Source organism: Algoriphagus oliviformis (assembly GCF_017254915.1).
Classification (GTDB): Bacteria; Bacteroidota; Bacteroidia; order Cytophagales; family Cyclobacteriaceae; genus Algoriphagus; species Algoriphagus oliviformis.
Map to the genome: position 1 here is coordinate 57,672 of NZ_JAFKCT010000011.1, position 89,170 is coordinate 146,841.

At 51.7% G+C, this 89,170-nt stretch carries 87 protein-coding genes (1 of these 87 running past the window's edge); 55 read left to right on the forward strand and 32 right to left on the reverse strand.

Features of this window, described 5'->3' with window-relative positions; genetic code table 11:
* Positions 1 to 435, forward strand: partial view of an aminomethyl-transferring glycine dehydrogenase gene (gene gcvP, locus J0A68_RS20015; RefSeq protein ID WP_206580026.1) — the 3' end only. Its footprint begins 2,454 nt before the window's first position; only the last 435 of its 2,889 coding nucleotides appear in the window; its start codon lies off the left edge, out of view; it ends in the stop codon at positions 433 to 435.
* A gap of 52 nt (positions 436 to 487) precedes the next feature.
* On the opposite strand, the gene J0A68_RS20020 is transcribed toward gcvP, so the two are convergent.
* From J0A68_RS20020 to J0A68_RS20030, 3 genes are all read right to left on the reverse strand, one after another.
* Positions 488 to 787, reverse strand: coding sequence for a hypothetical protein (locus J0A68_RS20020; protein WP_206580027.1), 300 nt, complete (start codon positions 785 to 787; stop codon positions 488 to 490).
* An 82-nt stretch (positions 788 to 869) separates the two neighbouring features.
* Positions 870 to 1,748 carry a lipoyl synthase gene (lipA, locus tag J0A68_RS20025; RefSeq protein ID WP_206580028.1) on the reverse strand — a complete coding sequence of 293 codons (879 nt, stop codon included), beginning with the start codon at positions 1,746 to 1,748 and terminating at the stop codon, positions 870 to 872.
* 53 nt (positions 1,749 to 1,801) lie between these two features.
* On the reverse strand, positions 1,802 to 2,530 hold the full coding sequence (locus J0A68_RS20030) for a hypothetical protein (protein WP_206580029.1): 729 nt from the start codon (positions 2,528 to 2,530) through the stop codon (positions 1,802 to 1,804).
* A gap of 70 nt (positions 2,531 to 2,600) precedes the next feature.
* On the opposite strand from J0A68_RS20030, the gene J0A68_RS20035 reads away from it, so the two are divergent.
* Together J0A68_RS20035 and sdaAA are read left to right on the forward strand one after the other, a co-directional pair.
* The gene (locus J0A68_RS20035; RefSeq protein WP_206580030.1) at positions 2,601 to 3,005 is read left to right on the forward strand and encodes an OsmC family protein; all 405 of its coding nucleotides are present in this window, start codon (positions 2,601 to 2,603) and stop codon (positions 3,003 to 3,005) included.
* Between the two features lie 52 nt (positions 3,006 to 3,057).
* Complete coding sequence (sdaAA, locus tag J0A68_RS20040) at positions 3,058 to 3,966, forward strand: L-serine ammonia-lyase, iron-sulfur-dependent, subunit alpha (protein ID WP_206580031.1); 909 nt, start codon at positions 3,058 to 3,060, stop codon at positions 3,964 to 3,966.
* On the opposite strand, the gene J0A68_RS20045 is transcribed toward sdaAA, so the two are convergent.
* The 5 genes from J0A68_RS20045 to J0A68_RS20065 all read right to left on the reverse strand — a co-directional run bounded on the left by J0A68_RS20045 (position 3,955) and on the right by J0A68_RS20065 (position 8,752).
* Positions 3,955 to 4,368 (reverse strand): hypothetical protein, encoded by a 414-nt coding sequence (locus J0A68_RS20045; protein WP_317195136.1) that lies wholly within the window; start codon positions 4,366 to 4,368, stop codon positions 3,955 to 3,957. The genes sdaAA and J0A68_RS20045 overlap by 12 nt on opposite strands.
* Before the next feature lie 41 nt (positions 4,369 to 4,409).
* Positions 4,410 to 5,351, reverse strand: coding sequence for a calcium/sodium antiporter (locus tag J0A68_RS20050; protein ID WP_206580033.1), 942 nt, complete (start codon positions 5,349 to 5,351; stop codon positions 4,410 to 4,412).
* Positions 5,352 to 5,355: 4 nt separating this feature from the next.
* Positions 5,356 to 5,997 (reverse strand): uracil phosphoribosyltransferase, encoded by a 642-nt coding sequence (gene upp / locus J0A68_RS20055; RefSeq protein ID WP_206580034.1) that lies wholly within the window; start codon positions 5,995 to 5,997, stop codon positions 5,356 to 5,358.
* A 55-nt stretch (positions 5,998 to 6,052) separates the two neighbouring features.
* Positions 6,053 to 7,345, reverse strand: coding sequence for an OmpA family protein (locus J0A68_RS20060; RefSeq protein ID WP_206580035.1), 1,293 nt, complete (start codon positions 7,343 to 7,345; stop codon positions 6,053 to 6,055).
* A 129-nt stretch (positions 7,346 to 7,474) separates the two neighbouring features.
* Positions 7,475 to 8,752, reverse strand: coding sequence for an OmpA family protein (locus J0A68_RS20065; protein ID WP_206580036.1), 1,278 nt, complete (start codon positions 8,750 to 8,752; stop codon positions 7,475 to 7,477).
* Between the two features lie 172 nt (positions 8,753 to 8,924).
* Here J0A68_RS20065 and J0A68_RS20070 point away from each other — a divergent pair, with 172 nt between their 5' ends.
* The 9 genes from J0A68_RS20070 (at position 8,925) to J0A68_RS20110 (ending at position 16,959) form a co-directional block, all read left to right on the forward strand.
* Positions 8,925 to 9,833: an aminopeptidase gene (locus J0A68_RS20070; protein ID WP_206580110.1), complete on the forward strand. Its 909-nt coding sequence runs from the start codon at positions 8,925 to 8,927 to the stop codon at positions 9,831 to 9,833.
* 9 nt (positions 9,834 to 9,842) lie between these two features.
* A complete protein-coding gene (hpt, locus tag J0A68_RS20075) occupies positions 9,843 to 10,382 on the forward strand; it encodes a hypoxanthine phosphoribosyltransferase (protein WP_206580037.1) in 540 nt (179 codons plus the stop codon).
* Positions 10,383 to 10,399: 17 nt separating this feature from the next.
* Positions 10,400 to 10,972: an adenylate kinase gene (locus J0A68_RS20080; RefSeq protein ID WP_206580038.1), complete on the forward strand. Its 573-nt coding sequence runs from the start codon at positions 10,400 to 10,402 to the stop codon at positions 10,970 to 10,972.
* Between the two features lie 76 nt (positions 10,973 to 11,048).
* Positions 11,049 to 12,041, forward strand: a complete 993-nt coding sequence (gene obgE, locus J0A68_RS20085) for a GTPase ObgE (protein ID WP_206580039.1) — start codon at positions 11,049 to 11,051, stop codon at positions 12,039 to 12,041.
* A 78-nt stretch (positions 12,042 to 12,119) separates the two neighbouring features.
* Entirely contained in the window at positions 12,120 to 12,677 is a 558-nt protein-coding gene (locus J0A68_RS20090) for a nucleotide exchange factor GrpE (protein WP_206580040.1), read from the forward strand.
* Between the two features lie 6 nt (positions 12,678 to 12,683).
* On the forward strand, positions 12,684 to 13,790 hold the full coding sequence (gene dnaJ / locus J0A68_RS20095) for a molecular chaperone DnaJ (RefSeq protein ID WP_206580041.1): 1,107 nt from the start codon (positions 12,684 to 12,686) through the stop codon (positions 13,788 to 13,790).
* A gap of 80 nt (positions 13,791 to 13,870) precedes the next feature.
* Positions 13,871 to 14,755: a toast rack family protein gene (locus J0A68_RS20100; protein ID WP_206580042.1), complete on the forward strand. Its 885-nt coding sequence runs from the start codon at positions 13,871 to 13,873 to the stop codon at positions 14,753 to 14,755.
* A 7-nt stretch (positions 14,756 to 14,762) separates the two neighbouring features.
* Positions 14,763 to 15,656 carry an ABC transporter ATP-binding protein gene (locus tag J0A68_RS20105; protein WP_206580043.1) on the forward strand — a complete coding sequence of 298 codons (894 nt, stop codon included), beginning with the start codon at positions 14,763 to 14,765 and terminating at the stop codon, positions 15,654 to 15,656.
* A complete protein-coding gene (locus J0A68_RS20110; protein WP_206580044.1) occupies positions 15,649 to 16,959 on the forward strand; it encodes an ABC transporter permease in 1,311 nt (436 codons plus the stop codon). The genes J0A68_RS20105 and J0A68_RS20110 overlap by 8 nt, the downstream gene beginning before the upstream one ends.
* Positions 16,960 to 17,190: 231 nt before the next feature.
* Here the strand turns inward: J0A68_RS20110 and J0A68_RS20115 are convergent, their stop codons facing one another.
* Positions 17,191 to 17,661, reverse strand: a complete 471-nt coding sequence (locus J0A68_RS20115; RefSeq protein ID WP_206580045.1) for a Dps family protein — start codon at positions 17,659 to 17,661, stop codon at positions 17,191 to 17,193.
* Between the two features lie 141 nt (positions 17,662 to 17,802).
* On the opposite strand from J0A68_RS20115, the gene J0A68_RS20120 reads away from it, so the two are divergent.
* Together J0A68_RS20120 and J0A68_RS20125 are read left to right on the forward strand one after the other, a co-directional pair.
* On the forward strand, positions 17,803 to 19,038 hold the full coding sequence (locus tag J0A68_RS20120; RefSeq protein WP_206580046.1) for a sensor histidine kinase: 1,236 nt from the start codon (positions 17,803 to 17,805) through the stop codon (positions 19,036 to 19,038).
* Between the two features lie 175 nt (positions 19,039 to 19,213).
* Positions 19,214 to 20,794, forward strand: coding sequence for a peptide chain release factor 3 (locus J0A68_RS20125; RefSeq protein ID WP_206580047.1), 1,581 nt, complete (start codon positions 19,214 to 19,216; stop codon positions 20,792 to 20,794).
* A gap of 48 nt (positions 20,795 to 20,842) precedes the next feature.
* On the opposite strand, the gene J0A68_RS20130 is transcribed toward J0A68_RS20125, so the two are convergent.
* From J0A68_RS20130 to ade, 3 genes are all read right to left on the reverse strand, one after another.
* Complete coding sequence (locus J0A68_RS20130; RefSeq protein WP_206580048.1) at positions 20,843 to 21,796, reverse strand: metallophosphoesterase family protein; 954 nt, start codon at positions 21,794 to 21,796, stop codon at positions 20,843 to 20,845.
* Positions 21,797 to 21,936: 140 nt separating this feature from the next.
* A complete protein-coding gene (locus J0A68_RS20135; protein WP_206580049.1) occupies positions 21,937 to 24,381 on the reverse strand; it encodes a TonB-dependent receptor plug domain-containing protein in 2,445 nt (814 codons plus the stop codon).
* A gap of 73 nt (positions 24,382 to 24,454) precedes the next feature.
* Positions 24,455 to 26,086 carry an adenine deaminase gene (gene ade / locus J0A68_RS20140; protein ID WP_206580050.1) on the reverse strand — a complete coding sequence of 544 codons (1,632 nt, stop codon included), beginning with the start codon at positions 26,084 to 26,086 and terminating at the stop codon, positions 24,455 to 24,457.
* A 133-nt stretch (positions 26,087 to 26,219) separates the two neighbouring features.
* Here ade and cmk point away from each other — a divergent pair, with 133 nt between their 5' ends.
* The 11 genes from cmk (at position 26,220) to J0A68_RS20195 (ending at position 35,675) form a co-directional block, all read left to right on the forward strand.
* Positions 26,220 to 26,924 (forward strand): (d)CMP kinase, encoded by a 705-nt coding sequence (cmk, locus tag J0A68_RS20145; RefSeq protein ID WP_206580051.1) that lies wholly within the window; start codon positions 26,220 to 26,222, stop codon positions 26,922 to 26,924.
* On the forward strand, positions 26,908 to 27,804 hold the full coding sequence (locus J0A68_RS20150; RefSeq protein WP_206580052.1) for a 4-hydroxy-3-methylbut-2-enyl diphosphate reductase: 897 nt from the start codon (positions 26,908 to 26,910) through the stop codon (positions 27,802 to 27,804). Before cmk ends, J0A68_RS20150 begins: the two co-directional genes overlap by 17 nt.
* Before the next feature lie 120 nt (positions 27,805 to 27,924).
* Positions 27,925 to 29,274: a Na(+)-translocating NADH-quinone reductase subunit A gene (locus J0A68_RS20155; RefSeq protein ID WP_206580053.1), complete on the forward strand. Its 1,350-nt coding sequence runs from the start codon at positions 27,925 to 27,927 to the stop codon at positions 29,272 to 29,274.
* Between the two features lie 3 nt (positions 29,275 to 29,277).
* Positions 29,278 to 30,480: an NADH:ubiquinone reductase (Na(+)-transporting) subunit B gene (locus tag J0A68_RS20160; protein WP_206580054.1), complete on the forward strand. Its 1,203-nt coding sequence runs from the start codon at positions 29,278 to 29,280 to the stop codon at positions 30,478 to 30,480.
* Positions 30,467 to 31,219, forward strand: a complete 753-nt coding sequence (nqrC, locus tag J0A68_RS20165) for an NADH:ubiquinone reductase (Na(+)-transporting) subunit C (RefSeq protein WP_206580055.1) — start codon at positions 30,467 to 30,469, stop codon at positions 31,217 to 31,219. The genes J0A68_RS20160 and nqrC overlap by 14 nt, the downstream gene beginning before the upstream one ends.
* A gap of 30 nt (positions 31,220 to 31,249) precedes the next feature.
* Entirely contained in the window at positions 31,250 to 31,933 is a 684-nt protein-coding gene (locus tag J0A68_RS20170; protein WP_206580056.1) for an NADH:ubiquinone reductase (Na(+)-transporting) subunit D, read from the forward strand.
* Positions 31,934 to 31,948: 15 nt separating this feature from the next.
* Positions 31,949 to 32,560: an NADH:ubiquinone reductase (Na(+)-transporting) subunit E gene (gene nqrE / locus J0A68_RS20175; RefSeq protein ID WP_206580057.1), complete on the forward strand. Its 612-nt coding sequence runs from the start codon at positions 31,949 to 31,951 to the stop codon at positions 32,558 to 32,560.
* Between the two features lie 125 nt (positions 32,561 to 32,685).
* Positions 32,686 to 33,315 carry a 3-keto-disaccharide hydrolase gene (locus J0A68_RS20180; protein WP_206580058.1) on the forward strand — a complete coding sequence of 210 codons (630 nt, stop codon included), beginning with the start codon at positions 32,686 to 32,688 and terminating at the stop codon, positions 33,313 to 33,315.
* Between the two features lie 78 nt (positions 33,316 to 33,393).
* Positions 33,394 to 33,948, forward strand: a complete 555-nt coding sequence (locus J0A68_RS20185) for a DUF502 domain-containing protein (protein ID WP_206580059.1) — start codon at positions 33,394 to 33,396, stop codon at positions 33,946 to 33,948.
* A gap of 148 nt (positions 33,949 to 34,096) precedes the next feature.
* Entirely contained in the window at positions 34,097 to 35,200 is a 1,104-nt protein-coding gene (locus J0A68_RS20190; RefSeq protein ID WP_206580060.1) for a DUF4934 domain-containing protein, read from the forward strand.
* Entirely contained in the window at positions 35,178 to 35,675 is a 498-nt protein-coding gene (locus tag J0A68_RS20195; protein WP_206580061.1) for a hypothetical protein, read from the forward strand. The genes J0A68_RS20190 and J0A68_RS20195 overlap by 23 nt, the downstream gene beginning before the upstream one ends.
* Before the next feature lie 2 nt (positions 35,676 to 35,677).
* On the opposite strand, the gene selD is transcribed toward J0A68_RS20195, so the two are convergent.
* From selD to dnaE, 4 genes are all read right to left on the reverse strand, one after another.
* The gene (selD, locus tag J0A68_RS20200; protein ID WP_206580062.1) at positions 35,678 to 36,718 is read right to left on the reverse strand and encodes a selenide, water dikinase SelD; all 1,041 of its coding nucleotides are present in this window, start codon (positions 36,716 to 36,718) and stop codon (positions 35,678 to 35,680) included.
* A complete protein-coding gene (mnmH, locus tag J0A68_RS20205; protein ID WP_206580063.1) occupies positions 36,681 to 37,745 on the reverse strand; it encodes a tRNA 2-selenouridine(34) synthase MnmH in 1,065 nt (354 codons plus the stop codon). The genes selD and mnmH overlap by 38 nt, the downstream gene beginning before the upstream one ends.
* Positions 37,746 to 37,897: 152 nt before the next feature.
* Positions 37,898 to 38,218: a thioredoxin gene (gene trxA, locus J0A68_RS20210; protein WP_206569750.1), complete on the reverse strand. Its 321-nt coding sequence runs from the start codon at positions 38,216 to 38,218 to the stop codon at positions 37,898 to 37,900.
* A gap of 135 nt (positions 38,219 to 38,353) precedes the next feature.
* Positions 38,354 to 42,646 carry a DNA polymerase III subunit alpha gene (gene dnaE, locus J0A68_RS20215; protein ID WP_206580064.1) on the reverse strand — a complete coding sequence of 1,431 codons (4,293 nt, stop codon included), beginning with the start codon at positions 42,644 to 42,646 and terminating at the stop codon, positions 38,354 to 38,356.
* A gap of 230 nt (positions 42,647 to 42,876) precedes the next feature.
* Here dnaE and J0A68_RS20220 point away from each other — a divergent pair, with 230 nt between their 5' ends.
* Together J0A68_RS20220 and J0A68_RS20225 are read left to right on the forward strand one after the other, a co-directional pair.
* A complete protein-coding gene (locus J0A68_RS20220) occupies positions 42,877 to 43,095 on the forward strand; it encodes a hypothetical protein (protein ID WP_206580065.1) in 219 nt (72 codons plus the stop codon).
* Complete coding sequence (locus J0A68_RS20225; protein WP_206580066.1) at positions 43,092 to 43,382, forward strand: type II toxin-antitoxin system RelE/ParE family toxin; 291 nt, start codon at positions 43,092 to 43,094, stop codon at positions 43,380 to 43,382. The genes J0A68_RS20220 and J0A68_RS20225 overlap by 4 nt, the downstream gene beginning before the upstream one ends.
* A gap of 183 nt (positions 43,383 to 43,565) precedes the next feature.
* Here the strand turns inward: J0A68_RS20225 and J0A68_RS20230 are convergent, their stop codons facing one another.
* The 5 genes from J0A68_RS20230 to J0A68_RS20250 form a co-directional block, all read right to left on the reverse strand.
* A complete protein-coding gene (locus J0A68_RS20230; RefSeq protein WP_206580067.1) occupies positions 43,566 to 44,306 on the reverse strand; it encodes a GLPGLI family protein in 741 nt (246 codons plus the stop codon).
* Positions 44,307 to 44,512: 206 nt separating this feature from the next.
* A complete protein-coding gene (locus J0A68_RS20235; RefSeq protein ID WP_206580068.1) occupies positions 44,513 to 47,326 on the reverse strand; it encodes a TonB-dependent receptor domain-containing protein in 2,814 nt (937 codons plus the stop codon).
* Positions 47,327 to 47,922: 596 nt separating this feature from the next.
* Entirely contained in the window at positions 47,923 to 48,567 is a 645-nt protein-coding gene (rsmG, locus tag J0A68_RS20240; protein WP_206580069.1) for a 16S rRNA (guanine(527)-N(7))-methyltransferase RsmG, read from the reverse strand.
* A complete protein-coding gene (locus J0A68_RS20245) occupies positions 48,567 to 49,178 on the reverse strand; it encodes an RNA polymerase sigma factor (RefSeq protein ID WP_206580070.1) in 612 nt (203 codons plus the stop codon). Before J0A68_RS20245 ends, rsmG begins: the two co-directional genes overlap by 1 nt.
* A complete protein-coding gene (locus J0A68_RS20250) occupies positions 49,169 to 50,308 on the reverse strand; it encodes a glycosyltransferase (protein WP_206580071.1) in 1,140 nt (379 codons plus the stop codon). Before J0A68_RS20250 ends, J0A68_RS20245 begins: the two co-directional genes overlap by 10 nt.
* 120 nt (positions 50,309 to 50,428) lie before the next feature.
* Here J0A68_RS20250 and tgt point away from each other — a divergent pair, with 120 nt between their 5' ends.
* The 4 genes from tgt (at position 50,429) to J0A68_RS20270 (ending at position 54,328) form a co-directional block, all read left to right on the forward strand.
* A complete protein-coding gene (tgt, locus tag J0A68_RS20255) occupies positions 50,429 to 51,559 on the forward strand; it encodes a tRNA guanosine(34) transglycosylase Tgt (RefSeq protein WP_206580072.1) in 1,131 nt (376 codons plus the stop codon).
* A 4-nt stretch (positions 51,560 to 51,563) separates the two neighbouring features.
* Positions 51,564 to 52,637: an LptF/LptG family permease gene (locus J0A68_RS20260; RefSeq protein ID WP_206580073.1), complete on the forward strand. Its 1,074-nt coding sequence runs from the start codon at positions 51,564 to 51,566 to the stop codon at positions 52,635 to 52,637.
* Positions 52,638 to 53,555, forward strand: a complete 918-nt coding sequence (locus tag J0A68_RS20265) for a DMT family transporter (RefSeq protein ID WP_206580074.1) — start codon at positions 52,638 to 52,640, stop codon at positions 53,553 to 53,555.
* A 242-nt stretch (positions 53,556 to 53,797) separates the two neighbouring features.
* Positions 53,798 to 54,328: a hypothetical protein gene (locus J0A68_RS20270; protein ID WP_206580075.1), complete on the forward strand. Its 531-nt coding sequence runs from the start codon at positions 53,798 to 53,800 to the stop codon at positions 54,326 to 54,328.
* Positions 54,329 to 54,414: 86 nt separating this feature from the next.
* On the opposite strand, the gene J0A68_RS20275 is transcribed toward J0A68_RS20270, so the two are convergent.
* From J0A68_RS20275 to ispE, 3 genes are all read right to left on the reverse strand, one after another.
* A complete protein-coding gene (locus J0A68_RS20275) occupies positions 54,415 to 54,747 on the reverse strand; it encodes a type II toxin-antitoxin system PemK/MazF family toxin (protein ID WP_206580076.1) in 333 nt (110 codons plus the stop codon).
* On the reverse strand, positions 54,734 to 54,976 hold the full coding sequence (locus J0A68_RS20280) for a ribbon-helix-helix domain-containing protein (RefSeq protein WP_206580077.1): 243 nt from the start codon (positions 54,974 to 54,976) through the stop codon (positions 54,734 to 54,736). The genes J0A68_RS20275 and J0A68_RS20280 overlap by 14 nt, the downstream gene beginning before the upstream one ends.
* Before the next feature lie 69 nt (positions 54,977 to 55,045).
* Entirely contained in the window at positions 55,046 to 55,852 is an 807-nt protein-coding gene (ispE, locus tag J0A68_RS20285) for a 4-(cytidine 5'-diphospho)-2-C-methyl-D-erythritol kinase (RefSeq protein WP_206580078.1), read from the reverse strand.
* 532 nt (positions 55,853 to 56,384) lie between these two features.
* On the opposite strand from ispE, the gene ilvD reads away from it, so the two are divergent.
* From ilvD to J0A68_RS20340, 11 genes are all read left to right on the forward strand, one after another.
* Positions 56,385 to 58,073 (forward strand): dihydroxy-acid dehydratase, encoded by a 1,689-nt coding sequence (gene ilvD, locus J0A68_RS20290; protein ID WP_206580079.1) that lies wholly within the window; start codon positions 56,385 to 56,387, stop codon positions 58,071 to 58,073.
* Between the two features lie 4 nt (positions 58,074 to 58,077).
* Complete coding sequence (gene ilvB, locus J0A68_RS20295) at positions 58,078 to 59,772, forward strand: biosynthetic-type acetolactate synthase large subunit (protein ID WP_236025688.1); 1,695 nt, start codon at positions 58,078 to 58,080, stop codon at positions 59,770 to 59,772.
* A 9-nt stretch (positions 59,773 to 59,781) separates the two neighbouring features.
* Positions 59,782 to 60,282: an acetolactate synthase small subunit gene (ilvN, locus tag J0A68_RS20300; RefSeq protein ID WP_206580080.1), complete on the forward strand. Its 501-nt coding sequence runs from the start codon at positions 59,782 to 59,784 to the stop codon at positions 60,280 to 60,282.
* Between the two features lie 132 nt (positions 60,283 to 60,414).
* A complete protein-coding gene (ilvC, locus tag J0A68_RS20305; protein WP_206580081.1) occupies positions 60,415 to 61,458 on the forward strand; it encodes a ketol-acid reductoisomerase in 1,044 nt (347 codons plus the stop codon).
* Between the two features lie 21 nt (positions 61,459 to 61,479).
* Positions 61,480 to 62,988 (forward strand): 2-isopropylmalate synthase, encoded by a 1,509-nt coding sequence (locus tag J0A68_RS20310; RefSeq protein ID WP_206580082.1) that lies wholly within the window; start codon positions 61,480 to 61,482, stop codon positions 62,986 to 62,988.
* Between the two features lie 2 nt (positions 62,989 to 62,990).
* Positions 62,991 to 64,397: a 3-isopropylmalate dehydratase large subunit gene (gene leuC, locus J0A68_RS20315; RefSeq protein WP_206580083.1), complete on the forward strand. Its 1,407-nt coding sequence runs from the start codon at positions 62,991 to 62,993 to the stop codon at positions 64,395 to 64,397.
* A 112-nt stretch (positions 64,398 to 64,509) separates the two neighbouring features.
* Positions 64,510 to 65,100: a 3-isopropylmalate dehydratase small subunit gene (leuD, locus tag J0A68_RS20320; RefSeq protein ID WP_206580084.1), complete on the forward strand. Its 591-nt coding sequence runs from the start codon at positions 64,510 to 64,512 to the stop codon at positions 65,098 to 65,100.
* Positions 65,101 to 65,177: 77 nt separating this feature from the next.
* Positions 65,178 to 66,737: a hydroxymethylglutaryl-CoA lyase-like TIM-barrel protein gene (locus J0A68_RS20325; protein ID WP_206580085.1), complete on the forward strand. Its 1,560-nt coding sequence runs from the start codon at positions 65,178 to 65,180 to the stop codon at positions 66,735 to 66,737.
* Entirely contained in the window at positions 66,706 to 67,773 is a 1,068-nt protein-coding gene (gene leuB / locus J0A68_RS20330) for a 3-isopropylmalate dehydrogenase (protein ID WP_206580086.1), read from the forward strand. The genes J0A68_RS20325 and leuB overlap by 32 nt, the downstream gene beginning before the upstream one ends.
* Positions 67,774 to 67,913: 140 nt before the next feature.
* A complete protein-coding gene (locus J0A68_RS20335) occupies positions 67,914 to 68,138 on the forward strand; it encodes a hypothetical protein (protein WP_206580087.1) in 225 nt (74 codons plus the stop codon).
* On the forward strand, positions 68,138 to 68,446 hold the full coding sequence (locus J0A68_RS20340) for a type II toxin-antitoxin system RelE/ParE family toxin (RefSeq protein WP_206580088.1): 309 nt from the start codon (positions 68,138 to 68,140) through the stop codon (positions 68,444 to 68,446). The genes J0A68_RS20335 and J0A68_RS20340 overlap by 1 nt, the downstream gene beginning before the upstream one ends.
* Before the next feature lie 133 nt (positions 68,447 to 68,579).
* Here J0A68_RS20340 and J0A68_RS20345 read toward each other — a convergent pair whose 3' ends face one another.
* From J0A68_RS20345 to J0A68_RS20365, 5 genes are read right to left on the reverse strand one after another with little or no spacing between them, the layout of a single operon-like run.
* Positions 68,580 to 69,161 carry a hypothetical protein gene (locus J0A68_RS20345; protein ID WP_206580089.1) on the reverse strand — a complete coding sequence of 194 codons (582 nt, stop codon included), beginning with the start codon at positions 69,159 to 69,161 and terminating at the stop codon, positions 68,580 to 68,582.
* On the reverse strand, positions 69,154 to 69,495 hold the full coding sequence (locus J0A68_RS20350; protein WP_206580090.1) for a HepT-like ribonuclease domain-containing protein: 342 nt from the start codon (positions 69,493 to 69,495) through the stop codon (positions 69,154 to 69,156). The genes J0A68_RS20345 and J0A68_RS20350 overlap by 8 nt, the downstream gene beginning before the upstream one ends.
* Entirely contained in the window at positions 69,488 to 69,778 is a 291-nt protein-coding gene (locus tag J0A68_RS20355; RefSeq protein WP_206580091.1) for a nucleotidyltransferase family protein, read from the reverse strand. The genes J0A68_RS20350 and J0A68_RS20355 overlap by 8 nt, the downstream gene beginning before the upstream one ends.
* A complete protein-coding gene (locus J0A68_RS20360; protein ID WP_206580092.1) occupies positions 69,771 to 69,989 on the reverse strand; it encodes a DUF2442 domain-containing protein in 219 nt (72 codons plus the stop codon). The genes J0A68_RS20355 and J0A68_RS20360 overlap by 8 nt, the downstream gene beginning before the upstream one ends.
* Positions 69,990 to 70,019: 30 nt before the next feature.
* Positions 70,020 to 70,592, reverse strand: a complete 573-nt coding sequence (locus tag J0A68_RS20365; protein ID WP_206580093.1) for a hypothetical protein — start codon at positions 70,590 to 70,592, stop codon at positions 70,020 to 70,022.
* A gap of 93 nt (positions 70,593 to 70,685) precedes the next feature.
* On the opposite strand from J0A68_RS20365, the gene J0A68_RS20370 reads away from it, so the two are divergent.
* Positions 70,686 to 71,459: a pseudouridine synthase family protein gene (locus J0A68_RS20370; protein WP_206580094.1), complete on the forward strand. Its 774-nt coding sequence runs from the start codon at positions 70,686 to 70,688 to the stop codon at positions 71,457 to 71,459.
* Between the two features lie 66 nt (positions 71,460 to 71,525).
* On the opposite strand, the gene J0A68_RS20375 is transcribed toward J0A68_RS20370, so the two are convergent.
* Both J0A68_RS20375 and J0A68_RS20380 read right to left on the reverse strand, forming a co-directional pair.
* Positions 71,526 to 72,020, reverse strand: coding sequence for a GNAT family N-acetyltransferase (locus J0A68_RS20375; protein ID WP_206580095.1), 495 nt, complete (start codon positions 72,018 to 72,020; stop codon positions 71,526 to 71,528).
* A 123-nt stretch (positions 72,021 to 72,143) separates the two neighbouring features.
* On the reverse strand, positions 72,144 to 74,147 hold the full coding sequence (locus J0A68_RS20380; RefSeq protein WP_206580096.1) for an alpha-ketoacid dehydrogenase subunit alpha/beta: 2,004 nt from the start codon (positions 74,145 to 74,147) through the stop codon (positions 72,144 to 72,146).
* A gap of 404 nt (positions 74,148 to 74,551) precedes the next feature.
* Here J0A68_RS20380 and rimO point away from each other — a divergent pair, with 404 nt between their 5' ends.
* From rimO to J0A68_RS20415, 7 genes are all read left to right on the forward strand, one after another.
* Positions 74,552 to 75,865: a 30S ribosomal protein S12 methylthiotransferase RimO gene (gene rimO, locus J0A68_RS20385; protein WP_206580097.1), complete on the forward strand. Its 1,314-nt coding sequence runs from the start codon at positions 74,552 to 74,554 to the stop codon at positions 75,863 to 75,865.
* 242 nt (positions 75,866 to 76,107) lie between these two features.
* Positions 76,108 to 76,653: an REP-associated tyrosine transposase gene (locus J0A68_RS20390; protein WP_206580098.1), complete on the forward strand. Its 546-nt coding sequence runs from the start codon at positions 76,108 to 76,110 to the stop codon at positions 76,651 to 76,653.
* Between the two features lie 215 nt (positions 76,654 to 76,868).
* Positions 76,869 to 78,032 carry a hypothetical protein gene (locus tag J0A68_RS20395; RefSeq protein WP_206580099.1) on the forward strand — a complete coding sequence of 388 codons (1,164 nt, stop codon included), beginning with the start codon at positions 76,869 to 76,871 and terminating at the stop codon, positions 78,030 to 78,032.
* Between the two features lie 232 nt (positions 78,033 to 78,264).
* Positions 78,265 to 79,257 carry an adenosine kinase gene (locus J0A68_RS20400; protein WP_206580100.1) on the forward strand — a complete coding sequence of 331 codons (993 nt, stop codon included), beginning with the start codon at positions 78,265 to 78,267 and terminating at the stop codon, positions 79,255 to 79,257.
* A gap of 178 nt (positions 79,258 to 79,435) precedes the next feature.
* The gene (locus tag J0A68_RS20405; RefSeq protein WP_206580101.1) at positions 79,436 to 80,767 is read left to right on the forward strand and encodes a M16 family metallopeptidase; all 1,332 of its coding nucleotides are present in this window, start codon (positions 79,436 to 79,438) and stop codon (positions 80,765 to 80,767) included.
* Positions 80,768 to 80,793: 26 nt separating this feature from the next.
* Positions 80,794 to 82,839 carry a M16 family metallopeptidase gene (locus J0A68_RS20410; protein WP_206580102.1) on the forward strand — a complete coding sequence of 682 codons (2,046 nt, stop codon included), beginning with the start codon at positions 80,794 to 80,796 and terminating at the stop codon, positions 82,837 to 82,839.
* 50 nt (positions 82,840 to 82,889) lie between these two features.
* Positions 82,890 to 83,618, forward strand: a complete 729-nt coding sequence (locus tag J0A68_RS20415; RefSeq protein ID WP_236025690.1) for a LolA-like protein — start codon at positions 82,890 to 82,892, stop codon at positions 83,616 to 83,618.
* Between the two features lie 48 nt (positions 83,619 to 83,666).
* Here J0A68_RS20415 and J0A68_RS20420 read toward each other — a convergent pair whose 3' ends face one another.
* The gene (locus J0A68_RS20420; protein ID WP_206580103.1) at positions 83,667 to 85,325 is read right to left on the reverse strand and encodes a M61 family metallopeptidase; all 1,659 of its coding nucleotides are present in this window, start codon (positions 85,323 to 85,325) and stop codon (positions 83,667 to 83,669) included.
* Between the two features lie 137 nt (positions 85,326 to 85,462).
* Between J0A68_RS20420 and rpmH the strand changes: the two genes are divergently transcribed.
* Genes rpmH through J0A68_RS20445 form a run of 5 tightly spaced genes read left to right on the forward strand, consistent with a single transcriptional unit; the run spans position 85,463 to position 88,904 of the window.
* A complete protein-coding gene (gene rpmH / locus J0A68_RS20425; RefSeq protein ID WP_077346283.1) occupies positions 85,463 to 85,621 on the forward strand; it encodes a 50S ribosomal protein L34 in 159 nt (52 codons plus the stop codon).
* A gap of 48 nt (positions 85,622 to 85,669) precedes the next feature.
* Complete coding sequence (rnpA, locus tag J0A68_RS20430; protein WP_206580104.1) at positions 85,670 to 86,053, forward strand: ribonuclease P protein component; 384 nt, start codon at positions 85,670 to 85,672, stop codon at positions 86,051 to 86,053.
* Positions 86,046 to 87,707: a S41 family peptidase gene (locus tag J0A68_RS20435; RefSeq protein WP_206580105.1), complete on the forward strand. Its 1,662-nt coding sequence runs from the start codon at positions 86,046 to 86,048 to the stop codon at positions 87,705 to 87,707. The genes rnpA and J0A68_RS20435 overlap by 8 nt, the downstream gene beginning before the upstream one ends.
* 1 nt (position 87,708) lies before the next feature.
* Positions 87,709 to 88,398 carry a tRNA (adenosine(37)-N6)-threonylcarbamoyltransferase complex dimerization subunit type 1 TsaB gene (gene tsaB, locus J0A68_RS20440; RefSeq protein ID WP_206580106.1) on the forward strand — a complete coding sequence of 230 codons (690 nt, stop codon included), beginning with the start codon at positions 87,709 to 87,711 and terminating at the stop codon, positions 88,396 to 88,398.
* Complete coding sequence (locus tag J0A68_RS20445; protein ID WP_206580107.1) at positions 88,395 to 88,904, forward strand: DUF2480 family protein; 510 nt, start codon at positions 88,395 to 88,397, stop codon at positions 88,902 to 88,904. Before tsaB ends, J0A68_RS20445 begins: the two co-directional genes overlap by 4 nt.
* Positions 88,905 to 89,170 lie beyond the last annotated feature (266 nt).

Here is an 89,170-nt window from a genome sequence, read left to right on the forward strand (position 1 = left end):
CGTGGCTTCAAGGAAGCTGGAGTGGAAGTGGAGGATATCGCGAAGCGTCTCATGGACTATGGTTTCCATGCACCGACCGTGTCCTTCCCGGTAGCGGGTACGCTGATGATCGAGCCGACTGAGTCTGAGACCAAAGCTGAACTGGATAAATTCTGTGACGCGCTGATTGCCATTCGCGAAGAGATCCGCGAGATCGAAAACGGTACCGCAGATCGCGAAAACAACGTGTTGAAAAATGCTCCGCACACTGCCACCATGGTCTTGACCGGGGAGTGGAATCAGCCTTACTCCAGAGAGAAGGCGGTGTATCCACTGGCTTATGTGAAGGAAAGCAAATTCTGGCCAACCGTACGCAGAATCGACTCTGCCTATGGGGACAGAAACCTGATGTGTAGCTGTATTCCTACTGAGGAATTTGCCAAGGAACTGGCTTAATTGAAAGTGAATAAAAAGTGAGAAAGGCTGCCCTCGGGTAGCCTTTCTTGTTTTAGTCAGCCGGAGCGTTGTTTGGTTCGGAGAGCTCGATTTCCAGCCCGCCAAATTTGCTCGCGACAAAATTGTAGATGAAGGCTCCCAGCGCTCCAAATACAAACCCGATCAAACCGTACAGGATTGGCGTGATGATCAGCATGGCTATGCCAAAGCCGCCTCCTGGCATGTCGTTGAATGTTGGAAGAAAACTGAACATCAGCGCATAAAGTATTCCGATAAAAACACCCAGGAAACCCAACGTGAGGCCATAGACTTTGGCGGCGGAACCTACTCCGATTCTTTTCACTACTTGCATAAAAAGTTTAGCTATTATTTTGAAAAATATAGGCATAAAAAAAGCTCGTTGCAAAACGGGCTTTTAAATTCTAAAGGTATTCTCAGACGTGAACGTGTCTCTCGGCGTGGTAGGAAGATCGTACCAAAGGCCCAGACTCCACGTACTTCAATCCTCTGGCCAATCCTTCTTCCCTGTAGTGCGCAAAAAGATCCGGATGGATAAATTCCGCCACCTCGATGTGCATTTTGGTTGGCTGGAGGTATTGTCCCAAAGTTAGGATGTCGCAGCCGTGGGCGGCGAGGTCATCCATGGCTTTGTAGACTTCTTCTTTGGTCTCACCGAGTCCGAGCATAATGCCGGTTTTGGTGCGCTTGCCATACTCTTTGGTCAGTTTGATCTGCTCCAGGGAGCGCTCGTATTTGGCTTGGGGTCTTACCCTGCGGTAGAGGCTACCCACGGTTTCCATATTATGGGAGACGACTTCCTGACCGCCCTCGATCATGCGATACAGGGCGTCCCAGTTGGACTTCACGTCCGGGATCAAGGTCTCGATGGTGGTTTCCGGAGAGCGTTCTTTGGTCTGTACCACGGTTTGGTACCAGATCTCGGCACCGCGGTCTTTGAGCTCGTCACGGTTGACGGAGGTGATCACGGCATGCTTTACGCCCATGAGCTGGATCGCTTCGGCGACCCTTCTAGGCTCGTCGGTGTCGTACTCTGGAGGCCTGCCCGTAGCCACTGCACAAAAGGAACAGGAGCGGGTGCAGACATTTCCCAAAATCATAAAGGTGGCCGTACCGGCTCCCCAGCACTCGCCCATGTTGGGGCAATTGCCGCTTTCGCAGATCGTGTGGAGCTTGTGCTCATCCACGAGTTTTCTGACTTTGGCGTATTCTTTTCCTACGGGCAGCTTCACGCGCAGCCAGTCTGGCTTTTTGCGACGGGTAGCTTCCTCGGATATTACGGGTAATTCAATCATCTCTTTCAGATTTGGTACAAAGGTAAACAGACCGTGCCAAAAGCCAATTCCATTTACTTACGGAAACCGTAAAAGAAGGTCATGTAGGCGGATTGGAAAATCTGGTTGTTTTCCGTCGTGGGGATCAGTGGGATTTCCTTGTTGTACCCCTCCAGCATGTATCCGACCTCTAAGCCTGTGGCGCTGCTTCTGAACACTCCAAACTCAAACATCAGCCCGGCTTTTAAAGTTGCACCGATGGCTACGTCAGATTGGCCAATGCCCTCAAAAAGTCTTCCTGTCCCCAGGATATTGTAAAAACTCTGATGCCTTTCAGGATCGTATTGCTCGGTGACAGTTTCCACACGGTTGACGGCATACTCGATGTAATAGGGCGCGATAATGCCGATCGTTGGGCCTACCGCCGCCAAGGCACTCACTTGTACGCCCTGGTTTGGGGCTTTTTTGAAGAGGACGATCTCACGGCCGTAGTGCGGGCGGATGGCGTAGAGATAGTTTGATTTTCCGAAAATGTAGCTGTTGCCCAAGACGGTGTTGTACCGGGATTCTTTGGGGTTCTTCACGTTGGACAGTTCCACTCCCCAAAAGGCAAATTGGGAATCGTCGATGCGCGTGCCGGCCTTGAATACAAATCCACCAATCAGTCCGCCGTTGGTGTTTTTGTTGATGCCAAACAGGTACTCTTTGTCGTATTCGTAATTTCCCACGTCTTCTCTTTGGGAAAATGCCTCCAGACTAAAAAGGAAGAAAAGCGCGGGAAGGATTATTTTCAGCTTGCTCATTCGAATTGGTCGAAAATATTGCTCTATTTTTGAATTTAAGTATTTAACTGAATATTAAAAGTAAGAGTTTATGCCCACTATAAAAAGTTCGTATCTGGGGAATTTGAGGACCCAGTCGGTGCACCTACAGTCCGGCACGGAATTGCTCACAGACGCTCCCGTAGACAACAACGGCAAAGGTGAAAAGTTTTCTCCGACTGATTTGGTGTCCAGCGCTTTGGGAAGCTGCATGGTGACCATCATGGGCATCGTGGCTGAAAGAAGCGGTGTTTCTTTGGAAGGCTTGAGCTGGGAGGTGACCAAGATCATGCAGGCTTCTCCCCGAAAGATCCAAGAGATCGTGGTGGACTTCCGTTGGGATAATCCCGTGGAGGATGGGGCGATGATCCAGAAGCTGAAAAATGCCGCATTGACCTGTCCTGTGGCGCTGAGCTTGGATCCGGCGATCAAGCAGACGGTGAATTTCGATTTCTGATCGGAACAAATTGCCCTGCGGGGCGCTTAAAAGTATATAAACCCAAGTATTCATGTGCTACCTTTTTGAGAGCTTCAAGGGCTGGAAGGACTATTGCGAAAGCCGCAACACGAGCCTCGTCCAGTCGGTCATCGAGTATGAAGTCGAGCAAAAGAACTCTTCCGAGGAAAAGATCTGGGCCGGACTGCAAAGCGCCTACACGGTGATGAAAGAAGCGGTCAAGACCGGTCTTGAAGAGGAAATGACTTCCCGCTCCGGGATGATAGACAATGGAGCAAAGAAAGTTTACAGGCATCCGCTGACAGTCCTTTCCCCCGAGTTTCAAAAGCTGATTTCCCGCGCCTTGGCTGCCAAAGAGGTCAATTCCTGCATGGGAAGGGTGGTGGCTGCGCCTACAGCTGGTGCCTCTGGTATTTTGCCCGGCACGATGGTGACGCTGCAGGAGATCCACCAGTTGACCGATTCTAGGATATTGGAAGGCCTGCTCGTGGGAGCGGGGATCGCGCTGATCATCGAGGAGAAAGCCAGCTTGGCGGGAGCTGTGGGAGGTTGCCAGGCGGAGACCGGATCCGCGGCTGCCATGGCCTCCGGGGCGATTGTGCATTGTCTAGGAGGATCTACGGATCAGGTGTTCAACGCAGTGGCGATTACCATCCAGTGTATGCTGGGCTTGGTATGTGATCCGGTGGCCGGTCTGGTGGAGGTTCCCTGCGTCGTCCGCAATGCCAGCGCGGCGGCCATCGCATTTAGTTCGGCTCAGATTGCGCTAGCCAACGTCAATGCGGTGATTCCCGTGGATGAGTGTGTGGAGGCAATGGGCGAAATCGGTGCCTCCATGGAGAGCCGATACAAAGAAACCGCCATGGGCGGGCTGGCCGCTACGCTCACGGGACAGGAGATCGCCAATCACGTGCTGATCCAGGATATCGAGATCCTCCCTGACGAAGATTCATCCGAGTAGTCGTCCGAAGAAGGGGATTTGAAGGATTTGGTCTATGGTGAGGCCAAAAAAAGATGACCAGAGCAATGCGCTCCAAAACATGTGGAAATAGATTTTCCGTTTTTTGGTGCCGAAGGAAACCAAGATCAACGTACCTCCTATTGGCGTAAGCACCAGCGGGCTGATCAGCGCAATTCCCACTTCCCCGTACTTTGTCCATATTTTGACGATGGATCGGTTTTTCTTGGAGAAGACTGGGCTTTTCTTTTTTACCCGCAATTCGAGGATTTTTTTGAAACGGCTGCCTACTAGCGTGAAGACAAATACGCTGGTCATCATGCCGGAGACGGTCACCAGGATGATTTCCCAAATACTATAGCCAGCCGCATTGCCCAGCAGAGGCCCGGCAATGAACTTGAACATGCTCAAGAAGTAAATCCCTAAAAAGGTAATCAATGATTCGCTCATAGGAGGACGACCAAATAGGCGATGTAGGCAAGGAGAAGGACCGAGCCTTCTATCTTGGATATACGCATTTTGGTTCTCATTAGGGGGAAAAGCAGCAGGGAAATTCCGATCATCCAGAGATAGTCTGACTGGACAAATTCGGAGGCTACGGAGATAGGTTTGACGATTGCGGTCAGGCCGATGATCGACAGCACGTTCATGATGTTGCTACCCAGGATATTTCCCAAGGCCAGGTCTGTACGCTTCGATAGCGCAGCAATGATCGAGGTGATCAGCTCGGGAAGACTGGTGCCTATCGCGACGATCGTGACCCCGATGATCCGCTCGGACACGCCGAATTCCCGGGAGATGAGCACGGCGTTGTTTACCAGCAGTTCAGAACCAAAGTACAAGCCTACGATGCCTCCGGCAAAGAGTGCGATCGACGCAGGCCAAGCATAGTCACGGACTTCCTCGATTTCCTCTTCCACGGCCTTTTCGTCCTGTTGGATTCCCTTTCCAAGATTTCTGAAGAGGTATGCGTTGAAGGTGATGAAGCCTATGAACAAGAGGATTCCCTCCATTCGCGACACGGTCAGGTCGAAGCTCAGGGCGTAAAAGACCACCGTGACCAGAAGCATCAAGACATATTCAAAGCGAACATGGCTCTTTCGGATCATTATCGGATAAAATATTCCGCTGATGCCCAACACCAGGCCGATGTTGGCAATATTGGAACCGACGACATTTCCGATGGAGATATCACTGTTGCCCTTGATGGCGGCGGTGAGGCTGACCAAAAGCTCGGGCGCTGAGGTGCCGAAAGCTACGACAGTCAGTCCGATCAGACCCGTGCTCATACCCAGTTTGAGCGCTATGGAGGAGGCACCATCCACCAGGATTTTGCCGCCAAACAATAGAACGATCAGGCCCAGGGCCAACAAAAAGTAAGCTGTCATTTGGTCAAAGTTTTTCTCCGAAAGCCAGATCACCGGCATCGCCCAGCCCGGGCACTATGTAGGACTGCGCGTCTAGAGACTGATCGATTGCCCCTACCCAAAGTTGGAGGGGGACGGTGATGTTTTTGCGCAGGTATTCTATTCCTTCCGGTGAGGCGATTGCTGCCGCGATATGGATGATTTTGGGAGTGCCGTGCGAGAGTATGGTGTCTACTGTGCGGACAAAGGACTTGCCCGTGGCGAGCATGGGGTCGGCGAGGATCACGGTCTTGTCGGTCAGATCGGGACTGGCGTGGTAGCCTAGATTGATCTTTATTTCACCTTCGCCCTCTTCACGGAAGGCTCCGATGAAGCCGCTTTCCGCCTTGTCAAAGAAATTCAGGAATCCATTGTAAAAAGGCAATGAAGCGCGTAGGACAGCGATCAGCACCGGGTTGACGGCAGGTAGCCTTACCTCCGCTCGAGCCAATGGAGTATCGACGGTTTTTTGGGTGTAGGGAAAAGTCTTGGAGATCTCATAGGCTAGGATTTCGCCGATGCGCTCAAGGTTTTTTCGGAACCGCAACCGGTCTCCCTGGACGGTGACATCCCGGAGTTCAGCTATAAATTGGCTCCCTACCGTATCGTTTTCTGTCAAGACAAACATGCAGCAAGTATAAAGAAAAAGCCCGGCCGTTTAAAGCCGGGCTGGAAAATTGACCCTATTTGACCTCGAAGCTGGCCCTTCGAGCCATTTGTCTGGCGTCCGAGGAAGACTTGTCCAAGCTGGTATCCTCGCCATAGCCTTTGTAGCTGAGCCTTTCCGCCTCTACTCCAGCTGCGATAAGCAGGTCATAGACTGCTCTGGCTCGTCTTTCTGAAAGCTTCTGGTTGTAGTTTTCCTCTCCAAGTTCATCTGCGAAGCCCTTCACCTCTAGTTTTACTCCTGGATTTTTCTGGAGATAATTGGCTACAAATGCCGCTGAGGAAGTGGAGTAGGCCAGAGGCTTGTCGCTATCAAATCCGAAATAGACGTTGACGTAGCCTTCGTCTATGGCTTTCCTAAGATAGTCCAGCGGCTCTTTGATTTCCTCGACTGGACAGCCTCCTGTAGCACTCGGGCCGGGGAGGAAAGGGCATTTGTCGAGATGGTCGGGAGTGCCATCGCCATCCGAGTCGAGTGTAACCCCACTAGGGTTTACACGGGCGGCGGCTTGAGTGTTGGGTTCCTTGTCCAAATAGTCTGGTACTCCGTCCCCGTCAGAGTCTTTCAGCATGTCCTTGATCCCTTGGATCGATTCGGCCAGTTCCGCCTTAGTCGCATACTTCTCTGTGGCGATATACCAGTCCGCATGTTGGATGGCTTTGCCTAAGTAAAAGTTCAGCCCGATAGTTCCGGTCCACCAGGTTCCGGTAGCATGTACGAAGGGGATCTCTGGCACTTCCGGCCTGCCTTGTTGATTGAATTCGTTGCCGTCGAAGGTGAACCTTTGTCTTCCGTTGACGATTGCTGTGACAGTCCCTTGAAGACTCACTCTGTCTGAAAGCAGATAAAGCAACTTCATGGAAGTGTTGAACGAATAGACGTAGTCTGGCTTATAATAGGAGATGATTCGAGTGTCCTGCTTGAGGGCTCCCACTCCAAATCCCAAGTCTGACAGCACTGTGAATTTCTTTGTAAAAGATTCAAAAGACAGCACTCTTCCGATATTCATTACACCTCTGATACTGCCACTGACATACTGGGTCGAGAATTCAGGACTTTCTCCTTTTACCTCTGAAAAGCTGCCGAAACCAAAGTTGCCGCTGAATCCAAATTTTTCATTGAACATGTAGCGTCCGCCTAAGTCCGCGTGCCCTAGGTTAAGAGTGGGGGATAGGTAGTCCGGGGTCAATGGTCCCATGGGTTTGTTGAAGCCTCCGTTTAGCTCCAAGGACCATTTGTTGAATTCTCCTTGGGCAAAGGTCGCCAAGGCGCTGCCGGAAAGGAGTAGGGACAGTATCAGTTTTTTCATAGGAGTATTTTGGGTGAGGTGGGGTTGGTAAGCCAAAGGTAAAAATCATGCCAATACCTTCGACATCAGTGCGCAACAAAAAAAAGCCCGACCAAGTGGTCGGGCTTTCTACTTATATCGTCGGATCGATTACTTGATCTCGAAGCTAGCTCTTCTTGCCATTTGGCGAGCGTCAGCTGAAGCCTTGTCTACGGAAGTGTCTTCGCCGTATCCTTTGTAAGAAAGTCTAGAACCGTCAACTCCAGATGCGATAAGCAGGTCGTAAACAGCCTTTGCTCTTCTTTCAGACAACTTCATGTTGTAGTCTTCAGGACCCAATTCGTCAGCGTAGCCTTTCACTTCCACTTTCACGCCTGGATTTCTCTTCATGAAATTAGACACATACTGAGCAGCGCTTACTGAGTAACCCAGTGGCTTGGAGCTGTCAAACGCATAGTAAACGTTCACATAGCCATCGTTGATTGCCTTCTTCATGTAGTCGATTTCCTCACGGATCTCTTCTACAGGGCATCCGCCTGTGGATGCTGGGCCAGGAAGGAATGGACACTTGTCAACGTGGTCAGGAGTACCGTCACCGTCAGAGTCAAGGGTCATACCGGAAGAGTTAACTCTTGCTCCAGCTGGAGTATTTGGCTCTTTGTCCAAGTAGTCAGGTACACCGTCGCCGTCGGAATCCTTCAGCATGTCTTTGATACCGTTGATTTGGGTAGCAAGTTCTTCTTTGGTAGCGTACTTGTCAGCAGCGATGAACCAGTCAGCATGCTGCTCAGCTTTACCCAAGTAGAAGTTCAAACCGATGGTTCCAGTCCACCAAGTACCGTTGGCACCGTAGAAACCGTTGTCGATCTCTGGGCGGATAGCAGTCGCACCGTCGAAAGTGACAGTCTGGCGACCGTTAAGGATGGTTGAGATGTCAGCAACCAAAGCCACTCTTTCGCTCAGCTTCACCTGAGGGGTCACGCCGAAGATGAAAGTGTAGACGTTGTCGTCAAAATCGTTGAAAGTATTCTCTTGAGGGCTAACCTTTCCAATACCTGCACCACCGTGCAAAAGCAAACCGAAAGTTCTGGTGAAAGACTCGAAGTTCATCACGCGGCCGATGTTGGCCACACCCTGAAGGTTAAGTCTGTTGTACTTGGTGTCAAAGGAAGGACTTTCTCCATCCACTTCTTTGAAAGATCCCAATCCGTAGTCCAGCTTCAGGCCAAATTTCTCATTGAACATGTAGCGCACACCGAAATCCACGTGGCCCAAGTTCAAAGTTGGAGAAAGATAGCCTCCTGTCATTGGAGCCATCGGTTTGTTGAAACCACCAGTAGCCTCAAGAGACCACTTGTTGAATTCCTGAGCATTGGCCGTCAAAGCCAAGGCGCCAGCCATAAGAGATGAGAGTATAAATTTTTTCATGACAAAAAATTTTTGTTCAAATTTTAAGTGATTGATGGATGTGATTACAAATTTATAAACTTTTAATTGATTGCAAATCTAGATGTTTTATTTAAATCCCAATCTAGGGATCAAAATTTATCCCGACATTTTAAATTTCCAACAAGATATTTACAACACAATCAATGCCAAAATGAAATTTTTGTTTGAGTTACTGTCTAAACAAAGTGTCTCCGGAGATGAGTCCGATATGGCCCAGTACATTTTTGACTATGTTCAGAAACGGGCTTTCTCTTGGAAGGTTCAGCCCGAAGTGTTTTTTGGCGAGGATTTTCACGACTGTGTGCTGCTGAAGTTTGGGACGCCCACAACTGCCGTATTTGCCCATATTGACACGATAGGGTTCATGGCTAGGTATCAAAATCAGCTCATACCGGTGGGCGGACCGGAGATAATAGAAGGGACAAGGCTGGTGGGCAAGGATCGAAAAGGAGAAATTTCCTGCAAGATCGTCGGGGGTGAGGATGGCTGTTTTCACGACTTTCCGAGAGGCATTGACCGGGGTACTAGACTCTCGTTTGAACAAAATATCCGGGTGGATGAGGATTATATTCAGGCAGCTTATCTTGATAATAGACTCGGCGTGTATAATGCACTAAAGTTATGTGAAAGTCTTGAAAATGGGTGGGTTGTGTTTTCTACATACGAGGAACATGGAGGGGGTAGCATGCCTTTTTTACTAAGTTTTATTCAAAACAAAGCTCCTGTACGTCAGGCGTTAATATCTGATATTACTTGGATCACGGAAGGGGTAGAGCACCACAAAGGGGTGGTCGTTTCGATCCGGGACAAGTTCATCCCGAGGCGTCGCTTCATCGACCGTTTGGTGGCTTTGGCAGAGGAGAGCGGTGTTCCTTTCCAGCTCGAGGTGGAGGCTTTCGGCGGCAGCGATGGGCGGGAGGTCCAGTTTTCCCCTTACCTTATCGACTGGTGTTTTATAGGTGCTGCGGAGGATGAAGTGCACACCCCAAATGAGAAAGTTTCTCTGTTCGACTTGGACTGCATGCTCAAAATGTATCGATTCCTCATGGAGAAGCTTTAATTTCAGCGCATGAAAAAGGTGGTAGTCAAAGATCTTTCTTTTGAAATACTCATCCCGGGTGAGGAGATTAAGGCCCGTTTGGCCGAAATAGGCAGGGAAGTATCGGCCCGTTTTGAAGGCGAAGAGCTGGTCTTGCTTGGCGTGCTCAATGGGTCTTTTATTGTGTTGGCCGATTTGGCGAGGGAGATCGATCTTCCGCTAAGTGTGGAATTTCTGAGGATTTCTTCCTACACGGGCACTAGCACTACAGGCGAGGTGAAGTCCCTGCTGGGCCTGACAGGGGAGCTTGAGGACAAGCACGTGCTGATCGTGGAGGACATCGTGGATACCGGCATCAGCATGAAATACCTCCTTTCGGAGCTCTCCAAGCACAAGCCCAAGAGCCTTCAGATAGCGACACTGCTCTTTAAAAAGGAGGCCTTCCGCTTTAATTATGCCTTGGATTATGTGGGATTTGAAATTCCCAATAAATTTGTCGTCGGCTACGGCCTGGATTATGACGGCTTTGGGCGCAACCTGCCCGACCTTTATCAATTGAGTAAAACGTAAATAAAACGAATTCTGGAATGCTGAATATAGTACTGTTTGGTCCTCCGGGTGCGGGTAAAGGCACCCAAAGTGAAAAGCTTATCGAAAAATACGGGCTCACCCACCTTTCTACGGGAGACCTGTTCAGGAAACACCTCGGAGAAGGAACGGAGCTGGGCAAGCTGGCCCGCAAATACATGGACGAAGGCCACCTAGTGCCCGACGAGGTCGTGATCAGCATGGTGGAGGACAAAATCTCCAGCACCCAGGGCAGCAAGGGCTTTATCTTCGACGGCTTTCCTCGCACTACCGCCCAAGCGGAGGCACTGGACCAAATGCTCTCCGGCAATGCCATGAAGATCGACGGCATGATCGCACTGGACGTGCCTCAGGACGTTTTGAAGGACAGAATCAAAGAAAGGGGCAAGACCTCTGGCCGGGCGGATGACCAAGATGAAGACAAGATCAACACCCGCATCAAGGTCTATCTGGACGAGACGCTGCCTGTCGCCAAGTACTACGAAAACCAAGGCAAATACAAGAGTATCAACGGTGTCGGTGCCATCGATGAGATCTTTGGGGCGATTTCGGAAGTGATGGATAGCTACTGATTCACTTCAAATCGCTAATTTTGCAAAACCAAGATCTGGCTAAGCTTCTGGGCTTAGCCTTTTTCTTTCATACAAAATGGCGGATTCCAACTTCATCGACTACGTAAAATTCTGCTCCCGCTCGGGTGCCGGAGGGGCAGGCTCCGTGCACTTCAGACGCGAGAAGCACGTGCCCAAAGGCGGCCCAGACGGAGGGGATGGCGGCCGCGGTGGCCATATCATCCTTCGCGGAAACTCCCAGCACTGGACGCTCCTACACCTTAAATATAAGAAGCACGTAATCGCCGACGCCGGCAAGGGCGGAGAGGGCGGCCGCCGGACTGGGGCCGACGGCAAAGACGTCATCCTGGAGGTGCCACTGGGCACGGTGGCAAAGGATGCCGAGACCGGAGAGAAGCGCTTTGAGATCACCGAGGACGGGCAGGAAGTCATCCTGACTCCCGGAGGTCGCGGAGGCCTAGGCAATGATCACTTCAAGACTGCCACCAACCAAGCACCGCATTTTGCGCAGCCGGGCGAGGCAGGGATCGAGGAGTGGATCATCTTGGAGCTAAAGCTTTTGGCTGACGTAGGTTTGGTCGGCTTTCCCAATGCAGGAAAGTCCACCCTGCTGTCTTCCATCTCTGCAGCCAAGCCGGAAATCGGCGACTATCCCTTCACGACGCTCGTACCCAACCTGGGGGTGGTCGGCTATCGGGACGACAAGTCTTTCGTCATGGCTGATATCCCGGGCATCATCGAGGGAGCCGCAGAGGGCAAGGGACTAGGGATTCGCTTCCTGAGGCACATCGAGCGAAACTCCATCCTGCTTTTCATGATCCCGGCGGATGCGCCGAGCATCGAGGAGCAGTATCGCATTTTGCTTGGAGAGCTGGAAAAATACAACCCGGAACTTTTGGACAAAAAACGCATCCTGGCCATCTCCAAAGCTGACATGCTCGACGCCGATCTGATGAAAGAAATGGAGCAGGAAGTGCCCAAGGACGTGCCTTACGTGTTCATCTCATCGGTGAGCCAATTCAATCTGGACAAGCTCAAAGACCTCATCTGGCAGGCCATCCATTCCTGACAAATGCCACTTTGTCAGAAAAAGGGGACTGGCAAAGTCATTGATGTTTCCCCCAAAACCAGCTATTGCCTAATTTCTATGAAAAATAAAGAACAAGTGGATCAAGAACTAAACAAGGAATCCGAAGAGCAGCTTTTGGAAGAAACGCCTCAAAACGAGACGGAAATGCCAACAGAAACGGAAAGCCAAGAGAACAAGCTTGAGGCGGAAGTGGCCGAGCTCAAGGAGAAATACCTCCGGCTGTATTCAGACTTCGAAAATTTCAGAAAAAGGACAGCAAAAGAACGGGTGGACCTCATCACCACTGCTTCTGAGGATGTCCTGAAGGACTTGATTCCGGTAGTGGACGATTTTGAAAGAGCCCTGAAAGCGTCAGAAACCGAGTCCGACCCCGTGAAAATCAGAGAAGGCAACCAGCTTATCTTCCACAAGTTGGTTAGGATTCTGGAGACAAAAGGGCTCAAGGTAATGGCGGACTTGACTGGCAAGCCCTTTAACCCCGACACCCAGGAGGCCATCACGCAGATCCCAGCTCCCTCGGAAGAGCTGAAGGGAGCCGTGGTGGATGTGATCGAGAAAGGCTACACCCTGGGCGACAAGGTGGTGAGATATGCCAAAGTTGTAACCGGAGCATAAACTACCATGGCAAAAAGAGACTATTACGAAGTACTGGGCGTCTCCAAATCTGCGAGCGCAGACGAGATAAAGAAGGCCTACCGAAAGCTGGCTATCCAATACCATCCTGACAAAAATCCAGACAATCCGGAAGCGGAGGATAAATTCAAGGAAGCGGCGGAAGCCTACGAAGTACTCAGCAATGCGGAGAAAAAGGCCCGTTATGACCAGTTTGGTCATCAGGGCTTGGGCGGAAACGGCGGTTTTGGCGGAGGCGGCATGAACATGGAGGACATCTTCTCCCAGTTTGGCGACATCTTTGGCGGAGGCGGTTTCGGCTCTTTCTTTGGCGGCGGAGGCGGTGGTCGACGTACCAAAAAGGGCACTAACCTGCGCGTGAAGCTCAAGCTCAACCTGCAGGAGATCGCCAACGGTGTAGAGAAAAAGATCAAAGTGAAGCGCCACGTGGTGGCGGCAGGTGTGACTTTCAAATCCTGCGGAGCCTGCCAAGGCAGCGGCCAGGTAAAAAAGGTGGTCAACACGATGCTGGGCCAGATGGTGTCCGCCAGCACCTGCGCCGTCTGCGGAGGCAGCGGGCAGATCGTGGACAAGAAGCCTGCAGAGGCGGATTCCCGAGGGCTGGTGGTGAAGGAGGAAGTGATCTCCATCAACATCCCAGGTGGCGTGGGCGAAGGCATGCAGCTGAGCATGTCAGGCAAGGGCAACGAAATCCCGGGAGGGATCGCCGGTGACTTGCTGATCGTCATCGAGGAGGCAGAGGACGCAGTACTCCAGCGCGAAGGCAACAACGTCATCTATGACCTCTATGTGTCTTTCATCGATGCGGCTTTGGGGGCTTCGATAGAGGTGCCTACCATCGATGGCAAGGTGAAGATCAAGATCGACCCAGGGACGCAAAGCGGCAAAATGCTCCGCCTCAAAGGCAAAGGAATCAAGGATATCAACGGCTACAGCCGGGGAGACCAGCTGATCATGGTCAATGTCTGGACACCTACCGAGCTCTCTAGGGATGAGAAAAATATGCTGGAGTCCCTACGGACTTCGGACAATTTCAAGCCCGATCCGGGCAAGCAGGACAAGTCCTTCTTTGACAAGATGAAGGAGTTTTTCTAAAAAACTGAAAGCCGGAAGCGATTCCGGCTTTTTTTATATTTTTAAAAAACCTTTTCAAAGTCACCTCGTAACCTATCCGTATGCTAAAAAAACTGTGTCTGCTCATAACATGGATCGTGGTGCAGGCAATACCCGCTCAGGCGCAGTTTGTAAAAGAGTATAAGGTCACCGAGAGAAAAGGCTATGAGCTGGTCTACCTCAACTTCTCTTCTTACAAAAGCCTTACCCAGCTCAAAAGGGTCATTTCCTCAGATCCGATCTACATCCATGGACACCTGCTAAAGTCCAACATCCTGCCGGATTTCAGGTATTCCGTCCACGACAATATGCTCGATGCCAAGCTCGTCCACAAGAATGTGGAGTCCGACAATCTCGGCAAGAGCATCACTTCCAAGCTTTTCTCGGACAACTCCGACTTTGACCATTCCTGGGATCTGGGTTTGGCTTCCAATTTCCTTTACCACTTGGACTTCAACTTGGGCGTGGGCCGCTCAGACTTTGACCTCGCGCAGATCCCCGTCTCCCAGCTCAAGGTAAAAAGTGCCAGTGCCGACGTGAAAATCCACTACGGCTCCGCCATTCCCAACCAGGTCGAAATGGACACCCTGCTCGTCACCCTAAACATGGGCGTGGTGGAGATCCAAAATGCCAACTTTACCAATTCCCGAAAGATGATCGTGGAGGTCAACTACGGGAAGATCGACCTAAACTACAGCGACGGGCTGGCCAGCTCATGCCAAGTGATTGCCGCGGTCAGCGGAGGCAGTATCTACCTCAAGCTCCCCCCGGACTCCAACCCCGTCAAGATCCGGATGAAAACCACCCCCATGTGTCGTACCGTTTTTCCGAAATACCTCAAGGCCATAGACAAGGAAACCTATGTGACCAAAGGCTTCAAGGCATCCGATCCCCGGCTGCTGGAGTTGATCCTGGACGTGGGGGTCGGGTCGATTACCATCGAATAGACTACAGATGCTTCAGATTGCTCAGTTAAACAAATCCTACGAAAACCACCAGGCCCTGACGGAAGTCGATCTTTTTGTTCCCAAAGGCGTGGTTTTTGGACTTTTGGGGCCCAACGGCGCGGGAAAGACTACCCTGATCCGCATCGTAAACCAGATCATCGAGCAGGACAGCGGCTCGGTGGAGCTGGATGGCAAAGTGCTTTCTCCCGACGATATCCGCAAGATCGGCTACCTGCCCGAAGAGCGGGGGCTGTATAAAAAAATGAAGGTCTGGGACCAGTTGGTGTATTTCTCCCGGCTCAAGGGACTCAGTGAAAGCGAGGCCAAAATCCAGATCAAACACTGGCTGGAAAAACTGGACATCGCCACCTGGAAGGACAAGAAGATCGAAGACCTCTCCAAGGGCATGGCCCAAAAGGTCCAGTTTATCTCCACGATCGTGCATCGCCCCTCGCTTCTGATCTTGGACGAGCCCTTTTCCGGCTTTGATCCCGTCAATGCCGAAATCATCAAAAACGAAATATTGGAGCTGAAAGCGAAAGGCACTACCGTCATCCTGAGCACCCATCGCATGGAGTCGGTCGAGCTGCTCTGCGATCAGGTAGCCATGATCAACAAGTCCCGTAAGATCCTCGACGGGACGATCCGGGAGGTCAAGCGCAGCTTTCGACCCGAGGTCTTCCAGGTCGGCATCGCCAATCCCACCCAAGACCTGCCCAAGGAGTGGGTGCCGAAGTTTTCGGGGGATGCATGGGAATTTACCCTTCCGCTCTCCGGAAAGGCCCCAAACCAGCTTCTGTCCGAGCTGATGGAATACGGGGACGTGGTCCTTTTTCGGGAGCAGATCCCCAGCATGGAGGAGATTTTTATTCATCAGGTAAAAGCGTCAGCACATGAGTAAGGTTTTACTGGTCATCCAGCGGGAGTATTTGGCCCGGGTCAAAAAGAAGTCCTTTTTGATCGCGACGATTTTGACCCCCCTGATATTCCCGGCGATCATGGGGGTGTTTGTGTGGATTGCCGTCCAGGAGAAGGACAGCCAGTCCCTCCGCATCATCGAGGTGCTGGACGAGACGGACTTGTTTTTCATGGAGAGCTCGGAGCAATATGCCTTTACCTCCTCCGTGGAGGAGGTCGAGGAGGGCAAAAAAATGGTGCAAGACGGCGAGCGCTATGGCTTTTTGCACATCCCCAAACTCGACCTGAAGAGCCCAGAGGGCATTCAGTTTTATGGAGTGGAAAATCCCAGCCCCTCGCTGATGGGCTACCTGGAAGGGGCCCTCAAGCGGAAGATCGAAGACCAAAAACTCTACGCTCAGGGGATAGACCCGAAAGTTTTGAAAGAGCTCCGTACCGACGTCTCCGTCCAATCGATCACTTTGGGAGAGCAGGGCGAGGAGAAGATCAACAACGCCAACGTCAACTATGCCATCGGATTTTTGTCCGGCATCTTGATCTACATCTTCATCTTCGTCTATGGCAACCAGATCATGCAGGGGGTGATCGAAGAGAAGTCTACCCGCATCGTGGAGATCCTCGTGTCTTCGCTCAAGCCCTTTCAGCTGATGATGGGCAAGATCATGGGCATCGGGGCCGTGGGTCTGACGCAGTTTCTGATCTGGGTGGTGTTGATCGGCACACTTTCGACGGTCGTGATGGGTGTCTTGGGCATGCAGATGCCCCAGCAGCAGGCCATGGAGCTAGCCAATCCGGAGTTTGCCCAGGCGACGCCGGATTCCGGAGAGGTGACCGAAATCCTCCAGGTCATCAGCGGGATTGACTTTGTCACGCTGGTACTCTGTTTTATCGTGTATTTTCTGGGAGGATACCTGCTCTATGGAGCGCTCTTCGCCGCGATCGGTTCGGCGGTGGACGCGCCGGCGGATGCGCAGCAGTTTATGTTTCCTATCACCATCCCCTTGATCGTGGCATATATGGGGCTTTTTGTCTTTATCCTACAGGATCCGACGAGCACGACTTCCTTTTGGCTGTCGGTCGTACCGCTGACCTCGCCTATCGCGATGATGGGTCGGATCAGCTACGGGGTTCCATTTTGGGAGTTGGCCCTGTCGATGGGCTTGTTGGTCGCTGGTTTTTTGTCCACGACTTGGCTGGCGGGAAAAATCTACCGCATCGGCATCCTCATGCACGGCACCAAGCCTACCTACAAGATCCTTTGGAAATGGATCAAAGCCAGCCAATGAGTGCTTTGACTACCCAGGGACAATAAAAAAAGAAATCCCGGCCTCGAGGCCGGGATTTTTCGATAGGATTATCCGCTTTTATGCCAGTAGGCAGCCACGACAATCCGAAAGAACACTAAAATTGGGGCTTTGCCCTACTTCGGTCTTCGGTCTTCCAGCCTGCCTGAGCAGACAGGCCCTATTAGAGGAGCAAATTCGCTTACTGACAAGATTGCGGATAATCATGTTTTCTTATTTCAGGTAGGCGGATAGCATCCAGACTACTTTTTCTTTTTCGGTGATGAAGTCGCTCATGAGCGACACGGTGCCTTCGTCGGCGGCCTCACCGGCGGCTTCGAGGGTTTTGCGCTCTAGGCTCAGCAGGCTGTTCTGGTTGTTGCGGACGATCTCCACCATCTTCAGCGATTCTTTCACTTCCTTGGCTTCCTTGATTTCGGCCTTGTCGATGTATTCGGCGTAGGAGGAGAGGGGTCTTCCGCCCAGGGTCAGGATACGCTCGGCGATTTCGTCCACGGCCAGGTTGGCGGAGGTGTAGAGCTCTTCAAACTTCGCGTGAAGCTCAAAGAAATTGGCTCCGGTCACATTCCAGTGGAAGTTTCTCAGGTTTTGATAGTAGATCTGGTAGTTGGCCAGAAGTTCGTTGAGTTGGTCTGCCAGGGATTTGGAATCTTTGATTTCTAGTCCGATGTCGTTTGTTTTCATATTTTTCTTTGTTTATTCCGGTTTGATTTAGGCATAAATTTACGGAATGAGGGGAGGAAAGGCCAACTGATAATTTCTATTTCCCACTCATACTATCAATGACATTTAGGAGTTTATATTCCGAAAACCACCCCCAAGCGAATGGCGAAGCGATTCCAGGATCTTACTTCCATTGATTTTTACCAAAACAGAAAGCAGGTCAAATGGCTGGTTTTCCTGTTGTCCTTCCTGATCGGATCCGGCTCCATCTGGTACACCAGTCTCCTGGTGGACGAGCTGCGGGAGCGGGAAAGCCGGCAGATCCAGCTGCTCTCGGCGGCCCTGGAGTATGCGGCCACCACCTCTGAAAACCTGACCTTTATCAACCAGGAGATCATCCAGCAAAACCACTCCATCCCCATCATCATGGTGGATGCGGAGGGGGATCCCCTGGAGTTTCGCAACATCAACTTCAAGAAAAACGCGAGCGGAGAGGACTCCGCGGCCACGCTGGACAAGGAGCTGCTGGAGATGCAGGAGGAGTACGAGCCCATCCATCTGCTGGAGGCGGATGTGCGGGTCTACTACCGCAATTCCGAGCTTTTGACCAACCTACGCTACTATCCCTACATCCAGTTGGCGGTGATTTTGGTGTTTGGGGCGCTGGCCTACGCGCTTTTTAACCAGAGCAAGATCGCCGAGCAAAACCGCGTCTGGGCTGGCCTGACCAAGGAAACGGCACACCAGCTGGGTACTCCCATCGCCTCGCTGATGGCCTGGATAGACTACCTGCGAAACTCGCCCGTGTGGGAGGAAAACAAGGAGATCATCACCGAAATGGACAAGGACGTGGTCAAGCTCCGGATGGTCACGGAGCGGTTTAGCAGCATAGGAAGCAAGCCGGTGATCCAGCCGGAAAACCTCTACGAGATGATCGAGGAGACGATCAACTATCTCCGTCCGAGGATTTCCACCAAAGTAGATCTCACTATCAATGCGGACTCCAAGGACTTGGACGCGATGATGAACAAGCCGCTGATGGAGTGGGTGATCGAGAATATCTGCAAAAATGCCGTCGATGCCATGAGAGGCAAGGGGACGATCACCATCAGCGTGCTGCAGGACAGCGACAAGTTTGTCATCGTGGACATCACGGACACGGGCAAGGGAATCGAGAAAAAGAACTTCAAAAAGGTGTTTTACCCCGGTTTTTCCACCCGACAGCGGGGCTGGGGGCTGGGATTGACCCTGGCCAAGCGCATCGTGGAGGGCTACCATGGCGGGAAGATTTTTGTCAAAAGTTCCGAGGTGGGACGGGGAACGACCTTCCGGATCATGCTCCTGGGCAACCTGGAAGATGCCTCGCAGTTTATCACGGAAGGAATTCTCGAATATTGACGATCTACGAATTAGGATTTTTGATTTACGAGGCGAAACAGAACTTCACCCGTTTTTTTCTTTAGAATCGCATCTTTCGAAAATCAGGGTGAAATCGGATTATTGCCCTCGTAGTTCGTAATTCTAAAATCGTAAATCCATTTTCCTTACCTTTGCCCGCTGAAATTCAAGACCCATGAGTTTGACCGAGGAAATCAAAAAACGCAGAACCTTTGCCATCATTGCGCACCCGGATGCCGGGAAGACCACGCTGACCGAGAAGCTCTTGCTCTTCGGTGGCGCGATCCAGACCGCCGGTGCCGTGAAGTCCAACAAGATCGACACTGCCACCAAGTCCGACTGGATGGAGATCGAAAAGCAGCGGGGTATCTCCGTGGCGACCTCGGTGATGGGCTTTGAGTACAAGGACATCAAGATCAACCTGCTCGATACGCCGGGTCACCAGGATTTTGCCGAGGATACCTACCGTACACTGACTGCGGTGGACTCCGTGATCATGGTCATCGACTGCGTAAAAGGGGTCGAGATCCAGACCGAAAAGCTCATGGAGGTCTGCCGCATGCGCAATACGCCGGTGATCTGCTTTATCAACAAGCTCGACCGTGAAGGACGCGATCCCTACGACCTGCTGGATGAGGTGGAGGAAAAGCTGAACATCAAAGTTCGTCCGCTCTCTTGGCCTATTGGCATGGGAAAAGGCTTCAAAGGCGTGTACAATCTCTACGAGAAAAGCCTCAACCTCTTCACTCCATCCCAAAGAAAGCTCAGCGATGACCGTCAGAAGTTTGCCAACCTGGAAGACCCAGAGCTGGATAAGCTGATTGGGCCAAACAATGCCAACCAGCTTCGCGAAGACGTCGACCTGATCGAAGGGGTCTATCCGGAATTTGACGTCAAGGACTATCTGGAGGGAAAAATCGCTCCGGTGTTCTTCGGCTCCGCGGTCAACAATTTTGGCGTAAACGAGATGCTGGACACCTTTATCCAGATTGCTCCGGCTCCCAAAAGCCGCGAGACCGACCTGCGCGAAGTGACCCCGGATGAGAAGAAGTTTTCTGGCTTTGTCTTTAAGATCCACGCCAACATGGATCCCAACCATAGAAACCGCATTGCCTTTTTGAGGATTTGCTCGGGGACTTTTGAGCGAAACAAGCCCTACAACCACGTGCGTGGACCAAAGCCGCTTCGCTTCTCCAACGTGACGCAGTTTATGGCCCAGGAGAAGGAAATCATAGACGAAGCCTTCCCGGGCGACATCGTTGGACTCTACGATACCGGCAACCTGAAGATCGGCGATACGCTGACCGAGGGGGAAAACATGGTGTTTACCGGCATTCCGAGCTTTTCGCCAGAAATCTTCCGCGAGGTGATCAACAAGGACGCGATGAAGACCAAGCAGCTGGAAAAGGGCCTCAAGCAGCTCATGGAGGAAGGCGTGGCGCAGCTCTTTACTTTTGACATGGGCTCGCGCAAAGTCGTGGGGACCGTCGGCCAGCTGCAGTTTGAGGTGATCCAGTTCCGCTTGAAAAACGAATACAACGCCACGGTGGAGTTTCACCCGATGAACCTGTACAAGGCCTGCTGGATCACCAGCAAGGACAAGAAGCAATTGGACGAGTTTGTGCGCTCCAAGAGTCGCTACATCGCCCGCGACAAGGACGACAAGCTGGTCTTCATGGCCGAGTCACGCTCTTGGCTGCAGATGGTGCAGGACAACTACCCCGAGATCGAATTCCACTTTACCTCGGAGTTCTAGGAAACTTGGTCTAACCCTCCAAGGGTTCGAAACCCTTGGAGGGTTGCATCAAAGCTCGAGCTTCAGCCGCTCGGCTTCCCAGCCGTGGTCGATGTACTCCCAGGAGAAGCTCTCCCCCTGGATCTTTACCTGCACGAAGCCCTCCTTGGTGTTGTGTCGCCTGCCTTTCCAGCCGTTTCCGGCGATGGATCCACCGGTGATGAAATCAAAGCGGTCGTTGACCATGCCGTATTCTTTCCAGTGGATGTGGCCCTGCAGGATCAGTTTGAGGTTGTGGTTTTCCAGCATACGGATTACCTCCGCGGAGTTTTCCACGCCGACGGCCCCATTTTGGCCTTTGAGCTGCCAGTGGGTGCTGAGCATCGGGATATGGGTGGTGACGATGATGGGGGTGCTTGGATCCGTGTTTTTCAGGTCCTCGGCCAGCCAGTCCAGCTGATCGGCCTGGAAGATGCCCTTGTAGCCCTTTTCCTCGGTCACATCCAGGGAATTGAGGACGATGAAATGCCAGCCCTTGTGGTCAAAAGAGTAGTAGGTCTTGCCAAAGTACCGCTCCCACATGCCATACTTGTAGTCCGGATGGTCGGCTCCCTCCGGGCTTTCTTCATAGATCGCAAACAGGTCGTGGTTGCCGATACAGTTGTACACGGGCATCTGGAATCCCCGGCTCATCTTCTGGTAGAGGTCAAAGAGCATCTCACTGCGCGCGTAGTCCCCGCGCATCACGTCGTAGACCAGGTCGCCTCCCGTGATGACAAAATCTGGATTCAGCGCATTCACCTTGTCTATGGCCATCTGGAAACCCAAGGGGGCATTCATTTCCGGTTTGAGGTGGATGTCCGTCAGGAAGGAAAATTCAAAGGAGCTGTCCCCGGAGTTTTTGGCTTGCCCATTTTCGGGTCTTTGCGAAGCGAGGGAAAGGAAGGGCATGCTGGCCATCGCCATTCCTGAGGCTTGGATAAACCGTCTCCGGCTTAGGTTTCCCTGGGTTTCTTTTGCCATGGTTCGTTTGGTTTTACGGGTAGTCGTCTAAAGGTGTACCCTCAGTTGCTTGAGGAAAGGCCAGTCTTTCGGGGATTATTTTACTTCAAGGCACGACTTCTAGCCCTCCAAGGGTTTCGAACCCGAGGAGGATTTTTCCATTATTTCTGGCTGATGCGATACTGAAATCGGGCGGCTCCGGGTTTTCCACTTTCTGTCATCCCTTCTATCTGGCAGGTGATGGTTGTTTCCAAGTCGTGGTTGAAGAAAGTGACGCTCGCCCGACCGGAGGTGTCGGTTTGGATATGGGGAGCCCAAAGGAGTGTCGCCCGTCGATCTGGTTTGGCCAGGTTGGGATTGGCGGCCGGGTATCTGGGAGAGTAAAATTCGCGCTCGGCTTGGTAGCCGATTCGCAGCATGGTTGGCGACGGCCCCGTGGGAGACTTCGAGCCTTCCTTGGATCTTTTGGTATAGAATCCTATCGCGCCATTTGCCCCTCGGGAGCCGAATATTGCCGTGTCGGGGCCTTTCCACACCGTGAAACTCTCTATTTCCTGTACGGGAATGGTGTGGAGGCTTTTCAGGTCGATGGGGATGTCGTCGACCATGATCAGAGGCTCCGTGCTGCTGTTGATCGAGCCGACGCCCTGGATCAAGACGCGCCATTCGGTGCCGCTTCCAGAGACCTGCACGCCCGCTACGCGGCCTCGCACCAGTTCCAAGGGATGCTGCTGGTTTTCGAGGGAGCTGATTCCTGCCACTTGTATTTTGGCCGAGCCTCCTCCGTAGAGCTTCGGGCCGGTATATTCTTCTACTTCGGCTATCTTTTTGCCTTTGACCTGTACTTCGTCGAGAGCGACTTCACCCTGCTCAAAATCAAATGCCTGGGCGATCTGTCTCCTCTCCTCTGCTCGCTGGAGAAAAGCTTCCGCTCCCTCTGAAGCAATGGCGCGAGCAGGAACAACAGGACGGGCGAGGCTGGGGAGCTCGTAGCTCTCGTCCAGTATCACATCCATGTTGCCTCTACCCTTGCTTGATTTTCCCTCCAGCGATACTTGCGCAGAGTCAAAGAAGATCAGATCGTGCATTTCAAACTTTCCATTTGAATCACTGCTAGCCGTGATCGATTGGGTGATGGGATACAGCGACAGGTAGGAGACGGTGCCTTCCGAGGCGGGTTGGCCGCTTTTATCCCGGAGCTCGCCGCGGATCGCCAGTCCTTTCTCGATGCGGTACTTGGGCTCGGGGAGGTCTTGGTCAAGCGCTTGTTTGATGGTGAATTTCCTCCAACCTTGCGTCAGCATCAGGATATCGAGTGCAGCTGCCCGATCCTCATTTTTGGGGTTGAAATAGTAGCCTGGCGACTCGATGTGGCCCTTGAGCTCGGAGGAGAGCAACAGGTTGGATTGGATGGTTTCGGAGTTTTCATCGAGGCCGATTTGACCGGAGTCAAAAACGGAGATCGAGAGGTTTGCCGAGACTGGCTTGCCGGACCTGTCCTGTGTGAGGATGTCGATCCGAACGGAGTCGCGAGGGAAATAGGTCGCTTTGTACGCGCTGATGGTGATTTGGAGTTCGTCTGGGTGGTCGATATACACCAGTCGTTCCGCCAATGGATTTCCGTCTTCGTCTACCGCGGTGATTTGGGCAATCCCTGTTGGAAACTCCGTTTTTGGGATTTTGACGAAAGCGATCCGATTGGAAAGATCCACTTGGCTGGAGGCGCAGACCAGACCGCGGGTTTGCGCGAGGAGATAGATGTTTTTGAATGGCACTGCATCGGAAGGCTGGATCTTGATGCCCAAGTCTGGTGATTTGGGCGAATTGGTCACGGCCATCACAATGCCTGACTCGAGTGCGGCCGGAAGGGCCAGTTCTTGTCCCCGGCTATCGATCCGCGCGGAATAGGTATTCCCGGCTTTCGGGAGCAGGGGGAAAGCACCCATGCCAAGGGCATTGCTTTCGAAACTGGAGATGGGCTTGCCGTTTTCCAGGATTTCGCCTTTCACTTTTATGCCTAAGCCATCTTTGCCTAAAACCTTGAAGGCGACCTTGCTCAGGATTCCCTCGACGAGATCGCCTCCCTCTGGAAAAAACTGGATGTCCAAGGCATTTTCTGAGACCGATTCGCGGTTTGGGTTTTCGGCCTTTCCCAAGATGGCCACTTGCCGGTGGAAAAAGTATTCCTCCCCAACGTTTCGCATCCAGTGGGTATAGGCACGGATCAGGTAGTCGCCGCTGGAAAGCGAGTCGGGGAGATCGAGCTGTCCAGCGGCGAGTCCGCTTGGGGAAAAGAGCCGAACGTGATCGATCAAATGCCCTTGGCTGTCGATCAACTCCACATAGACGGTGCTGCTCAGCGCGGAAAGCTGGTGATTCGGGCCTTCGACAAGGTAAGCTTTGAGCCAGATAGTCTCGCCTGCGCCGTAGTAGGTACGATCCAGATGCAGGTACACTTTCTCCTGGGGCAGCTCCGTGACATAGCGCTGAAAGGATGCGATGATTCGGGGTAGCGGATCACTGTCTTGGGATAGTGCGAGGAGAAAAAAAGCCAGGATGCCCAGCGTAACTCTAGCTATTCGGGCTGGTTTTAGAGGTTTGGCCAAGGTGCTGGACTTATTTCCCGTAAGAAACGGATTTAGTGTGCGAATAAAAAAGGCTTAGTTTTTTCGAAGGATTTTAAATGCCGGTCTTAAAAACCTCCGTAAACCCAAACTTCTTCCCGTCAAACAATCCCTTGTCGCTCAGTTTTAGGTCCGGAATCACCAGCAGGGCCATAAAGCTCAGGGTCATAAAGGGCGAGGCCAGCGTCGAACCCATTTCCTTGGCCATTCGGTCGATGCGGGTGTAAGCAGCGGCGACTTCGTACCCGTCCGAGGCAGCCATGATGCCACCGACGGGAAGGGGGAGGATGTCTTCTTTTTCTCCAGCTACCGCCGATACGCCGCCTTTGGCTTGGATGATGAGATTCACCGCGCGACAGATGGACTCGTCGTCTAGGCCGACTGCGATGATATTGTGCGAATCGTGTCCTACCGAGGAGGCGATAGCTCCGGTTTTTAGCCCGAAGTTTTTGATAAAGGCGACTGCCGGCGGAGCGTCTTGGTAGCGGTTGACGACGGTGATTTTTAGAATGTCCTGATCGGGATTGGATTCGGCAAAGCCGTTTTTGACTCGGATTTCCCCATGGATTTCCGGAGTGATCAGTTGTCCGTCTAGGGCTTCGATCACGCGGACTTTGCCGCCTTGGGCTTTGAGCTGGAAATCCTCCGGGCTTTTGGGGAGGCAATTGAAATTGTTAATCAGGTCGTTTTTGACTTGCGGGATAAGGGTTTTTCCGTTTTCTGCGACTTTTTCCCCATCGATGTAGGTGCGGATGACTTGGAAGTCTTTCAGGTCTTCGACCAAAATAAAATCCGCGGCGTCGCCTTCCCGCAGCTGTCCGATATGCAGGGAATAGTGGTCGATGGGATTCAGGCAGGCCGCCCGCAGCACGTCGAAGAGGTCTTTTCCCTTGGCGACAGCCCGAGCCGCCAGTTCGTTGATATGGGAGATGGCCAGGTTGTCCGGATGCTTGTCGTCCGAGCAGAACAGGATCATCTCGGGATAGTCGTCGATCAGGTCGATGAGCGCTTCGAAGTTTTTGGCCGCGGAGCCTTCGCGGATGGAGATTTTCATCCCCAGCTTGATTTTGCCCAAAGCCTCTTCGTAGGTGAAGCACTCGTGGTCGGTGCTGGGGCCAGCGCTGACGTACTTTTCGGCCAATTCGCCAGTGAGTCCAGGCGCATGCCCGTCGATAGGTTTGCCGTATTTCTGGGAAATTTGGATCTTTTCCATCACCAGCGGATCCCGATGCACCGTGCCGGGCCAGTTCATCATCTCGGCGAGGTAGCGGATCTCGGGCCGCGCCATGAGATTTTCGATGTCTGCGGCGCTGATTTCCCCGCCCGCCGTCTCGAAGGGAGTGGCCGGTACGCAGGAAGGCGCTCCAAAATAGAACTTGAAGGGCACCTGCTGGCCGTTTTCGATCATGTATTCCACTCCGTCCATGCCGCAGACGTTGGCGATCTCGTGGGGATCGGAGATGGTCGCCACCGTGCCGTGCACGACCGCCAGCCGGGCAAATTCCGAAGGAACCAGCATGGAACTCTCCACGTGCACATGGGCATCGATGAAGCCGGGCATGAGGTAGGGGAGGCCTTCTTGGGCAGGGATTTCGCGGATTTCGGTGATTTTCCCCTCGGAGACGGACAGTTCTGCGGGATAGATTTTTCGCTGGGGGATGTCGACGAGGTTTCCTTGGATTTTCATGGGCAAAAGATCAAAAAGGGGAGTCTTTTCGGGGACTTCGGGCTTTGGTGAATCCCGCTTTGGGAAAAGGGTTTGGATTAAAACTACTATATTTGCGCAAAATTATACGCCAAAAACAAGACTGGTTTCTTTAATGGGGAAAATCGTCATTGCCATAGATGGCTACTCAGGCTGTGGTAAAAGCTCCACCGCCAAAGCGGTAGCCAAAGCACTAGGATACACCTACATTGATTCGGGGGCGATGTACCGAGCGGCGACCCTGCACTTTTTGAACCACTACCTCCTCGCCTCCAACCCGCATGACGTGGAAAAGGGCCTGAAGACCCTGGAGATTTCGTTCCACCTCAATCCCGAGACCAACATCCAGGAGACCTACCTCAACGGACTGAACGTGGAGGACGAAATCCGCACCATGCGTGTGTCGGAAAATGTCAGCCAGATCGCCACGATCAAGGAAATCCGCCGTGAGCTCGTTGCCCAGCAGCAGCGCCTCGGCCGAAAGAAAGGCGTGGTCATGGACGGCCGCGATGTGGGCTCGGTCGTGTTCCCCGATGCGGAGCTGAAGGTCTTCATGACCGCCAACTTGCATACCCGTTCGGTCCGACGCCAAGCGGAGCTTTTGGAGAAAGGCGAGCTGGTGGACTTGGAAGATATCAAGAAAAACCTCGCTTCCCGAGACCAGGTGGACTCCACCCGGGCGGAGGGGCCTTTGAAAAAAATGGAAGATGCCATGGAAGTGGATACCAGTGATATTAGCTTTGACGAGCAGGTGAAGGCCATCGTCGACCGCGCCAGGGAGATCATCCAAAAACAAGAAAGCTATGCAGGTAAGCATTGACAAAAATTCGGGCTACTGCTTCGGAGTCGAATTTGCCATCAAGATGGCGGAGGACGAGATGGGGAATGGCGACACGCTCTACTGTCTGGGAGACATCGTGCACAACGACATGGAAGTCAGCCGGCTGAGCGCGAAGGGCCTCGTGGTCATCGACCGCGAGCAGCTGCAGGAGCTGCACGACTGCAAGGTGCTCATCCGCGCCCACGGAGAGCCTCCCGAGACCTACAAAACAGCCATCGAAAACAACATCGAGCTCATCGATGCCTCCTGCCCGGTGGTGCTCAAGCTCCAGCATCGGGTCAAAAACGCCTTTGACAAGATGGAGCGCGAAAACGGCCAGATCGTGATCTATGGGAAGAAAGGCCATGCCGAAGTCATCGGCCTCACCGGCCAGACCCTGGAAAAGGCCGTGGTGGTGATGGAAGACTCCGATTTGGAAAAGATCGACTACACCCGGCCGGTGACCCTGTTTAGCCAGACGACGAAGAGTACCAAAGGCTTTTACCAGCTTTCTGACAAAATCGGGAGCCGGATCAAGGCTGCGAAAGGCGAGCTCAACGAGGTGGATTTCAACGCCAACGACTCCATCTGTCGGCAGGTGTCCAATCGGGAGCCGCAGCTGCAGAAGTTTTCCCAGGAAAACGACGTGATCCTTTTCGTGTCGGGCAAGAAAAGCTCCAACGGCAAGGCGCTGTACCAGGTCTGTCTCTCTGAAAACCCACGCAGCTACTTCATCGAGAATGAGACCGAGCTCAGCGCAGACTGGTTTCATCCAGAGGACAAGGTGGGAATCTGCGGGGCCACGTCCACGCCGATGTGGCTGATGGAGCAGGTCAAGTCCTATGTGGAAGGCTTGGAGGAAAAGAGCCTTCATGCCTGAATTTCACCGCCTGTCCGCGTAATCAAAAGTTCGAACAATTAATGTGACTTACTCTCCATATCAAAAGGTTTTTCTTTAGATTTGGGGCGTTTTTCACAAGCTCATAGTTCAAAAACAGATATGTCTAAAATAGTGAAGCTTAAGAAAGGTTTCGACTTGAAGCTAGTGGGTAAGGCTCCCCAGGAGATCGCCAACTTAGCCTCGGCAACGACCTTCGCAATTAAGCCGACAGACTTTCCGGGGATCCAACGCCCTAAAGTTCTTGTCAATGAAGGGGATACGGTAAAGGCCGGCACTCCCATACTGATCGACAAAGCCATGGATCAGGTGATCTATGCAGCCCCGGTTTCCGGTGAGATTGTAGAAGTCAAGCGAGGCGACAAAAGGAAGCTTCTCGAGATCAAGATTCTGGCGGATCAAACCATCACCCACGAAAACTTTGGAAAGATCGACCTCACCCAGGATCGTGATGCCCTAGCTGCCCAGCTGGCATCCACCGGGGTATGGCCAAACATCCTCCAGCGTCCGTACGGAGTAGTGGCCAATCCGGCGGACAGCCCCAAGGCGATCTTCGTTTCTGCCTTTGACACCAACCCCTTGGCTCCGGACTACGGATTCACCCTCCAAGGTCAGGAGAAGTACTTCCAGGCAGGGATCGACGCGCTGGCTAAGCTCACCAAAGGCAAAGTCCATGTGAACGTGGATGGCTCCAAGCCTGCACCGGCGATTTTCTCCGGAGTGAAAAATGCACAGATCAACCAGTTTTCCGGTCCACACCCTGCCGGAAACGTAGGCGTGCAGATCCACCACCTCGATCCGATCAACAAAGGCGAAATCGCCTGGACCGTGAGTCCTGTCGGAGTCGTGCAGATCGGCAAGGCCGTGCTGGAAGGCATCTACGATGCGTCCAGAGTAGTTGCGCTGACTGGCTCTGAGCTGACCAAAACCGGCTTCGTGAAAACCTACACAGGTGCCAACGTCTCCAGCTTTGTCAAAGGAAACCTCAACTCCGGACACGTGCGGGTAATCTCCGGCAACGTGCTGACCGGAGAGAAAGTGAACCTTGACGGATTCTTGGGCTTCTACCACAGCCAGATCACGGTAATCCCTGAGGGCGACCAAGAGGAGTTTTTGGGCTGGCTACTGCCTACCACTTCCAAGCTGAGCTTCCACAGAGCCCTGGGTATGTTCTCTTTCCTCAACAAGGGAGAGTTCAAGGTGGACACCAATACCCACGGTGAAGAGCGCGCTTTTGTGGTGACCGGGGAATTTGAGAAAGTACTTCCTATGGATATCCTGCCTACCTATCTGTTTAAGGCCATCATCGCCGAGGACTATGACGAGATGGAGGAGCTGGGCCTGTATGAAATCGTGGAAGAGGACGTAGCCCTTTGCGAATTTGTAGATCCTTCAAAAAATGAATTGCAGGTGTTGGTAAGACACGGGATTGAATTATTAATGTATAGTTAAGATATGAAGGCATTACAAAAACTCTTCGACAATCTAAAACCGAACTTTGAAAAGGGAGGCAAGTGGGAAAAGTTTCATACCCTCTACGAAGGCCATAGAACGATCGTTTTCGCGCCGGACTTGACGACCAAAGCCAAAGGAGCACAGATCAAGGATGCAACAGACCTGAAGCGGGTGATGATCACCGTAGTGATCGCCATGATCCCGACTTTGCTCTTTGGGATCTTCAACGTAGGCGAGCAGCACTTCCTGGCTATCGGCGAGGACGCTACCTGGGTGGACAAGGCGCTCTTTGGTGCAATGTCCGTATTGCCCATTCTGATCGTGACCTATGGGGTCGGATTGCTGACCGAATTTATCTTCTGCGTGGTGCGCAATCACCCCATCAGCGAAGGATACCTGGTGTCCGGAATGCTGATCGCCCTGGTGATGCCTCCGCATATTCCGCTTTGGCAGGTTGCGCTGGCGACCATCTTCGCCGTAGTGATCGGCAAGGAGGTCTTTGGCGGTACCGGGATGAACATCCTCAACGTGGCCATGACTGCCCGTGCGTTCCTTTATTTTGCCTATCCAGCCAATATCTCCGGTGACCAAGTTTGGACGTACCTGTCTGACAAGGCGCCAGTGGATGGCTTCTCCGGTGCTACTGCCCTTTCTGTAGTTTACAATGCCGGCGTGCAAAACACCAATGCGGTAGACGCCCTCAACCAGCACAACTCCGTCGTCGGCGAGGGGCTGTATAGCCTTTCCAACATGTTTATGGGCTGGATACCAGGATCTATCGGTGAGACATCCACCCTGATGTGTCTGGTGGGTGCGGTGATTCTGATCGCGACCGGAGTGGGAAGCTGGAAGATTATCGTTTCCGGATTTGCAGGTGCTTATGTGATGGGCACGGTAATGAATCTCCTGGCTGTCAACGAATATATGGCGCTTCCTCCCCAGTACCACTGGGTGATGGGCGGCTTGGCCTTTGGTATCGTCTTCATGGCTACCGACCCGGTATCCGCGGCGCAGACCGAGACAGGCAAGTGGATCTATGGATTCCTGATCGGTGTCTTCACCATCATCATCCGAGTGACCAACCCTGCCTATCCTGAGGGGATCATGCTTGCGGTTCTGTTCATGAACGTGGTAGCACCACTGATCGATTATTATGTAGTAAAAGCAAACAAAACAAGGAGGTTACAACGTGCAACAGTCTAATACTTACGTAATTGTTTATTCCGCTGTATTGACCATTATCCTGGGGCTTTTGCTCTCAGGTTCCGCCCAGCTTTTGGGGCCAAGACAGCAGAAGGCCATCGCGTTGGACAAGAAGAAGCAGATTCTTGGCGCGGTAATCAGTGCCGAAGAGATCGGAGCGATGAGCCCTGATCAGGTCAATGAGTTTTACGAAAACAACATTTCCTCCATTGTAGTCGACATCAACGGCAAGGAAATCACCGATGGTGGCGTCACTGCAGAGAAGGTGGAGATTGCCAAAGACTACAAGAAGCCAGCTGACCAGAGATCCTACCCGGTATTTATATTCCATGCGGAAGGAAATCCTGCAGAGGTGAAGTCCTACATCCTGCCGCTGTATGGCGCAGGTCTTTGGGATGCCATCTGGGGCTATATCGCTTTGGAAACGGATATGAATACCATCGCAGGTATCACACTGGCCCACGCGGGTGAGACTCCGGGTCTAGGCGCCAGAATCACCGAGGGTGAGGTGCAGGCAAGATATGTAGGCAAGAAGATCTTTGACGAGTCCGGAGAGCTGGTAGCAGTCCAGATGATGAAGGGCGAGGGCAAAGACTATTCTGGCGACGAGCACAAAGTGGACGGGATGTCTGGAGCGACCATCACCGGCAACGGGGTGAACAACATGCTGAAGGCCTATCTGACCCACTACGAAGCGTACATCAAAGGGAAGTCCCAATCAGCGGTGGCTGGCCTGTAAATCATTTTCAACTCACCTAATTCAATTAAAATGAGTGCTGAAACATTAGAAAAAGCGATCGAGAAAAAGCCGGCCGAAGCGCTGCTCTCGAAGCGAAGAAAAAGAATCGTAGCCGATCCACTGGTAGACGAAAACCCGATCACCATCCAGGTGTTGGGGATCTGCTCCGCGCTGGCAGTGACCACGCAGATGCAGCCGACTTTGGTCATGGCCATTTCCGTTACTTTTGTGATTGCCCTGTCCAACGTGGTAATCTCCCTGATGAGAAACACCATCCCTTCCCGCGTGAGGATCATTGTGCAGCTCGCTGTGGTTGCGACGCTGGTGACGCTGGTAAGTGAGGTGTTGAAAGCTTTTGCCTACGACATGTACAAGGAGCTTTCCGTATTCATCGGTCTGATCATTACCAACTGTATCGTAATGGGTCGTCTGGAAGCTTTCGCCATGGGCAATAAGCCTTATGACTCCATGCTGGATGGTCTGGGCTCTGCCCTGGGCTACTCTTGGATCATCCTGACCGTGGCCTTCTTCAGAGAGCTGTGGGGTTCAGGATCTGTATTCGGTATCCCTGTGTTTGATTACGTTTCTGGTCTTTTCGGTCCAGACTTCAGCCTGGCTACCAACGGTCTGATGGTGACTCCAGTGGGAGCCTTTATCATCCTCGGACTGATCGTATGGGTACAGCGTACCAAAACAGGATATGTTGAACACTAATAAATCGACAGAAAAATGGAATTAATTAGCCTTGGTATTAGGTCGATCTTTATCGACAACATGATTTTTGCCTACTTCTTGGGAATGTGCTCTTTCCTTGCGGTTTCCAAGAAGGTAAGTACCGCGATCGGTCTGGGTGCGGCCGTAGTGTTCGTACTGGGTGTGACCGTACCCGTCAACTGGATTCTGAACGAGTTTGTATTGAAAGAGGGAGCCTTGACCTGGATCTCCGCGGACATGGCCTCCATCGACCTTTCTTTCCTTAGATTTATCATGTTTATCGCCATCATCGCAGGTATCGTGCAGCTGGTGGAGATGATCGTGGAGAAGTTTTCCCCTGCGCTCTACGGACAGCTGGGTATCTTCCTTCCGCTGATCGCGGTAAACTGTGCCATCTTGGGTGGCGGCCTGTTCATGGCCCAGCGAGACTACACCATTGCCGAGTCAGCCGTGTACGGCTTTGGTTCTGGCTTAGGATTCATGCTGGCCATCGTGCTTTTGGCAGCTATCCGTGAAAAGATCAAGTATTCCCACGTGCCAAACGGTCTGAAAGGCCTTGGCATTACCATGCTTTTGACTGGTTTGATGGGGATCGCCTTCATGTCTTTCATGGGTATCGACCTGTAATCGAAATCTGACTTTAGAAAAAGGCTCCAAAGCATCACTTTGGAGCCTTTTTTTGTTTCCAACGGTAGGAGCTATTTTAGCCAGAGTCTCTATCTTGATCGCTCGAAAACCTACAACCCAAAAACATGAAAAAACTACTCTTAGTATTGGTTCTTTGCACGGTCTCCCTGGCTGCATTTCCCCAAAAAGGCAAGTGGGTGGAACTTTTCAACGGCAAAAACATGGACGGCTGGAAGCTGACCACCGATAGCCCCTCTTCCTTTTCTGTAGAAGATGGGACGATCAAAGTCGCCGGCCCTCGTGCCCATGCATTCTACGATGGCCCTGTGGGAAACCACGACTTCAAAAACTTCGAACTGAAAGTGGAAGTGAAGACCATGCCCAAAGCCAATTCTGGCATCTTCATCCACACCAAATACCAGGAAACCGGCTGGCCGGGAATCGGGTATGAGATCCAGGTAAACCAATCCCACGGCGACTGGAGAAAGACCGGTAGCGTGTATTCCTTCCAAGACGTGAAAGAAGTCTATGTGAAGGACGGCGAGTGGTACACGGAGGAAGTGATCGTGAAAGACGGCAAAATCACCGTGAAGGTCAATGGCAAGGTGATCAACGAATACGTGGAAGCGGAAGACACCAAAAGAGCCGGAAATCTTGGCGACAAGAAGCTGAGCTCCGGCACCATCGCCCTGCAAGCCCACGATCCCGAGAGCGTAATCTACTACAAAAGCGTCAAGCTGAAAGTGTTGGATTGAGTTCATCCATAAAAAAATTGAATGCCCAGTCTTGTGATTGGGCATTTTTTTTGACCTTGGCTGGCAAAATACCTGAATATGAAATTCACTTACCAACGCATCCTTTCCTACTTTTTGAGAGGGCTACTAGTGCTTACACCCTTGGCCGTCACTGCCTATGTGATCTATGCCATCTTTGTCTTTTTGGATGGTCTGATTCCCGTTCCATTTCCGGGAATCGGCATTCTCATGGTCATTGGTCTGATCACTTTTGCAGGCTACATGGCCAGCCTGTTCTTTACCAAGCCCCTGTTTGAATGGTTTGAGCGGGCGGTATTTAAGATTCCACTGGTCAACCTGCTCTACACGAGCATCAAGGACCTGATGAGTGCCTTTGTCGGGGACAAGAAAAAGTTCAGTTCACCGGTGATCGTACAGATGAGCGAATCGGTGGCCAGGTTGGGCTTTTTGACGCAAGATAACCTGGATGTCATCGGGCAGCCGGACATGGTCGCGGTATATTTTCCCCATAGCTACAACGTGTCCGGGAATGTCTTCCTGGTCAAGCGGGAGAAAGTCACCCCGCTCAAGGGCGTGAAGAGCTCTGACGTGATGAAGTTTATGGTGTCTGGCGGGGTGTCGCCTTTGGATTAATTCTTGGTTAGAGAAAAAAAAAAGGACTAAAAGCTTTGTGGTTGGTTTGAATTGTTTTTTCTTGAGAAAACCTACGTTCTAAGGGGTGATATATCGGGGCGTTTGGACTTTGTTAGTTTCACGATAGTCTTTTTTCCAAACCAACAGAATGAAAAACCTGTCAATTTTCACTTTCTGCCTGCTGCTTTTTGTATCCTGTGCCCAGAGAGAGGAGGGTGTCTTGGTGCTGGAGGATATTCCGGAGCACTCCGGGCCGCTTTTCGTCACAAAAGCGGTACCTCTTAGTTCTCACTCCACCCCTTTGCTGAGCAACTACCTCGGAGCAAAGTACAACAAGAGCCAAATCTGGATCGTGGATAAGGCTAATATGGATGCCATCCATGGCTTTGACTGGGATGGGGAGTCGCTGGGATCCGTGGCAGAGAGAGGTGAGGCCCCTAGCCAAATTTACAATCTGGTGGATTTTCTGGTGCAAGAGGATCAATTGGTAGTCATGTCCAATCTTGGAGACGAAGTGGTGGTATACGAGTATGACTTTGATAACTCGGTAAAGTCCAAAGCCCAGCTGCCGTTCAACTGTTTCGCCTTCGTGGAAAACTCCCAAGAGGGCTATTGGCTGTATTCTGGCTACAACAGAGTGGCGGGGGAACATCGTCTGCGCTCAGTAAGCAAGGACGGGAAATTGCTTCAAAGCGAGCTGGAGAATACCTTCCACGAAAAAATGATCCCGTTAGGCGAGGCGGCATTTTTCGACGGCGACGGGGAGGCACTTTTCAAAGAATCTTTCAAGCCAGAAGTTTTCGTTCTCAAAGAAAATGGCCCAAAGCTAAAATATACCTTCGATTTTGGCGACCTGACGGTGCCTGCGGAATTTTGGGAAATGGAGGCTATCCCCGGTTTTGAGATGATCGATGGCAACGGATATGCCAACTTCGAGTTTCTTGCCGAAAATGGAGACTATGCCCTTTTTGATATTTATATCCAAAAGGAGGGCATAAGCCGAAAGGAAATCGTGCTTCTCGACAAACGCTCAAAAAAATCCCGAAAGCTGAAAGTAGACAGGGATCGGGATGGCCACCTGCTGAGCCCTATGGGAATCGAGGGAGACCAAATTCTGTTTATTGCCTATGCACCACATTTGGTGGCAAACAAGACAAAGCTTGAGTTTTCAGACGAGGCTCGTCTCAAAGTCGATCAAGTCTCAGAAGACGATAATCCGGTGATCATCTATGTGGAAATTCCTGAGATTTAATCCTTTGCTTTGTCTGCCTCTGATCTGCGCCTGTTCTGGAGAGGGAGGGCGAAGCAGTGATCATACGCCTCTGCATCACAGTCCCAATGTAAAAGTGCTGACCGTTTCAGCAACCAAATTTGAGGTTCCTGATATCGACAGCAGATTCCAGGTTGTAACCTTTGCGGCAAACTTTACCGAGTGGTCTTTTCTGAATTCCCCATGGGAAAAGAGTCAAGCCGATTTTCCAGAAGTGGAATACATTTTCTATTATTCAGGAGATGATACCGTTGGGCTAAAAGAATGGATGGTTGAAAACAAGTTTGCCTATCCCATTTTTCACGACTACAAAGGAGAATTCAAAGAACTCAACATTGTAGATAAGAAGCTAACGAGCATTTCTTTTTTAGTCAAAGATGGAAAACAACTTGGTTTAGGACATGCTGCAAACCCTACCTATAAAGAAAAGCTTAAGCGAGCTTTTTATGGTGATTGACGCTAGATCACCTCCACCACAGCTTCTCCGCGATCCAAAAACCTTCCGATCTCCCAAACTGCCTGGTTTTGTAATTGCATGGTCTCCTCAAACCACGCCTTGTTTTCTTCCGCCACGGCGATTAGGAGGCCTCCGCTGGTCTGGGGGTCGCAGAGCTTCACCAGATCCATGCCGGTCACACCCTTGGTTTTGGGGCTGAAGGCATTCCAGTTGCGGTAGGTGTTGTCGGGAAAGATAAACTGGTTGATGTAGGCTTGGATTCCGTCGATCAGGGGGAGCCTGGCGATCTCGATCTGGGCAGAAAGCCCGGCTCCTTCGGCCATCTCGATCAAATGGCCCAGCAGTCCAAATCCCGTCACATCCGTCATGGCATGGACTTCCTCATGGTTACCCAAAACCGTCCCCACGGAATTCAGTCGGCAAGCCGTATCGACGAGGTTCAGGTAGTCTTGTTCTTGGATTTTTTGTCGCTTCAGGGCAGTGGCAAGTACGCCTATGCCCAGGGGTTTGGTGAGGAAAAGCAAGTCGCCGACCTTGGCTCCTCGGTTGGTCTTGATCTTGCGCGGATGGACGGTGCCGCTGACCGATAGGCCAAAGATCGGATCCTTTGCGGCGATGGAATGTCCCCCCGCCAGTTCTATCCCGGCGCTTTGGCAGATTTTCTTCGCTCCTTCCATCACTTTCGCCGCCAGTTCGGGCGCGATTTTTTCCACCGGCCAGCTCAGGATGGCATTGGCAAAGACCGGTTTTCCTCCCATGGCATAGACATCGGAGATGGCGTTGGCAGCGGCGATCATCCCGAAGTCAAAAGGATCGTCGACGATAGGGGTGAAAAAGTCCACGGTATTGATCACGGCCAAGTCCCCGGAGACTTGGTACACGGCTGCGTCATCCTTGTGGGAGTTGCCCACCAATAGGTTGGGGTCAGTCTGGGTCAGAGATCCGCTTGCGCCAAGGATCTGGTCGAGCACGGCAGGGGCGATCTTGCAGCCGCATCCGGAGCCTTCACTCCACTCGGTGAGCCGGGTAGGGGGATTTTGCATTCGTTTGGTTTTTGATTTTCACAAGCAATTCCAGCTGCTCTTCTATCGTCAAGCCGCCCAGATCCACTGTCCGGATTTTTCCGGCTTCATGTCTTTCCAGGTCAAACTCGTAGGCTTTGTCGTAATAGACCAGCAGGTTGGAGATCCAGGCTGGATGGTTTCCGGACTGGATGTCGGCAATGGCTTCTTGGGTTCTGAGGCCGCCGAGCTTTTTTTTGAGCCGGAGGACGGCAGCGATCAGCTCCTCTTTGGGAAGTGCGGCGTAGTCGTCGGCAATATGGGCGATGCGCTCTTCCATAGGCTTTCGCAAGTCGATCAGCGGACTTTGTAGCATCTGGGCAAAAAGCCCGTCGGGGAGGATGATCCTGCCGATTTTCCGGCTTTCGTTTTCTATCCACAGGGCTTGCTGCGGGTCGAGGTATCGCAGCTCCTCCGCCATTTGATTTTCAAACTGCTCCACCGTGGGTTGGGGAGGCTGTCCGATGGCACCGAAAGCCGAACCCCGATGGTTGGCAAGGCCTTCCAAGTCGAGGACTTGTTCGCCTTTTTCCGCCAGCTTTTGGAGAAGGAGCGTTTTGGCGGTGCCGGTTTTCCCTCCCAACACGATCAGACGGCGATCCTTGCGGACTTCCTCAAAGGTGTAGGTCCGGTAGGTTTTATAGCCGCCCTTGAGGCGAAATACCTGGAATCCGACCATACCCAGCAGCCAAGACAGGATCTGGCTGCGCATGCCTCCCCTCCAGCAGTAGAGGATGATTTTCTTTTCGGGAAAAAGCTGCGCCGCCTCCTTTTGGATCTCGTGGAATCTCGGGCCGACCAGTTCAAAGCCCTTCATCGTTGCGGCTTCCGCTCCCTTTTCCTTGTAAAGCGTGCCGACGATTTTTCTTTCGGCATCATTCAGGATCGGGATATTGTGCGAACTGGGGATGTGGCTTTGCGCAAATTCGCTTTCGCTGCGCGCGTCGAGCAGGGGATGTTTTTCCCTCAAACCCCAAAATTCCTCCAAAGTGATCAGTTGTTCGGCCATTTCGGGAGTGAATATAAAGATATTGTCCATCGATCGCCCGCTTGAAGGGAGAATTGGCTTGGATCGATAGCCTAGACCGGCTGGAAGACGGAAGGTAAAAAAAAAGCCGCAAAGCGAACTTTACGGCTTTCGGCTCTAAGTGTAATTAAGAATTAGAGTTGAGCGTCCAATTTTTGGGCAAGGACAGCTTTGGGCACTGCGCCGACTTGCTTGTCCACGATCTGTCCGCCTTTGAAGAAAAGCAGGGTAGGGATGGAGCGGATGCCGAAGGCCTGCGCCACAGACGGGTTGGAATCCACGTCTACTTTGCCGATTACCGCTTTTCCATCGTATTCTGATGCCAGCTGCTCCACTACTGGGCCGATCATTTTACACGGTCCGCACCATTCTGCCCAGAAGTCTACCAAGACTGGCTGATCTCCCGCGATGACTTCCTCAAAGTTCGCATCAGTGATTTCTATTGCTTTTGCCATTGTATTAATGAATTGATTGATGTCTAATTTTCAAATATATGAGCAAAAGCGGATCAGCTAACGATAAGTTCCGATGAGCGGCAAAAAAAATAGCTATCGCCCATAGACAAGTCGCGGACAGTCGGGGTAGCCACCCTACACTACTTTGTAGATCACCTCCGGAATTTCCTTGAGCGCGCGGATCATATCCGCGCTTGGATCGATGGTGAAGCGCTTCGAAAAGAGCTCCAGCGCAATGTTCTCCTTGCGGTCGATCACATCGATGTAGAGTTTGGCGTCGCCCTTGTACTTGGTGGTGATCGCTTCGAGCTTTTCCATCAGGTCCAGCGTCAGATTGTCCAGGTCGATGTGGATGCGCAGGCCTTTGACCATCTTGCCGCGCACCTCGCTGAGCAGCATGATGCTGTTGATCTTGAACTCCAGCTCATTTTCCCCGCCCCATTTTTTCTGTGCCACAGCTCCGGAGACAAAGAGGAACCAGCCCGTCATGAAATATTCCTTGAAGCGGACATAGTCGTCGCCGAAGAGGAAGAAAGTAAACGAGCCCGAATAATCTTCCAAAGTCAGCGTGCCAAAAGGCTTGCCGGTCTTGGTCGTCCGGTGTGCAAAGCTGCTCACCGAGCCCGCCAGCTTCAGTTCATTCTTCCCTTTCAGGCTTTCCACATCAGCCAAGGCAGGCAGGGCTGTGTTGGTGAAAGCCTCGATCTCCAACTTAAACTCGTCGAGGGGGTGCCCGGAGATGAAGAGCCCGACGACTTCTTTTTCGATGTTGAGCTGCTGGATTTGGGAAAAGGGCTCGATCGGTGCCACAGAGGGCAGAGGGATTTCGGCGTTTCCACCGCCTCCGCCAAAGAGGCTAACCTGAGCGCTTTCTTCCTCTTGCTGTACCTTTTGGGCGTATTTGGAGGCTTTTTCGATCAGCGTGATGTCACCGTCAGCTGCCTCCAGGTACTGTCGTCGGTGGTGTTCTTTGAAGCAGTCGAAGCCACCGGCCATAGCCAGCGCTTCCATGGTCTTCTTGTTAAGCGCTCTAGAGTTGACCCGCTTCGCAAAGTCGAAGATGTTTTTGAACGGGCCATTTTTCTCCCGCTCGATGATGATCTCTTGGACCGCGGCAGAGCCGGCACCCTTGATCGCCGCCAAGCCAAAGCGGATTTCCCCGGCTTGGTTTACGGTGAAGCCACTTTTGGATTCATTCACATCCGGACCCAAAACCGGGATGCCCATGCGCTTACACTCCTCCATGAAGAAAGTCACCTGGGTGATGTCGTTCATGTTGTTGCTTAGCACGGAGGCTAGGTACTCGGCAGGATAGTGTGCCTTCAGGTACGCGGTCTGGTAGGCCACCCAGGCGTAGCAGGTGGAGTGGGACTTGTTGAAGGCGTAGGATGCAAAAGCCTCCCAGTCTTTCCAGATTTTTTCAAGCTTTTTCGCGTCGTGTCCTTTGGCAGAAGCCTGCTCGACAAACTTCGGCTTCATCTTATCCAAGACGTCCTTTTGCTTTTTACCCATCGCCTTACGCAAGACGTCAGCCTCACCCTTGGTAAATCCGGCGAGCTTTTGGGACAGAAGCATGACTTGTTCCTGGTAGACGGTGATCCCGTAGGTTTCCTCTAGGTACTCCTGCATGTCGTCCAAGTCATAGGTGATGGGCTCCGTGCCATGCTTCCTGCGGATAAAGGAGGGGATGTATTCCAATGGCCCCGGACGGTAGAGTGCGTTCATGGCGATCAAGTCGGCAAAGACCGTCGGCTTGAGCTCGCGCATGTACTTCTGCATACCGGCGGATTCGTACTGGAAGATGCCGACTGTCTCGCCCCGCTGGAAAAGCTCATAAGTCTCCACGTCGTCGATGGGAAACTCATCCGCATTGAGTTGGATTCCGTGGCGCTCTTTCACGATCTTGATCGCGTCCTTGATCAGGGTGAGCGTCTTCAGACCAAGAAAGTCCATCTTCAGCAGGCCGGCCGACTCCACCACCGAGTTGTCAAACTGGGTGCAGACCATGTCCGAATCCTTGGCTAGCGCCACGGGAACGAAGTTGGTGATGTCATCCGGCGTGATGATGACCCCGCAGGCATGGATACCGGTGTTTCGCACGGAGCCCTCAAGCACGGAGGCTTGGTTGACTGTCCGTGCCATCTCGTCGTTGCCTGCCGCGATGCGGATGAGTTCGTCTGCTTTGGCGAGGAGTTCGCCTTGGCCTTTGAGTTTTTCCTGCAGCGCAGGTCGGTTTTTTGCCAGGGAAAAAAGTGCCTTCAGCTTGATGTCCGGTACTAGGTTGGCGAGCTTTCCGGCATCCGCCAGCGGAAGGTTCAAAACTCGCGCGGTATCGCGAATGGCGGATTTTGCGGCCATGGTACCATAAGTGATGATCTGCGCCACCTGGTTGGAGCCGTACTTTTTGATCACATAGTCGATCACACTCTGGCGGCCTTCATCGTCAAAGTCAATATCGATATCGGGGAGGGATACCCGGTCAGGGTTGAGGAATCTCTCGAACAGTAGGTCATAGGCCACTGGATCCACGTTGGTGATGCCGGTGCAGTAAGCGACCGCCGATCCAGCGGCCGACCCCCGGCCCGGGCCTACGGAAACGCCCATGTCGCGGGCCGCTCGGGTAAAGTCCTGCACGATGAGGAAGTAGCCGGGATAGCCGGTCTTCTCAATTGTTTTCAATTCGAAGTCCAGGCGCTCTTGGATCTCCGGCGTGATCTCGGGGTAGCGTTTTCTCGCCCCTTCGAAAGTCAGGTGGCGCAGGTAGGCGTTTTCGCCCCGCTTGCCCCCGTCCACGTCATCCTCTGGATGCTTGAATTCCTCTGGGATGTCGAATTTTGGCAGCAAAACTTCCCGCGCCAACTTGTAGGCTTCGATCTTGTCCACAATCTCCTGCGTGCAGATGATTGCCTCGGGCAGGTCGGCGAAGAGCTTTTTCATCTCCTCGGGAGATTTGATATAAAACTCGTCGTTTGGGAAGCCGTAGCGGAATTCCCTCCCGCGCTTGCCGATGTATTTCTTGGGCTTTTCGACCAACTCTCCATCTTTTACGCAAAGGAGAATGTCGTGGGCCTTGGCGTCGGGCTTGTCGTTGTAGTAGGTGTTGTTGGCGGCAAAGTACTTGACGCCGTATTTGGCGGCAAAGTCGAGGAGTACCTCGTTCACTTTCTCCTCCTCAGGCACTCCGTGTCGGTTGAGCTCCACGTAGAAGTCTTCGCCGAATTGCTCTTTCCACCAGAGGAAAGCCTCCTCGGCCTGCGTCTCGCCCACATTGAGGATTAAGTAAGGGATCTCCCCCCACAGTCCGCCCGTGGTGGCGATCAGGTCGCCTTTGTACTGTACCAGCAGCTCCTTGTCGATTCTCGGTACGTAATAGAATCCCTCGATATTGGCGTAGGAGGCCAGTTTGGCGAGGTTGTGGTAGCCGGCTTTGTTTTTGGCGATCAGGACGGTTTGGTAGCCGTCGTCCTTGTTGGACTTGTTTTTTCTGTCCCGGTTGAGGTTAAACTCGCAGCCCAGGATAGGCTTGAGCTCTTTGCCCATGGCTTCTTTCACGAAGTGGAAAGCCCCCATCATGTTGCCGTGGTCAGTCATGGCGATGGCTTTCATCCCCAGGTCTTTTGCACGGGCGACCAGAGCCGGAATCTCGGATGTCGCCTGGAGTACTGAGTACTGGCTGTGGACGTGGAGATGGGTGAAGGGTACGTCGGTCAAGTCCGAAATATCCGCTTTGCCAGCCTGTTTGAGGACTTCTTTCGCTGCGGCTTTGGTCTCGTCTTTGGCTTGCGCAAAGTTTGCCTCGGACAGCTTCGGTGCTTCGTAGATTACTTCATGTACCAAGATTCCGCCCTCCGGGGGATGGACTCCCTGGGTGATCAGGCCAAAAAAGCATCGTGCTGTGGCATCCACGTCATAGGCTGCGTCGTGCGCGTCGCCGAATCCCTTGCCAAAGAGTTTCTGGTGGAGTTCGGTCAGGGTTGGCCATTTGAATTTGCCTCCTCTTCCCCCAGGGAGGGCGCAGAAGTCGGTGGAAATGTCCTTGGTGTCGAGTTCTTTTTTCTCCCCCAAAGGCATCACCAGCTCCGCGCGGAGATATTCCGAACCGACGACATTGATGTCAAAGCCGATGTTGTGCCCGACCAGGTACTTGGCCTGGACTACGTCCTCGCGGAAGATCTGGAGGATTTCCTTCAGGTCATGGCCTTCGGTCAAGGCTCGCTTGGTGGAGATCCCGTGGACTTTCTCGGCATTGTAGGGGATGGTAAACCCCTCCGGCCGGATGATGTAGTTGTGATTGGAGATCAGCTTGCCCTTGGCGTCGTGGAGCTGCCAGGCGAGCTGAACCAGCCTGGGCCAGTTGTCCACATCGGACATGGGGGCATTGTAGTCCCGGGGTAGTCCGGTGGTCTCGGTATCAAATATGATGTACATGCGTCTTGGGGAAATGGGCTTTCAAATTAGGGCTAATCTGTGAAAGCAGCCAAGGGAGGGGAGGTAATTGTCGGAGAATTTTCTGCTTACTTGGGTTGGGCGATGAGGATCAGAAGGGAAAGGGGATGGCTGCTTTTGTAGGGTCGACTTGCCTACTTCAAGTCGATTTTTTGATGCGCAAAATCTATGTTGTTTTGGTTTTCGTTAGATTTATCAGAAATGCGAGAGCCATGGATTTGAAAACCAGAAAACTCAAAGTGATTGAGCAGATTGTTCAGATGGACGAATTGGCAATCCGGAAGCTGGAAGCCACTCTCACCCAAATCTTGGATATGTCAGTCTCGGTAGAGGAATACAACAAAGAACTCGAAGAGGCAATTTCGGAGATCGAACGAGGCGAAGGGCTTGAACATGAAGCCGCTGTGAGCCGGATTCGCTCTTGGAGATGAAGGTCATTTGGAGCAAAGCTGCAGTAAACAGGCTGTCAGAGCATCTAAAATGGGTGGCGGAAGATTCTTTGCTGCAAGCCGAGCGAGTCGAGGAGGGAATTCTAAAGGAAATAGAGGAGCTTTCCCTTCATCCGGAGCGATATCCTGTCGATAGGTTTAAGATCAACAATCACGGTGATTTCAGGGCTTTTGAGAAGTTTAGTCTTCGGGTATCCTACCAGATATCCGGTGATAGAATTCTTATTTTGAGAATTAGGCATGTGAAACAAGAACCCAAAAGTTACTAGGCTCTTCCCTTATTTTTCGGGGCCTTTTAAATCGGGGTTTCGGTGCAAGGCTTACAAATCGGAAATAGTCAAAAACTCGGAAAATCCTTCCAAGAGATTACCTGCCCGTAGGAGCATTTTTGGTTGAGGTCTCCCGAATGGATGAGGCCTTATCCTATTCCCTCTACTTCCGATAGTACCTCCTCAATATCTCAACTCCCACATCCAAGCTCGCTTGCTTTTGATGGAAGTCTGGATGAAATCCTGGACCAGATCCTGATATTCAGTGCCCGATACTTCCCTTCCTTTCATTTTTTTTGGCAGGGCGATGACTTCTTCGGGTTCGCCAAAAGTGATTTTCTCGGCTTCGACGATCAGCATGCCGTCGTTGATGTCATAGGCCAAGATCAGACCCGGTAACCCGAATTGCTCTTCGGGCCCGACGGGAACCGGTATATCGGAGGCAAACCAGGCAGTGATCTTTTGGCCTTTGATGGGGTCTTCACTGACGGCTTTCATACACATGTGTCCGAGAATGTCCCTTATTTCGTTCATTACCCTCCATTTTGGGGCGTTTAGGCTGTCACGGACAAGGTACGTTTTGCCCATTTGATCCATGTACTTGAGGTAGGTCTGCTCTTTTAGGTTGTTTTCAATGAAATAGTCCTCTACTTGCCAAGAGTAGCTTTGCACCTGGTATGGGGTACCGAAGGTATAGAGGCTTTTTTCTGGCCAAAACTGGAGTTTCATCCGGGTACTATAGCCGTCGGGGTTACCCCAGGAAAGCAGGATTCTATCCCGTTCCTGATCTGTAAGGTGGGGCAGGCTTGCGTAGATTTTGTCATAGAAAATTTTGTAACGGTACTCTACCTCTCCCACTATGTTTTGGGCTCTTAGCCCTGTGGTAATCAGTATCAGCGCAAGGATTTTAAGGATTGATTTCATTATTGTAAAGGTTGGCAGGTAGTTTAAATTATATGATTATCCGCTTTTATGCCAGTAGGCAGCCGTGACAAACCGAAAGAACGCCAAAACCAGGGCTTTGCCCTTCTTTGGTCTTCGGTCATCGGTCTTCCAGCCTGCCTGAACAGACAGGCCCGATTGAAGAAGCAAATTCGCTTACTGGCAAGATTGCGGATAATCATGTTAGATTATCTTCTGGCTTTCACTTCAATTCCCCGCATGTTGTAGGTCAAGCCGAGCAGGAAGTATCTGGCCAAAGTCTCGATTCTGCCAGTAGAAACGTAGTTCTGTCCAGCATACTGGCTGATGGTTTGGTTTTTATCGAGGATGTCATTGGCCGAAAGTCTGACTTCCCATTTTTTTGCCTCACCGAGTAGTTTGTAGAAGGATGCATTGAGAATGGGCACTTTCTGGTCAAATCCAAAGCTTTCATTTTTATATCGATTGTAGTTGAATTTCACGTCCAGGTAAAAGTCCTTGGGCAATTTGATGTTTGCATTGCTATAGGCGCTCCAATTCACAATATCCTGGTTTTGGGAAGGGTTTTGCTCGTAGTCGGTTTTGCTCAGGCGGAAGGACGACCCGGCATAGAGGCCGAGCCATTCCAGAGGCGTCAGGTCAAAGTTTGCGCCGAAGTTATGGCTGTAGGTATGCGTCTCCGTTTCGATGGAATTGATCAGGGAGAGGCTCTTGTTATAGGATGGATTTGCATATAGGTATGCGTTGGCCTTGGTCTTTACGATGGGGAAGCCAAAGCCGAGGTAGGGGTAAAAGCGCTGTCCTCCGGAAGCATTGCCGGATTTGTAGGTGGTGACAAGGGTTTCCGGATTGATCGTCTGGTTTTGGACGACCTGATTTTGATAGAATGTCGCATTGAATGAGAACCGGAAATTGATAAAGGTCGCGGGGTCGTACATGTTGTATCCGGTGTTGAAAGAATGGGAAACTTCGGGCTCCAGATCTGGATTTCCTTCCCGGATATAGAGCGGATTGGAAATGTCCTTATAGGGCTGGAGGTCTGCGATACTTGGCGGAGTCACTCCCATGGCATAGCTGGCGTTGATCCGCTTGTTGCCCTTCATGGTTTTCCAATAGGATACATTGGGGGTGAAATTGAGGTAGCTCTTGTTCACTCTGCCCAGGATCTCACTGCCTTCTACCACGGAAAACTCTCCGTTCAACCGGTAGTTGGATGCGGCTAGTCCCACGCTCAGGTTAGATCCCTTGTTCGCATATCGGATACTGGAGCCCAGTCGATTGTAGGTGATTTTGTTGTCAAAAAACCGGCTGAGCTCAGGATTGAGCTCTCTCGTGTCGCTGGTCTCCACATCGTACACCTGTCGGTTTGTTTCGCTGGTAGATTGGCTGAAATTGTAGAACGTCTCCCAAAAGAATATCTTCTTGATGGGTTCGACATAGAGCAGGCTTGATTTGATCAGGTTCGAGCCATTCAATGCCTGGATGACTTGGTCCAAGCTTTGAAAGTAAGTATTCGGGTCGGTCGAGTTCAGGTGGTCCACTATCGCCTTTTGGGTGCCATCCTGGTCTGCCTTGCTATAAGTGTCACTGATGGATGCCGCAAAATTCCGCCCACTTTTTTTGAACTTATGGCGATAGATGGCTGTGCCTTGAAAGGCTCCCGACCACTTATCTGACTGGTTGTCCCGATCCATTTGGCTTTGTTCCATGGTGCTGCGTATCAGCTCCTGATGGCTAAACAGCAGGGTGTTGAGTGAACTTAGCCTTCCCTTCGCGGTTAGGGTGATGGTGTTCGCGCTGTCGAGCTCATTTTGAAAACGAAGATTTACTCGATGGTGACCTGCCACATTGTTTTGTCGACTTTGGTCCGTGGAGGTGAAGGAGGTATTGTCCTGTAGAAAGTTGGTTCGGCTATTGACACTTTTCAGGATTTGGTCGCTACGGCTGTAGAAATAGTTGCTGCTGAAGTCCTTTTTGTCTTTCAGGTAATTGTAATTGATTCCCACAGCCTGATTGTTGGAATAGCCCGAGTTGAGGTTGTTGAAGGGGATTTCGAAGGATTCCTCATTGTCTCCTCCCGAAAAAACGATGTAATTGCCTCCGCCTCCATTGAAGCCGAAGTCCCCTGTGTCGCCAAATTGGAAAGCACTGCTGCCCCTAAACTCTTGGAGGTCATCCCAGCTCAGTCCGGATTGGTTGACATTGTTGCCATAGCCGATGACCGAAAACTGGTTCACTTTGTCAAACTTGTTGAATGAGGCATTGGCGTTCCATCTTTCATCTGGTCCAGCTGCTGCGGAGACTTTGCCAAAGCCTCCTTTTTTCGCTTCTTCCTTTAGCTCCACGTTTAGGGTTTTTTCCTTTACTCCATCTTCCACGCCCGTGAGTTTGGACTGTTCCGACTTGTCATCAAACAGCTGAAGCTTGCTGATCGATTCGGCATTCAGGTTTTGCGTGGCCATTTTGGTATTCCCTCCGAAAAAGCGCCTCCCATCCACGGTGACCTTCTGCACTTGCTCTCCTTGGGCGATGATATTTCCGTTCGCATCGATCTGCATCCCCGGCAGCTTGCGGAGTAGATCTTCCAAAGTCGCTCCGGGGGGCACTTTGAATTTACTGGCATCGTATTCCAGGGTGTCCCCACGCATCATCAAGGGTGCTTTGGCAGCTTTCACCACTACCTCATAGAGTTCCTGCAGGATGGGCTTCAACTGGATCTCCTCCACCTCCAGCACATCTGTGTCGGGCAGTACCAGTTCCTTTTGGAAGGGGAGGTAGCCCATGTAGGTGGCCTTGATGAGCAGGGGCTGCCGCTCCACATTCTTGAATTGGTATTCTCCCGACTTGTTGGTCAGCGTGTAAGCCACCAGGGCAGAATCTGTCGGGCTGAGGAGGAGCACAGAGGTGTAGTCAAGCGGGAGGTTGGTGGTGTCTTTCACTGTTCCGCTGATAGTAAGTTTGGACTGGGCTTGCGAAGCAAAAGTAATGGCAAGCACGAGGAGGAGTGAAAGGAAAAATTTCATTTTGTCGGCGTTATATTTTTCAACTATAAAATCAATGACTAAAACTGCACTCCATTCCCAAATCGTTGCCATTGCCCCTTTGCATAGGGCACATGGTCAAGGTTTGGTGGGAAGAATAGAAATCTGACTAAGCTGAAAATTCGGGGTGCTCTACTTTGGCAACCCGCTGATGGCCACGATCCTATGCTAACCCTTGAAGCGTGACTTCAAAAAAAGAGGCCATTCACTTCCTTCTTCTTTGCCCAATGCTGGGCGAACTCAAAAATTCTGTCAATCAAGTAGTGTCTTTCGCTAAAAATCGGCTGTCACCAAATGATCGTTCTGGTAAGCGGTTTAATACTGTTATATTATTAATTATTTCCTAGAAATAGCGTAACTATTCTGTTAAAAATTGTTAGCGGGATACTGGGCTTGGTTGTTCTTGTAAAAAATCATTTTCGCAAATGGCTTCAAATGAAAGGCTTGCGAGTGTCCTGACGTCAAAAGCGCCAAATGGTGCTATAGGCCCAAACTCATAGATCCCAGTAGTGTACGGTATGCGCAAAAATCGGATGCCTTGCTGGTGTTTTTATACAGCTGATTTTTAGGGATAGACCTTATCGTTTGTCCTCCCAGGGCATGTAGACGACCTTTTTGGTCTCGAAAAAATCCTCCTTGAAGTAGTCCTCCAGGTGGTAGGTCACATACGATCTGTCCAGCTCCTCCATCTCCTCGTCCACATCGCCCCCTTTGAGGTAGAGGATGCCGTTTTGGAATTCGTTGAAGTCTTCGCGCTTGATCTTGCCTTTGACCCAAGGGTAAAAATTGACCATCCGCGTCACCGCACGGCTGACCACGAAGTCGTACTTTCTCACCAAAGTCTCCGCCCTGGCCTGCTGAGCCTCGACGTTGCCCAGCTTGAGGGACTTGGCTACCTCCTTCACCACGCTGATCTTTTTCCCGATGGAATCGACCAGATGAAAGTGGGTATCGGGAAAAAGAATCGCCAAAGGAATCCCCGGAAATCCCCCTCCAGTGCCTATGTCGAGCACTTTGGTACCGGGCTGGAAACGCATCACCTTGGCAATGCCCAGTGAGTGCAGCACGTGGTGGACATAAAATTGCTCCATGTCCTTGCGGCTGATCACGTTGATTTTGGCATTCCAGTCTTCATAGAGCTCCTGCAATCGGTCAAACTGCTCGATTTGCTTTTCACTCAGGTCAGGAAAATAGGATAGGATCAGCTGGGTGCCTGGATTCATCAGATGTGTTTTTCTTTGCCGGAGGCGATTTCGTAGAGAAGCTCTCTGGAGCGGTGGAGTTGGGCCTTGACGGTGCCGAGGGGCTTCTCCAGCTCCTGGGCGATCTCCTCGTAGGAGAGCTCGTCAAAGTAGCGCAGCTGCACGAGCTTGCGGTATTTCGCGGGCAGCTTGTCCACAAAGATCCGCACCATCTCGATCCGCTGGGACTTGATGAACTCGTCCTGGGGATTGTTGTCGTCGTCTTCCACGTCGATATTGACCGAGTTGCCGCTGTCGTCCGACATGGTGTTGTTGAGGCTCATGGTTTTGAGCTTCTTTTTCCGGATAAAATCGATGGTGTTGTTCGTCGCGATGCGAAAGAGCCAGGTAGAAAAAGTGTAGTCCTTTTTGAAACGCTCGAGGTTTCGGAAGGCTTTGGCAAAGGCCTCCATCGTCAGGTCTTCCGCGTCGTCCGCGTCGCGGATCATCTTCAGGATCATGAAATAAACGGCCTTTTTGTACCGCTTCATGAGCGTTGCATAGGCCTGCTGGTCTTTTTCCATCACGGCCCTGTCGATCAGATCAAAATCCTCGAGTGCCTTATTCGAAAAACCGCGTTCGTTTATTTCCATTGGATGTCTTTTGCCTGGTAAGATACTGATCCCAACACCCAAAAATAGCCCAGATACATAAAATCATTGACCAGGATATTCATTGGAGTGGCGGATCCCTGAACCTTTTTGGAAGCGGAGGTGAAAATTCTGAAAACCAAAAAGGACCGTAGTAAAATAATACCCAAAACGGCAGAAAATTGTTCCCATTGTTGGCTGATTCCAAAATAAATCAACAATCCGAGCCCGCCAATCCAGAAAAGTCCATGGGAAAGCGGAAATAGTCCAATCTTTCGCTTGTCTTCGCCGCGGTAGTATTTGCCCGCATGGAGGTGGCGTTTTTTCTGCACCAGGTATTCTTTCCAGGTTTCCTTGGGGATGGAGGTGGTGTTGGCCTCTGGGTCGAGCACGATAGCGGTGTTTTTTCCCGTGGCGTATTGGTTGACAAAGAGGTCGTCGTCACCGCCTTCGATGTGCCAGATCCCCTTGAAGGCTTTGGCGTCCATGAAGAAGCTCCTGCGGTAGCAGAGGTTGCGGCCCACTCCCATGAAGGGGGCATTCCAGAGACCGAAGGAGAAATAAAACAAGGCGGTGAGAATGGTCTCAAACTGGATCCAGCGATTGAGCAGGCTGGACTTGACCGCATAGCCTGAAAAGCCAAGCGAGAAGGTTCGGCCATCTTCACGCACTGGGGCGGTCATCTTGCGTATCCACTGGTTGCTGGTTGGCATGCAGTCTGCGTCTGTCAGTAGGATGACGTCGTTTTTGGACACTTTGATACCGAGGGTCAGCGCAAATTTTTTGGCAGTGACGTGCTTGGGCGTGTATTTGACCGTCACGGACCGGAGTCGGGGATAGATGGCCATCATTTCCTCCAGCAGACGCTTGGTGCGGTCGGTGCTGCGGTCATTGACGACCATCACGTCAAACTTCCCATAATCCTGCTCGAATAGCTTGGGGATGAGTGTTTTGAGGTTGTGGAACTCGTTGTGGGCAGCGACCAAGACAGTCACTCCCTCCTCAGGGTTTTGGTTTTTCGAAGACTTGGAGGATGAGTTGAACCAGGCTGTCCGTCCAAATATCGCCAGCAGATAAACTGCCTGAATGATAATGCCGATGCCAAAGAAAAACCAGAGTAAAAATAGGCCCATAGGTCGATTTTGCTCGGCAAATATAAAATCAATTTCAGCAAGTCATTTAAGAATAAGTGGATATTTTTGCGAGCAAAAAGGGGCATTTTGTAGGCCTTTTCTACAGGCTCTGTTTCCGTCATGAAGTTTACCCTAGCACAGAAAGATACCCAAACCAAGGCCCGAGCAGGCACGCTTACCACCGATCACGGAACGATTCAGACGCCGATTTTCATGCCCGTGGGCACAGCTGGTACCGTGAAAGCGGTACACCAGCGTGAGCTCAAGGAGGACATCAAAGCGCAGATTATCTTGGGCAATACCTATCACCTTTACCTGCGTCCGGGATTGGATATTTTGGAAAAGGCTGGAGGACTGCACGGGTTCAATGGCTGGGATCGCCCCATCCTGACGGACTCTGGGGGCTACCAGGTTTTTTCCCTGGCGGGTACCCGCAAGATCAAGGAAGAGGGGGTGACTTTCAAGTCGCACATCGACGGATCCAAGCATGTCTTTCCCCCCGAAGGCGTCATGGATATCCAGCGCACGATCGGTGCGGACATCATCATGGCCTTTGATGAGTGTACCCCCTATCCCTGTGAGTATGGCTACGCGCGCAAGTCCATGGAGATGACCCATCGCTGGCTGGATCGCTGCATCCAGCGCTTTGACAGCACCGAGGGGAAGTATGGCTACAGCCAGACGCTTTTCCCCATCGTGCAGGGCTCCGTGTACAAGGATCTGCGAAAGCAAAGCGCGGAATTTATCGCTTCACGTGGCCGCGAGGGCAATGCAATTGGTGGGCTTTCCGTAGGCGAGCCTGCGGAAATGATGTACGAGATGACCGAGCTGGTGACCGATATCCTGCCCGCGGACAAGCCTCGCTACCTCATGGGAGTAGGCACGCCTGCCAACATATTGGAGTGCATCGCGCTGGGTGTGGACATGTTTGACTGCGTGATGCCCACCCGCAATGCCCGAAACGGCATGCTTTTCACTTCCGAGGGGATCATCAATATCCGGAACGAAAAGTGGAAGGATGATTTTTCCTCCATAGATCCCGCCATCGGCAACTACGCCAGCACCTTTTACACCAAGGCTTACCTCCGCCACTTGACCGTTTCCAAAGAGATTTTGGCCGCGCAGATTGCGAGTATTCATAATCTGGCCTTCTACCTCTGGCTCGTCGGGCAAGCAAGAGAGCATATCCTTGCCGGCGACTTTGCCGTTTGGAAAAACCAAATGGTGGAAAAAGTGAGCAGACGCCTCTGAATCGATGAAAATACTAGACAAGCTGATCATCAAGGAATTTTTGAAGACCTACTTCTTCGTGGTCGTCATGCTGATCCTGATCGTCTTGGTCTTGGACTTCACGGAAAAGAACGACGCCTACATCCGCAATTCCGTCCCAGCCGGAGAGATTTTGAGATACATGGGCAACTATGGCCTCTACCTCAACAATCTCCTGACTCCGATCACGGTGTTCATCGCGGTCATTTTCATCACTTCCAAGATGGCCGGGCGGACGGAGATCGTCGCGATCCTGAGTTCGGGGGTGAGCTTCGTGCGCATGCTGAGACCATTTCTACTGGGAGCAGCGATGATCGGTACCATCAGCTTTCTGATGAATGGATGGGTGTTGCCCGGGGCGACGGCAGGCGTGACGGAGTTTAAGGTCACCTACCTGGACAAGGGGAGGGCTTCCTCCGATGCCGATATCCACATCCAAGTGGGATCCAATGCCTTGGCCTACCTGTCGAGGTACTACAAGCTGAACAATACCGGCTATCACTTCACGCTGGAGGAGATCCAGGATGGGCAGCTCCTGGCCAAGCTGTCGGCGGACCGGATCCAGTGGGATACCGCAAAAAACGTGTGGAGGCTGGAAAACTGGAAACTCCGCAAGCTCCATGAAACAGGGGAGGACTATCAGGTAGGCTCCGAGCTGGACACCGTGCTGTCGATCTCGCCAAGTGATTTTAACCTGCCCGAAAACCACCACGAAACGCTAAAGCTCCCCGAGCTGAGCCGGCAGATCAAAGTCTTGGAAAGCCGCGGCGCGGACAATGTCAATTTTTACCGCATCGAGCGCTATGTGCGCTTCATGTCGCCATTTGCCGCTTTGATCCTGACGTTCATCGGTGTGATCATGTCTGCCCGCAAGACCCGGGGAGGATCGGGATTTCAGATCGCGATGGGCTTTATGCTTGCCTTTGTCTATATCCTGCTCTTTATCCTTTCCCGGACTTTCGCTGAGAACGGGACGGAGTACCCCATTTTTGCGGTATGGCTGCCCAATATTGTCTTTGCGCTGACCGGGCTGGTACTCTATAAAACAGTCCCGAGGTAGATGGTCGGGAAGGCAACCCTTCGGGACTATTTCATGCTCCACTTCATCGTGCTGATCTGGGGTTTCACGGCGATATTGGGATTGCTGATCAGCCTACCGTCTCTGGAGCTGGTATTCTACAGGACGCTGATAGCGGCGCTCGGTGTAGCCATTCTTTGTGCTTTTAGGAAAAAGCCCCTGCTGCTTCAATGGGCCGAAATCCTGAAGATATCGGGGGTGGGAGTCTTGATCTCCCTGCACTGGATTTTCTTTTTCTGGTCGGCCAAGGTGTCCACCGCCTCGGTATGCCTGGCAGGTATGGCCACCACCTCGCTTTGGACGGCGCTGGTGGACCCGGTGATCAACAGGACCAAGATCAAATGGTATGAGGTGGCCTTGGGGCTGCTGGTGATCTCCGGGCTGCTGGTGATTTTTCAGTTTGAGACCGGCTATTGGCTCGGGCTGGCGATGGCCTTGCTTTCGGCGTTTTTGGGAGCTTTGTTTTCCGTGCTCAACGGGCGGCTCACCCTCCGACACAGCCCCTACCATATTACCTTTTACGAGATGGGGGCTGCCTGCTTGGCAGCCTTGGTGTTTATGCCGGTTTACGCCGTCTACCTGACCGACGGGCAGCCCCTGCAGCTGGCCTGGCAAGCTTTGGACTGGCTTTGGCTGTTGATTTTGGGAGGCGTCTGCACCGTTTACGCTTTCTCGGTTTCTGTTGAGCTGATGAAGCGGCTTTCGGTTTTCACCATCAACTTGACCGTGAATCTCGAGCCGGTGTACGGAATCGTTTTGGCGGTGTTGATTTTTGGGGAAAGTGAAAAAATGACCCCGCAGTTTTACCTGGGCACGCTGATCATTCTGGTTTCGGTGCTGCTGTATCCGCTGATGAATTTTTGGAACCGAAGAAAAAAGCCGGTCCGGCCGCTGGGGTGATTTTTTTGCCCCACTATTTTGAAATTGTAATAAGTAGTTTATTTTCGGTGGAAAATATTTTTAACCTAATTTTTAAGACCACGGGTTTGATTTTACAAACAAATCTCGGTTTCTCTAACCCTACCCCCCTTTTGCCCTTTTTTCAATGGAGGATTAGGCTAGCGGAGTTCGTCGAGTGCGAACTATGATGTTGAGAGGATCCGGAAGTACATGTTTTGCCTATAGCCTCAGATTCAACTATGATGAAAACTTCTTTCGCTATCTCTTTCTTTTTGATACTGTTTTGGGCTCCGTCCATTTCAAAAGGGCAGGAAAAAAAATTTCAATATCAGATCTTGGGCGTTGTCACAGAACAAAGTGACAATAGCTATACAAAGCCCTTTCAGATTGGAGGAGGGTTGGGTTTTGGGATATATAGGGAAGTTAAGCTCGGAAGATTTGGGCTGGAGGGCAGTGCTTTATATTTGGACCACAAGGAAAAACACGATGATTTAAGGAACACATATGAGGGGATAAGTCTCAATGCGAGGTTTAATTTCCTAGTCAAGACAGTTTCCTTGGGAGAACGACGGGTGTATCTAGGCCCGGCTCTCGGGATCTGCAAGCCGCTGAATGGAGAAGGCGATTATTATGGGCCGAGTTTGGGTGCAGGTGCCAAAGCTTTAGTTCCAGTGCGGATTTCCGGTTTTCCGTTTTACCTGACCTATGATTTCGAATACATTACCATTCAGGGTTATAGTAGAAACAGTATCGGGGTAAGTTTTTGGCCCTAAAGAGGGGATGCCAGTCCGAGGGGCTGTCATTTCTTTTTTCTACCCATGCATCTGATGACGACCCCAGCCATTTGTCAGAAACTTTCTCAAAGCGTGGTAATATCCTTCAGCGTAGCCAGCGCTTCCTTTAGCTCTTCGTCCCGGATGTCGCCGATTTTTTCGATCAGTCGATCCTTGGAGATGGATCGGATGTGAAACACCATCAGTTCGGAGACCATTTTCAATCCATTTCTCGGAGAGGGCTCGAGAATCGGGTTTCCCTGATAGTTTTTAATCTTGGAGCTCAGCGGCGCCGTGATCACGACCTGGAGAAACTTGTTCATCATGTTCCCGCTCAGGATCACGACCGGCCGCCGTCCTGATTGCTCCGATCCGACGACCGGATTGAGGTCGGACATCCAGATCTCACCTTGCCTCATCGTCGATCTGCTTGAGGTAGGTAGCCATTCCCTCTTCCGCGACCATCAAGATATCTTCATCTTCCCCGGCCACGCGATAGGACTTGACGTACTCTGCCCGCTTTAGATGATCGAGATAGAGATTGAGCGCGTTTTCGATGAGCTTGTTTTTGGGGAGGGAGAGCTTCTGGGCGTAGTCGGCAAGGCGCTGAAGCAGGTCGTCTGGTAGTGAACTGGTGAAGGTTGCCATCATATTTTATATTTATGAAATATAAATATAATGAATAAGTAAAATATATAACATGCTGGCTATTAATTTTTACAGTTCAGCTTCGAATACAAAATAGCCCTCATCCCATTCTATGGTGTCAGGCTTTTTCTCAAAAAGACCAAAAACCGAAGATCCCGACCCGGACATGGCTGCATAGAATGCTCCGGCACCATACATTTTCTCCTTGATCTCCCCGATCTCGGGATAGGCCGCAAAAACGCTCGCCTCAAAGTCGTTGACCAATTCGGCTTTCCATCGTGCCCGGTCGGCGAGCACTTCTTCCAGCAGGACTTTCGGTGCCGCCGGACTCACGCCGGCATAGGCTTCCTTCGTGCCGACATGGATTCCCGGATTGATCAGCACCATATGGACTCCTTTTAGCGAAAGGTCGATTGGCTCGAGGATCTCACCCCGTCCCCGGGCGATTTTGGGCGTGTTTTCTACGAAAAAAGGGCAGTCGCTGCCCAGCTGCGCGGCATACTCCTCCAGGAAATAGTCGTCGAGATGGAGGTCAAAGAGATTGTTCATCAGCTTGAGCGCAAAGGCGCCATCGGCCGATCCCCCGCCCAGGCCAGCTCCCATGGGGATGCTTTTGTGGAGGTGGATGCTCAGATTGGGAAGGCCCGGAAAATCCTTTTTGAGGAGTTTTTCGGCTTTGAGGATGAGGTTGTCCTTGGGGTCGCCTGGGATGGCCAGCCCGGTGGAGGCCCAGGCGGACTTCTTGTCGATGATCATTTCCAGCGCGTCTGTCATCGGAATGGGCACCATGCAGGTCTCGATGTCGTGGTATCCATCCTTACGTTTGGCCGTGATATGGAGTCCAAGGTTGATTTTTGCGTTGGGAAAGCTGATCATGCGGAAAGTGTTTGGGCAAAAATAATCGAATAAGATTGAGAAAGAATCCTTGCTTGCTCTTTGAAAATTCCCTAATCTTTCCGATAAATTTTAGGTATTTATCAGTGTATCATTTTTTTTCTTAAATAAAAGGGAATAAATTTTCGAAAAATTTGAAGAATCCTGAAATCGATACAAAATTTCGGAAATCAGCTGTTTTTGGAGGGTTTTTGAAAAACTGATTTTGATATCCGTGAAAAACTGAAATAATATTTTAAAAAAAATATTTTTTCCTAATATTAAAATTTGTGAAGAACGAATTGCGAAGAATTAAATATTGTAAGTCTCAAAAAGGGGTTTTAATATTGTCGTGTGATTCGCAACCGCAGCATCAAATCTCAAACCGCGATATGTCTTTACCTTTGGTCGTCGTCCTCCTAAGCTTTATTATTCTCGTCGGATTTTCGAAGTGAGGCACTAGACCATTATAATCCAGTATATAAAAATCTAAAGTGCCTCACCGACCTGAGGCACTTTTTTATTTAGCAGTAATATGACCCTAAGCAATCTTAAGAAGTACAGTTGGGAAATCAGTGACAACGACGAACATCCGGCGGGCAAAGCCATGCTGTATGCCACTGGCTTGAGCGACAAGAAGATGAAACAGCCTTTTGTAGGGATAGCGAGTTGTGGCTATGAAAGCAACCCCTGCAATATGCACCTCAATGACTTCGCCGGTCTGATCAAGCAATCCTCCCAGGAATATGATCTGACCGGTTTGGTTTTTAATACCATCGGCATTTCGGATGGCACTTCCATGGGGACTTTGGGCATGCGCTACTCGCTGGTCTCCAGGGAGATCATTGCCGATTCCATCGAGTCTTTTATCGTGGGCCATTCCTTTGATGGCTGCGTGGCCGTGCCGGGTTGCGACAAAAACATGCCTGGGGCTGTCATGGGCCTGCTCCGCACTAACCGCCCATCGATCATCATGTATGGAGGTACGATCGCCTCCGGGCATTATAAAGGTGAAAAGCTGAACATCGTCTCCGCTTTTGAAGCCTTCGGAAAGCGCGTACAGGGCACCATCTCCGACGAGGACTACGATGGCGTGATTCGCAACGCTTGCCCTGGCAAAGGTGCTTGTGGAGGGATGTACACCGCCAATACCATGAGCTCCGCTATAGAGGCGATGGGGATGTCCCTGCCTTACTCTTCCTCCTATCCCGCAAACTCCGCCGAGAAGCTGAGAGAATGCCAGGAAGTAAACAAGTACATGCGCATCATCCTGGAGAAGGATATCAAACCAAAGGATATCATCACCCGCAAAAGTATCGAAAATGCCGTGCGCGTGACCATCGCCCTTGGGGGTAGCACCAATGCCGTGCTGCACCTCTTGGCTATCGCCAAGACAGCTGGAGTGGACTTCACCCTCGAGGACTTTAAAGCAATCAATGCCACCACGCCTATGCTCGGCGACTTCAAGCCTTCCGGCAAGTTTATGATGGAAGACCTTCACGAGCAGGGCGGGCTTCCGGCTTTCATGAAATACTTCCTCAATGCGGGCTATCTCCACGGAGACTGCATGACGGTCACAGGCAAGACTTTGGCGGAAAATCTGGAAAACATCGAGCCGATCACGCCTTCCATGGTCAATGTGATCCATCCGATAGAGACTCCGCTGAAGAAGACTGGCCACCTCTGCATCCTGAAGGGCAATCTCGCCCCAGAGGGAGCGGTGTCCAAGATCACCGGCAAGGAAGGTACTTCCTTCACTGGTCCGGCTCGGGTATTCGATTCCGAGCAGGAGGCCAATGATGCCATCCGAGATCACCAAGTGAAAGCCGGAGACGTCATCGTCATCAGAAGTGTTGGTCCGAAGGGAGCTCCTGGCATGCCAGAGATGCTGAAGCCGACTTCTATGATTATCGGCGCCGGGCTGGGTTCGGATGTGGCCTTGATCACTGACGGAAGATTTTCAGGAGGGACGCACGGTTTTGTCGTGGGACACGTCACTCCCGAGGCATGGTGTGGAGGCCCGATCGGCCTCTTGAAAGACGGAGATATCATTACCATTGATGCTGACGGGTTAGATTTGTCAGTCGATGTGTCGGAGGAAGAGTTTGCCGCGCGCCGTGGCTCCTGGTCTCCGAAGACTATCGAAGGACTTCAGGGAACCCTCAAAAAATACAACCAACTTGTGGCAACCGCTTCCGAGGGTTGCGTAACAGATAAATTTTAAGCCTATGAAGGACATGATGATCCGAGGGGCGGACATAGTTGTTCGCTCACTTATCGCAGAGCAGGCAGAGATTATTTTCGGGTACCCCGGTGGAGCGATCATGCCGGTGTACGACGCGCTCTACGACTATCATGAGCAAATCAAGCATGTGTTGACCCGCCATGAGCAGGGCGCGATCCATGCAGCCCAGGGCTACGCCCGAGTCAGTGGCAAAGTGGGCGTCTGCCTCGCAACCTCTGGTCCAGGGGCGACCAACCTCATCACCGGTCTGGCGGATGCGCAGATTGACAGCACGCCTCTGGTCTGCATTACCGGACAGGTGGCGGCCCATTTGCTGGGTACCGATGCTTTTCAGGAGACAGACGTGGTGGGTATCTCCATGCCCGCGACCAAGTGGAATATCCAGGTCCAACGGGTGGAAGACATCGCTGCGGCTATTGCCAGGGGCTTTTTCATCGCCCGCTCCGGAAGACCGGGGCCGGTGCTGATCGATATCACCAAAAATGCCCAGACGGACTTTGGCGAGTACAACTACGTGCCCTGCCTCGGCTTCAGATCTTATAAGACCTATGAGCCGGTGGAGGTGTCCAAGATCCAAGAGGCGGCCGACCTGATCAACAAGGCCGAGCGTCCTTACGTGCTCTTTGGCCAGGGGGTTGTTTTGGGAAAAGCAGAGGCTGAGCTGAAGTTTTTCCTGGACAAGACCGGGATTCCGGCGGCTTCTACGCTGCTCGGGTCTGGCGCGCTCTCCCAAGACCATCCCAACTATGTCGGTAAGCTGGGGATGCATGGCAACTATGCCCCGAATTTGCTGACCAACCAATGTGATGTGTTGATCGCTGTGGGGATGCGCTTTGACGACCGGGTGACCGGTGACCTGAAGCGCTATGCCAAGCAGGCGAAAGTGATCCATCTGGAACTGGATCCCGCCGAAGTCAACAAGAACGTAAAGGCCCATGTGGCAGTAGTCGGAGATTGCAAAGAAAGCCTCTCCATGCTCACCTCGGCCGTGGAAGGGAAGAAACACGAGTCCTGGATGGCCCGATTCAGAGAACTGGAGCAGGAAGAAAAATCCACGGTAGTCCAGCCGGACATCATGCCGACCAAGGCTGGTCTGACCATGGGCGAAGTGATCCACCAGATCAACCAATACAAGGCAGATGATGCGGTACTCGTCACCGACGTAGGGCAGCATCAGATGATCGCCTGGAGGTATTTCAACTATAAGAAGCCGAGAACCCAAGTGACTTCCGGAGGTTTGGGCACGATGGGCTTTGCCCTTCCAGCCGCGCTGGGAGCGCAGCTTCACGACTATTCCAGACAGGTCGTCTGCGTAGTGGGTGACGGCGGGATCCAGATGACGATCCAGGAGCTGGGTACCATCATGCAGACCAAGGCACCGGTGAAAATCGTGCTTCTGAACAACAACTACCTTGGCATGGTGCGTCAATGGCAGCAGATGTTCTTTGACAAACGCTATTCGTTTACCGAATTGGACAATCCCGAGTTTATCAAGATTGCCGAAGCTTACAATATCAAATCCCAGAAAGTTTCTGATCGGGCTGACCTGAAGGAGGCCATCGAAGATATGTTTATCCATGACGGACCATTCTTCCTGGAAGTGGTGGTCGAAAAAGAGGACAACGTATTTCCGATGATAGCCACAGGCTGCTCGGTGGAAGAGGTCAGACTTAGCTAATCCAAACCTATGAAGCGTTACACCATTTTCGTCATCACGGAGAATTTCATCGGAATTCTCAACAGGATCACCATCATTTTCACCCGCAGGGGGATCAATATTGATGCGCTGACCGCCTCCGAAAGCCGCCTTTCCGGGATCCACAGGATCACCATCGAGGTCACTGCCAATGAGGACACCGTCATCCAACTCGTCAATCAGATCGAGAAGATCGTCGATGTGATCAAGGCTTTCTACCACGAGGACGAGGGGGTAGTGTATCAGGAGATCGCGCTGTACAAGATCCCCGTTTCGCGCCTGGACGGTGGCTTGGAGAAAGTCATCCGTCAGCACAACGCCAAGATCATCGCCGCCGAGCCGGAGTTTGTCGTGCTGGAGCTGACAGGGCACAAGGAGCAGACCCAGGAGCTGCTGGAGATACTGAAAGGCTACGGCCTTCTTGAGTTTGCCAGGTCAGGTAGGGTAGCCGTCGCCAAGCGCATGCTGACCATCGAATCATTTATCAAGTAAAATCAATCCAAGAAACAACAAACTATTAAACCTAATATCATGAAATCGAGCAGGATGAAGTACTCCAGCCTCTAGGCGGATATGAAACCCAGCGAGATTCCATAGAGCCTTTAAAAATCAAACTATAGACTTATGAAATTAAAATTCGGATCAGTTGAAGAAAACGTAGTAACCAGGGATGAGTTTCCATTGGAAAAAGCCCGCGAGGTGCTCAAGGACGAGGTGATCGCAGTAATCGGCTACGGGGTACAAGGCCCAGGCCAGGCACTCAACCTGAAGGACAACGGCTTCAACGTGATCGTGGGCCAGAGAAAAGGCTCCAAGACTTGGGACAAGGCCATCTCCGACGGCTGGGTTCCAGGTGAGACCCTGTTTGAAATCGAAGAAGCCTGCGAAAAAGGCACCATTATCCAGTTCCTCCTGTCTGACGCAGGTCAGATCACCCTGTGGCCTACAGTGAAGAAGCACCTGACCCCAGGCAAAGCGCTTTACTTCTCCCACGGCTTCGGCGTGACTTACAAGGAGAAAACCGGCATCGTGCCACCTGCTGACGTAGACGTGATCTTGGTCGCTCCAAAAGGCTCCGGTACTTCCCTGAGAAGAATGTTTGTAGAGGGCAGAGGCTTGAACTCTTCTTATGCAATCTTCCAAGATGGAACTGGCAAAGCCAAAGACCGCGTTATCGCTTTGGGTATCGGCGTAGGATCCGGCTACCTGTTTGAGACCGATTTCTATCGTGAGGTGACTTCCGACTTGACTGGCGAAAGAGGCACCCTGATGGGAGCCATCCAAGGTATCTTCGCAGCGCAGTACGAGGTCTTGAGATCCAATGGCCACACGCCATCCGAGGCGTTCAACGAGACCGTAGAAGAACTGACCCAATCCCTGATGCCACTGGTGGCAGAGAATGGTATGGACTGGATGTACGCCAACTGCTCCACCACTGCCCAGCGCGGTGCACTGGACTGGTGGAAGCCTTTCCGCGACGCGACCAAGCCGGTTTTCGAAGCGCTTTACGATTCCGTAAAGACAGGCAAAGAAGCCCAAAAGTCCATCGACTCCAACTCCAAGGCGGACTACAGAGAGAAGCTGGAGGAAGAACTGAAGGAACTGAGAGAGTCTGAAATGTGGCAGGCCGGAGCGGTCGTCCGTCAGTTGAGACCAGAGAATAATTAAAAAACCCAAACCCCAAATATTATGAGTGACAAGCTGTGGATTTTTGATACAACCCTGAGAGATGGGGAGCAAGTGCCAGGGTGTCAGTTGAATACCCAGGAGAAGATCGTGGTGGCCCAGGCCCTAGAGGCACTAGGCGTGGATATTATCGAAGCAGGCTTTCCGATTTCCAGCCCGGGAGATTTCAACTCGGTGCAGGAGATTTCCAAGGCGGTTTCCAATCCGATCATTTGCGCACTATCCCGTGCTGTAGAAAAAGATATCGAAGTAGCAGCCGCAGCGCTCAAATATGCCAAGAAGGGGCGGATTCACACCGGCATCGGCGTGTCTCCCTACCACATCCAGTACAAGCTGCGCTCCACCCCCGAGGATATCATTGCCCGGGGCGTGGCGGCAGTGAAGTTTGCCAAGCGCTTCGTGGAGGACGTGGAGTTTTACGCCGAGGATGCGGGTCGTTCGGAGCCCGATTTTCTTTGCAAAATCATCGAAGAGGTGATCAAGGCAGGGGCGACCGTGGTGAACATTCCGGATACGACCGGCTATTGCCTTCCCGAGCAGTACGGAGCGATCATCGCCAGCCTGAAAAACAATGTGCCAAACATTGACAAGGCCATCATCGCCACCCACTGCCACAACGACCTCGGTATGGCCACTGCCAACACCATCTCCGGTGTACAGCACGGCGCCCGCCAAGTCGAGGTGACCATCAACGGAATCGGGGAAAGAGCCGGAAACACCTCCATGGAGGAAGTGGTCATGGCGATCAAGTGCCACAATTCGATCCCTGTCTACACCGACATCGTCACGCCAAAGATCTATCAGACCAGCCGTCTGGTGTCCAAGCTGATGAACATGCCGGTACAGCCAAACAAGGCCATCGTGGGTAGAAACGCGTTTGCGCACTCCTCCGGTATCCACCAAGACGGCGTGCTGAAGCACAGGGAGAATTACGAAATCATCGATCCCAAAGAGGTCGGTGTGGACGAATCCACCATCGTCTTGACTGCAAGGTCGGGCAGGGCTGCACTGAAGCACCACTTGGACGCTTTGGGCGTGGAGCTGGAAGGCGAGGAGTTGCGCGAGGTGTACGAGGCATTCTTGGTCTTGGCAGACTCCAAGCGCGACATCGGCCGCAAGGATCTCCTGGAGCTGGTAGGCAAGTACATGGACGAATCCAACTTCATCGAGCTCCAGTCCATCAGCTATTCCTCCAACGGCGCCATCAATGCGCAGGTCAGCTTGAAGATCGGAAGCGAGCTTCACAGCGCTTCCTCCAGCGGCGTGGGTCCTGTGGATGCGGTGCTGAAGTCCATCGAAAAGATCGTCAAGCCCCAGGTTGATTTGGAGGAGTTTCTCATCCAGGCGATTACCCATGGCAGCGACGACGTAGCCAAAGTGCACATGCGCCTGATCAAATCGGACAAGCCTTACTACGGTTTTGCCTCAAACAAAGACATCGTGCTGGCCTCGGCGCAGGCTTTCGTGGATGCGCTCAACAAAATACCGGTCAAAGAATACGTGACTGCTTAATTATGGAAAAGACAACATTATTTGATAAGATCTGGGATTCCCACGTGGTCAAATCCGTACCTGCTGGGCCAGATGTGTTCTTCATCGATAAGCATTTTATCCATGAAGTGACTTCTCCCGTCGCTTTTCTCAACTTGGAGAAAAGGGGCATCAGCGTAAAGTACCCGCACCGTACCATCGCTACTCCCGATCACAACGTCCCCACCGTGGACCAAGATCAGACGATCAAGGACAAGCTCTCCCGCATGCAGGTGGAGAAGCTTCGCGAAAACTGCAAGAAATACGGCATCGAGCTGCATGACCTCGGCTCAGCTCACCACGGCATCGTGCACGTGATCGGGCCGGAGCTGGGAGTGACCCAGCCGGGCATGACCATCGTGTGCGGCGACTCCCACACCTCTACCCACGGTGCCTTTGGCGCTATCGCCTTCGGGATCGGTACTTCCGAGGTCGAGATGGTACTGGCCACCCAGTGCATCATGCAGTCCAAGCCTAAGAAAATGCGGATCTCCGTGGAAGGCGAGCTGGGCAAAGGCGTGACTTCCAAGGATATCATCCTCTACATCATCTCCAAAATCTCCGCGGCCGGTGCTACCGGGTATTTCGTGGAGTATGCGGGTTCCGCAATCCGTAACCTCTCCATGGAAGCCAGAATGACCATCTGCAACATGTCCATCGAAATGGGCGCACGTGGTGGCTTGATCGCTCCGGATGAGACTACTTTCGACTACCTGAAAGGAAAGCAATACGCTCCAGCCGGTGAGGCTTGGGACGAAGCGGTTGCTCACTGGAAGATGCTGAAAACCGACGACGGTGCGACCTTTGACAAGGAATACCACTACGACGCGGCCGACATCGAGCCGATGATCACCTACGGTACCAACCCAGGCATGGGAATCAAAGTGGTGGAAAACATCCCGACCACCGAAGGCATGGAAGGCTCAAACAAGACTTCCTATCTGAAGTCCCTCAATTACATGGGCTTTGCTCCCGGAGAATCTGTCAAAGGAAAGCAAGTGGACTACGTCTTCGTGGGCTCCTGTACCAACGGGCGAATCGAAGATATCCGTTCCGTGGCAGAGTTTGTGAAGGGAAAGAGAAAGGCCGACAACATCACGGCTTGGATCGTCCCTGGTTCCCGTGAAGTGGAAAAGCAGGCCCATGAGGAAGGTTTGGTGAAAATCCTGGAGGAAGCAGGCTTTGTCCTTCGCCAGCCAGGCTGCTCCGCTTGCCTCGCGATGAACGATGACAAGATTCCAGCTGGGAAATTGGCGGTTTCTACTTCCAACAGAAACTTCGAAGGTCGTCAAGGCCCCGGTGCCCGCACCATGCTCGCGTCTCCTTTGACCGTGGCAGCGGTAGCCGTGACCGGCAAGATCACCGATCCTCGGGAGGTTCTCGAGAATTGAGTTCTTACAGGTATTGAGTTACTGGTTATTCGAGGTTAGATGGGATTTGATATCCTACTTCCACACTCGGGTTGCCAATAACCAATAACAACTAACTAACTACTGAAACACTATGGCTTACGATAAATTCACCGTCCTACGCGATACGGCAGTGCCACTGCCGACCGAAAACGTGGACACCGACCAGATCATCCCGGCTCGATTCCTGAAGGCCACCGAGCGCGAAGGCTTTGGCGACAACCTGTTTCGCGACTGGAGATACGACGTAGAGGGCAACCCGAAACAGGATTTTGTCCTCAATGACGACACGTACTCCGGCAAAATCCTCGTTGCTGGCAAAAACTTTGGCTCAGGCTCCAGCCGCGAGCACGCTGTGTGGGCGATCTACGATTATGGATTCCGCTGCGTGGTGTCCAGCTTTTTCGCAGACATCTTCAAAAACAACTGCCTGAACATCGGCGTGCTGCCGGTGACGGTCTCTGCCGAGTTTGCGGACAAGCTTTTCGCGGCGATCACGGCAGACCCCAAGACAGAAATCGAAGTGAGCCTGCCTGAGCAGAAGATCACTTTGCTGTCCACCGGCGAGTCGGAGTCCTTCGACATCAACGAATACAAGAAAAGCAACATGAAGAACGGGTTTGACGACATCGACTACCTGCTCAACATGTCATCTGAAATAGAGGCTTTTGCCGCTAACAGATAAAATACGCTCAAATGGAGGCAAAAAGTAGTCAAATGAGCCAACCCTCCAAGGGTTTGAAAAAACGGCGCATAGAAATCATGGATACGACTCTGAGGGATGGCGAACAGACCTCGGGCGTTTCCTTTTTGCCTTCGGAAAAACTCCAGATTGCCAAGCTTCTTCTGGAAGAACTCAAAGTGGATCGGATAGAAGTGGCTTCGGCTCGGGTCTCCGAAGGTGAATTGGAAGGTGTGCAGAAAATCGCCCAATGGGCTGCCCAAAAAGGCTATTTGGATCGCGTGGAGGTTTTGGGCTTTGTGGATACGCCGGTGTCGGTCGACTGGATCGTGGAGGCGGGTGCCAAAGTGCTCAACCTCCTGACCAAAGGCTCCCACAACCATCTCATCCACCAGCTCAAGAAGACTCCCGAGCAGCATTTCTCAGACATCCAGAGAAGCATTGCCTACGCCCGAGAAAAAGGGGTGGAGGTCAATGTCTACTTGGAGGACTGGTCTAACGGCATGCGCAATTCCCCTGAGTACACGCTGAGCCTGATCGACTTTCTCAGCAAAGAGCCGGTGAAGCGCGTCATGCTTCCGGATACCTTGGGTTTGCTTTCTCCAGACGAGACCCGTGCCTATTTTGAGCAGATCGTCGCACTTTACCCTGGAGTCCACTTCGATTTTCACGCGCACAATGACTACGACCTCTCCGTCGCCAACGTGATGGAAGCCGTGCTCCACGGAGCATCAGGGCTTCACACTACGGTGAATGGATTGGGAGAGCGGGCTGGAAATGCCCCGCTGGAGTCAGTCGTGGCGGTGATCAAGGACTTTACCGATCTGGAGATTGGCATTCAGGAGCAAAAGATTTTCCGGGTTTCGAAGCTGGTGGAGCAGTTTTCCGGACAGCACATCCCGGCAAACAAGCCGGTGGTGGGCGAAAATGTCTTTACCCAGACAGCCGGCATCCACGCCGACGGAGACAACAAAAAGAACCTGTATTTCAACGATCTGATGCCGGAGCGATTTGGCCGTCAGCGGAAATACGCCCTTGGAAAGACCTCTGGCAAAGCCAATATCCTCAAGAACCTCGAGGAGCTTGGGATTTCCCTGGAGAAAGACGAGCTCGCCCGCGTGACTCAGCGCATCATTGAGCTTGGGGACAAAAAGGAGCGTGTGACCACGGAGGATTTGCCCTATATCATCTCCGATGTCCTGCAAAACAACTCCATCACGCGAAACATCCAGATCGAAGGCTATCACATGACCCATTCCAAGGGGCTGAAACCGGTCGTGCAGCTGCGGATGAATATCCATGGGAAATTCTATGACGAGATCGCCACCGGTGACGGCCAGTACGATTCTTTCATGAAGGCCCTGAAAAAAATCTACCGCACGCTGGGCAAGGAGCTTCCTAAACTCACGGACTATCACGTGTCCATTCCTCCGGGTGGCAAGACCGATGCCTTTGTGGAAACGGTCATCACCTGGGACTATGGCAAGATTTTCAAAACCAAAGGTCTGGATCCAGACCAAACGGTGGCTGCGATGATGGCCACCGAAAAAATGCTCAACATCATCGATTCAATCAGTTACAACCCAGAAAAAGAAGAATCCACTTACTATGGAAATGAATATCGCGCTGTTGCCGGGTGACGGCATAGGCCCAGAAGTAGTGGCTCAGGCTGTGAAAGTCGTGGATGCCATCGGAAAGAAATTTGGACACCAAATCTCCTATAAAGAAGGAATGGTAGGTGCCTGCGCCATCGATGCGGTAGGCGATCCCTATCCAGACGCTACCCACGAGATCTGTGCGGCGGCAGATGCGGTGCTTTTCGGGGCCATCGGTCACCCAAAATTCGACAACGACCCCAAAGCCAAAGTTCGTCCAGAGCAAGGCCTGCTGAGAATGCGCCAGAAGTTGGGCTTGTTTGCCAACGTGCGACCAACCTTCACTTTCCCTTCTTTGGTGCATAAGTCTCCGCTGAAGCTGGATCGCGTGGACGGGGCGGACTTCGTGTTCTTCCGAGAACTGACCGGAGGTGTGTATTTCGGCGAGCCAAGAGGCAGAAACGAGCAAGGCACCAAGGCTTTTGATACCAATGTTTACACCAAAGAAGAGATTGTCCGCCTGGCCAGAATGGGCTTCGAAGCCGCTCAGGGCAGAAGAAAGCTCCTGACCTGCGTGGACAAAGCCAACGTGATGGCGACGTCCAGACTTTGGAGAGAGACCGTACAGGAATTGGCTCCTGAGTATCCAGACGTGAAGGTGGAGTACGAGTTTGTGGATGCCGTAGCGATGCGCTTGATCCAGTGGCCAAAGGCTTATGATGTCTTGATCACCGAAAACCTCTTTGGCGACATCCTTACTGACGAGGCTTCTGTGATTTCCGGTTCCATGGGCTTGATGCCTTCTGCATCTTTGGGTTCCAAAGTGAAGCTATTCGAACCTATCCACGGTTCCTATCCGCAGGCTGCCGGAAAAGACATCGCCAATCCACTCGGAACGGTGCTGTCCGCGGCGATGATGTTTGACTATGCGTTTGGACTGAAAGCCGAAGCTCAGGCGATCACCGACGTGGTCAACCTGTCCTTGGCAGAAGGCTATGTGACCGAAGATATCGCCGAAGGCGGTACTGCCTACAAAACTTCCCAAGTGGGAGATTGGCTAGCTGCCAAGATTTTGGGGTAAACTAGCTTTTGTAAAAAATAGCTGTTCGAGACTTGCTATCTCGAATTTCATCAAAAAAAACCACCTCAGGAATGGGGTGGTTTTTTTTTACAAGCTGAAGATTTCCGTAGAATGGATTAAATTCAAGAAACTTTCAAGTCATGGAAAATTCGATTCTTAAAGAAAAACTTCATCATGTGGTCGATTCTGCTGACACCAAATTATTGAAGATTTTGTATTCTGTTGTCAATGAGTTTGACGAGTCTACGTATGATCTAACTGCCGGACAACAAGCTGATCTAAAGAGGAGGCTGGAATTGTTTGATTCCGGAAAAATGAAATTTGGCACTTGGGATGAAATGATTTCAAAACTTGAAAAAGAGTAATGCCTTGGTCGATTAGCTATTCCGATCAGGCTCAAAAAGATGTTCGAGTAGCGTTCAGGTACTATAAAAACATCAGTGAAGTTTTGGGAAAGTATTTTTTGAGTGAGCTCAAGTATGCCGAAAAAACCGTACTCAATTCTCCTGAGGGATTTCAGATAAGATTTTTTGAGCGTATTCGAGGATGTCCTCTGAAGCATTTCCCTTTTTTGATGCTTTATGTTGTAGTTGAAAAATCTGTCAATGTTTTGGCGGTTTTTAACACCAATCAAAATCCTGAGCTTATGGAATCAAGATTGAAATCTGTTTAATTGGCTGCGGGGATTTTGGGATAAATTTCCCGCTATAGGCTAACAAACCACCTCAGGAATGGGGTGGTTTTTTGGTTTAGAGGAATGCTTCAGGTTCAAGGATGTCCATTTTTATAATGCTAAAATTAACGTCTTAGACTTCTTCGTCCCTTTTTACCCATTTTCTTATCCTTTCAACCTCTCGCTGTAATTCTTTCAAAGCTCTTTTTTGATATTTAAGCCAAAGTATTTCCGTTTTAAAAATTGGAAGTGCGTGATCCAAGGGTGGCGGTGGTGGAGGCGCATGCGGAGAGCCAAAATAGAAAGGAAATCTGGTACTCCTAGAAAGCCCGCAGTCAGGGATGGTTATGGTTCCGTCTTGATTTTTAACTGTATAAACCAACCAAGTCTCACCAATTTCAAAGGGTATTATTGCCATGTAATTGTCTTGAATGCCACCGACTACCGTAGAATCATCCAGAGATCCTTTCAGGATTTCAATTACTTTGAGCTTGTAGGAACCATCGGAATTGATGGAGATTGTTTCACCGATAAAAATCAGGTCATTAAAAAGGAATTCCTCTTTTTGGGCTTTTTTTAAGTTCCTTATTCTAAGGCAGTCGTAAGCAAACAGTGTTGTAGTGGTGACGAAAGAAAAAAATAAAAGAAGGAAAATGCCTGACGGTTTCACTTGCAGTTTAATAAGGCTTACAGAATTGTTTTTCTTTCTACCCATTTTTTAAAAGATTAGACAGTTGGAATACTAACTCTTCTATATCGTCTTGAATGATTGACCAGACGATTTCATAGTCGATTCCGAAATAGTCATGCACAATTCTATTTCTAAAACCTCTTAGTTTTTTCCATTCGATTTGGGGATTGTCATGTTTGAAATCCTCGTCGATCCGAATGGAGGCCTCTCCGATTATCTCAAAGTTCCTGACTACGGCGTCAATGGTTTTTTCGTCGTTCAAAAAATCTTGGAAGTCCTGGCCAGCCGTGTACCGAAGGATTTTTTCCGCCGACTCCTTCATGTCCAAAAGCAATAGCCCAATGTCCCGCTTAGACATAGACCAGGTCCTGTTCTAGTTTCTCAAAATACCGTTCCTTGATTCCATTTCTGGAAACCAAGTCCACTTTGATCCCAAGTAGCTCTTCCAGCTCATCCCCAAGCTCGATAAATTCGGAACCCACTCGGGTTTTAAACTCTACCATCAGGTCCAAATCGCTGTTTGCGCCTTGTTCATTTCTGGCATAGGAACCAAAAATCGCCAAAGACTTGATAGGGTACTTTTTGAAAAGCTCCTGCTTGCTGGCTGAAAGCCGGGTTTTTATTTCTGAAAAGCTATTCATCAATAGTTTTGAAAATCGATTCTAAAGATAAATCCTCATCAATCAGCGGCCAATGTACTCCATAGCCCGAAGGTGAGTTTTCATACAAATTGCGTTCTTCCGCTGTCGCTTTAAAGAGCCTAGTGGAAATCTTCCTCACATCCAGAATTACTGTCTCCCCCTTTTTTGAGACGATCATCCTGTTTTCAACGAACGCTATTTCAGTTTCCATAATTTCAAATCTCGAACCTCAAATTCCGGTTTAATTCCTCGGCGGATTGATCATGATATGCGCCCGATGCGTGCCCGGATCCATGATCCAGGGCAGCCCGGGAGCAGGAGGGCCAAGGGGAAGGCCGGTGCTCTCCACCGTCGCCCAGGGGATATAGACCACGGATCGGGTGTAGGTGTTGGTTGCCTCTCCCGTCTCCCAGTTCACGTCTTTTTCATCGGCGATCAGCGCAAAAAGCGTACTGCCGTGATCGGGTAGCTGAAGGGTTTTGGCCTTGGCCTCGGCCTCGCGGATGTCAAAAATCTCCTGTGCGCTCTTGCCCTCTTTTCGCAGCTCCCAACCCCGCTCCATAAATGGCTGCGCGCTGCTGTGGTAGCAGGACACGCTCAACCCTTCCCGGCTGGGGTCGTCGGCGAGGCAGACGGTTTGGTTGCTGCCTTGGCGCAGGAGCGTGCCGTCCGAGGCATAGACCGTGGCCTCCGCGCGCTGGTCTTCAGGTGCGGCCAAAGTCGCCAGTTTGATCTGTACGTCCTTGCTTGGAATGGTCTGCGCTACCGCGCAAAAACTCGCAAAAAGCATCCCTATACTCAAAATCGCCTTCATAAGTTGTTGGATTTGGGTTTTACGGAAGTTAGAGAAAGCAGGAAGGGTTTCAAAGAGTCGCGTCGGTTTTCTAAGTTTGTCCCTTGTTCGACTATGCTTTCAAGACCTTATTCCTATCTGTTTTCCCTGAGCTACTACGGCGCCCGCTTCAAGGGCTGGGCCAAGCAAAAAGGCCAGCCCACCGTCGAGGGCAAGCTAGAGCGGGTGTTGGGCTATGTGCTGGGACATGACGACTTTCGCATCATCGGCTCCAGCCGGACGGATTCGGGAGTGAATTGCCGCCGGGGTTTTGTCCAGATTTTCCTGCGGGAAAAAGTGGATTTGGGGGCCTTGCTACCAAGTCTGAACCAAAACCTATCCGGGGAAATCCACCTCGGTTCTGTCCAGGAGGTCGCTAGGGACTTCAATCTGATCCAGTTCGTGGAGCGAAAAACCTACCGCTACTTTTTCGCTTCCGCGGAAAACTTCCATCCTTTTGCCTCCGCCTATATCACGCAGGTGGATGGTTTTCAGGCTTTGGAAAGTATGCAGGAAAGCGCCTCAGCTTTCGTGGGGAAGCATGATTTCAGGGCGTTTTGCAAAGTCACGCCAAACAAGACGGACTTTGTCCGGGAGGTTTTGGAGGCGAAAGTCTATCTAAGCGACGACTTTGTCGAAGGCTTTTTTCCGGAAAAAGTTTACTGTTTCGAAGTGACCGGGACAGGTTTTCTGTACCATCAGGTGCGGAAAATGGTGTCTGCCGTTTGGGCTTTTTCCCCCCAGGAGATCCAAGATCGATTGGCAAGCCCCGAGGGCGATTGGGCTCAGGTGCCCACTGCCCCGGCACATGGCTTGGTGCTGTGGGAGACGGTGCTGCGTAGCCTTTGAGGTCTCAAAGACCTCGAAGGCTTGACTGGAATGAAACCTTCGAGGTTGAAAAAACCTCAAAGGTTTTCAAAGGCCCAGCTCCATCACCACATCGTCCATCACGTAGCCGCTGCCGATGTCGATCACTTCGGTGTAGATCTCTACAAAGCCGATGCGGCCATAGAACTCAATCGCCTTCTGGTTGTATTTGTTGACATTGAGCAGGAGACTGGCTTGCTTGGCTTTTCGCGCCCGCTCTGCGACGTCCAAGAGGAGTGCTTTGCCTGCTCCTTTGCCTTGGGCCTCCGGCAAAAGGTAGATCTTGTGCAGTTTTGCCTTCGGAGTTCCCGAATAATTCAATTCAAATCCCGCAAAGCCCAGTTCGCTTCCATTTTCCTCTGCTAGCAAAAAAGTATGTCCTTTGTCCCACTGAGACTCCAGCACAGCGAGGTCGTACATCATCTCCAGCATATAGCGGATCTGCTCTGGGCTGAGGATTTTCCCGAAAGTATCTGGCCAAGTCCGGTGGGCGATGGATTGGACTTTTGGAAGTTCGACTTTGGCTAGCGGTCTGATAAGCATTTTTGATTTTTGATTTAAGATTTACGGAGTTCTGAAGCGGCTGGCGGTAAAAAGGGGACAATGCCTTGGGTTCCCAAAACTTTACAACCTTCCGACTTTACCACTTTCCAACGGGACTTTCCTTTAATACTCGACCAATTCCCTCAGCTTTTCCCTAAACCTAGCCTCCGGCAAAAACTGCCTTTCCAGATTAGGGGCGAAAGGAACCGGCGTATCCAGACTGCCGACCCGCATCACGGGCGCATCCAGATACTGAAAGCAATGCTCGGAAATCCATGCGCAGATCTCCGCACCGATTCCTCCGGTGAGCGTGTCTTCTTGTAGAAAAATGACTTTTCCGGTCTTCCTCACCGTCTCTGCGACCGCCTCCTGATCCCAAGGCAGAAGCGTTCGCAGGTCGAGAATGTCGACAGAAATGTCCATTTCCTCTACGGCCTTTTTCGCCCAATGAACGCCCATGCCATAGGTAATGATGGAAGCCTGCGTTCCTTCTTGAACCAATGCCGCTTTTCCAACTTCTACAGTGTAGTAGCTATCCGGCACCGGGCCGGTGATGGAGCGGTAGAGCAGTTTGTGCTCAAAGTAGAGGTAGGGGTTCGGGTCTTCCAGGGCGGCATTGAGCAGCCCTTTGGCATCCGCGGGGTTGGAAGGATAGACGATTTTCAGGCCGGGGGTATGGAAAAACCAAGCCTCGTTGGATTGGGAGTGGAAGGGCCCAGCCGCTGTCCCGGCACCGGTAGGCATGCGGATGACCACATCGGCAGGCTGGCCCCAGCGGTAGTGGATCTTGGCAAGGTTGTTCACGATCTGGTTAAAGCCCATGGTGACAAAGTCGGCAAACTGCATCTCGACCATGGCTTTGTAGCCTTTGAGCGAAAGACCGAGCGCGGCGCCGATGATCGCGCTTTCACAAAGCGGCGTGTTCCGCACCCGATCCGCACCAAACCGGTCCTTGAAGCCATCGGTGATTTTGAATACGCCGCCATATTCCCCAATGTCCTGACCCATCAAAACCAAATTTGGGAACCGCTCCATGGATTGTCTCAGTCCATCGCTGATCGCATCGACAAAGCGTTTTTCCGTACTTGGGCCGGTAGGTTCTATGGTTTTTTGGGAAAAAGGCGCGTACACGTCTCGTAGTTCCTTGTCCAGATTGGCGGCAATGGCCTCTTCGGCAAAGGCAATTTCCAAGGCCTCGTTGATCGCTTGTTTGACTTTGGAGTTGACGCTGTTTTTGGTTTTTTCGTCCAAAACGCCGATTTCCTCCAGATAGAGCTCATAATTTTCGACGGGATCGAGTTTCGCCCATTCTTCCATCAGGGGCTTGGGAACGTACTTGGTTCCGGAGGCTTCCTCATGACCACGCATGCGGAAGGTAATGGCCTCGACCAAGATTGGTCTGGGGTTTTCCCGGATGTCTTTCGCCAAACTTAGAATTGCATCATAGACTTCCAGCACGTTGTTGCCCTGGATTCGGATGGACTCCATGCCGTAGCCGGGGCCTTTTTCGGTGAAATGCCGGAAAGCAAACTGCTCTTCGCTGGGAGTGGAGAGGCCGTAGCCATTGTGCTCGACGACGAAGATCACCGGAAGCTTCCAGACTGCCGCGACGTTGAGCCCTTCGTGAAAATCCCCCTCGGAACTCGCTCCGTCACCGGAGAAGACCAGCGTCACTTTCTTTTCCCCAGAAAGCTTGTCCGCAAGTGCGATCCCGTCTGCAATCGCCAGTTGTGGCCCGAGATGGGAGATCATTCCCACGATATGGTGGGCCATACTTCCGAAGTGAAAGGAGCGGTCGCGCCCTTTGGTGAAGCCGGATTTTTTGCCCTGGAACTGTGCGAACAGCCTCTCCAACGGAATTCCTCTGCCGGTAAAAATCCCCAGGTTGCGGTGCATGGGAAGGATGAACTCATCCGCTTCGAGGGCATTGACCGCGCCGATGGAGATGGCCTCCTGTCCCCAGCCGCTAAACCACTTGGAAATCCTTCCTTGGCGGAGCAGGATCAGCATTTTCTCCTCAATTCGCCGGGGAATCAGCAGCGATTCGTACAGCGCCAGAAGCGTGTCGTCGCTGTGGTTTTTTCGGTCGAAGGTGAGCGCTTGGGCGTTGGGGGCGGTGAAGTCCATGGGGCATGATTTCCTCTCCAAGGTACAGGATGGGTGGAATTTGGCAAAATGGTTTTGGATGAGGGGAGGGCGGTAGAAGTGCTTTTTTTACCCGCCATCCGACACCGGTCATCTGGCATTTGTCCCCCTCCCCTGCAGTGCACCCCGATTCGCATCGGGGGCAAAAAATAAATGCAAGGAGTTAAAAAGTATTTGCTGTACGATTCAAAATTAGGCAAATGGATTTCGTTGAAACGACACTTTGGATTAAGCTTGTTTTACGCTTGTGTTAAGGGCTGGGGTTGAAAGGTGGGAAGGTTGGAAAGTCGCAAGGTTGTCGATGCCTACCCTTGCAACTTTCCAACTTTCTTAACTTTCCAACTCATTTTTCCCTACCTTTGCACTCCCAAATCCAATCAAAGCCTGTGAAAGCGAGAACGTTAAAGAAAGACAAGGTCAATATCATCACCATGGGTTGCTCCAAAAACCTCGTGGATTCCGAAGTGCTGCTGACCCAGCTGAAAGGCAACGGCATCAACGCCAGCCACGAGTCCAGCGCCCAGGACAACAACATCATCATCATCAACACCTGCGGCTTCATCGACAACGCCAAGCAGGAGTCCATCGACACCATCCTCCAATACGTCGATGCCAAGGAGCAGGGCTTGGTGGACAAGGTGTACGTGACCGGCTGTCTTTCGCAGCGCTACAAGGACGATTTGGAAAAGGAAATCCCCCAAGTGGATGCCTTCTTTGGCACTCGGGATTTGCCGGCGATCTTGAAGAAATTCAAAGCAGACTACAAGCATGAGCTGGTAGGGGAGCGCCTACTGACGCACTCCGCGCACTATGCGTATATGAAGATCTCAGAGGGTTGCGATAGACCCTGTTCTTTCTGCGCCATTCCGATCATGCGCGGCGGCCATATCTCCCGGCCTATCGAGGAGCTGGTGAAAGAGGCCCAGCACAAGGCCGCCAACGGAACGAAAGAACTGCTCCTGATCGCTCAAGATTCGACCTACTACGGACTAGATCTGTATAAAAAAAGAAACCTCGCCGAGCTCATGGACAGACTCGCTGACGTGGAGGGGATCGATTGGATCCGTCTGCACTACGCCTATCCGACCGGCTTTCCTATGGACGTGATCCAGGTCATGAAAGACCGTCCGAATATTTGCAAATACCTGGATATTCCCCTGCAGCACGGCTCCACTTCCGTCCTGAAGACGATGAGAAGGGGGACTACCCGCGAAAAGCAGGAGGAACTCATCCACAGCATCCGGGACATGATTCCCGAGATCGCCATCCGTACGACCCTGATCGCCGGCCATCCGGGTGAGGGAGAAAGGGAATTCCAGGAGATGGTGGACTTCGTGGAGCGGATGAAGTTTGAGCGACTGGGTGTGTTTACCTATTCCCATGAGGAAAACACGCATGCCTACTCCATGGAGGACAGCCTGTCTCAGGAGGAAAAGCAAGACCGCGCCAACCAGCTAATGGAGATCCAGGAGCAGATCAGCTACGATCTAAACCAGGAGAAAGTCGGCAAAACCTTCAAGGTGCTCATCGACAAGAAGGAAGGCGGACACTTCGTAGGCCGGACCGAGTTTGACTCCGTGGAGGTGGACAATGAAGTCCTGATCGACGCCTCCAAGCACTACTGCCGTGTAGGCGACTTTGTCCATGCCAAGGTCACCGAGGCCACGGAGTTTGATCTGTATGCGGAGGTAGAGGGATAAAATTTCAGGTAATGCTGCTTCTCCAGAAGCAGCATTTTTTGTTTTTGATCCTGCATCTGGAAGTTGAGAAGGGTAAAGTGTGACTAGGGGCTGTCTTGCTTCTCCAGAAGCAGGACAGCGTCGATTAAATGACTTTCCAGCTTCTGGAGAAGCAGGACAACGTTCAGGGGGCTATGCTGCTTTATGCTGCTTCGGGAGAAGCAGCATTCTGATTTGTATATTTGGGAATCACTTTTTTGAACATGAGACCTTTTCAAGTTTCTGACCAAAACGCTGTCTATTTTTTGACACTGACCATTGTCGAGTGGGTTGATATTTTTACGCGAAGAGAATACAAAATGGAAGTAGTCGACAGCTTGAACTTCTGTGTGGAAAGGAAGGGGCTGGAGATATTTGCCTGGTGCTTGATGTCCAACCATCTTCATTTGCTTTGCCGGTCAAAAGAAGCATTTCGACTAAGCGATACCATTCAGGATTTCAAGAAGTTTACCGCCCGGAAGATTTTGGGTAGTATGGAAAAGGAATCCATTGAGTCCCGGGCCAAATGGATTTTGAAGATTTTCAGAGAAAGAGGGGCAAGTCAAAGTAGGATAAGCAATTACAAGTTTTGGAACGATGGCCTGCATGCAGTGTGGGTGGAGTCGGCTGTTTTTTTTGAGCAGAAGCTTCACTACATCCACCGCAATCCCGTCGAAGCGATGGTTGTGGAGGAGCCGGAAGAATATTTGTTTAGCTCTGCCAGGGATTATTCGGGTAAGAAAGGATTGGTGAAGGTTGAGGTTTATTGAGCTGCTCGATCCTGCTTCTGGAGAAGCAGGACAACATACCTCGCTCTGGTTCTGTATGGTTGGAGGTTGCATTATGGTTGTGAGAAAATTGATCATTTGGATTTGGTTTTATATTCTTTTTAGTCCAGCTTCTGGCGAAGCAGGACAGCGCCAGTTAATTCACTTTTTTGCCCTTTCCCCCACTTCCCGTATTTTAGCCGACTAAAATCACCCGAATGAAGCTGATCGAAGTCACCACACCTGCCCATCAACGGGAATTTATCGAGATGGCGGTGCGGCTCTATAAGAACGAAACCAACTGGATCAGGCCTCTGGATGCGGACATCGAGGGGCTTTTTCACAAGGAGACCAACAAGCTCTTCCGTAACGGGGCCAAAGCCAAGCGCTGGCTCTTGGAGGACGAAAAGGGAAAGACCATCGGTCGCGTAGCCGCCTTCATCAATCCCAAAATGAAAGAAAAACAGCCTACCGGCGGTTTGGGCTTTTTCGAATGCATCAATGACCAAAAGGCGGCGTTCCTGCTCTTTGACACCGCCAAGGCCTGGCTTGAGAGCGAAGGCATGGAAGCCATGGACGGCCCGATCAACTTTGGCGAGCGGGACAAGTGGTGGGGACTGCTGGTGGACGGATTCTCCGAGCCGAACTATAACATGCCTTGGAACTTCGGCTACTACCAGAAGTTTTTCGAAGACTACGGCTTCCAGCTCTATTTCAAGCAGTTTACCTACATGCGTCCGGTGCAGAATCTCGGCTTTGACGAGAAGATGATCCAGCGCGCCAACCAGATCATGGCCAATCCGGAGTATTCCTTTCGCTATATCAAGGGGAAAGAATTGCAGGAGAAGGCGCCGGAGTACTTCATGACGGTGTACAACAAGGCCTGGGCGCGGCACATGGGCAAGTCCATCGCGCTGAAGGAAGCCCAGATGATGTTTGGCAAGATGAAGCCCATCATCGACGAGCGGCTGATCTACTTTGCTTTTCACAAAGATGAGCCCGTGGGCTTTTTCATCCAGATCCCGGAGATCAACCAGATCTTCAAGCACGTGAACGGCAAGATGGACCTGATCGGCAAGCTGAAGTTCCTTTGGTACAAAACCTTCTCCCCGCCCAACAAGATGCTGGGGCTGGTCTTTGGCGTGGTGCCGGAGCACCAGGGCAAGGGCGTGGAGAGCGCCATGATCATCAGCTACGACAAAATGAGCGGCAAGGCGGACTTCCAGTACAAGACCATCGAGATGAACTGGATCGGGGACTTCAACCCGAAGATGATGCGCGTCTGCGAGCAGCTTCTAGCCGAAATCTACAAGACGCATCACACTTATAGGTATTTGTTTGATCGCACAAAGCCGTTTGAAAGACACCGTATTTTCGATTGATTTACGATTTTAGAAATACGATTTACGAGGCCTCGGACTGATCGAACGTCTGTGTCAGTCCGAGCACCCTACAGACGAGAGTCTGGAGGTTCGAGGATTTAAGTGGAAAAGACTTCGACTCCGCTCAGCCTGACACCGGTCACCGGACATCCAACCTTACAACCTTTCCACTTTACCACTTTCCAACTCAACCTCCCAATCTTCCAATTTTGAAATTTTACAATCTTCCAATATGAAATACGACGTAACCGGCATCGGCAATGCCCTCGTAGATATCGAGTTTAAAGTAAAAGACCAGTTTTTCTCGGACAACGGAGTCGAGAAAGGACTCATGACCCTCGTCGACGAGGAGCGGCAAAACTCCCTGATGGCCGTGATCAACACCGCCGAAGCCAAGAAGCAGGCGGGTGGCTCGGCTGCCAATTCCATCGTGGCGGTGAGCCAGTTTGGGGGAAAGTCCTTCTACAACTTCCGCGTGGCCGATGACGAGCTGGGGCACTTTTACCTCCAGGATCTGATCGACTCGGGGGTGGACATTGCCTTGAAAAAAGAGGCCCTGGAGGCTGGAGTGACCGGTAAGTGCCTCGTGATGGTGACCGAGGACTCCGAGCGTACGATGAACACCTTCCTGGGCATCACCCAAAACTTCTCGACCAAAGACATCCATGATGCCGCTATCGGCGACTCGAAATACCTCTTTATCGAAGGGTACCTGGTGACTTCACCCAACGGCAAAGAGGCAATGGTCCACGCCAAGCAGGTGGCCGAAGCGGCCGGAACGAAAGTCGCCTTGACCTTTTCGGATCCCGCGATGGTGAAATATTTCAAGGCCAACTTTGACGACGTGATCGGATCGGGTATCGATTTGCTCTTTGCCAACGAGGAGGAAGCCATGCTTTTCACGGGAAAAGAAACCTTGGCAGAAGCGCGGGAGGAAATGAAGAAGTATGCCAAGCACTTCGTGATCACCTTGGGCAAAAACGGCGCGATGATCTTTGACGGGGATACCTTCATCGATATCGAACCTTACCAAACCACCGCGATAGACAGCAACGGAGCAGGGGACATGTTTGCGGGAGCTTTCCTCTATGGTATCACCAACGGGCACAGCTATGCCTCCAGCGGCAAGCTGGCCTCGATGGCAAGTTCGAAAATCGTAAGCCAGTTTGGGCCGCGGCTCAAATGGCACGAGGCCAAGGAAATCCTGGCCCGTCTCAATCCCTAATCCTCCAAGGCTGTCCACTTTCGGGCAGCTTTTTTTCTTTTCGGGCTATACCGCGCAGCTTTAGGAAGATTTAACTGGCTTTTTCGACAATCTGCTTAACTTTCTAACCTATCCGTTAAAAAACCTGTTTATTTCAAATGAACAACGACTTGTTTGGATCTAACCCCATCTTTTTACCATGAAAAAAACTACCCTAGTCGGGTGCATGCTGGGACTGCTGACCTTGCCCACATTTGCCCAGAATAAGATTGACTTCAGGGAATTTACCCTGGACAATGGACTGCATGTGATCATGCATCAGGACAATTCGACTCCCATCGTGGTGACTTCGGTCTTGTATCACGTCGGGTCAAAAAACGAAAACCCCGAGCGTACGGGTTTTGCCCACTTCTTCGAGCACTTGATGTTTGAGGGCTCGGAAAACATCGATCGCGGCCAATACATGAACATCATCCAAGGCCGTGGAGGTACGCTCAATGCCTACACTTCCAACGACATCACCTACTACTACGAGCTGCTGCCCTCCAATGAGCTGGAGCTGGCCCTGTACATGGAGAGCGAGCGCATGCTGCACTCCAAGGTCGACCAGACCGGCGTGGAAACCCAGCGGGAAGTGGTGAAGGAGGAGCGGAGACAGCGCTACGAAAACCAGCCCTACGGCACCATCTTGCCGGAAACCTTGGTACGCGCGTATAGCACCCATCCTTACCAGTGGGCGCCGATTGGATCCATGGACCACCTGAACGCCGCGACCATCGAGGAGTTTCAGCAGTTTTACAAGGATTTCTACGTGCCAAACAACGCCACCCTGACCATCGCTGGTGACATAGACTATGCGGAGACCGAGGCCATGGTGAAAAAGTATTTCACCGAAATCCCCAAAGGCACCAAGGAAATCTATCGTCCCGACGTGGAGGAGCCTAAGAAGATGACCGAGATCCGCGACATCATCTACGACAACATCCAGATCCCGGCGGTGATCCAGGCCTACAACTTGCCGCCGCGCAACCATCCGGACAGCTATGCGCTCTCGATGCTTTCCACCTACCTCACCGGGGGGAACTCTTCGCTGATGACTAAAGAGCTGGTGGACAAGCAGCAAAAGGCTTTGGTCGTGGCTGCGATTCCGCTTGAGCTTGAGGACGGCGGGATATTTATCATGTACGGCATCACCAACATGGGCGTGGAGCCAAAAGACCTCGAGACAGAGGTGGATCGCCTGATCAAGCAGGTGCAGGATCAGGGAATCACGGATGACGAGTTTACCAAGCTGAAAAACCAGATGGAAAACGACATCGTCAGCAGCAACTCCACCATGGCCGGTATCGCCGAAAACCTCGCCGAGGCTAGCGTGATCTACGGCAACACCAACTACATCAACCAGGTAATGGACAAGTTTTCCCAGGTGACCAAGGCGGATATCCAGCGGGTAGCCAAAGAGTACCTCAGCTTAGACGGCCGCGTTGTGCTGTACTACCTGCCAAAATCATCCCAGCCCACCACCGAATAATTGTTTGACCTTATTGATCTAAAGAAATGAAAAAACTAGCGATATCATTTGTATTGACGCTTTTGGTCACAGTCGGCTTGATGGCCCAGGTAGACCGAAGCAAGCTGCCAGCCTCTGGGCCTGCTCCCGAGATCAAGATCGGAGAGGCGGAGACTTTTACCCTGGAAAATGGCCTGAAAGTTTTCGTGGTGAAAAACACCAAGCTGCCCCGCGTCTCTTTCACCTTGGTGTTGGAAAGGGATCCTATTCTCGAAGGAGATAAGGCGGGCATGACCAGCTTCGTCGGCGAGATGATGATGGGCGGGACCAAAAACCGCACAAAAGACCAGCTTGACCTGGAGGTCGATTTCATCGGGGCCAGCCTGAGCGCATCTTCCACCTCGGTCTTTGCTTCCTCTCTGAAGAAGCACCAGGCAAAAATCCTCGAACTGATGGCGGACGTGCTTTACAATCCCGTTTTTCCGCAGGAAGAGCTGGACAAGCTGAAGAAGCAATCCCTCACCGGCCTGGCCCAGAGCAAGGACAATCCAAATGCCATCTCTTCCAGACTGGCTGCCACCGTCCTCTATGGCGACAAGCACCCCTACGGAGAGATCGAGACCGAAGAGACCATCAACAACATCACTGTCGAGGACATCAAAGCGTACTATTCGACCTACTTCAAGCCAAATGTCGCCTACCTCGCCATCGTCGGCGACATGGACAAGGCCGAGGCCGAAAAAGTGGTGAAGCAGTACTTTGGCAGCTGGACCAAAGGCGAAGTGCCAAAGTTTACTTATCCCATGCCGCAGCGCGCCTCCAAAAGGGCCGTGGCCTTGGTGGATAGAAGTTCCTCCGTGCAGTCGGTCATCAATTTGACCCAGCCAGTGCAGATGAAAATCGGCGATCCGGACTATATCTCCAGCCGCTTGCTCAACCAGGTCTTGGGGGGAGGCTCCTCTTCCCGTCTTTTCATGAACCTGCGCGAAGACAAAGGATACACCTACGGCGCCTATTCTTCCATCGGAGCTGACAAGCTCGTGGCGACGATCTCTGCCAACGCTTCTGTTCGGACTGAAGTGACCGACTCGGCGGTGTACGAGTTTATCCATGAGATCCAAAACCTGGTGGAAAACGGCGTCACCGAAGACGAACTGGCCAAGGCGAAAGCCGAACTGTCCGGAAGCTTCGGGCGCTCGCTGGAGCAGCCGAGCACCGTGGCTCAGTTTGCGCTGAACATTGACCGCTACAAGCTGCCCAAGGACTACTACGAGACCTATTTGCAAAAGCTCAATTCCTACACCGTGGAGGATATCAACGCCACGGCAAAGCGTCTCATCGAGCCGGACAAGTTTATCATCACCACCGTCGGAAATGGCGCGGAGATCAAGGAAAAGCTGGCCCAATTCGGCGAAGTCACGATGTATGACAATATGGGCCAGCCCGCCAAGGAGCTGGTTGCCGATGCCGACATGACGGCTGAGAAAGTTCTGGATGCCTACTTGGCAGCTATTGGAGGTGTGGACAAAGTCAAAGCAATCAAGACGGCCAAAATCTCGATGGATGCGAACGTGATGGGAACGGCGCTGAACATCGCCTTTGCCTACGATCCGCAAAACGGGCGCTATGGCCAGAAGCTTTCCGTCGGCGGCAACGTGATGCAGAAGACCACTTTGGCAGACGGCAAGGCCGCGGTATCCGCCCAGGGCCAACAGATGGATCTGGCCGGCGAGCAGCTGGAGGCCGTCATGCTGAATTCCTATCTTTTCCCAGAGGCAATCTATCAGGAAAAAGGCTACACACTCACCTTTGACGGCCTGAAGGACGTGGAGGGAACTCCCGCCTACAAGGTGATCATCTCCGCCCCATCAGGCGCCAAGCTGATCAACTATTACGCGCAGGACTCTGGGCTGAAGGTTAAATATGAAAATCCGGCCTCCGGCGACACCTTCTATTCTGACTACCAGCCCAAGGATGGGGTGCTGCTTCCGATGGCTTGGACCATCAAGTCTCCGGCTATTCCTGTCCCTTTGGAGGCAAAAGTCACTGCCCTCGAGCTGAACGTGCCGATCACGGCTGAGGACATCAATTGACCCGAGAGGAGGGGATCACCCCTCCTTTTTTATACTTGAAAACAAACCTTATGAAAATCAGATCAATCGCATTGCTGGGCCTGCTGGGACTGGGGCTTTCTACCCAGATCCAAGCTGAAAAAGTCCCGACTCCTGCCGAGCATCGTGCAGTCGTCAAAAATGACGTGGCGACCGTCGTGGCCAAATACCTCGAGGCGCTGGGCGGCGTGGACAAAATCAAAAACATCAAGAATGCCACCATGACCGCGGAGGCAAGCTTCCAAGGACAGGTGATCGAGATCAAGACGATCTCCGACGCGGAAAATTCCCGTCTGATGCAGTCTATGGCTGTGGGTGGCAATGTGATGCAAAAGACCGTGCTGGTGGATGGCAAGGGCCAAATGATGATGATGGGCCAAACCCAGGAGCTGCCTGAGTCTGCGGCCGGAATGCTCAACTCACAGACTTTCCTCATTCCAGAGCTGTACTATGAAGAGATCGGTTTCAAATCCGTCTATGTGGGGCTCGAAGACATGGAGGGCACGCAGGTGCACAAGCTGGAGGTGACCTCGCCTGAGGGGATGGTCATCAACGAATACTATTCCGTGGAGAGCGGCTTGAAGCTGAAGTCCAGCTCGGGAAACTCTGGGGATGTGTTCTACTCCGACTACCAGGAGGTCGATGGCATAAAGTTTCCGATGCTTTTGACCATCAAAAATCCCATGCTTCCCATACCGCTGGAGGCTAAAATCGTCTCGCTGCGCTTCAATCAGTCCCTGACTGATGCTGATTTTCAGTGATAGTGGACACCAAGATCACCAAAGGCCTCCAGCAGTGGAGGCCTTTTTTCATGTCTTCCATTTCCGGAACCACTCGGTTTCCTTGACACTGCGGAGGGAGTAGCTGGGATAGTAGGGGCCTATTTCTGAGGAAAGATGGATTGTCAGCGAGCGGCCAAGCCGATCCACTTGGAGTTCTATATCGGACTGGTCTTTCGGTCTTTCGACAGGCCAGTTAAGGATTCGGTCGTTTTTCATCAGTTGGGAAAAGGCAGCTGCATCCGGATGCAGTTGGACGACCACTCCTTCGGCGTCGGTTCGGATTCCCTTTTGGTGCAGCAGCCAGTCTTCGCCGTGCTTTTCGGACATTTCGATCCCGACTTCTGCGAAAAAACCTGCAAGCTTCCCAAAGAGATCGGCGTATCCGTGTACAAAGCCAGCGAAGAATCTCCGTATTTCGCTTTGCTCCGCAATCTCCCCGAAAATCACATTTTCGAAGTCGCTGAGCTCATAGCCGATCGAGGGTTTGCCATAGCTGTCCCACATCCTATTCATCACTTGGGCTAGGGAGCTCCCATTTTTGGTCAGCAACATGTCTATGCAGAAGGCAAGCAGCGCACCTCGCGAGTAGATGTTCACCTTTCGGTCCGGGATGCCTGGCGTGTAGCCGTCCAGCCAGAGGTCAAAGGACGATTCAAGAATGTTGTAGTTTTTCCAGCCTTGGTGTAGCGCCTCTCGGTTGACGATCTTTTCAAAATGTCGCAGGTAAGTGTCCAGCTCGTACACCCCCGATTTGAGCAGATAGAGGTCGCCCATGTAGGTGGTCACTCCCTCCAGCACCAGTCCCGCTTGGGTGTAGGTTTCTTTCGAAAAGTCGTAGGGCAGCAGTTCTTTGGGACGGATGCGGCAGACATTCCAGGCATGATACAGCTCGTGGCAGCTTACACCCAGCAGTTCTTCCATTTCCGCCGGCTCTGCCAGTTTTTCGGCTGGGCCAAACGTGATGACCGTGCCGCGCCTATGTTCGACGCCATGATAGTGGGGATAGGGCAGGAGCTGAAAGATGAACAGGTACTCCGGCTCGGGAAACTCTCCAAAGTCTTCGATCATTCTTTTGCTGAAAGCAACAAACCGCTCGATCAAAAGGGTTTTGTCAAAATGGATTTCGCCCTGGATCCAGATGTGAAACCTGGTGCCCCCTGCCTGATAGTCCCAATGGCTGAGCTTTTTCGCAGCTAAAATCGTCGAGTCAGCCAACATCTGGAAGTTTGTCGCGGCCCAAACGGAATCCGAAACCGGGATCAATGTGCTGATCTGCTCAGGGAAACCGGGCAGGTCTAGCGCTACTTCTATTTTCTCATCGCTTCTCCCCATGACGTCAAAGCAGCAGTTGACCAGATTGAGATAGATCTGCTCGTCGTCAGCCCAGGCGCTTCCCGCGTCCATTTTTCCCGCCCAGTATTGATAGTCGATCTGTATTTGGCCAGAGCCTTCGGGGAAAATCTCCCAGCGGTCTTTGCTGGTTTTTCGGAAACCGACCTTTCTGTTTTTTTTATCAAAAACCCGGAAGCCCCGGATATTTTGGGCATAATTTGCCAGCTGGTAGCGGCCCGCTCTCCAGGCGGGGAGCTGAAGCAAAACGGGACTTTCGTCGATCGGCTCCAGGCTCAGTCTGATTTGGACAAACTGGGAAGTGGGGTAGGGACAGGAAATCTGGTAGTAAATCATGCTTTTCTTACTGAGTCTCAAAACAAATGTAGGAGGGTGATTTGTATTTAATAAAATGGTGCATATCTTTGCAGTCCTTTTTGGGGTCAATACCAAAACGGAAAGTCCAGAAAGCAATTAGATAAAGATATTCGATCATGAAAAGAACATTCCAGCCTTCTAATAGAAAGAGAAAAAACAAGCACGGCTTCAGAGAGAGAATGGCGACTGCCAACGGCAGAAGAGTACTGAGAGCCAGAAGAGCAAAAGGAAGACACAAGCTGACTGTATCTTCTGAAAAGACATTGAAGAAGTAATTCTTTGCACTGCTTTTCGTATGTTCACATACGAGTACAGTCCTTGCAATGAATTATCGACTTCCGAAATCTGAACGGCTTCATGCCGAGAAGTTAATCAAGGAACTTTTTAACGAAGGTTCCTCTTTTTTTTTGTACCCCTTCAAAGTAATTTTTTTGAGGAAAATTGACCTGTCGGGGCAGGCCAACCAAGTGCTTTTTTCCGTATCGAAAAAGAAGATCAAACGGGCCAATGGCCGAAACTTCATCAAGCGCCGCCTGAAGGAGGCATATCGGCTCAATAAGCATATATTGCCTCCTGATGGAATCATCCTGGGCTTTATATTTGTTGGAAAGGCTGAAATGTCCTTTGCCGAGCTCGAACCCAAAATGGTGCAGGCACTGACCAAACTTTCCCAGGAGACCGCTCCAAACCCACTTTCCCATGATTGAAAAACTGAAAAAACCGGCTGTTTACATTCCGTTGATCCTGCTGTTGTGCTCGGGAGTTTTTGCCTTTCAGGTGAAAAACGACAAGCTTTTTGCCCTGGCCAAAAACATAGACATCTTTGCCACGCTGGTGCGGGAGCTGGACTCCTACTACGTGGACGAGATCGATCCGGACAAGCTGGTCACCATCGGGATCAATGCGATGCTCGAGGAGCTGGATCCCTACACCGAATACATCCCCGAGGAGGAGTCGGATGATTTTCGTATGCTAACCACGGGTGAATATGCCGGCGTGGGAGCGCTGATCGGCAATCGGGGCGAAGGGAATATGGTCTTGATGCCTTACACGGGTTTTCCCGCACAGCTCGCCGGGCTAAAGATCGCGGACTACATCCTGAAAATCGACTCCGTGGATGTGGTGGGCAAGGCTACTTCGGAGGTTTCCGACCTATTGAAAGGCCCCCCGAACACACCCTTGAAGGTGAAGGTGCTGCGGGACAAGGACACCCTGGACTTTTCCCTGGTCAGAAAGAAGATCTCTCTGAAGAATGTGCCGTTTTATGGCAAGCTTGACGATAAGACGGGCTACATCAAGTTGGCTGATTTTACCACCAATGCCTCCGCCGAAGTGAGAAATGCGCTGGTGAACCTGAAATCCCGTGGTGCGGATAGGCTTATTTTGGACTTGAGGGACAATCCAGGTGGACTGGTCAGCGAGGCGGTAGAGATCGTCAACCTTTTCATCCCGAAAGGAAAGGATGTGGTGAAGACCATAGGCAAGCTTCAAAACGTGAACTACAACTACAAAACCACCAAAACCCCGGTGGACAAGGATATTCCCATCGTTGTGCTGATCAACGAGCGCAGTGCCTCTGCCGCGGAGATTGTCGCCGGCGCATTGCAGGACTATGACCGTGCCGTGTTGGTTGGTAGAAAGTCCTTTGGGAAAGGGCTGGTGCAGACCACTATCCCATTGACCTACAATGCGCAGGTAAAAATAACGACGGCAAAGTACTACATCCCGAGCGGACGCTGCATCCAGGCGATTGACTACGCGCAGACTCGCGAAAACGGGGAAATCACCTCTGTGCCGGATTCCCTGAGGAAGGTCTTCAAGACTGCAAACGGAAGAAAGGTGCTGGACGGAGCTGGTATCGAGCCTGATGCCTTGGTGGAGGAAGTGAGCTATGCGCCGATCTCCTATACCTTGGTGGCTGGAAACCATATTTTTGATTTTGCCACGCAATACTTCTACAAGCACAAGTCCATCTCGGAGCCGATGACCTTTACAGTCACTGATCAGGACTACGAGGAGTTTAAGAAGTTTTTGGTCGGAAAAGAGTACGACTACACCACCTATGTGGAGAAGTCTGTCCAGGATTTGGAGAAATATGCTGAAAAGGAGGAGTATTTCGGAGAGATCAAGGCACAGCTAGAAGCCATCAAGGCAAAGGTGAACCATAGTAAAGAGCAAGATCTCGATACCCACCGTGAAGAGGTGAAGAAGATCCTAAGCGAGGAAATCGTGTCGAGATATTACTTTCAGGAAGGGATGATAGAGGCAGGACTGGATCAGGATCCGGCCGTTGACCTGGCAAAATCCTATCTCGCCGACCCTGCCAAGATCGCAAATACCCTGACGGCCTCCGCCAAGTAAGATGACGCATATCCTTTCCATAGAGACTTCCACGCCGATCTGCTCGGTGGCGATCCATAGCGATGGCAGTCTTCGGGCACTTGCCGAAATCAACGAAAGCGGCGCTCATGCCGAGCGGCTGATGCTGTTGGTGGAGGAGGTTTTGCAGAAGACTGGGCTCGAGTTTAGCCGACTGGATGCGATCGCGGTCTCCGAGGGGCCGGGGTCTTACACGGGCTTGAGGATCGGCGTGTCTACCGCCAAGGGCTTGGCCTTTGGTCTTGGCAAGCCGCTGATTGGAGTGAATACCTTGCAGGCTTTGGCAAGTGCCGTTTTGCTGGAAGAAGGCGAACTGGTCATCCCTGTCCTAGACGCCCGAAGGATGGAAGTGTACAGGGAGGTTTTTGATCAGAAGCTGGACTCGGTCGCGGCTTTGGATTCGGAGGTTTTGGAAGAAAACTCTTTTGAAAACTTTCTGGACGCCCATCGGGTTTGCTTTCTAGGCGATGCGGTAGAAAAAGTCCAGTCCGTAGTGGCGCATGAAAACGCGAGGTTTTTGACCGACAAGACGTTTTCTGCGGAAAACATGGGAGGGCTGGCGTTTCAGAAATTTCAGAGAGGCGAATTTGCGGACTTGGCTTATTTCGTTCCCAACTACCTCAAAGAGTTCAAGGCGCTGCATTCCAAGAAAAATCCATTGTTAAGTCTATGAGTGAAATAGTCAATAGAGTCGCTTCGAGTGCCATCCTTTCGGTGGATATGGAGGAGTTTTATCCTCAGGAGGAGAGGCTGGTGTTTGACCTGAAGCCTTTCCTCTTTCAGGAATTGATTCTGCGCGAAAAGGATTTCCGACAAGCCTTGAAGGAATTGGACTGGTCGGTCTATCGTGGCAAATGGGTCGCGGTAGATTGTACCGCTGACGCGATTGTGCCTACCTGGGCGTTTATGCTCGTGTGCACTTACCTGGAGGGAACTTCGAAGGGATATGTGTTGGGCAATTTGGATACTCTGGAGCAACATATTGCCGAGACCGCGCTTTCTGGACTGGACTTGGAGGAATTCCAAGACCGTCCCGTGGTGGTGAAGGGGTGTTCCAAGTTTCCAATACCGCTTTTTGCCTATGGCCGGTTGGTGTCTTTGTTGCAGAGCCGCGCCAAGAGTTTGATGTTTGGCGAACCGTGTAGTACGGTGCCCTTGTTCAAGCGTCCGAAGCCCTAGACCGGTTTTCGGCAGTTTTGTGAGGTAGAGCAATGGAAGAAAATAGGCCCCTTGGAGAAGTTTCCTTGGGGCTTTTTTGTGGGGTGAAACTTTTCCCCGATCATTTCCAGGGAGTTACGTGGAAGTTGTGTTTTTTTTTGTGCGGGGTATTGTTGTGGAGGAAAAAAGGGGGATATTTGCACTCCCAATCGACGCGGACGGCGCGGGGGAAAGTTGAAAAGCGGGAGTGGAACACTGGAGAGCACGGCCTAAGCGGTTGTGGTCCA

Coding starts and splice junctions, on each gene's coding strand:
- ilvC (WP_206580081.1), top strand. CDS start 60,415: ATGAAATTAAAATTCGGATCAGTTGAAGAAAACGTAGTAACCAGGGAT.
- J0A68_RS20170 (WP_206580056.1), top strand. CDS start 31,250: ATGAGTGCTGAAACATTAGAAAAAGCGATCGAGAAAAAGCCGGCCGAA.
- J0A68_RS20225 (WP_206580066.1), top strand. CDS start 43,092: ATGAAGGTCATTTGGAGCAAAGCTGCAGTAAACAGGCTGTCAGAGCAT.
- mnmH (WP_206580063.1), bottom strand. CDS start 37,745: ATGGCCGAACAACTGATCACTTTGGAGGAATTTTGGGGTTTGAGGGAA.
- J0A68_RS20360 (WP_206580092.1), bottom strand. CDS start 69,989: ATGGAAACTGAAATAGCGTTCGTTGAAAACAGGATGATCGTCTCAAAA.
- J0A68_RS20420 (WP_206580103.1), bottom strand. CDS start 85,325: ATGATTTACTACCAGATTTCCTGTCCCTACCCCACTTCCCAGTTTGTC.
- tgt (WP_206580072.1), top strand. CDS start 50,429: ATGAAGTTTACCCTAGCACAGAAAGATACCCAAACCAAGGCCCGAGCA.
- J0A68_RS20325 (WP_206580085.1), top strand. CDS start 65,178: ATGGATACGACTCTGAGGGATGGCGAACAGACCTCGGGCGTTTCCTTT.
- J0A68_RS20260 (WP_206580073.1), top strand. CDS start 51,564: ATGAAAATACTAGACAAGCTGATCATCAAGGAATTTTTGAAGACCTAC.
- J0A68_RS20350 (WP_206580090.1), bottom strand. CDS start 69,495: ATGTCTAAGCGGGACATTGGGCTATTGCTTTTGGACATGAAGGAGTCG.
- leuC (WP_206580083.1), top strand. CDS start 62,991: ATGGAAAAGACAACATTATTTGATAAGATCTGGGATTCCCACGTGGTC.
- J0A68_RS20185 (WP_206580059.1), top strand. CDS start 33,394: ATGAAATTCACTTACCAACGCATCCTTTCCTACTTTTTGAGAGGGCTA.
- ispE (WP_206580078.1), bottom strand. CDS start 55,852: ATGATCAGCTTTCCCAACGCAAAAATCAACCTTGGACTCCATATCACG.
- J0A68_RS20245 (WP_206580070.1), bottom strand. CDS start 49,178: ATGGAAATAAACGAACGCGGTTTTTCGAATAAGGCACTCGAGGATTTT.
- J0A68_RS20035 (WP_206580030.1), top strand. CDS start 2,601: ATGCCCACTATAAAAAGTTCGTATCTGGGGAATTTGAGGACCCAGTCG.
- rpmH (WP_077346283.1), top strand. CDS start 85,463: ATGAAAAGAACATTCCAGCCTTCTAATAGAAAGAGAAAAAACAAGCAC.
- J0A68_RS20250 (WP_206580071.1), bottom strand. CDS start 50,308: ATGGGCCTATTTTTACTCTGGTTTTTCTTTGGCATCGGCATTATCATT.
- J0A68_RS20265 (WP_206580074.1), top strand. CDS start 52,638: ATGGTCGGGAAGGCAACCCTTCGGGACTATTTCATGCTCCACTTCATC.
- J0A68_RS20370 (WP_206580094.1), top strand. CDS start 70,686: ATGCTTTCAAGACCTTATTCCTATCTGTTTTCCCTGAGCTACTACGGC.
- dnaJ (WP_206580041.1), top strand. CDS start 12,684: ATGGCAAAAAGAGACTATTACGAAGTACTGGGCGTCTCCAAATCTGCG.
- selD (WP_206580062.1), bottom strand. CDS start 36,718: ATGCAAAATCCCCCTACCCGGCTCACCGAGTGGAGTGAAGGCTCCGGA.
- J0A68_RS20280 (WP_206580077.1), bottom strand. CDS start 54,976: ATGGCAACCTTCACCAGTTCACTACCAGACGACCTGCTTCAGCGCCTT.
- J0A68_RS20060 (WP_206580035.1), bottom strand. CDS start 7,345: ATGAAAAAACTGATACTGTCCCTACTCCTTTCCGGCAGCGCCTTGGCG.
- J0A68_RS20340 (WP_206580088.1), top strand. CDS start 68,138: ATGCCTTGGTCGATTAGCTATTCCGATCAGGCTCAAAAAGATGTTCGA.
- J0A68_RS20380 (WP_206580096.1), bottom strand. CDS start 74,147: ATGGACTTCACCGCCCCCAACGCCCAAGCGCTCACCTTCGACCGAAAA.
- ade (WP_206580050.1), bottom strand. CDS start 26,086: ATGAAAATCCAAGGAAACCTCGTCGACATCCCCCAGCGAAAAATCTAT.
- J0A68_RS20230 (WP_206580067.1), bottom strand. CDS start 44,306: ATGAAATCAATCCTTAAAATCCTTGCGCTGATACTGATTACCACAGGG.
- J0A68_RS20020 (WP_206580027.1), bottom strand. CDS start 787: ATGCAAGTAGTGAAAAGAATCGGAGTAGGTTCCGCCGCCAAAGTCTAT.
- J0A68_RS20220 (WP_206580065.1), top strand. CDS start 42,877: ATGGATTTGAAAACCAGAAAACTCAAAGTGATTGAGCAGATTGTTCAG.
- J0A68_RS20410 (WP_206580102.1), top strand. CDS start 80,794: ATGAAAAAACTAGCGATATCATTTGTATTGACGCTTTTGGTCACAGTC.
- obgE (WP_206580039.1), top strand. CDS start 11,049: ATGGCGGATTCCAACTTCATCGACTACGTAAAATTCTGCTCCCGCTCG.
- ilvB (WP_236025688.1), top strand. CDS start 58,078: ATGAAGGACATGATGATCCGAGGGGCGGACATAGTTGTTCGCTCACTT.
- J0A68_RS20155 (WP_206580053.1), top strand. CDS start 27,925: ATGTCTAAAATAGTGAAGCTTAAGAAAGGTTTCGACTTGAAGCTAGTG.
- J0A68_RS20180 (WP_206580058.1), top strand. CDS start 32,686: ATGAAAAAACTACTCTTAGTATTGGTTCTTTGCACGGTCTCCCTGGCT.
- J0A68_RS20400 (WP_206580100.1), top strand. CDS start 78,265: ATGAAATACGACGTAACCGGCATCGGCAATGCCCTCGTAGATATCGAG.
- tsaB (WP_206580106.1), top strand. CDS start 87,709: ATGACGCATATCCTTTCCATAGAGACTTCCACGCCGATCTGCTCGGTG.
- J0A68_RS20090 (WP_206580040.1), top strand. CDS start 12,120: ATGAAAAATAAAGAACAAGTGGATCAAGAACTAAACAAGGAATCCGAA.
- sdaAA (WP_206580031.1), top strand. CDS start 3,058: ATGTGCTACCTTTTTGAGAGCTTCAAGGGCTGGAAGGACTATTGCGAA.
- J0A68_RS20445 (WP_206580107.1), top strand. CDS start 88,395: ATGAGTGAAATAGTCAATAGAGTCGCTTCGAGTGCCATCCTTTCGGTG.
- J0A68_RS20390 (WP_206580098.1), top strand. CDS start 76,108: ATGAGACCTTTTCAAGTTTCTGACCAAAACGCTGTCTATTTTTTGACA.
- ilvN (WP_206580080.1), top strand. CDS start 59,782: ATGAAGCGTTACACCATTTTCGTCATCACGGAGAATTTCATCGGAATT.
- hpt (WP_206580037.1), top strand. CDS start 9,843: ATGAAAAAGGTGGTAGTCAAAGATCTTTCTTTTGAAATACTCATCCCG.
- J0A68_RS20435 (WP_206580105.1), top strand. CDS start 86,046: ATGATTGAAAAACTGAAAAAACCGGCTGTTTACATTCCGTTGATCCTG.
- J0A68_RS20065 (WP_206580036.1), bottom strand. CDS start 8,752: ATGAAAAAATTTATACTCTCATCTCTTATGGCTGGCGCCTTGGCTTTG.
- J0A68_RS20195 (WP_206580061.1), top strand. CDS start 35,178: ATGTGGAAATTCCTGAGATTTAATCCTTTGCTTTGTCTGCCTCTGATC.
- J0A68_RS20160 (WP_206580054.1), top strand. CDS start 29,278: ATGAAGGCATTACAAAAACTCTTCGACAATCTAAAACCGAACTTTGAA.
- J0A68_RS20375 (WP_206580095.1), bottom strand. CDS start 72,020: ATGCTTATCAGACCGCTAGCCAAAGTCGAACTTCCAAAAGTCCAATCC.
- J0A68_RS20030 (WP_206580029.1), bottom strand. CDS start 2,530: ATGAGCAAGCTGAAAATAATCCTTCCCGCGCTTTTCTTCCTTTTTAGT.
- cmk (WP_206580051.1), top strand. CDS start 26,220: ATGGGGAAAATCGTCATTGCCATAGATGGCTACTCAGGCTGTGGTAAA.
- nqrE (WP_206580057.1), top strand. CDS start 31,949: ATGGAATTAATTAGCCTTGGTATTAGGTCGATCTTTATCGACAACATG.
- J0A68_RS20405 (WP_206580101.1), top strand. CDS start 79,436: ATGAAAAAAACTACCCTAGTCGGGTGCATGCTGGGACTGCTGACCTTG.
- J0A68_RS20110 (WP_206580044.1), top strand. CDS start 15,649: ATGAGTAAGGTTTTACTGGTCATCCAGCGGGAGTATTTGGCCCGGGTC.
- J0A68_RS20345 (WP_206580089.1), bottom strand. CDS start 69,161: ATGGGTAGAAAGAAAAACAATTCTGTAAGCCTTATTAAACTGCAAGTG.
- J0A68_RS20115 (WP_206580045.1), bottom strand. CDS start 17,661: ATGAAAACAAACGACATCGGACTAGAAATCAAAGATTCCAAATCCCTG.
- J0A68_RS20275 (WP_206580076.1), bottom strand. CDS start 54,747: ATGAGGCAAGGTGAGATCTGGATGTCCGACCTCAATCCGGTCGTCGGA.
- J0A68_RS20310 (WP_206580082.1), top strand. CDS start 61,480: ATGAGTGACAAGCTGTGGATTTTTGATACAACCCTGAGAGATGGGGAG.
- ilvD (WP_206580079.1), top strand. CDS start 56,385: ATGACCCTAAGCAATCTTAAGAAGTACAGTTGGGAAATCAGTGACAAC.
- J0A68_RS20355 (WP_206580091.1), bottom strand. CDS start 69,778: ATGAATAGCTTTTCAGAAATAAAAACCCGGCTTTCAGCCAGCAAGCAG.
- J0A68_RS20130 (WP_206580048.1), bottom strand. CDS start 21,796: ATGGCAAAAGAAACCCAGGGAAACCTAAGCCGGAGACGGTTTATCCAA.
- J0A68_RS20070 (WP_206580110.1), top strand. CDS start 8,925: ATGAAATTTTTGTTTGAGTTACTGTCTAAACAAAGTGTCTCCGGAGAT.
- leuD (WP_206580084.1), top strand. CDS start 64,510: ATGGCTTACGATAAATTCACCGTCCTACGCGATACGGCAGTGCCACTG.
- J0A68_RS20190 (WP_206580060.1), top strand. CDS start 34,097: ATGAAAAACCTGTCAATTTTCACTTTCTGCCTGCTGCTTTTTGTATCC.
- J0A68_RS20045 (WP_317195136.1), bottom strand. CDS start 4,368: ATGTTCAAGTTCATTGCCGGGCCTCTGCTGGGCAATGCGGCTGGCTAT.
- J0A68_RS20270 (WP_206580075.1), top strand. CDS start 53,798: ATGAAAACTTCTTTCGCTATCTCTTTCTTTTTGATACTGTTTTGGGCT.
- J0A68_RS20335 (WP_206580087.1), top strand. CDS start 67,914: ATGGAAAATTCGATTCTTAAAGAAAAACTTCATCATGTGGTCGATTCT.
- rnpA (WP_206580104.1), top strand. CDS start 85,670: ATGAATTATCGACTTCCGAAATCTGAACGGCTTCATGCCGAGAAGTTA.
- J0A68_RS20050 (WP_206580033.1), bottom strand. CDS start 5,351: ATGACAGCTTACTTTTTGTTGGCCCTGGGCCTGATCGTTCTATTGTTT.
- rsmG (WP_206580069.1), bottom strand. CDS start 48,567: ATGAATCCAGGCACCCAGCTGATCCTATCCTATTTTCCTGACCTGAGT.
- trxA (WP_206569750.1), bottom strand. CDS start 38,218: ATGGCAAAAGCAATAGAAATCACTGATGCGAACTTTGAGGAAGTCATC.
- J0A68_RS20080 (WP_206580038.1), top strand. CDS start 10,400: ATGCTGAATATAGTACTGTTTGGTCCTCCGGGTGCGGGTAAAGGCACC.
- lipA (WP_206580028.1), bottom strand. CDS start 1,748: ATGATTGAATTACCCGTAATATCCGAGGAAGCTACCCGTCGCAAAAAG.
- J0A68_RS20415 (WP_236025690.1), top strand. CDS start 82,890: ATGAAAATCAGATCAATCGCATTGCTGGGCCTGCTGGGACTGGGGCTT.
- J0A68_RS20100 (WP_206580042.1), top strand. CDS start 13,871: ATGCTAAAAAAACTGTGTCTGCTCATAACATGGATCGTGGTGCAGGCA.
- dnaE (WP_206580064.1), bottom strand. CDS start 42,646: ATGTACATCATATTTGATACCGAGACCACCGGACTACCCCGGGACTAC.
- J0A68_RS20150 (WP_206580052.1), top strand. CDS start 26,908: ATGCAGGTAAGCATTGACAAAAATTCGGGCTACTGCTTCGGAGTCGAA.
- J0A68_RS20395 (WP_206580099.1), top strand. CDS start 76,869: ATGAAGCTGATCGAAGTCACCACACCTGCCCATCAACGGGAATTTATC.
- J0A68_RS20120 (WP_206580046.1), top strand. CDS start 17,803: ATGGCGAAGCGATTCCAGGATCTTACTTCCATTGATTTTTACCAAAAC.
- J0A68_RS20365 (WP_206580093.1), bottom strand. CDS start 70,592: ATGAAGGCGATTTTGAGTATAGGGATGCTTTTTGCGAGTTTTTGCGCG.
- J0A68_RS20235 (WP_206580068.1), bottom strand. CDS start 47,326: ATGAAATTTTTCCTTTCACTCCTCCTCGTGCTTGCCATTACTTTTGCT.
- J0A68_RS20125 (WP_206580047.1), top strand. CDS start 19,214: ATGAGTTTGACCGAGGAAATCAAAAAACGCAGAACCTTTGCCATCATT.
- upp (WP_206580034.1), bottom strand. CDS start 5,997: ATGTTTGTCTTGACAGAAAACGATACGGTAGGGAGCCAATTTATAGCT.
- leuB (WP_206580086.1), top strand. CDS start 66,706: ATGGAAATGAATATCGCGCTGTTGCCGGGTGACGGCATAGGCCCAGAA.
- J0A68_RS20105 (WP_206580043.1), top strand. CDS start 14,763: ATGCTTCAGATTGCTCAGTTAAACAAATCCTACGAAAACCACCAGGCC.